This window comes from Vibrio profundi (assembly GCF_005281835.1).
GTDB lineage: Bacteria > Pseudomonadota > Gammaproteobacteria > Enterobacterales > Vibrionaceae > Vibrio > Vibrio profundi.
In genome coordinates, this window is the sequence record NZ_RZIS01000004.1 from 115,344 (window position 1) to 230,686 (window position 115,343).

Sequence of the window (115,343 nt, forward strand, 5' to 3'; positions counted from 1 at the left end):
TGAAAGCCTAATGGTGCGCGCAAGACTAGATAGTGACGGTAACGTTGCTACTCGTGATGGTGACTGGTATGGCGAAAGTGAAGTCGTTAAATTGGGTGAACCAGTGACGATCAATATCGAGAAACAATACTAGGGCATTCCGATTCTTACCATTTCGGTATAAACTTGTTACAACGATTGAGGCCAGCGATTGCTGGCCTTTCTTTTTATAAACACTTCTTATGGAAAAGGCCACATGTCGACACGTGTATTTAGACTGACCTATGTGTTATTGCTAGCAAGTTTTGTTGTAGGTTGTTCTAGTGTTCCAGAAAATGAATCTTCCGATGGCGATCTACAAACGTCATCTTCTGAAGTCGATGAATCTCACCCGAATGACCCGTTCGAGAGTTTTAACCGTGCGATGTGGACGATTAACTACGATTATCTCGATCCTTACTTTGTTCGCCCTGTTTCACTTGCTTATGTTGATTACACGCCTGTTCCAGTTCGTACCGGTATTTCCAATTTCTTATCTAACTTAGATGAACCTTCTAGTATGGTGAACAACTTGCTCATGGGCAATGGTGAAAAGGCTCTTGATCACTTTAATCGATTTTGGATGAACTCCACGTTTGGTTTGTTAGGCCTCATCGATATCGCTAGCGCCGCTGGGATCACTAAGTACGATGATAAGTCCTTCTCTGATGCATTAGGTCATTACGGAGTAGGGAACGGCCCTTACTTTATGGTCCCGGGCTATGGGCCTGTGACAACACGTGAAGTCACTGAAACGGTCGATGGTATGTATGTACCTTTATCTTTACTGAATTTCTGGGCAGGTCTTGGCAAGTGGGCATTAGAAGGAATGGAATCACGCGCGATGTTGGCTTCGCAAGAGGCGATACTGCATGATTCACCAGATCCATATGCTCTAACACGTGAAATCTACATACAAAGACGTGACTTCAAAGCTGAAATCGATACAAATGAAGTTGATGAAGCGGAAGAAGATTATTTAGACGAATACCTAGACGAAGACTTCTAGGTAATATTTATCGATGAAAGAGAAAAAGCTTGGTGCATAGCACCAAGCTTTTTTGTATATCTAAGATAAAGGTTAGAAGCGGTAGTTCGCTTGAATACCTACAAGCCAAATACTGCCTGTTACTTCGCCTTCAAAGTCGCCACCGAACGGTGCTGAACTTGTGTCGTCTTCTAGCATTTTTGCATCTTTAGCAATGATGTACGTAAAGCCCGCGTCTAACGTTAGCTGTTCTGACCATTGGTAACCAGCACCAATACTTAGCCAAGTACGATCAGTTTCTGGAATAGTCGCTGTACGGTGCTCTTCGCTTACAGCCGAAGTGTCGTATGCAATACCAGAGCGTAATGCTAGCTTAGGAGTCATCTGGTAAGTTGTACCAATGGCAAAGCGGTAGTTATCTTCCCAGTTTTCTTCTTTGATTAATACCGATGGGTCGCTAGGGAAGTCTGCTACTAGCTTTTCGAAACTACTCCAATCAGTCCAGTTAATACTTGCGTGAATTGCTAGTGTTTCTGTTAATTGGTGAAATGACGCAATTTCAGCGGTAGCTGGAAGAGCTAGCTCCATGGAGCCGTCTTTCCTTACGCCTTGAGGCAAAGTGAATCCTGCACCTTCTGCGTAACCTTCTAAAGTTAGATCAATTTCAGATTTGTAAGTGAAACCTAAACGATGCTCTTCACTAATTTGCCACGCTGTACCTACTTGCCAACCCCAAGCGGTATCATCGCCTTCCATATATTTCAGGGTGTCGCCTTTACTAATAGCAAGCGGAGCGAAATCTGCTGCAGCTTTAGCCCCGAAGCTACCTTCAGCGATAACGTAGCGGATACCGCCACCTATAGATAGGTTATCTTGTACTTGATATGCAGCGTTTAGATTGACTTCTTTACTGATAACGCTGGCTTCATTTCCGTGGTTCGCGCCACCGAAATCATCTCCTAAATCCGTTTCCATTCCATAGTTTGTGCCGACAGCTAGGCCTAGAGCAAATTTGTCAGAATATTTATGAGAAATGTAAAGGTTTGGAATCACAGCATCGTGCGCAAAATCTTCAGATTTAGTCGCACCTGTACCGGATGTGCCTTCGATATCAATATTCGGATCAACATAGATTGCACCGATAGAAACCTGAGTGCCTTCAAGGTAAGTCAGCATTGCAGGGTTACGCCATTGAGCGCCAGCATTGTCGGCCATTGCCGCTTCACCTGCGTACGCGCGGCCAAGGCCTGTTGCTGAATATTCTGCAAGTTGGAAACCAGCGGCATTGGTAGCCGTTGAAGTTGAAAGTAAACCGAAAGCCACTGCGGCTGATAGGAGAGTCTTATTTGTTTTCATTATATTGTTCGCTGAACTATTTAAATTTAGTAGCGAGATTCTACGTTTAGAGTTATTACTTTAAAAATCGAATTCGAATAAAACAGTGTTTTAACAATTAAATTGTTAAATACGATGCTTTTATAGGTAAATTAACTGATTGTTTCATACTTATTGCAAAGTTTCAGCGAACACTTGTGTTCGAAATTATGCGTTGCGGGCAACATGTGTGCGCCGGAATAGAGAGGTAAAGGGAATGTTTCTTGGATTTTACGTATAGAAAAGGGTCGCGAAAGCGACCCTTTAAACTGATTTTCAAAGCTTTTGTTAGAAGCTTTGGCTATATTGTAAACCAACCAAAATAGCGTCTGCTTGAGTGGTAGCATTCACACCAGTAGAAATCGACGGACTGATCTGCGTGCTTTCAGATACCTTCACTTCCTCACCCATTAAATAAGTAAAGCCGAAATCGATATTAGAATCAGAATCAATGTGGTACGTAAAGCCTGCAGATAGCCACTGACGATCTGAATCCGGTACAGATATTGATGTTAGGTCATCTTGTGCACTTGTGTCATACATGTAACCGGTACGAAGTGTCCACGTATCATTTAGGTAGTATGTACCACCAATAGCGTAGTGCCAACCATCTTGCCATTGATACTGTTTGTCGTAAACACCTGAAGCTCCACCTACTGGGGATGTAGCCGCATCAAGGTTTCTGAATTCAATTTGGTCAAAATCACCCCAACCTATCCATTGTACAGAGTAATGTACGGCGAACTTGGTATCTTCAATTTTATGATACCCTGAAAACTCTGCCATATCAGGTAGCGGTAATGTAATTTCTTGCCCTTTATCGTCTTCAGCGACCATTTCTGGGCTATAACGATAAGCTAGACCAAAACGGTTATTTTCATCAAGCTCGTAGACTGTCCCTAGGTTAAACCCGACAGCCCAACCATCAGCTTTATCAACATTTAGTAAGTCGTTGCCACCTAGATTTGCATTCGCTGTACGTTTCATTGTGCCTTGACCATAGATAAGGTCTAAGCCAGCACCAACGCTCCATTGTTCATTAAGGCGGTATGAGCCAGAAAGGCCAAAATTAATACTCATTACGTCGGTTAAGCCGCCATATTCGGTTGCAACGTAATCATCTGAAAATTCCGTTTTAGTCCCGAAGTTTGAGTAAGCGTTTATACCCCACGCAAACTTGTCATTAACAGGTACAATCAGGTGAATATTAGGAGCTATAGATGTATCACCAACATCGTCAGTGTCTTCAACGGGGAATGTTGCAGTGTTAATGTTGTATTCGGCATCTTTCACTTCAATCATTGAAGTGATGCTTTCAAAACCAAGAGAAAGCTCAGTTTTGTCAAATAGTGCCATCGCTGCAGGGTTACGAGCCATAACCGATGCGTTATCTGCGATTACTGCATCACCAGCAAAAGCACGGCCGATACCGGTTGCTGATTGTGCGTTAAGTTGGAAGCCTGCTGCCATTGCTTGCGAAGAGGCTAGTGTCATCGTTGTAATAGTTACTGCTAAAAGAGACTTTTTAAACAGACGCGTTTGGTTAGTCATTTATTTATTCCTTTTTATTCCGCCTCTAAGGGCGATTTATTTGAGCAAATACTCAATGGTGGCTGATCCTATTCGCTAGTATACGATATAGAAATCCGACCACATCCTATTTTGAGTGGAAAATTATGAAAATGACGCGTATCTGTCAGGAAAATGATAGGAAATGCTGTTTTTTAGAGTTTTAACTCTAGCGATATTGGCGTGGTGAATGTGAACTTAATGAGCTATAGCGTGTCCGAGGCTCAATCTGAATATTGAGCCTCGGTACGATTAACTTGCAGGTTTGATGATAGAACTTAACTTTTCAGCGATTTTAGCGACATCTTCGCCATCTTCGCCCACTAAGATCATACTGCTATTGTCGATTGGCGTGACCATTCCAGACATGCCTTGTTTGTCAAAGTCGACTGCCTTATCGCTTGGAATCCCCGTCAGGAATAGGGTTACCTTGCCTTTTTCACCTTGGAAAACCATGTGCATTGCGTTTGATTTTCCGAATCCGCAGTGATTTAAGTAGTAAACATGGTAAGGGAATGCTTCATCAAACTGGTAAGCGAAAGGGTGCATTTTTGCGTTAATTTGCTGAGAAGTTACTTCCTCATCCAAAACGCTCACAAAACCGCTTTCATCTATTACGTGTTTAATTGCGGTATCGGCTAAGCTCGCTTGTGCGGGAGTAACGATAACATTCCCCCAATTCACTTGACCAACAAGCAGGCCACAGGCAAATGCGACTGACGCTGCCATCGCCATTGCGCGTTTAGCGAAATTAGGGCGAACGACATTCGTTTCTTCAGTGGAAGTTTGATTGAACAAGATTCTATCGGCGAGATCATCAGGCACGTCAACATGCATTGCATTGGCAATTTGTTTATCTAGTGACAGCACGTCATCTAGAAATTTGCTGTTGGCTTCACTTTCTGCTGCCGCGGCGATCATATCTTCGCTACGTAGCTTAGGATCCGACAAAACGCGACGACGAAATTCTAAATCATCCATTATGTTGCCCCTTTAGTGTGTCATCAGAATCCAGCATTTCTTTTAGCTGGTTTCTCGCTCGGAATAATCGTGTCATAACCGTATTTTTGTTGAGCTCAAGGATCTCACCAATTTCTTCACCACTGAATCCCCCAATGACTTGGAGAAAAAGCGGTTCGCGGTATTCCACTTCTAATTTCATTATCTGGGCTTGCAACCATACTTGCTGATGATGCGGGTCATCGCTGACTTTAGCATCATTACCATGGTCATCTATATCAACCAGATCAAACTGCTTGCGTTCGAAGCGGCGTGCGTTTTCTCGTCTCAATATAGTGATGAGCCAAGACTTTGCGGCTTTTTCATCTTGTAAGCTATCTAGCGATTTCCATGCCCTTAGGCAGGTTTCTTGTACTAGATCTTCGGCAATGCTTTTGTCTTTACATAACCAATAGGCATAGCGAAATAAATCACGATGGTAAGCACGAACAAGCGCTTCGTATTTTCTTTGTTTGTCCATATCAGAGTTGACCGGACGTTTTGCAGTTTTCTTTCCAAACATGTTAATTATCGACACATGAGCCTCCATTATTGCTCTGCGGATAGTTTATTTTTATACGTTGTGACGCGCTGGAAATCGTAGAATCGTATTAAAAATTGATCTACTTCAAAATCTAAGACCTCGATCCAGTTATAGTACACCTTGTCGTCTAGTTAGTCATTTTTGATTAACATGTTGAGCAAGATGACACTTCCTTTTGAAGGCTGACTTTACTTTCTCCTAATCAGGAAACTGATTATTTCAATTGGCGCAAGTTAATTGCTTTATATACATTCCAACCACACAGTTCTGTGTGGTTTTTTTTTGCCTAATTTTGACCGTTTTGGTGTCGAACCTGTTTAGCCTGTAATTGTTATTGTCGTGTATCAGCATCACGTTTACTTAAACGCGCGTTTGATTTAATTAACAACTTCTTTACAATGCTTCAGGTCTGACCTCTTAACCTCAAGGAGAAACCATGGGCAAACAGGAACTCAAAACTCGTTCGGGAGAGCGTGTTGCCGTTGTCGCAGGATTACGAACCCCATTCGCTCGCCAGAGTACTGAATTTAGCCAAGTGCCCGCGGTGGACCTGGGTAAAATGGTTGTAAGCGATATGCTTGCACGAACGGATATTGACCCAGCTTTAATTGAACAAGTGGTATTTGGCCAAGTGGTACAAATGCCAGAAGCGCCAAATATTGCGCGTGAAATCGTATTAGGCACAGGAATGAACATCCACACTGATGCTTACAGTGTGACTCGTGCTTGTGCGACGAGTTTTCAAGCGGCAGTTAATGTAACCGAAAGTATTATGGCGGGCGCGATTGATATTGGTATCGCGGGTGGTGCTGATTCATCCTCAGTATTGCCTATCGGAGTATCGAAAAAGCTCGCTGCGAACTTATTGGCATTAAGCAAAACGAAAACGGTTGGTCAGAAACTTAAGATTCTAAAATCTTTATCTTTTAAAGATTTGATGCCTGTACCTCCTGCGGTTGCAGAATACTCAACTGGCCTTTCAATGGGTCAAACTGCTGAGCAAATGGCTAAAACACACGGCATTACACGTGCAGAACAAGATGCCCTTGCTCACCGCTCTCATACTCTAGCCTCGCAAGCTTGGAAAGATGGCAAGATTCAAGATGAAGTAATGACGGCGTTTCCACAACCTTATAAAAAGTGGATCAGCGAAGACAATAATATTCGCCACGACTCAACACTAGAAAGCTACGCCAAACTGCGTCCCGCTTTTGATCGCCAGTACGGTAGTGTAACGGCTGCCAACAGTACACCTCTAACCGATGGCGGTGCGGCTGTCATGTTAATGCGAGAAGGCAAAGCCAAAGAGTTAGGTTTAGATATCCTTGGCTATATTCGCGGTTATGCGTTCTCGGCTATCGGTGTTGAAACTGACATGTTGATGGGCCCGTCTTACGCAACGGCGAAGGTGCTTGCGAATACTGGTCTTGAATTATCGGATCTGGATTTAGTGGATATGCACGAAGCTTTTGCAGCGCAAGCACTATCGAATGTGAAGATGTTCGCAAGCGATAAGTTCGCTCAAGAAAATTTAGGCCGCTCTAAAGCCATTGGCGAAATCGATATGGATAAATTTAACGTGCTCGGCGGTTCTCTTGCTTACGGTCACCCATTTGCGGCAACTGGTGCGCGTATGATGACTCAAACGCTACGTGAACTGAAACGTAGAGGCGGTGGATTAGCATTGAATACAGCGTGTGCGGCTGGCGGACTAGGTGCGGCAATGATTTTGGAGGCGGAATAATGTCAACGACGAGCGATCAAACAAACAAGATTGAAAATACGAATTCAACAGCATTTTCGTTAACGATTGACGAGCAGAACTTGGCTTGGCTGGCAATCGATGTACCTAACGAAAAAATGAACACGCTACAAGCGGCATTTGCTGAAGAAATGAAAGTCATTTTTGAGCAATTGAAAGAGAAGCAAAGCACCATCAAAGGGCTGATTGTTCATTCCCTTAAGCCGGACAACTTTATTGCTGGTGCAGATGTAAGAATGCTTGATGCATGTAAAACATCGGATGAAGCGGAGTCGCTTGCGCGTCAAGGCCAGGAAATGTTCCAGGCACTTTCAGAGCTACCATACCCAGTTGTGGCTGCTATTCACGGGCCTTGTCTTGGCGGCGGTTTGGAACTCGCGCTTGCTTGTGACTTCCGAGTATGTAGCGACTCGGATAGCACTCGTTTAGGACTTCCAGAAGTACAACTTGGTTTGTTACCAGGCTCGGGCGGCACTCAGCGTTTGCCTCGCTTAATTGGTTTGCTGCCGTCACTGGATCTTATTCTGACTGGTAAGCAACTACGCGCGAAGAAAGCCAAAAAAATGGGCGTTGTGGACGCGTGTGTACCAAATACGGTGTTGTTGGATGTAGCGAAAAGCTTCGTAGAAAAAAATGCGGGTCAAAAACCAGCGAAGCGTCCAGCAGCAAAAAATAAAGCGACAACTAAAGAAAAGCTGATTTCACGTAACAGCCTTGGCCGTAAAGTGATTTTCGAACAAGCTTCTAAGAAAACGAATCAGAAAACACGCGGCAACTATCCGGCGGCTGATGCTATTTTGGAAGTCATTCGCTACGGCCTAGAAAACGGTTTTGAAAAAGGCCTACAGTTCGAAGCGAAGAAGTTCTCTCAATTGGTGATGACTTCTGAATCGAAAGCGTTGCGTTCTATTTTCTTCGCGACAACAGAAATGAAGAAAGAAAATGGCAGCGATGCGGACCCGAAAGCAATTCAAAGAGTCGGAGTGTTAGGTGGCGGTTTGATGGGTGCAGGTATTAGCCATGTGAGCGTCGCTAAAGCTAAAGTGCCTGTTCGTATCAAAGATGTATCTAATGATGGTGTGCTAAATGCACTGAACTACAACTACAAGCTATTTGAAAAGCAGCGTAAGCGTAAGATTATTTCTAAAGCGGGCTTACAAAGCAAAATGCTTCAGCTTTCTGGTGGTATCGACTTTACGAGCTTCAAGCAAATCGATGTAGTTGTTGAAGCGGTATTTGAAGATCTTGATTTGAAGCAGTCAATGGTTGCTGATATTGAGAAAAACGCTAAACCTGAAACGATTTTCGCAACTAATACCTCTTCACTACCAATCCATAAGATTGCAGAAAAGGCAGAGCGCCCAGAAAACGTGGTTGGCTTGCATTACTTTAGTCCAGTAGAGAAAATGCCGCTGGTAGAAGTTATCCCACATGAAACCACGTCTGATGAAACGATTTCTACGGTAGTTGCGCTTGCGAAGAAACAAGGTAAGACGCCGATCGTTGTGAAAGACTGTGCTGGCTTTTATGTGAACCGTATTCTTGCACCTTACATGAATGAAGCTGCGCACCTGTTACTTGCGGGTGAGCCGATTGAAAAGCTAGACAACACAGTTCTAGATTTTGGCTTCCCAGTTGGACCAATCACTCTATTGGATGAAGTGGGTGTCGATATTGGCGCGAAAATCATTCCAATCTTGGTCAATGAGCTAGGTGAACGCTTCCAAGGACCTGATGTATTTGACGTGCTGCTGAATGACGGCCGAAAAGGGCGTAAGAGTGGTAAAGGCTTCTATACCTACAAAGGTAAGAAGAAAGAAGTCGATAAATCAGTGTATAAGCTTTTGAAATTATCGCCTGAATCTAAACTGTCAGATAATGACATCGCAATGCGCTGCGTATTACCAATGTTGAATGAAGCTGTTCGTTGTCTTGACGAGGGCATCATTCGAAGTGCTCGCGATGGTGATATTGGTGCGATCTTCGGTATTGGTTTCCCTCCATTCCTTGGTGGTCCATTCCGTTACATGGATCAAATTGGCATCAAAGTACTTGTCGATATGATGAATGACTTCGCTGAAAAATACGGCGATCGATTCGCACCTTGTGATGGTTTACTGACGAGAGCTGGCTTGGACGAAAGCTTTTACTAAGCGATCGGTAAAAGATTGATCAGTTAAAAACAAAAAGCGCTTACCATTGGTAAGCGCTTTTTTATGTATGTCGATGGTAATTAACCTAGACCACAATCTTTGGGTCTGAGCTGAAATTCGTCGATTGAGCCAATTTCTACGCCAATATCTAATGGATCTTCCTCGTGGTGGGCGTTACCTTGAGTGTGCATGATTAATCGGTTAGCGGTACGAGGTTTTAACTCGTTCACGACAAATCGAATCATATCGGAGCGCGATAGCGTCTTTAACTCTTCAAGTACAATTTCTCGCTGGTTAAAGTCTAGATCTTTGTTACCTATGGCAACCCAAAGTCGTTGGGCTCTTCCTCTTAGTGTGGTGTCTGGCGTAGAAATTTGGTTCCATAATCCGCGCTTACTGCTGTGCCATTGGTACTCGTTTAATTCGAGCAACACCATGTAAAAAGCGTTTAGAAATTCGTCAATCGAACTAATTAGATCGATAGGTGCAGCGTTGGGTGATTGGACGTAGCACACGATACCCGGGTGGCGGTTTAGTGGCATATTTCCGGTACCGACCATGTAACCCAGCTGCTGCTTGGTTCGAATCTCGTGGAAAAAGGCTGATGACATTAGGTGGTTAGCCAGAGAATACAACGCGATGCTTCTTGGTGTTGTGTCTGGGCACTGGTAATACACAACAATGGCGGAGTCTTCTTGGTCGCAGTTCACTTCACGCTGGAAGCTGCCATTTTCTCCAAGCATGATGAGTGGACGAAGCGATTCTTCATATTCTTGCCCATGTACGCGCAGCGCGTCTTTTAGGGTTGTCGCCATATTATGAGCGTCGGCTTGTTGCCAATCTCCAAATACAAACATTTCTACATGCAATTCGGCCAAAATTGCTTCTACAAATGGGGCTAATTCATCGACTTCGATGGTTTCTAACGCTTCAGCTAGCACCGAATAAGGTGGGTTGTTTGGCTGGAGAATACCAGTCATAGCATTGAAAAGTTGAGAAATAGGGCGATCTTGCGTTGAATTTCGCCAGTTTCTTAGTAACTGTTGTTTGATAGTCGCAAAGCGAACAGGGCTGAAGTCACGAGTAGAGAAGCGTTTAAGAATCATCTCAAGTAACTGGGGTTGTTTTTGACTGAAACCAGATAAGGTTAATGTCACCCCGCCTTGGTGGGAATACATGTTGTAGCCCATGCCTGCAATTTCAGCTTGATAAGTCTCTTTAGCGAGCGAGTCTAAAAACATTTCAACGCATAAACGAGTTTTGACGATATTTCGAGGGCTAGAGACAGAGTGTGGACTGTCGATCGCGATGTAAAGCACGCCTTTTGGAACTTGAAATTGACTATCTTGTAAATGCCATAGCTTGAAACCGTCTAAGTCTTCAATTAGTTCTGGGTACTGTTTTTCTTTCTCGAGTGGCGTTGGATCTAACTCATAGCAAATGAATGGGTTTTTATTGGGTAATACGAACTGCCAACCGGGGTCGACGATGAGAAAGGCTTGTTTTTGGTGCTCTGAAAACGCTTCAACAGAATAGGGCGTAAAGTACCACTTTGCACTTCGGTCATGTTCAAACCCATGTGCGATTAGCGTAGAGCGTAAGTTGTCTACTTTGAAATACGCAAAGATCGATTGCAGTAAGTCTTCGTCGTAATGAGACATTTTGTAATCGCCATACACCACATCTTCTTCTGGGTAATGCTGCATGTTGATCACTAAATGGCTGACGATATCGAGTGGTCTCGCTGGTTCTTGAAAGCGGAATGCGGATTCCAATACGGCTTGCTTTTCCAAATAGCGCCATTCTTCCATCCCTTGCTGCTCAATGAGTTTGAGGTATTGGAATAACGCTTGAGTGATTTCATCCGTTTTTGATAAGCCCTCTGGCGTTAGATTACAACTGACGGAAAAATCGCGGTAGTTACTGCCGTTCGCCCCACCACCTGCAGATAAAGAAGTGATCCAACCTTTTTCTTTCAGTTGCATCATCAAGCTTCCTTCGCCTTCATAGCCGAGCAGGTGAGCAAAGAAGGATAATGGCTTGGTGCCGTAATGTTCATCCATTCCCGGCATCGGGAAGGTTAAGATGAGTTTTCGGATTTCTTTAACTGGGTCAACCTTGACTTGAATGCCCGTACTATTGCCCGAATTGATTGGCTCCGTAATGGACTTGTTGGCCAGCTGGTGGTTTTCGATGCTTGAAAATTTATCTTCAACCCATTGCTGCATTTCATCTAACGCTTGATTGCCGCTTAGGGTCAATGTCATTAAATCGGCGGAATATTGCTTCTGGTGGAATTCGAGAATTTCTTGGCGAATTGATTGGCCGTTTCTGTCACCAAGAGTTTCTAAATTGCCGACAGAAAACTTGGCAAAGGGGTGATTCGGGTTAACGACTTCTTTGTGAACTTGATAGAGACGCCTGGAGTCGTCATTGAGCTTCATTTTGTATTCTGACTCGACCGCTTGTCGCTCTTTATCGAGTGCCTCTTCGTTAAATAAAGGTGCGCTGAAAAATTGGCTGAATCTATCTAATGCGGGTTCAAATGCATTTGGATCAATATCAAAAAAGAAGCAAGTGTGCTCTGTACCTGTCCAAGCGTTATTGCTGCCACCATGTTGGCTAATATAGCTTTGAAATTCGCCCACTTTAGGGTATTTTTCTGTGCCCAAAAAGAGCATGTGCTCAAGATAATGGGCTAAACCTTCTCTGTCTTGTGGGTCATCAAAGTGCCCCACGTTGACCGCCAGTGCCGCTGCTGCCTTTTGCGCATCTTCGTCACGAATTAAAAGAACTCGTAAACCGTTACTTAGGGTTAGGTAGCGGTATTGATGTTCGTCATTTGGGCTTAAATGCACAGGGCGTCTCCAGAGGTGGTGATTTTTAAATTATGTACCGTATATAAATTGGTGCAAATCTTGCTCTTATATTTTGGGATATAAATGCATTTTATTGCTGATGCTAAGAGTATTTAATTCTTTTATCAGATTGTTAAGAAAGTCGAACTCTTTATCAAGCTACTTGATATAATTATTTATATTGAAACGAGATTTACCTCGTTTAAGAATCAAATACCTAGGTAGCCATTGCTTTTATAAAACCGCTACTACGCCGATAGGATTAAATATGAAGATATTCATTATGCGTCATGGTGAAGCTGAACACTTTGCCGCTTCAGATGCAGAAAGAGCATTAACAGAACGTGGTAGAAAACTGTCGGTAGCCGTTGCTCAAGCAGCAAAGGAACAAGGCTTTCATCAGTTTGATAAGGTACTAGTGAGCCCTTATTTGCGCGCTCAGCAGACTTGGCAAGAAATCTCGACGGTATTTTCCGGCACTAAAGTTGAAACGTGCGACGATATCACGCCATATGGAGAGTCGGATCAGGTGTTCGATTTTACGTTAGCGCTGGCGGAGGTGGAAAAGCTTGATAGTGTGCTATTTGTTTCGCATTTGCCTCTCGTGGGGTATCTTACTGCTGAGTTTGTCAAAGATATGATGCCGCCAATGTTTCCGACATCAGGTTTAGTATGTGTCGATTATGACCTAGAGCGTCAAACTGGCGAACTATTGTGGAACATTAACCCTTAATTAGGGGACAAGTGGCAACACGGCACATTATTGTTAATGCGCCGAGTGAACACTGAATGAGTCATTGAAAATTGTCAGCCTCGCCTAATTTGGGTGGGGCTTATTTTTCTGGGATAGACAGTAAAACGAGCAAAGCGCCGTTTCCGCCGAACTCTAAAGGGGCTTGGTGAAATGCCATGACATCCGGGTGTTGGGCGAGCCACAACGGCACTTTTTGTTTAAGGATGTGTTTGCCAATACCATGCTGTACACAGGCACACGCTACACTTTCTTTTACGCAGTGAGCAATCATTGCGCCTAGTTCTCGTTTGGCTTCTTGCTGAGTCATACCGTGCATATCTAAGTAAACATCGGGTACGTATACGCCGCGTCTCAGCCGTTTGACTTCGTATTTAGACACGTCGTCGCGAGCGTAGCGGGTTGGGCCGTCTTCATTTAAGTGTGGAATGAATTCGTCGGAGAAATAAAACTCACTGTCACTCGCTTGTCGTGCTGTGCGAGTAATTTCTTTTTGTTTGGTATTTCTTTTTGGTTGCTGGATTATGGTATCCTGTTGCAACTTTTTAACGCCCTTTACTGCATCGTTGAATAAGGCGAAATCGTCATCGAAGTCGGTGTCTTTTTTGCTCATCAGCTTATGAATTCTAATTTGAAACGTAATTAGCAGTATTGTAGCGCTTTTCGGAGACAATTTTGGATAAGATTTTTGTAGAAGAAGCGGTATCAGAACTACACACGCTTCAAGATGTGATTCGTTGGACTGTTAGTCGCTTTAACGCTGCTGGCCTATTTTATGGCCACGGAACGGATAATGCGTGGGATGAGGCGGTACAACTTATTTTACCTACTCTTTATCTGCCGATTGATGTTCCTTCGCATGTTTTAAATTCTCGCCTAACGAGCAGCGAGCGCCTGCGTATTGTTGAGCGTGTGATTAAGCGTATCAACGATCGTACGCCAACGGCTTACTTAACCAACAAAGCGTGGTTCTGCGGCCTTGAGTTCTTTGTCGATGAGCGCGTACTTGTGCCACGTTCACCTATCGGTGAATTGATTGAAGCACAATTCCAACCTTGGTTAACAGAAGAACCAGTTCGTATCATGGATCTATGTACGGGCAGTGGTTGTATTGCGATTGCGTGTGCGCATGCCTTCCCTGAGGCAGAAGTAGACGCGATTGATATTTCTACAGAAGCGCTGCAAGTTTCAGAGCAAAATGTTCAAGACCACGGTATGGAGCAGCAAGTATTCCCAATCCGTTCTGATTTGTTCCGTGATTTACCAAAAGAAAAGTACAATCTGATCGTATCGAACCCACCGTATGTGGACGAAGAAGATATGAACAGCTTGCCAGACGAGTTCACTCATGAGCCAGAGCTTGGCCTAGCAGCAGGTTCTGACGGCTTAAAGCTTGTACGTCGTATTCTTGCTAACGCGCCAGATTACCTAACAGACGATGGCATCCTAATTTGTGAAGTGGGTAACTCAATGGTTCACATGATGGATCAGTACCCAGAAATTCCGTTTACTTGGATCGAGTTCTCTAACGGTGGTCACGGCGTATTCATGATGACTCGTGAACAGTTAGTTGCTTGTGCAGATGAGTTCTCTATCTACAAAGACTAACGTAGTAAACAGAGTTATCGAGCAATAAAAATAAACGTCAGCGATATGCTGGCGTTTTTTATGCGTGTTAATTTTTTCTATACGGGTTAAATCGGCAAATTGCTCGTCTTTAGGGGTTTACATCAAACCGTAATAAAGACACTATGAAATAATGAAAAATTAAAGTGTAAAGCCCATTTTACAGGGCTGAATAGGTTGAGGAAGCAATGGCAGGAAACAGTATCGGACAACATTTCCGAGTAACGACATTCGGAGAAAGTCACGGTATCGCACTAGGATGTATCGTAGATGGATGCCCACCAGGACTAGAAATTTCAGAAGCAGATTTACAGAAAGATTTGGATCGCCGTCGTCCGGGTACGTCTCGCTATACGACTGCTCGTCGTGAAGCCGATGAAGTGAAGATTCTGTCTGGTGTATTTGAAGGCCAAACAACAGGTACATCTATCGGTCTGTTAATTGAAAATACCGATCAACGCTCTAAAGATTACTCTGAAATCAAAGACAAATTCCGTCCTGGTCACGCCGATTACACTTACCATCAAAAATATGGTGTACGTGATTACCGTGGCGGTGGTCGTTCTTCTGCTCGTGAAACGGCAATGCGTGTTGCGGCGGGTGCGATTGCTAAAAAGTACCTAAAACAAGAGTTTGGTGTAGAGATTCAAGCTTACCTTTCTCAAATGGGTGACGTTTCAATTGATAAAGTTGATTGGAACGAAATCGAAAACAACGCATTTTTCTGCCCAGACGCAGATAAAGTACCAGAGTTCGATCAAATGATTCGTGACCTTTTGAAAGAAGGCAACTCTATTGGTGCGAAGATTCAAGTGGTTGCAACCAAAGTACCGGTTGGCCTCGGTGAACCAATTTTTGATCGCTTAGATGCTGATATCGCACACGCTCTGATGAGCATTAACGCTGTAAAAGGCGTTGAGATTGGTGATGGCTTTGACGTTGTGAGCCAGAAGGGTAGTGAACATCGTGATCCACTGACACCTGAAGGCTTCACGAGCAATCACGCTGGTGGCATTCTTGGTGGTATCTCGACGGGTCAAGATATTGTGGCAAGCATTGCGCTGAAACCAACATCAAGTATTACCGTACCAGGCGATACGATTACTAAAGATGGCGAACCGACACAGCTAATCACTAAAGGTCGTCATGATCCATGTGTAGGGATTCGTGCGGTTCCAATCGCTGAAGCGATGCTAGCGATTGTACTGCTAGACCACCTATTGCGTCATCGTGGACAAAACTTTGGTGTGACAACAGAAACACCTAAGATTTAAGCTTCATTTCGATTTAAATAGCGCCTAACGGGCGCTATTTTTTTGCATGAAATGTGGCGGAAGTAATTTTGCTAACTCTTCCCAAATAACCTTACTGGCTTTCGTCCTAGTACTTTTCCCCAAGCACACCAATTGAATTGGTACAGTATCTTCAATGCAATAGTCGGGCAGTATTTTAACGAGTTCGCCAGATTTGATTTCGTGCTCGATAAAATTTGGGTCAATCATGGCAATGCCTAGACCATCTTTTAACATTTCGACCAGGGCTCTAGCATCATCGCTCGTTAGGGTTCTTTCAACTTGAACAGATTCAACTGTGTTAATTTCAGACTTAAATGGCCAACAGTCGTGTACGTGAGTCTTGTTTTTAAAGACTAAACATTGATGGTGAATGAATTCGCGAGGGTGTATAGGCATTGGAGCCGTATGTAGGTACTCAGGACTGGTCACAAAGCACCATGACTTATAGCCAATCGTCCTTGCCACCATTGGAGAGTCGGGTAGGTGGCCGATACGAATCGCGATATCGATTTTATCGTCTAACAAGTCGACATTGTTGTCATCGAAACTTAAATCCAACTGAACGTCAGGGAAGCGCTGAATAAGGGTTTTGATGTGTTGAAGTAGGTATCGATGGCCGATCAGGGTAGAACAGCTAATTTTTACAACGCCACTGGGTTCAATCTGCTGCTGAGAGATAAATTCGTCAACACTATTCATTAAACTAGGCAGTGTGTCAGTCACCCTTAAAAGGTTCTCGCCGCTTTCGGTCAAAGCTAACTTACGAGTCGTTCGCTGAATCAACCTCTGTCCCATCATATTTTCAAGTTGGGCTATTTTTTTACTTACAGAAGGACGAGGCAGTTGCAGTTGATTGGCTGCGGCTTGGAAACTCCCGAGCTTCGCGACTAATCGAAATACGACTAAATAGGGCAGAACTTTATGAGTTTCTAGGTTATTGGTATCCATTTGGAACTAAACTATTACCTAATTGGTGTCTTATTGAGCGTTTTACTTTCCATTATTCTTGTACAGAATTCAATCAAGGAGATGGACTAATGGGACTCAACACATATTTGATTACAGGTGGTACGGCAGGAATAGGTCTCGCTGCGGCGACGCGGTTCGTTGAGCAAGGGCATCATGTGGTGATTACTGGAAGGAGTGCTGAGAAGTTAGAAAGAGTGTCAGCGCTATTAAACGGTGATGTCACCGCAATCCTATGTGACAGTGAACAGCATGACGATACCGTCGCCTTAGGAAAGCAGCTACAGGAACAAGGGGTTCAGTTAGACGGTGTAGTGTTGAATGCAGGTGTGTACTTCCCCAACTCGTTCGGTGTAACCACTTTAGAGCAATTCGAGCATACGATGAACATCAACTTTAGAGCACCATTTTTCATATTACAATCGCTGCTCCCGGTCATCAATCATTCAAGCAGTGTTGTGATGGTTTCTAGTATTGTGGTGGATAAAGCCTTTGCCGACTCATCTATTTATACCGCAAGTAAAGCAGCGCTCGAAGGACTTGTTGCCACGTTAAATTTAGATTTAGCCGACAGAGGTATTCGAATCAATAGTGTGAGGCCTGGGGTAACGGCGACAGAAATTCAGAAGAAGGCGGGCATATCAGCAGAGGGCTTTGGTGAGCTACAAGAAGCGATGACTTCAACGCCACTTGGACGAATACTTGAAGCGTCAGATATCGTCCCTTCTATAGAGTTCCTTCTTTCAAAAGGATCCATTGGAATGCGTAATGCCGTACTTGAGATCGACGCTGGGTTAGGTTTGTAAGCGTGTAAGGTATTCTGGTGCAAGTTCATTGCACCAGAATATGAAGTTTAGTTAAAAGCTAGTGAATTGAGCCTTCACCTTCGAGATGGAAAGAAGGCAAGCGCCACTTGAAACGAACGGCTGCCATTCTTAATGTGTATCCGACCACCAGCGTGACGATGGTGCTGGTGACATCATTAATTCCAAACTCCAACAGCGTGAGGTAAAGACCAGACGCCAACAACGCAACGGATGCGTATAGCTCTTCATGCAGAACCAGTGGTGTTTGGCGACAGATCAAATCACGCAACAAGCCGCCAAAGACGCCTGTTACCAAAGCTGACACCATACAAATTCCTGGGTGCAATCCCATATTGATCGCGACTTTGGTACCAATGATGCTAAAGACGATCAAACCTAGCGCATCCAATCGAATGAATAGCCCTTTTAGTTTGATTACCCATTTTGCAAGCCCTGTGGTGATGACTCCCGCGACACAGGTGATGGCTAAAAACTCAGGGTTTTCCACCCAACCTAGTGGGTAGTGACCCAGTAATATATCTCTTACTGTTCCGCCACCAATGGCTGTCGCGCTTGCGACCAACATAACTCCAAACCAGTCCATTTTTTGTTTTCCAGCGCTGAGTGCGCCAGTCATCGCTTCTGCCGTGATGCCGATGATATACAAAACACTTAGTAGCATTGCATTATCTCTTGATAATAGGTCTATAAAACCGAACGGTATTAATTGCAGGATATAAAAAGAAGCGAGAGTGTAGTGGCAAAGCAGCTGGATGGCGAATGAAAATTAGTACTTCGAAGCTGCCTTTCAGATTAGCTTTAGTAATACTGAGGTGATAAGTAGGGCTTTACCTCGACAGCAAAAAAAAGCAGAATGCCTCGGTTATCCGTCACATCCTTTTTATAGTGCTATGACTCATCAATACCAAGACATTATCGAAATCTTTAACCGCACATTTTTTGATTCATTCAACACCAAGTTAGAGCTAGGTGGAGATGAGCCAATCTACTTGCCTGCCGATGAAAAAGTGCCTCACCACAGAATCATTTTTGCTCGTGGTTATTACGCGTCAGCGTTACACGAAATTGCTCATTGGTGTGTGGCAGGGCCAAAGCGTCGTTTGCTAGAAGATTTCGGCTATTGGTATGAGCCAGATGGTCGTACAGAACAAGTGCAAGCGGAGTTCGAAAAAGTTGAAGTTCGCCCTCAAGCCTATGAATGGATTATCGCGAAAAGCGCAGGCTTTCCTTTTAATGTTAGCTGTGACAATCTACACGGCGATTTTGAACCTGATCGCTTGGCCTTTATGAATAAGGTCCATAAAGAGGTAATAGGGATATTTGAACAAGGTATTCCTGTGAGAGTGAAGATGCTGTCTGATGCGCTTCGTCATCATTACCAAGTCGAGCCTTTATGTGTTAGCCAATTTATCGTGAAATAAGAGAATACAATGATTATAGAATTCGAAGAAAAGCTTCTAGAACTTATCGACGCACGTATTGAGTCGGCTTCTGATGATGAGTTATTTGCTGGTGGTTACTTACGTGGTCACATTTCTCTTTCAGTTGCATCATGTGAAGAAGAAGGCATTGAAGATTTAGCGGAAGTGAAAACTCGTATTGAACAAAGCTTAGAAGATGCGCGTTCTGAATTAACGCCAGCAGACCGTACTATCGTTAACGACCTATGGGTTGAATTGCAAAACCTTGCATAACGATGGTTCTAAATGTGATTCTAAACTCATTCAAAATATCTGAATGAGTCTGTAGGAATTTTCTGGTTGTTCGAATTTGGGGGTAAGTTATTCTGAACCTACTTAAAGAGAACGACCAAGAAGGGTACATCATGAAAGTTATCGCATTTGGAGCTAGCACAAGCTCAACATCAATTAATAAAGCACTAGCAACTTATACAGCAAACTTGATTGAAGGTGCTGAAGTTACAGTTCTAGACATTGCAAATTACAACGTGCCAATGTTCAGTGAAGATACTGAGAAAGAAATCGGCCAAGCTGAAGGTGCGCAAGCTTTCCTTCGTGACTTAGGCGAAGCTGACGCTTACGTTATTTCTTTTGCTGAGCACAATGGTCACTATCCTGCAGCTTACAAAAACTTATTTGATTGGGCTACACGTATTGAGCGTTCAGTATTCGCGGATAAACCAGCGGTATACCTAGCGACATCACCAGGCCCTGGCGGTGCTCAAACGGTACTAGGCGCGGCAGTAGGTTCTGCACCTTTCTTTGGCGGCAACGTTAAAGCATCGGTTTCTGTCCCTAGCTTCTACGATAACTTCAGTTTTGAGACTGGGTCTATCACAAATGATGAGATTGCCACTCAATTGAAAGAAGCTGTAGCGGCTTTGCGTTAATCTATTAGCCCGCTAATTCAAAAATAAACAATCTTGTAAAAAAGCCCGAAAGGTATTGTTACCTTTCGGGCTTTTTACGTTTTGAACAAGTAAAGCGTTTAATGTTACGACTGTCGTGATTGCTTGTCTGCAACCCAACCTGCCGTTAGCGCTTTACCTTTACGAAGCCGTCTTACCCACATTCGACTTGGATGGATCGCTTCTAGTACATCCGCAGGCAGTGGAAGTGGATCGCCACATATTTGCGACGCTAACACTTCTGCTAAAAGAGGCGCAGAGCTTAGGCCGCGAGAACCTAATCCAATAAAACTGTACAAGTTAGGGTAGCTGGCAACTGGAGTCACATCTGATTCATTGGTGGTATGCAGTTGCTCATACTCAGCGATAATACGTTCAAATTCTCCGACATTACCGACAAAAGGTAAATGGTCGCGACTAACACTACGAATACCTTGGCGTGAATGATTTCCGCTAGTGTCGACATCTTTTGCCCACGCTTGTTCCGGTAAGCAGGCCGCTAACCTTTCACCGTTATGCTGTTGCACCTCGGGATCAAATTCTTGATTGATATTACTTTTATCGTAGTTGGCGCCAATGCAGTGGTGGCCGTTATTCGGGTTATGAGGTGTTAGGTAGCCGTCAAAACACAGTACCGTTTTTAACTTGCTTAATTGTGATGTGGTTGGAATATGACTAACTTGGCCTTTAACAGGGGTCAGTGGAATGCGCGCTGTTGGCGCTAAATCGGCAAACTTATGGCCATTGGCCACGACCACTTGTGAGTGGTGAGCCGTAACAATGCCATCCGGTGTAGAAATGGTCAGCTGCCATTGCTGTCTTTCTTCTAACCATTCTAGAGAGTCGACATGGTGTTGGTAACGCACGTCTAATCGACCATGCTGTTGCAACGAATCGAGGATCCCTTGAGTTAACTGCAGTGGGCTGACCCAACCACCTAATGGGAAATGAACGCTCTCCATATTTGTGTCGAGTCCAACGGTTTGATTGGTTTGCTCTGCGTTTTGACGACAAATAAGAGATGGGTTGAAGTTACTTTCGAGCATGCGCTCTAACTTTTTACGTGAACTGTCATTCCACATCAAAATATTCACGCCACACCATTCGTGATCGAACGGGATAGATTGGGCTGCTTGGTCGATGAATTGTCTAGCGAATAGTAAACCTGGGCCAAAAACTCGTGATACGTTCGATTTGGCTTCACTTAATAGCGGATAGATAGCGCCTTGGTTATTACCTGATGCATTGCCCGCTGCGGAAGAGTGCTCGCTGTATAATGTCAGCGATTTACCCCGTCGAGAGAGAGTCTTGGCAAGAGCTGCACTGGCAATGCCTCCGCCTATGATGGCGATGTCTTCAGTGTCACTAGGCTCAGATAAACTAAACCAAGGTTTGATGTTAGTATGAGGAAGTTTGTGAGTTAACTGACCTGCAATCATCTCTCTTTTGGTGCCAAAGCCTTTAACCTTCTTCATTTCAAAGCCGGCTTCAATTAACCCTCGGCGCACAAAACCTGCCGCGGTGAAAGTCGCGCAGCTACAATCTTGCTTGGCGAGTTTAGCCATGCCATTAAATAGATTTTGGTTCCACATCTCTGGGTTTTTGCTGGGCGCGAAGCCGTCCAAGAACCAAGCGTCGACTAAGCCTTGTTTCGGCGTAGGAACGCTCGGCATGCAATCTTTGATATCACCAAACCACAAATCTAAAGTGATCGCTCCATCGCCAAGCACAATACGGTGGCATTCAGGCAATGCGATAGGGTAATGCTGTTGAAGCTGTTTGGCATAGTCAGCCAGTTCAGGCCAAGCTTGATGAGCTTTGATTAAGTCTTCTTTGTTTAAAGGGTATTTTTCAAAACTAATGAAGTGTAGTTCTTTTAAATCAGAACCTGGATTTTCTTTTCGAAAGGTTTCAAACCACTGCCATACAGCTAGAAAATTGAGCCCGGTTCCGAAGCCTGTTTCTGCAATTACAAAGCGACGCTGAGAGAACTCAGACCAACGTTCAGGAAGGTGATTTTGCTTTAGGAATACGTAGCGGGTTTCTTCTAAACCATTTACATTAGAGAAGTAAACATCGTCGAATTGGTCAGAAACCGGAGTGCCAGCATCATTCCAGCCGAGCTCCGCATTAGTAATTGAAGTCATAAAATCTATCATTTTGTGATTTGAGGCGATATGTTAGGGGGGATTGTACGAATTTCTAGGAAAGCTGACCACTTTTGTTATGCTTCTTAGTTATCATCTAGCTGAATTTTGAATTATAGGAATGTCACATGAAACGAGTCGTAATCACCGGTATGGGTATTGTTTCAAGTATCGGTAACAACGTCGAAGAAGTTTTAGCGTCTTTAAAAGCAGGTAAATCAGGTATCACAGCTTCAGAGCAGTTCAAGGAAAACGGCCTTCGCTCTCAAGTTTGGGGTAACCTAAAGATGAACCCTGCAGACCATATTGACCGCAAAAAAATGCGCTTTATGGGTGACGCGGCGGCGTTTGCATACCTTTCTATGGAGCAAGCGATTGCAGACTCAGGTCTAACTGAAGACCAAGTTTCAAATGACCGTACTGGTATTGTTGCTGGTTCTGGTGGCGCATCTTCACTAAACCAAGTGAATGCGGTTGATATTCTTCGTGAGAAAGGCGTTAAGCGTGTTGGTCCTTACATGGTTCCACGTACAATGGCGTCAACGGTTTCTGCTTGTCTAGCGACTCCTTTCAAAATCCGCGGTGTGAACTACTCAATGAGCTCTGCATGTGCGACTTCTGCACACTGTATTGGTCACGCTATGGAACTTATCCAACTGGGTAAGCAAGACGTAGTATTCGCTGGTGGTGGTGAAGAACTAGATTGGTCTCTGACTATGATGTTCGACGCAATGGGCGCACTTTCAACCAAGTACAATGACACTCCAGATCAAGCTTCTCGTACTTACGATGCTGATCGTGACGGTTTCGTAATCTCTGGTGGCGGCGGCATGCTAGTTATTGAAGAACTAGAGCACGCTAAAGCTCGTGGCGCGAAAATTTACGGCGAGATCGTAGGTTACGGTGCGACTTCTGATGGCTACGACATGGTGGCTCCATCTGGCGAAGGTGCGGTTCGTTGTATGAAGATGGCTATGCAAGACGTAGACGGCGTGGATTACGTGAATACTCACGGTACTTCTACTCCTGTAGGTGATGTGAAAGAGCTTGGTGCTATCCAAGAAGTGTTCGGTGGAAACAGCCCTGCAATCTCAGCAACTAAAGCGATGACAGGTCACGCACTTGGTGCTGCTGGTGTTCACGAAGCAATCTACTCAACGCTAATGCTAGACAATGGTTTCATTGCGCCAAGCATTAACGTTTCTAACCTTGACGAAGCTGCTGCTGGTCTTGATATCGTGACTGAAGCACGCGAGCAAGAGTTAACGACTGTAATGTCTAACAGCTTTGGTTTCGGTGGTACTAACGCGACTCTAGTGATCAAAAAGTACCAAGACTAAACCTCGATTAAATTTGAAGGTTTCCAGAGCTTGATCAGTACTGGTTTTTATTAACCGCTGATCGAACAGACGCAGACTCTGTCTCCTGGAGAGCGAGATAGGATCCTTTTGTTCTGGATATTTGCCCGGTTGTTTTTCAGCCGGGCATTTTTCTATCTGTTATTTGCTAAATTGCTCAGTTTAGCGCTCGACACTTAGATCCCTTTTCTGCACAATCATTTCAATCGCTAATATTAGCCTTTCTATTTAAAAGCATTATGAAAATTCTAATTGATGAAAACATGCCTTACGCTGAGCAGTTATTTAGCCAGTTGGGTGAGGTGGTATTAAAGTCTGGCCGTACATTGACAGCAGATGATTTGGTAGATGTGGATGCTCTGATGATTCGCTCTGTGACCAAAGTAAACGAAGCCCTGCTTACTAAAGCTAACAAGCTGAAGTTCGTTGGGACTGCGACAGCTGGTATGGATCACGTTGACCAAGCGTTACTGAAGCAGCGCGGGATATTCTTTACTGCAGCACCTGGTTGTAACAAGGTAGGCGTTGCTGAGTATGCGTTTAGCGCAATGATGATTTTGGCTCAGCAACACGGTTTCTCAGTATTTGATAAGACCGTTGGTATTATAGGCGCCGGTCAAGTAGGCAGTTACCTAGCAAAATGTTTAGAAGGCATTGGTATTAAGGTATTGCTGAATGACCCTCTAAAACAGGCTGAAGGGGATACTCGTGAATTCACTGAACTACCAGTACTGTTGAAAGAAGCTGACATCATCACGCTTCATACCCCGATCACCAAAGATGGTCAGTATCCTACTCATCATTTGATTAATGCAGATGTTTTAGCAAACTTGCGCTCTGACCAAATCCTGATTAATGCCGCTCGTGGTCCTATCGTTGATAATGAAGCCCTGAAGCAGCGTTTATTGAAAGCTGACGGCTTTATCGCCGCACTTGATGTTTTTGAATTTGAGCCAGAAGTGGACATGGAGCTGCTGCCATTACTTGCCTTTGCGACACCGCACGTTGCTGGCTATGGTCTTGAAGGCAAAGCTCGTGGCACCACCATGATTTTTAACAGCTATTGTGAATTTTTAGGTGACGACAAGCGTGCGCAAGCAAGTGAATTATTGCCTATCGCGCCTGTGCCTCAAGTGAAATTAGATAGAGCTTGGGATGAAGCAACACTGCACAATTTGACTCAGTTGATCTATGATGTGCGCAAAGACGATGCGTTGTTCCGCCGTAATATTGCGACTCCAGGTTCATTTGACAAAATGCGCAAAGAATATTGGGATCGCAGAGAGTACAGCGCTATTGAGTTATCAGGCGATGAAAGCTGCAATTTAGCCCCATTAGCTAAACTCGGTTTTATGGTAAAGCCAACTTTATAAAAGAGAGAAACAATGAGCCAAGAATTTAATATTGCTATTTTAGGTGCGACTGGAGCGGTTGGTGAAACCATCATAGAAGTACTTGAAGAGCGTAAATTCCCTGTCGGTGAACTGCACTTACTAGCAAGTGAACGTAGTGAAGGTAAAACATACCGCTTCAATGGTAAGACGGTAAAAGTGCAGAATGTTGAAGACTTCGATTGGTCTCAAGTACATATCGCTCTTTTCTCTGCTGGTGGCGACCTTTCAGAGCGTTGGGCACCAATCGCAGCTGATGAAGGTGTTGTTGTTATCGATAACACATCTAAATTCCGCTACGAGTACGATATTCCTTTGGTCGTGCCGGAAGTTAACCCTGAAGCGATTGCTGAATTCCGTAACCGTAACATCATTGCGAACCCGAATTGCTCAACGATTCAAATGCTTGTGGCACTTAAGCCTATTCATGATGAAGTTGGCCTTGAGCGTATTAACGTTTCAACGTACCAATCGGTTTCTGGTGCTGGTAAGTCAGGCATCGATGAGCTTGCTGGACAGACGGCTAAACTTTTGAATGGTACGCCTGCAGAACCTTCAGCGTTTTCTAAGCAAATCGCGTTTAACTGTATTCCTCAAATCGATGAGTTCGCAGAAAATGGTTACACACGTGAAGAAATGAAGATGGTTTGGGAAACTCAGAAAATTTTCAATGACTCTTCAATCACTGTGAACCCAACTTGCGTGCGCGTGCCTGTATTTTATGGCCATGCAGAATCTTTGCATGTTGAAACTCGTTCACCAATTGGTGCTGAGCAAGTTGCTCAATTACTAGAAAATACCGATGGTATTGAAGTTTTCCATGGACAAGACTTCCCGACTCAAGTGGGTGATGCTGGTGGTAAAGACCATGTGATGGTCGGTCGTATTCGTAACGATATTAGCCATCATAGCGGCATTAATATGTGGGTTGTTGCAGACAACGTACGTAAAGGTGCAGCGACAAACGCAGTCCAGATTGCAGAAGTGTTAATTCGCGATTACTTTTAATCGAAATTATATTTAAATTCAAAGCCTCACTTATCAGTGGGGCTTTTTTAATCATCCCGAAAAATTCTTGAGCAATATGGTGTGAGTTCTTTGTATTTATTGTTGCTGTGACACATTTTTTGTCTTCATTCCTATAGTTTTGCGTCATTTATCCGATATATTTAATAGATCGTAACTTTTATTCGTACCAAGCACTTAACTGAGCCTTATATGCGTCAAATTTTTAAGCGATTATTAATGCCTTTAGCATTAGTAGCTGCGACTCAGATTTCTATTGTTCGTGCAGATACCATTCGCGTTGTTGGACCGAATGGTCAGATTCAGACGTCTCCTACTTTTTCTGAACCTGTTCAAAGAACCAATCCATCTGCTACCAACACTCTTTCTCAACAAAACGAGCCTTCTCGCTTCTATGGCCCAACGGGTAGTAATGAGACACTTTGGTCAATTGCAAGCCGTTTGCGCCCATCTAATACTGTTTCGGTACAACAAACCTTGTTTGCGATTTATCGCTTAAACCCGCAGGCGTTTGAAAACCAAAATATTCACAGCTTACTGCCATCCAGCAATTTGCGTGTACCGTCGTTAGAACAAGTGCAAAGCACATCGACGCAGCAAGCTGTGGCGATTATGAACTCTCATCTTGCCAAGCTAAATGGTACAACGTCAGTCCAGCCCGCTCCGGTTGTACAGCCACGACCTGTTAGGCCACAGCCAGCTGTTGTTGAAACGGCTACCCCAGAAATGCCTAAGGTCGAGACGCCAACAATGGCGCCAAAACCGATGCCAAAGCCTAAAGCGGGCGAGGGTGTCAATGCGTTAGAGAAACAGTTAGAAGTATCAGAAACAGAGTTATTGGCGCTTGAAGAAAAGAATCATCAATTGCGCTTAATGCTGTCCAACGTTCAGTCGGAAGTAGACGTGCTTAAGGGTGAGCTCAGCGACGAAGACAGAATCCGTAGTGAAGTCGAAAAGTTACTAGCAGAAGAACGCCGTAAAGCAGCCGAAGCGCAGAAAATGGCGCCGAGTGCAATGGATGAATTTTTGTCTAATGGCTGGATGGTTGCAGCGTTAGCCATTATTCCAGGCTTGTTGATTGGCCTCATCATCGTGATGTTACTAGGCAGAAAATCGAACAAGGAAGAAGAAGCACCAGAGCAAACTCAGCAGCAACCACAGCCAGAAGCCTCTGATGATATGCCACCAATCGCGCTCGGCGACGATATGGACGATATTGATGATGATCTGTCGTTGGATGACGAGTTATTTGGTGACGATACTGGTTCTGAAGAACTATTTGGTGATGACACAGTTGAAGAAGAAGACGATGTCTTCGCTGGGCTCGATGATACCGACCTAGATTTCAACCTTGATGGCGACGATGGTGATGACCCATTCGCTGGTATTGGCGATGACGGCGATCTTGATGCTGGCTTTGAAGATTTAGATAGTGCGAATGGCATCAGTGTTAATGGCGATGACAAGGCACTTGGCCTTGAAGAAATGGAACGCGCACTTGATGAAACCGTTGGAGAGGTTCCTGAATCCGGGGAAAGTGATTTTGATTTGTCAGATGACAGCGGTATGTCAGCGGATGACATTGAAGCATTGCTTTCGGAAGACGCGCCAGCTGAAGATTTAGGTGCAGATGCACTCGATCAATCCTTCTTAGATGACTTACTTTCAGAAGCCGAAGACGATGATGGTAGCGATGAATTCGATATCGACTCGCTAATTTCTGATGAACAGAAACCATCAGATGAGCCAGCTGCGACTGATTCAGATGATATCGATGATATTTTCGCGCAAGTGGCGGAAAGCGCTGAAACTGGAGAAGAGGCGACGGACGCCTTAGATACTGATTTTGATTTAAGTAACGAGAGCTTTGATTCTGGCTTAGCATCGGATGACGACATTGATAGCATCTTGTCACAATTTGATGAACCTGCCGATGAAGAAGAAACGGATTATGTAGATGAAGCGCCAGCCCCAAGTGTCGCTCCTGAAAGTACGGATCTATTAGATGAGTTACTTGAAGATGAAAGCGTTGATTTAGCCGAGTCTACCGATCTTCTTGAAGACGTTTTAGATGAAACGAGTTCGGTTAGTGAAGAAGAGCAAGAAGAATTCGACCCATTTGCAGAGCTTGAAGAGTTATCTGGTCTCTCAACGGACGATGACGCGCCGGAGATTAAAGATGACAGTACGGCAACATTGGATGAATTGTTAGATTCTGATGGCGATGAAACGTTTGATTTAGATGATGGCAGCACTGAATTATTAGATGAGCTATTAGATGGTAGTTCTGATGTAGAAGATGATTTAGCCATTGCACCAGACAGTGATGCGACACTGGATGAATTACTGGATTCGGATTTAGCTGAGGATGAGCTCACGAGTTCTGAGAGCTTAGACCCGTTTGATGAGCTACTTACTGAAGGCATCGAAGAACCTGCTTTTGAAGAGCAGCTTGAGTCCGCAATGTTAGATGAAAGCGCTGCGCCAGTATCTGAAGCTGAACCATTGAACATTGATGATTCAGAGCAAACCTCCTCAGGTGATGAGCTAGAGGGAAGTGAAGCGGAAGAGAGCTTATTAAATCCAGAAGAAACACTTCAAGCTGAAGAAGAAACAGAATTCAACAGTGAAGAGTTTATTGACGATTTATTTGAAGCTGCGCCAGAAGCGGATGCTCTACTTGATGATGTACTTGAGTCTACAGATACTGCTACCGAAGATATTCCTGACGAGACGTCTACTGAGTTAGATGTGGAGCCAACATCAGAAGCTGGCTCTACAAGTCAAGATGTTGAATCACAAAGCTTAGAACGTGATTTTGCACCAGCTGAGACTACAGAGGAAGAAACCAGTTTTGTAGATGCTGAGGTCGGCGAACTTGATGCGGCAGAGATAAAAGAACCAGAAGAAGAGTCAGTCGAAGATTGGCTTTCAGAAGCAATCGATGATGTGGAATCTTCACCTGACTTTTCTGCAGACTTCGACTTCACACCCGAGATTCAGGGAAGTGAAGATCTAGAACTTGATAGTAGTGCCGACGACGAGAGCACTGAAACTCCTCTTGAAGAAACGTCGGTAGCTTCTGAGCCGGAGCAGCCTCAAGAAGCTCCAATAGAGCAAATTATTGAGGAACCGAAGCCTGAAGCCGTTGCAAATGAATTTGGTGTTCCTCAAGACGATGATTGGTTAGTAGACGAAGAACCGATTGCTGCAGAAGAAGCTCCTGTCGCTGACGAAGCACAAGAGTCAGAGCCAGCAGTAGAACGAGATGAAATTCCAACCGCAGAAGATACGTTGTCTGAGCTTGATGAAGCGTCAGCTATTGACGAAGTTCAAGAGTCAGAGTCTACAGCACAAGAAGAAACTCCAACTGCTGAAGAACTTCCTTCAGAAGACGGCTTGGCAATTGATGATCTAGAGTTGCCGGAATTCAACGAGGAAGATGCGTTAGCTGAGTTCGATGTGCAGCCTGAAGTTGAAGAACCAATTGCTGCTGAAGAAGAGCCAGTCGCTGACGAAGCTCAAGAGTCAGGGCTAGCGCCTACAGAACAAGAAGTCGAGCTATCAGCGGAGCAAGAAGAAACTCCAACAGCTGAAGAACTTCCTTCAGAAGAAGATATTTCAATTGATGAGCTTGAGCTGCCGGAATTCAACGAGGAAGATGGGTTAGCTGAGTTCGATGAACAGCCTGAAGTTGAAGAGCCATTAGCCGCTGATGAAGCTCCAGTCGCTGACGAGATTCAAGAGTCAGAGCTAGAGCCTACAACACAAGAAGCCGAGCTAACAGCGGAGCAAGAAGAATTTCCTTCAGAAGAAGACTTTTCAGTTGATGAGCTAGGGCTGCCGGAATTCAACGAGGAAGATGCGTTAGCGGAATTTGATGTAGAGCCTGAAGTTGAAGAACCAGTAGCCGCTGATGAAGAACCAGTCGCTGACGAGATTCAAGAGTCAGAGCTAGAGCCTACAACACAAGAAGCCGAGCCATCAGCGGAGCAAGAAGAAACTCCAACAACAGAAGAACTTCCTTCAGAAGAAGACTTTGCAATTGATGATCTAGAACTACCAGAGTTCAATGAAGAAGATGCGTTAGCAGAATTTGATGAGCAGCCTGAAGTTGAAGAGTCTGTAGCTGTTGATGAAGCGCCAGTTACTGACGAGATTCAAGAGTCAGAGCTAGAATCTACGACGCAAGAAGCAGAGCTATCAGTGGAGCAAGAAGAAGCTCCAACATTTGACGGACTTTCTTCAGAAGAAGACTTTTCAATTGATGATCCTGAGCTGCCGGAATTCAACGAGGAAGATGCGTTAGCTGAGTTTGATACGCAGCCTGAAGCTGAAGAGCCATTAGCTGTTGATGAAGCTCCAGTTGCTGACGAGATTCAAGAGTCAGAGCTAGAATCTACGACGCAAGAAGCCGAGCTATCAGCGGAGCAAGAAGAAGCTCCAACATCTGAAGGGCTTTCTTCAGAAGAAGACTTTGCAATTGATGATCTAGAACTACCAGAGTTCAATGAAGAAGATGCGTTAGCAGAGTTCGATACGCAGCTTGAAATTGAAGAGCCAGTAGCTGCAGATGAAACGCCAGTTACTGACGAAATTCAAGAGTCAGAGCTAGAATCTACGACGCAAGAAGCCGAGCTATCAGAGGAGCAAGAAGAAGCTCCAACATCTGAAGGGCTTACTTCAGAAGAAGACTTTGCAATTGATGAGCTTGAGCTACCGGAGTTCAACGAGGAAGATGCGTTAGCTGAGTTTGATACGCAGCCTGAAGTTGAAGAGCAAGTAGCCGATGATGAAACGTCAGTTACTGACGAGATTCAAGAGTCAGAGTCTACGACGCAAGAAGCCGAGCTATCAGCGGGGCAAGAAGAAACTACAACAGCAGAAGAGCTTCCTTCAGAAGAAGATTTTTCAATTGATGATCTAAAACTGCCAGAGTTCAATGAAGAAGATGCGTTAGCAGAGTTCGATACGCAGCCTGAAGTTGAAGATCCAGTAGCTGTTGATGAAGCGCCAGCTACTGACGAGATTCAAGAGTTAGGGCTAGAGCCTACGACACAAGAAGCCGAGCCATCAGCGGAGCAAGATGACACTCCAACGTCAGAAGAACCTTCAGCAGAAGAAGATTTTTCAATTGATGATCTAGAACTACCAGAGTTCAACGAAGAAGATGCGTTAGCTGAGTTTGATGTTCAGCCTGAAGTTGAAGAGCCAGCAGCTGTTGATGAAGCGCCAGTTACTGACGAGATTCAAGAGTCAGAGCTAGAGCCTACGACGCAAGAAGCCGAGCTATCAGCGGAGCAAGAAGAAACTCCAGCAGCAGAAGAAGGTTTTTCAATTGATGATCTAGAGCTACCAGAGTTCAACGAAGATGACGCGTTAATTGAAGTAGCATCAGAACCTGAACTTGATTCACTAGAACAAGATTTGCCTTCTGAATCTCTAAACAATGTTGTTGATGAATCTGAGCTACCGGAATATAACGAAGAAGATGCACTAGCGGATGCCGCTCAATTTGATATCGAACCGCAAGATACACCAGTTTCTCAAGAGCTGGGAGTGGAGCTAGATGAAGATGAATTACCTGAATATGGAGAAGATGAAGCGCTAACGGATGCATTCTCGGAAGCGCAAAGTTCGGGTGACTCTGAAGCGGTATCAGAAAATGATGAACTATCTGATCAAGATGCCCTTCATGATCTTTTTGCTAGCAGTGGTGACGAGCTTTTAGAATCAGTCGATACAGAGGAAATAGATACCTTCGATGAAGCTGCAATTGCCGACTTGTTATCTGAAGACGTGCAAGACAGTGTAGATTCGATGTTTGAGCAGCCATTAGATGCGACGTCTATTGATAGCGCTGGTTTAGATATTGAAGCCATGCTGGAAGTGGGTGGAGAAGATTGGAATGGTTTCAGTTTATCTCCAGATCAACAATCTAGTCTTTCTCATGACGTACCTGCTGAAGAAAAAGAAGTGTGGGAGTCTGCTAAGCAGCAAGTTGAGCCTGAAATCCAAGAAGAGAACTGGGGGCAGCAAGATAATTTGGCTGAACCTAGCTCTGCTGACAATAAGTTTATGACAATTGATGAACTGATGGCTCAAGTTGATGATGACGGTGACTTGCCTAATCTTGATGAAGAAGAGTTAAAACTCGATGTTGGCTTAAATGAATTCCCTGATGTTATTGGAGATATTGGTGACGTTGATGTGGATAGCAATGCTGAAGCTGCTGGGAAACTTGACTTAGCTAAGATTTACATCGAAATGAGTGATCCTCAAGGAGCAATAAAACTTCTTGAAGAAGCGATTGTTGATGGGGGCGATGAGATTCGACGAGAAGCGAAAAACTTAATCGACGCTCTTAATGGACGATAATGGGTAAAGCATTAAACAAAGGGTAGCATTGGCTACCCTTTATTTTTGACTCTGACTGGCTCAATAACGGCGTTTGAGTATATACTTCGAGCCCCATTTTCAAAGAGAACAGAAACATGAAAATTGCTTTAGGTATTGAATACAACGGTACCCACTATTTTGGTTGGCAGCGCCAACGTGACGTAAAAAGTGTCCAAGAAGAATTGGAAAAGGCTCTTTCGATTGTGGCTAATCACCCAGTAGAAGTTCAATGTGCTGGGCGTACGGATGCTGGTGTGCATGGTACGGGACAAGTTGTTCACTTTGAAACCAACGTGACGCGTAAAATGGTTGCGTGGACAATGGGGGCAAATGCGAATATGCCTAAGGACATTGCTGTTCGATGGGCTAAAGAAGTCCCTGAAGACTTTCATGCGAGATTCAGTGCTACCGCAAGGCGTTACCGCTATATCATTTTTAACCATGCGCTACGACCTGGCATTTTAAACTCTGGTGTCAGTCACTATCATGGTGATCTCGATGAAAACAAGATGCACGAAGCGGGTCAGTACTTACTTGGTGAAAAAGATTTTACATCTTTTAGAGCTGTGCACTGTCAATCTCGCAGCCCTTGGCGCAATATCATGCACTTGAATGTAACTCGTCATGGCCACTACATTGTGATTGATATAAAAGCGAATGCATTTGTACACCACATGGTGAGAAACATTACTGGAAGCTTGATTGCTGTAGGTAAAGGCGATCAGGAACCAAGTTGGATAGAGTGGCTACTAGAAGCGAAAGACAGAAAACTGGCTGGAGCCACTGCAAAAGCAGAAGGTTTGTACTTGGTTGATGTCGATTATCCAGAACATTTTGAGTTACCGCGTGAGCCAATTGGTCCTCTGTTTCTTCCAGATAATTTGAACTAAATGTGGGACTTAGGTTCAAAAAAATTACCAGTTAGGCAAGTAATATAGGTAAAGAAAATAGGTACAACCAGTTTTTTATCTACACTCGCTGTTTTATGTGGTTTAATCCCCACGCATAATTCCAAATTTTATCTTTCGCAATCAAGCGGAAGAGTATAGAGAAAAGGTCTTCCATGAGTTGGCTTGAAAAGATTTTAGAAAAAAGCAACATCGTAACTTCACGCAAAGCTTCTATCCCAGAAGGTGTTTGGACTAAATGTACTTCATGTGAGCAAGTGCTTTACCACGCTGAATTAGAGCGTAACCTAGAAGTATGTCCGAAATGTGACCATCACATGCGCATGAAAGCGCGTCGTCGTCTAGAAACTTTCTTAGATGAAGGTGAGCGCGTTGAATTAGGTTCGGATCTTGAACCAAAAGATAAACTGAAGTTTAAAGATTCTAAGCGTTACAAAGAGCGTATCTCTGCTGCTCAAAAGAACAGCGGTGAGACAGATGCATTAGTAGCAATGAAAGGTGAGCTTTTAGGCCTTCCTATCGTAGCGTGTGCATTTGAATTCTCATTCATGGGCGGTTCAATGGGCTCTGTTGTAGGTGCTCGTTTTGTACGTGCTGTAGACGCTGCAATTGAAAACAACTGCGGTTTGGTTTGTTTCTCTGCAAGTGGTGGTGCTCGTATGCAAGAGGCGCTTATGTCTCTTATGCAAATGGCGAAAACCAGTGCTGCACTAGAGCGTCTGTCAGCTAAAGGCTTACCATTTATTTCAGTAATGACTGACCCAACAATGGGTGGTGTTTCTGCAAGTTTGGCTATGCTAGGTGATATCAATATCGGTGAACCTAAAGCGCTTATCGGCTTTGCTGGTCGTCGTGTTATTGAACAAACTGTACGTGAAGATCTGCCAGAAGGCTTCCAGCGTAGTGAGTTCTTGCTTGACCACGGTGCAATCGACATGATCGTTGATCGTCGTGAAATGCGTCAGCGCGTTGCAAGTCTTGTAGCTAAAATGACGAATCAAAAATCTCCATTAGTAGTTTCTGTGAACGATTCACCGAATGAAGCTGCTTATGAAGTACCAGAAGCGCCAGAAAAAGGGTAAAGTACTCTCTAACAAACCAACTTAAACATGGTTATTAGTTAGATGAGTCAACAACCTATTCCACAAGCCACATCATCACTAGAGATGTGGCTTGATTATTTAACAAACATCCACACCAGTGCGATAGATCTCGGTTTAGACCGTGTTCAAGCTGTCGCCACTAAAGCAAACCTCACCAAACCTGCAAAACATATCATTACTGTCGCTGGTACGAATGGCAAAGGTTCAACATGTGCCCTAATGGAGGCCATTTTACTGGATGCTGGCTACTCGGTTGGCGTTTACAGTTCTCCCCATTTAATTCGCTATAACGAAAGAGTTCGCATCAACGGGCAAGATCTGCCTGATGAAAAACACGTTGAGTCGTTCGATTTTATTGAGAAGCAACGTGGTGAGGTTAGTCTTAGCTTTTTTGAGTATGCGACTCTAGGAGCACTGCGTTTATTCCAAACCGAGAAAGTTGATGTTGTACTACTTGAAGTCGGGCTAGGTGGTCGTTTGGATGCGACAAATGTCGTTGAACACGATGTTTCTGTCATTACTAGCCTCGCTGTTGATCACGTTGACTGGCTAGGCGATGACATCAACGTTATCGGTTTCGAGAAAGCGGGTATTTATCGTAGCGGTAAGCCTGCAATTTGTGGTCAGCCTAAACCTCCTGCAACTGTAGCTGCGCACGCAGATGATATCAAAGCGGAATTCTATCAAGTCGGTATTCAATATACTTACCAAGTGACGGATAGTTCGTGGGATTGGCAGAGCGGTGCATTCCAATTGACTGATTTACCTCTACCTAACTTGCCGTTACCAAATGCCGCGACAGCACTAATGGCGTTAGGTACATCGGAACTCGATATCAGTGACGTGAACGTAGTGAATGGCCTAAAGAATGCTTTCTTGCCAGGTCGTATGCAAAAGGTCAGTGATGAGCCAACGATCATATTGGATGTAGCGCATAATCCACATTCTGCCGAGTATTTTGTCGATCAAGTTAAGGCTCGATTCCCTAACAAAGTAATCCATATGGTCGTTGCGATGCTGCATGACAAGGATATCCCAGCTACATTGGATGTACTTGCACCGATTGCAACACATTGCTACCCAGCTTCGTTACAGGGGCCGAGAGCCGCTACGGCTGATGAATTAGTGAAAAGCCTTTCGCCTGATACACAAACATTCAGTAGCCCTGTGAAAGCCTTTGAAACTGCGCTAACAAACGCCAACTCTGAAGATGTCATCCTAGTTGTGGGCTCTTTCCACACAGTGGGAGAGGTGCTAGAGCATTGGGAACAAAAAGGAAAATAGATGGCGAGTAAATTTCAAAGTAGATTAGTTGGAACCATTATTCTTGTCGCGGTCGGTGTTATAGTTCTTCCTGATGTACTGGATGGAAAAAAACTTCACTACAAAGAAGAGTTCGCAAGTATTCCGATTAAACCTGAGTTGGATAGCGAAGTAGAAATCTTCGAAGTGCTGGAACCTGTTGAAGATGATATTGCGTTACCGGATGCGCCGGTAGAACAGATTATCGATAACGAGGTATCAACGGCGAGCGAAAGTTCGAACGATGATTCAGTCAAAGTAGCGATAAAAGAAGTGGAAGAGAAAAATCAGTATCAAGATAGTGCTTGGATCATTCAGTTGATGGCACTAAAAAATGCTGAGAATGCGAAGAACGTAGTAAAGGATTTACAGCAACGTGGATTCCAAGCTCATACGAAGCAAGAAAAGTCTTTCACTAGAGTAATTATTGGACCAGATGTATCTAAATCTAAACTTGAGCGACAGATTAAGGAATTAGAAAAAATTACAGGTTCAAAAGGTCAATTGCTCAAATTTAAACCACTAAACCCATAAGAAAACGTTTGCGTCAGCATTTTTTCTGTTAAAATGCGCGCCAACTTAAGATGTAGAATTCATGAATTGGTTAGATTTTGTCATTTTAGGTGTGATCGGCTTTTCAGCTGTGATCAGTTTAGTTCGCGGTTTTGCTAAGGAAGCATTGTCGTTAGTTATTTGGTTTGGGGCATTTTTTATTGCCAGTCAGTACTACGCTAAATTAGCGGTGTACTTTACCAATATCGAAGACGACATGTTCCGCAACGGAGCCGCCATTGCAGCATTATTTGTTGCAACTTTGGTTGTCGGTGCTTTAGTTAATTATGTCATCGGTCAACTCGTACAAAAAACAGGGTTGTCTGGTACAGACAGAATCCTTGGGGTCGTTTTCGGTGGCCTTCGAGGTGTGTTAATCGTATCAGCAGTGTTGTTTTTTATGGATGCGTTTACTGCATTCCCAAGTTCAGAGTGGTGGAAGAGCTCGCAGTTGGTTCCTGAATTCAGTCGAATCATTGCGCCGTTCTTCGAGCATTTACAAGCAACATCTAGTTTCTTATCTGGCGCACTTTAGCGCCAGTTATTGTCGCAAATCGAGGATTAGGACATGTGTGGTATTGTTGGAATCGTGGGTTCAACGCCTGTAAACCAGTCAATTTATGACGCCTTAACGGTATTACAGCATCGTGGCCAAGATGCCGCTGGTATTTGTACCATTGAAAGCAATCGTTTTCGTCTGCGTAAGGCGAATGGTTTAGTTAAAGATGTCTTTGAAGCAAAGCACATGCAACGCCTGCAAGGTAACGTTGGTATCGGACATGTTCGTTACCCAACAGCCGGCAGCTCTAGCGCTTCAGAAGCACAACCTTTTTACGTGAACTCACCTTTTGGTATCACACTCGCTCATAACGGTAACCTAACGAATGCGAACGAAGTTCGTCAGAAGTTATTTGAAAAAGATCGCCGTCATGTAAATACAACATCTGACTCAGAAGTATTGCTAAACGTATTGGCTCACGAAATTGATACGGTTAAAGGTAATGTGACCTCTGAAGATGTTTTCCGTGCAGTGGCTAATGTTCACCGTACCATTCGTGGCGCTTATGCTGTTGCTGCTATGATTATCGGCCATGGTATGATCGCGTTCCGTGACCCTTACGGTATTCGCCCACTTTGTCTTGGTAAGCGTGAAGAGAATGGCCGTACTGAGTATATGGTTGCCTCTGAGTCGGTTGCATTAGATGCTGTTGGCTTTGACTTTGTCCGCGACGTAGCACCGGGTGAAGCAATTTACGCGACATTTGATGGTGAGTTATTCACACAGCAATGTGCGGATAACCCTCAGCTTAATCCATGTATTTTTGAATTTGTTTACTTTGCTCGCCCTGATTCATTTATCGATAAAATCTCGGTATACAGTGCTCGTGTCGAAATGGGTAAAAAGCTAGGCGATAGAATCAAAGAAGAATATTCAGATCTCGATATCGATGTGGTTATTCCTATTCCTGAAACATCTTGTGATATTGCGCTGCAAATTGCTCAAGCGATTGATAAGCCATACCGTCAAGGTTTTGTGAAGAACCGTTATGTTGGCCGTACGTTTATCATGCCTGGTCAACAGCAGCGTAAGAAATCGGTTCGTCGTAAACTCAACGCTATTCGTTCTGAATTCAAAGATAAGAACGTATTGCTTGTAGATGACTCAATTGTTCGTGGTACTACATCAGAGCAGATCATTGAAATGGCACGCGATTCAGGGGCGAAAAAGGTATTCATGGTGTCAGCAGCACCTGAAGTACGTTTCCCGAATGTTTATGGTATCGATATGCCAAGTGCGACTGAGTTAATCGCTCATGGTCGTGATAACGATACAATTTGCAAGCAGATTGGCGCGGATGCTCTAATTTTCCAAACCTTGCCAGATTTGATTTCTGCAGTAGGTATGGGCAACCAAGATATCGCACGCTTTGATACTTCGGTATTTAACGGCGAATATGTCACGGGTGACATCGATCAGAAGTACTTAGATTTCCTTGATTCTCTGCGTAATGACGATTCGAAAGTGCAAAGAGAAATTGCGCAAGATCTAGCGAACCTAGAGCTTCATAACGAAGGCGCGTAATTCGCCTTTAATAAAAAAGCCAGGGCATTTGCTCTGGCTTTTTTGTTTTTGCTGGACTGATTCCAGCCAAATAAGAATTAGTGAATATGGTAAGCGATCACAAAATCGATAAATAGTCGTACTTTTTCTGGAAGGTGATCTTTGTGGTTGTAGAGCATGTAAATATCTCGCGGGTTCGCGCTCCAATCTTCTAATACTTGTACCAGGCTGCCGTCTTCAATGTATTCGCGCAGCATAACATCAGGCATCAACGTGATGCCCAATCCCTCCGAACATGCCTGCCTTACAACGTTCAAAGTGTTAGCGTTGAAGCGTCCTTTTTCGGTATTGATTACTGACTCATCATTCGAATTAGTAAGCTGCCACTTAATTAATGGAGCGCCTTTAAGCAAATGATGGTTGGCCAATTCCTCAGCATGACAAGGAGCAGGGTGCTTCGCTAAGTATTCAGGACTAGCTACGAGAATATCTTTCACACCACTAATTTTGCGTGCTATTAAGCTAGAATCTCGCTGAGGCCCAACTCGGAAAATGACATCCCATTCAGTGGGGTCGAGTTGATCCGCTAGGTTATTCATGGTTAGTTCAATGTTGATTTCAGGATATAACTTCATGAATTCGCTGAACATTGGCATCATCATGCGCTTGGTGAGGTTAGATGGCGCAGAGATTTTAATTTTCCCAGAAGCCCCTTTGCACTCGTCAGTCAGTTCTTCTGCTGTTGATGCTAACCTTTGGAGCAGCGGTGAGCATTCTTGGAAAAAGCGCTCACCTGCTTCGGTCAAAGAAAGTTTGCGGGCATGGCGGTTAAGCAGCCTTAGGTTCAATGAGTCCTCTAGAGCTTGGATGCGTCGGGTTATCGTTGCAACTGGAATCATCGTCTTACGTGAAGTTGCCGTGTAGCTCCCATTTTCAACAACCAATCGAAACAGGTTTAAATCATCTAATTTCATAATCTCGGACACATTCTCTTACTAATTTGGCTAATTTAAACGTAACTCTGCGATCAAAGCTTGCGTCACATCAACTTGTTGCATTATTTACAGCAATCCTACATGTAGTACGAAATGCCATTAACAACCGCATCATTTGTATAAATAGCATTTTATTACTAAGTTTTATATTAATGTCTTTAAATTGATAATAATAAAAATCCACCAAATGCTTTGTGAGGCGCAAGAAGCTTATGTATAAAACTCACAGTCAGCCAGTCACGACCTCGGCGCAAGAAATGTTGAATCAGAAGCTAATTATGCTTGTTGATGATGACCCTATCTTTCGACGAATCACTGGCGCTTACTTAGATGCTCAGGGCTACGATGTTATAGAAGCTGAAGATGGTTTGGATGCGCTACGTAAATTACGTACGTCAGAGCCAGATTTGGTGATATGTGATCTTTCAATGCCTGTACTCGATGGTATCGAACTCGTAGAAGAAGTGAGTTTAGAGTATCCATCACTGCCACTTATCGTTGTCTCAGGCACGGATGAGATGTCTGACGTCGCCAAAGCATTGCGTTTTGGGATCAAAGATTTTCTGCCTAAACCGATAGAAAATCACGGGCATTTATCGAGTGCTATCGAAAACACCCTTAAAGATTCTTTTGATCACTTAACCGACCAGCGGGATTTCTCTAGCCAGTGGTTCTGCGTAGATGGAGGAGGAGAGATCCCTGAAGACCAAGAGCTTCATTGGCATTTAGATTACTTACAAGAGAACCCGAGTGCGGCGAAAGACTTACTTCATGCTCTACTTCCCGACAAAGATACCGATCAAGGTAGCTGGAAATGTTCTTATCGGTTATTGCAATCAACAGACGTGATGCCACTGGTATTTGACTATGCGTGGCTAATGAACGGCCAGTTCGCATTCTATCTTGTGGATTCATCTTCAACAGACAATGGTGGCGTCGCGACCACTTTATTGGTTCGCGCCTTGTTCCATGATTACTTAAGGAATCTGAAAAACTACAGCGCTGACTTAAAAGACATGGCTGAAATTTTGGAAAAAGGTATTAAATGCTCGAAATGTGCAGCACCTGTCAACGCTTTGTTTGGTGTGGCAGACTTATCTGAAGGTACATTATCGATTTTACCAGCAGGTCTAGATGGCCAGTGGTCAAACGGCTATATCAATAAGCATATTGCGGCTGGCGAACAGCTTGGGGACAACTGCATTCGTAACTTTATTACTCAAGATTTAGAGGTGCGTTCTGGATGCCAACTGTCACTAAGTTGTTTAGGGGCTTCTAGTTTTAGCCTTGATATACATCAAGGTTCAAGCAATTAACCTTATTTTTCATCGGTTTTTGTTAATCTTTCTGTAAGGTATAGTTGCCGGAAAGCGGTGGCTATACCAATATTTTTACGCTTTGGTAACAAAGTGGGTTGGTAGCCAGCTAAATCGACTATCCAATAATGAGAAAGAGCACATGTCAGACAGTAAAGATTTCAAAGACCCATTCAATATCTTTTACCTATTAGGTTTTATTGGCGTATTATTAGCAGTGCCTTTGTTACCGGCAACCCTTACTGTGATTCGCGTATTGAATGGGTACGCTACTTTTTAAGATTTGGAGGCTACCATCAGTATTCGTCAACTTTGCCTGAATTTTGTTGGTGGCCTTAGTCTCGTTCTCGCCTTTTTAGGCATTGTTTTACCGCTTCTACCTACAACCCCTTTTCTTCTTCTCGCCAGTGCCTGCTTTATGCGCAGTAGCCCCCGTTTCCATCGTTGGATGCATGAACACCGAACTCTTGGTCCTTTACTTACGAATTGGCATGAATATGGTGCAGTCACAAAACAAGTAAAAAACCGTGGTTTGTTTTTTATCCTGTTGAGCTTTTCTTTCTCAATCTATTTTGCTCCGATCCTATGGGTAAAAGGCTTCTTAATCATAGTGCTAGTGATTTTGCTATCTTGGTTTCTTCGCTTGCCAACGCATGAGTTGGTTGCTGATGGCGAAGAAAATCACTAAAATTGGTACTTGTGTGCCTGCTTTTTAAGTGGGCGTTTATTTTTTCAGCAATGATGATGCTCAACCATTATCACTCTGAGCCAACAGCCCCTTTCCCTACTCACAACTAAAACCAATAGGGTAAGCTGCCAATTTAAGTAAATTGATATTATGACTACTGCAACTATTTCTCAGATCAAAGCAAGCATCAAAAGTATTCCTGATTACCCAAAGCCAGGTATTCTATTTCGTGACGTAACGAGTCTTATGGAAGATGCGGCAGCATACCAAGCAACTATTCGTGTATTAGTCGAAACCTATAAAGACATGGGCTTTACCAAAATCGTTGGTACTGAAGCTCGTGGCTTTTTATTTGGTGCGCCTTTAGCACTAGAGTTAGGGGTTGGTTTCGTTCCTGTTCGTAAGCCTGGTAAATTACCACGCAATACTATCGCTCAAAGCTATGACTTAGAGTACGGTACCGACACGCTAGAAATTCACACTGATGCGATTGTCGAAGGCGACAAAGTGCTGATGGTCGATGATTTATTAGCGACGGGGGGGACGATTGAGGCGACAACTAAGCTTATCCGCAAACTTGGCGGTACAGTTGAACACGCGGCGTTCGTTATCAACCTGCCAGAAATAGGTGGTGATAAGCGCTTAGAAGGTTTAGGCCTAGAAGTGTTCAGCATCTGCGAGTTCGACGGTCATTAATCCTTTACGGAATTTTTCATGAGTTATCTTGCGCTAGCGCGAAAATGGCGACCAACCAAATTTAAAGAAGTGGTGGGTCAGGCCCATGTCTTAACGGCCCTTGAAAATGCCTTAAGCCAAAACCGCCTGCATCACGCTTACCTATTTAGCGGCACCCGTGGTGTGGGTAAAACCACGATCGGGCGCTTATTCGCTAAAGGCTTAAACTGTGAAACGGGCATTACTTCTACACCCTGTGGGGAATGTTCAACATGTAAAGAAATCGATGAAGGTCGATTTGTTGATTTGTTGGAGATCGATGCTGCATCACGCACAAAGGTAGAAGACACCCGAGAACTATTGGATAACGTTCAATACAAACCCGCTCGTGGCCGTTTCAAAGTTTACCTAATCGATGAAGTTCACATGCTTTCTAGGCACAGCTTCAATGCGTTGCTGAAAACGCTTGAAGAGCCACCGGAATATGTGAAGTTTTTGCTTGCGACAACGGATCCACAAAAACTGCCTGTGACTATTTTGTCACGCTGTTTACAGTTCCACCTTAAGCCAATTAGTGTCGATAACATTCATGAGCAGCTGGATACCATTCTAGCGCAAGAGCAGGTTACCTCTGAGCCAAGAGCTTTGGGTATGATCTCTCATGCGGCAGATGGCAGTATGCGTGATGCCTTGAGCTTGACTGATCAGGCAATAGCACTAGGCAATGGCAGTATCGCGACTGACATGGTTGCGCATATGCTTGGTACGTTAGATACCGATCAAGCGATTCATCTATTGGAAGCGATCAGCCAAAAGCAGCCACAGGTTGCGATGGATGCTATCCAGAAGTTGGCTGAAAACGGTATCGAATGGGACGGTTTGCTTAATCAGCTTGCGACTCAACTGCACCGAATCGCGATGTACCAAGCGCTACCGGCTAGCTTAGATAAAGCCCAGCCAGATGCTGAAAAGATTGAATTGCTGAGCCAAGCGTTATCACCACAAGATATCCAACTTTACTACCAAATCGTTTTGAAAGGTCGTGAAGATTTACCACTATCCCCAGCAGCAAAAGTTGGTATCGAGATGGTGGTTTTACGTATGTTGGCGTTTAGACCAGCCTCTGAAGTGCAGCCAAGCGCGATAAGCACTCAAGCTGAACCAAAAGTGGTGTCTCACCCTGTTACTCCTGCTCAACCTGTTCAGAGTGCGACTCAACCAGCCATGCAACAAAATACAATGCAGTCATCGGCACCGCAGCAGCAGATGGCTCCTCCATCGTACAATGAGCAAAACTACGCGCCACCTCAATATGATGCTGCGCCGATGTACGATGAAAGACCAAGCTATGCGCCAGAACCTCAAGTAAACCAACCGGTTCAACAAGCGCAGGTTCAGCCTAATAATACTCAACCAGCAGCTCCACAAGCGCCTGCATCCCCAGTGAGTGGGCTACGTCATCAGTTACGTTCGCAGCGTCGTGGGAATCAGCCTGCTGAAAAAGGCGCTTCACCAAAAAAGACTAAAGCGGCACCGACTAAATCATCAGTTCTAGAACGTGTTGCCCAGCAACACGGTAGTGCTGAGTGGGTGTCGCCAGCTTCTCAAGCCCCAACTGAAAAAGAACCTGACAACGAACCTTATCGTTGGAAGCCTTCTAAACCAGTTGTTAAAGAGAAGACAACGGAATTAAGCCCAACTCAGATAAAGAAAGCTTTAGAGCACATCAAAACGCCAGAAATGGTAGAGAAGCTTTTGAATGAATCTATCGCTCAAGATGAATGGACAGCGACGATCCACAAACTTGAAACGGCAAAATTAGTGGAACAATTAGCGCTAAATTCTGTCTTTAAGCAGGATGGGTCGTCAATTTCGCTGACGTTACGAGCTAGTCAAGCGCATCTAAATACCGATCGCGCTCAGAGCGAGTTGTTACAGGCATTAAATACTGTTCTTGGTGAAGAGTGCCACTTGAACGTAGAAGTCGGCGAGGGTGGAGAAACTCCACTAGAGTTAAGAGAAAGGCTGTATCAGGCCAAATTAACGCAGGCATTTTCGAGTTTAGAAAATGACCCTCATGTGCAATTTATTGAAAGACGATTTGCTGCGGAACTCGACCGCGATAGTGTTCGTCCAATATAACAAGATTCATCCAATAAACGACGGATAGGGTTGAATAGTTGACTATTGACCCCATCTAAAACAGATAACCAATTAAACCAGAGAGACGAACATGTTTGGTAAAGGTGGTATGGGTAACCTAATGAAGCAAGCCCAGCAAATGCAAGATCGCATGCAAAAGCTTCAAGAAGAAATCGCAAATATGGAAATTACAGGTGAGTCTGGTGCTGGCCTTGTTAAAGTTACGATTACTGGTAGTCACAGTGTTCGTCGTGTTGAAATCGATGAAAGCCTAATGGAAGACGATAAAGAGATGCTTGAAGATCTTATCGCAGCAGCTTTCAACGATGCGGCACGTCGCGTTGAAGAAACACAAAAAGAAAAAATGGCGGGCGTAACTGGCGGTATGCAATTACCACCAGGTATGAAAATGCCATTCTAAATCGCAAGTGATTTAACAGTTAGAGCGATTTATTAATGCGTACCAGTCATATGCTGGAGCATTTGATGGAGGCCTTACGTTGTCTACCTGGGGTTGGCCCCAAGTCGGCGCAGCGTATGGCCTTTCATTTGTTACAGCGCGATAGAAAAGGTGGTCTGCAACTCGCAGAAGCACTGAGTCAGGCCATGACAGAAATAGGCCATTGTAACGAGTGTCGTACTTTTACCGAGGAAGACACCTGCCATATTTGTACTAACCCTAAGCGACAAGAAAACGGTCAGATTTGTGTGGTTGAAAGCCCTGCGGATATTGCTGCTGTTGAAGCTACCGGCCAGTACTCGGGTCGTTACTTTGTTCTAATGGGACATTTGTCACCACTAGATGGTATTGGCCCAAGCGATATTGGTTTGGATGTTCTTGATTATCGACTTCGACGTGGTGATATCACGGAAGTCATCCTTGCTACTAACCCAACAGTAGAAGGTGAAGCAACCGCGCATTATATTGCCGAGCTTTGCCATGCTCATGAAGTCAGTGCGAGTCGTATTGCTCATGGTGTACCAGTTGGCGGGGAGCTAGAGTTAGTCGATGGTACGACGTTGTCCCACTCTTTGTTAGGGCGACAGAAACTAAGCTAAAAGTAGCGAAGAATAAAAAGCGATGCCCTTATAATGCATCGCTTTTTTATTGAGTGCAGGTTTCTAAATCGGTAATGATAGTGATGGCTTCTGCAGAGCTAGTCCCACATACCCATTCTGCGGCTTTGAAGTCGTGACATACGGCAGGGCGCTCCGGTTTGCCAAATAATTTGCATAGATTTGCTGCGTTGAGTTGTTTACAGCGTTCGCCTGCTTGCTTGCCGTTTGGGTGCAAAGGGAAACTACTACTGATACTTGGCGCTATACAACAAGCACCGCAACCTAGACGACAATCCATCAAATTGACTCAATTATTAACAAAGGGGCGCGATAGTAGCAAAAAAAATTGAGGCTGACATTAGTAGCGAACAATTTTTATCCTTGAACTTTCTATGGGCTAGCGGTATAACACGCTCCCCGTTAAAAGATGAAGAAGTAATCCTATGAGCACACCATTTTGGCAATCCAAAACATTAGAGCAAATGACAGAGAGTGAGTGGGAATCTCTGTGTGATGGCTGCGGTAAATGTTGCCTACACAAACTCATGGATGAAGATTCAGATGAAGTGTATTACACCAATGTGGCGTGTAGTTGGTTGAACAGCAAAACGTGCTCTTGCAAAGATTACCCAAATCGTTTCACTTCTGGTGAAGAGTGCCTAAAGCTGACTCGCGATAAAATCGATGAATTTCACTGGTTACCAGATACTTGCGCTTACCGATTGTTATCTGAAGATAAGAATATCCCAGAGTGGCACCCATTGATCACGGGAAGTAAATCGGCAATGCACGCCGCAGGTGAGAGCGTTCGTAATAAAGTGGTGTATGAGATTGACGTGGTGGATTGGGAAGATCACATCATCAACCATCCAAACCGGTAAGAAAGACGTTAGGTTGTTCGAACAATTGTAAAGAATAAAATAAGGGCTCACAGTTGTGGGCCCTTAGTCGTAGTTGTGGAGTCGTTTAATTAAGTAAACGTGAGCGAATTATGATTAATTGGATACCAGCAGCGTTTGACTCACCGCTTGGTTGAATTCACTACGAGCTTGCTGCGCTTGTTCTGACAGAGCTTGTTTGCGTTCTTTCGCTTGCGAGATGGCTTCGAGAGAAAGGTTGAGCTCTTGTTGCAATGCGTCTGGAATGTGATGTTCGGTCAGATCCGAATCGACGCTATGTTCTAACGCATAAGCTCGAATTCTCTTTTTTACATCCAATAGCTGTGAAAATGCGGCGCGTTCTAACTCAGCTGCTTCTTGTGCGGCGTCTTTTATTTTTTCAAATTTGGCCAGCGCCATTCCTTCGGTAGACCATGGGTCCATTTCTGGTAACTCGTCAATATTGATTGTTGGTTCAACGTAATCTTCTTGATGGCGTAAATCTAGGCTGGTGGCTCGTACCGCAGAAATCATGAGCATGATGGAAATGCCTAGAAGTGGAAGCCCTCCCACAATGGCAGCGGTTTGGAGTGTGGAAAGCCCCCCTAAGAACATCAGTACCGTTGGCAGTAAAGACAAAGTGAATGCCCAAAACATTCTATTCCAACGCATCGGTTCTTCCGTCACATTGTTTTGCACAACAGAGGCAAGAATGTAAGAAATGGAATCGAAAGTTGTCGCGGTGAAAATCACGCATAGTAAAGTGAATACCGCTATGGCGAGGCTACTCATAGGCAGTTGACCTAGCATCGAGAAAATTGCTTTGGTTGCGCCTTGGGTGTTGAGGATATTTACCACGTCAAGTTGCCCTGAAAGCTGTAGAGACAAACCGTAGTTACCTAAGATCATAAAAAACAAAAAGCAGCCGAGTGAGCCAAAGAATATCGACCCTGAAACCATTTGTTTAATGGTTCTTCCACGAGAGATACGCGCGACAAATAGCCCCATACTGGGCGCAAAAACCAGCCACCATGCCCAATAAAAAATTGTCCAATCTTGTGGGAAATGCGTATTGTCAAAGGTTCCATAGCCACCAAAGGGCTCTGCCCATGTAGCCATTACGAAGAAGTTTGAGAGTAAGCGGCCAATGGAGTCTAAGCCTGTCTCCAACATGAATATCGTTGGGCCTGCCGCAAGTACGAATGCCAGTAGTCCCATCGCACCCCAGAAGTTAATGTTGCTGAGAATTTTGATCCCTTTTTCTAACCCGGCGTATGAGGAATACGCAAAAATCGCGGTGCAGATCAGCAAAACCGCAGTTTGAGTTGTTGTGTTTTTAGGTAAGCCAAACAGGTGGTTAAGACCTTCATTGATGAGTGGTGCTGCAAGTCCCAGCGTAGTCGCGGCGCCGCCGAGTAAACCAAATATGAAAAGCACATCTACGATTTTGCCTGCAGCGCCTTTGCTTCGCGCTTCTCCTAGCACAGGCATTAGTGCGCTGGATACTTTTAACACGGGTTGTTTACGTACGTAAAAGAAATAGGCAATAGGCAACGCCGGGATTAAATAAATAGACCATGCAATGGGACCCCAGTGAAACAGGCCATAAGTTGCCGCCCAGCGAACGGCTTCTTCGCTACCAGGTTCAAGTTGAAAGGGTGGTGATTGATAATAATACGCCCACTCAATACAGCCCCAGTAAAGAATGCTAGCGCCGATACCGCCACAAAATAGCATTGCCGCCCAAGATGCCGTTTTGAACTCTGGTTTTTCATCAGCATCACCAAGCTTGATCTGTCCCATATCGCTAAAAATCACGTAAATCATGAATGCGAATGCCGCAAGCCCTAACGCTAGATATAGGAAGCCGAGTTGATCGGTCATAAAAACTTTTGCTATCGAAATCCATTCTGCCCCTTGGAGCGGGAAAAGGATCAATGGGATGGTTATCGTGATGAGAAGCGCAATAGCGCCAAAAAAGGTTGGTTTATCAATAAGTGAAAAAGAGTTGTTCACGAGCGTGCTTCCATAATAATTGAATAACTATTATCGAATGTGCGGTGAACTTTGAACAAACAGAGTATTTTGTCTTAAAGACAAATATTTTTAGCGCAGGCTCTGTTGTAAGTAAATGAGCACAGCAAGAAGGTAGCGGTTAGATCAGAGCTAACAGGATGCCGCCTACTGTTGCCGCAGCGGAAAGATATTGCCCCGCCGAATAAGACCCATCTTCTTCATCTTTTATTTTATCTGGGTGATCGATCCCCAGTGCACCATGAGCAAAGGATTCAACTTTGTCTCCTACCGTTGCATTTTCGGCTGCTGCTTTTTTATTGTCTTTTTCAATTTCTTGTAATGCCGCTAGCAATGCTTTTCCTTCGTCAGACAGAGTGACTTTATTTTGTTCCATCTTCAGTGGTGCCGCGTTGTCCGCAGTGGTTGCAGGCTTGGCTTGAGGTTTCACCTGCTGAGCAGAATAGAGCTGAGCTCCGCTCGTTCCGACTGGTGTCATAATGCTCTCCTTAACATACCCTCAATTAAGAGTATCGGCAGTCATGTAAAAAACTTGTGTAAATAATCAACCTATTGTCTGATTTTTATACATAGCAATTCTTGTGCCTATGATTAAGGAGAGCGATAGCAAATGGTTAATCACATACCAAATCACGATTTCGGTTACTTAGAGAGTGGTAGGCCTGCATTCGATTTTCTTTTTTAATGTACCTAGCCGGAGGATCAAGCACCTCTAATTGGAAGTCAGAGCTATCCTGAGTGATTTCACTCGTAGGGGTAATAACCACAACATTAAGGTCAGGTGAGCGTCTTAGAATGGATTGTGCAGTGCCTAATGCGCCTTCAGTGTGGAACTTACCTGCAATATGTAAGATTTGGGCGTCAGGCTGCTTAGTTAGGTATTGGGTGATGGATTCAGCCATGGTTTCATCCCAAGTAACTTGCGCGGCAAACTGTTTTTTAGTTTGCTCAGGAGAACCGTGGTGCATGGAGGCCATAAACTTTTCTTTGTAAGGGCTATCACTGGTATCGATGTTTGATGCTACCCATTGGCGCTGCTCTTCATTTAAGCCCTCAAGGTAGTCCAAGCCTTTACGGCCGATACATCGAACAAGCTGTTTCGGCGCATTGGCCGCAATGACATCGATCTGATTGCTCTTTGCTACTTCGATCAGTGGGCGGTAATCACTTTCATAGTTGGGCCACGCTGTTGCTTGCTTCATTAAGAATTGCTCGCCAATTTCACCGGCAAGATATTGATTGAGGAGCTCTTGGTTATCACGCGTAAACTGCTCCATGGACAGCACGATAGGCTGGCCTGCTTGATAGAGCGATTGGAGTAGGTCGGTTTGAAAACGATGGATACCTGAATGGGTATGCCACTCTCCGACTAAAATCACGTCGGCATCCAACAGTGCCTGAGGCAGAGGGTTAAGAGTTAGCGCCTGGCCTTTTGGAGAATGTAATTGGTAATCGTAGAACGTGGAGACAGGTTGAGCCTCACTGATGCTCGCATGGTTTGAGCAAGCCGATAAAAGAGATACAAGGCTGATAAGTAATAATTTTTTCATAAGAATGCCTCCGAAAATGAACGCTGAATAATATAGGAGGCATGATTAACTTTCAATGCAAATGAGAATTAATAACAACTGGGGCGATTAGTTGTTCTTTCGGTATACTCTCAACATAAAGTCAGCTTCACACTGAAAAAGTTCAGCGGCTTGAAGTTCTTGTTTGAACTCTGCCGTAGCTTTCCATGCGAAAGGCGTCATTTGCAATAAGTCGTAGGCATCGCCACCTGTTAACTCCATTGTATAGTTTAGCTTTTCTTGATGCTCCAGCGAAAAGCCTTCAATCTCTTCCGGAGTTTCATCGTGCAGGCGGACACCATCATAAATACGGTCACGAAGTTGATATAAATGTCGTCCGGCAGGTGTCACAGTAATCACTACGCCGTCGTTTTTTACGGCTCTTTGCAGCTCTTCTGCTTTACAAGGGGCGTAAATACGAAGGACGGCGTCTAGGCTGCTATCGGCAAATGGTAAGCGATGGCTAGAGGCGACAGAGAAGTCACAGTTCGAGTAACGCTTTGCTGCATACTTAATGGCGATTTTAGAAATATCTAAACCAAATACTGTGGTACTCGCCGTTGCTTGAGACGCCACTTCATGAGTGTAATAACCCTCACCGCAACCTATATCCAATAACGTCGCAGACTGTTCTGGTAAATGAGATGTACACAGGCTCGCCACTGCTTGGCGCATAGGGTTGTAATGATTCTGTTCGAGAAAGCGTCTGCGCGCTTGCATCATTTCTTTGTTATCACCAGGATCTTTCGAGCGTTTATGATGCGCTGGCATCAAGTTGACATAACCTTCTTTCGCAAGGTCAAACTGATGGTTTTTGTCGCATTTAAACGTACGCTCAGTTAGCGATAAAGGTTGGTGACACAAAGGGCATTGATAAGTCATTACGAACTCAGGGTAAAAATTTGAGAACGAAAATTTTAACAGGAAGCGATGGGGCATGCTAGCGCTAAGCAAGCGGGCAGAATGAGTACAGGCTAGTCGTTTGATTAGCCTGTACTGGGTAGTGCGTCGAGGTTAGCTGAAGAAATCCACTTGTTTTTTCAAAGACTCAGCTTGTCTTTGAAGTTCGTCGGCACTTTGTGAAGTTTGTGCGCTGGTGGCTCGACTTTGCTGGTTCAAATCACTGATCGCATGTGCGTTAGCGGCAATTTCCTGAGACACTTGTGCTTGTTCCTCTGAAGTCGCAGCGATAGTTTCAGCTTGGGCTGCAATGGACTGAACTTGAGAAGCAATAGATTCAAGAGCGGTGCCCGCTTCTTGCGCCTTATCTAGAACTTGGTTAGCGTTTGTCTGGCTTTGAGCCATTAGACCTACAGCGTTACCTGTCGAAGATTTAAGCTTTTCAATGATATTCACGACATCTTGTACCGAAGTTTGAGTGCGGTGCGCTAGAGTTCTCACTTCATCAGCGACTACCGCAAAACCACGGCCTTGTTCGCCCGCGCGCGCTGCTTCAATAGCGGCATTAAGCGCTAGTAAATTCGTTTGCTCAGCGATGTCATCGATCATTTTAGTGACCGTTTGAATGCTTTCACTATCAGTGTTGACCTGTTCTATCGCGGCTGCGGATTTATCGAGTTGATCGTTTAGCTGGGCAACATCAATGCAAACTCCTTCAACCACTTCTAAACCTTGTTGGCTGTCATCATTGGCGAAGCGTACATTTTCCGCAATACTGCCGACTTGCTGGGCAACCGATTCAGCTGAAGTAGCCATTTCTTCGATTGCCGTAACGACTTGTTCGACTTGATCTTGTTGGCGATCAGACTGAGCAAGATTGTGGCTGGCATCTTGAGAAACACTGTTAGAGCGATTTTGCACTTCATCGCTGGTTAGGCGAATTTCGCCAACTAGGCTGTTGAGCTGGCTTGCCATTGCAGCAACGCCGTTATTTAGGTTGCTGATTTCATTCTTAGTTTGTTTACCTGAATGTGGAATATCTAAACTTACTTCGCCTTTCCCTAAACGAGCCATGTATTGGTTGAGCGTTGTTAGTGGCACTAGAGTGCGATTTAGAAAAACGGTAAGGACCAGAATCGTAGCACCAGCGACCAAGGTGGCGATGATGGCAATTAACTTAAGTAATTCATCACTGCCTTTGGTCACCTCTTTGATGAAGGTGCCACCTAACAGTTTCCAGTTCCACCCTGGAACCTCGGTATACACGAGATATTTTTCGCCAACGGTTTGTTGGTAAGAATAAGGGTAGCGAATTAGACCCGAAGCCTGTTCAAAGATCTTATAGAAAGGTTTATTACCTTCGTAATCCGCGACGTCGATGATTGAAGCGTCACCATCTGCCAGAGTTGGGTGTAATAAGTATTGGCCTTTACTTTCCTCTTCGTTGTTAACCACTATGGTGTAACCAGTATCACCCCAAGAAACCGAACGCAGTGAGTCAAACAGATTTTGCGTCGCATCTTCTACGGGTAATCCGATAAATGAGATGCCATTAACTTTACCGTCTGCGCCCATCAGTGGCGAATAGTAAGTGATGTAACGTTGGCCGAAGAGTTTCACCTGCGCGTAATAGGCTTGCCCAGATTTGAGCTTCTGGTATCCCAAGTGTGAACTATCCAGCATAGTGCCTACAACACGGTCACCTTTCGGATCTTTTAGCGATGTAGAGACTCGGATGAAGTTATCACCATAAGGAGCAAACAGCGTAGCCACCGCTCCGGTATCGCGCGTGAAGCTGTCGACGAGTTTAGTATCGTTAATCAGGCTCTCACCATACTGAGTCATATTGAGTACGCTTTTATTTTCGAATTCGACTTCGTAATCTTCGATATAGACGCCTGCTAGGTAGCCATTGCGAAAAGTTGACTCCAGCACTTTTGCAGTATGAAGATAGGCATCGAATTGCCCTGCGATGGTTTTGGCCATTGCCTCTACTTTTGATTGGTGCTCTCGTAGTGTGCTATCGAGCAAAACTTGTGAAGCATTGCGATAAACTAAAGTCCCGACCGAGCCAAACGAAATGAGTAAGCAAAGTAAAATAACCAACTTGAGTTGAAAGCCTACACTTTGATTTTTGTATTTTTCAAACATGAATTAACGATCCCTTTTTCAGAGCAAGTCACTGAAAGTAATTTATAAAGTGTATTTATTATTTTAAGTATCATACAGAATTATAAAATCACTTAAATTGATAATAATTAATGAATTACTTAATAAATGATATGAGTAAATAGATAAGAAAGCGGAAAGGGCTGAGAAATTTCAGTAACTCACGGATATTTTTTGCGTTCAATCGTGGGAAGAGGGCTTAAACGCGAGCGGAAATTCGATCCTAAAAAACACAATGCAGCCGAGTGGCTGCATTGTGTTGTATGGTGAAATTGGTTTAATTCCAGTCGATCTTGGATTATTTTACCGAAATGGTCGTTATTAGCTGGTGGCTCTCACCTGGTGTTAGTGTTTTACCTGCTTCTATGGTTGGTGCGTGCAAAGTAGACTCAACACACAGCATGGTTTGGTAACCGTCGTTTTGCATGTCGCCCATACCGGTTGCGCCTTCCGCCCAAGGGTTCCATAGTACCGCTGAGTTGTGGCCAGCGTTGACTACAGATAATGTGCGTTTGAGTTTGTCGTCAGCAACACAGATCTCTTGTTCAGGTTTAGTGTAAACGCGATCGATGGTATCGGTCAGTTTTAGCTCTTTACCACCCTTACAACACTTATTTTCAAGTAAGCTATCGACATACTCTGGCCCCATGCCTGTAGTGATTGTGCGCTCGATATCGCCTACGTTTAAATAGGTATGGAGCGCACCAGAGAAAGTCCAAGCTTGTTGGTCAGTGTTGGTTACGTCCAGTGTAACTTTGAGCGACTCACTGATTTCAAAATTGAGTACGGCAGAGAATTGGAAAGGCCAGATCGCCAATGTGGCATCCGATGGCTTAAGGCCCAAGCTGATAATGACACCTTGCTCATTTTCACGGTGTTCTAACAGAGTCCACTCACTTGAACGAGCAAAGCCATGAGCTGGAGCGGCAATGCGGCCAAACCAAGGCCAACATACGGGGATACCACCACGAAGTGCCGTCTTACCGTCAAAGATTGCTTGCTCACTCATCCAAATAAGATCTTCCTGACCATCGGGTTGGAAAGACACTAGGTGGCCACCGTTAAGTGCAATACCTGCTGTCGCCTTGTCATGAATGACACGTACGATTTTATTCTCGCCTTGTTGGACGATCGTGACATTGTCAGATAAAACGGTCAGTGCGGGTAGGGTAGATAAGTCCATAGCAGAATCCTTAGTGGATAAAATTAAATTCGAATAGTGCCTAGAAAGGATAAGGTAGTATTCGAATGGAATTTAGTTAGCTAGCGTGGTTGGCAAACCTCGAATTTTAGATATTAAAAAGGCGACTCAAGAGCCGCCTTTTTGTTTGTCTTTCAAAACAAACTTCGCTAATTGCTTAGTCTAAAAGTAATGATTACTTAGAGATGTGAGCGATTAGGTCTAGAACTTTGTTTGAGTAACCGATTTCGTTGTCGTACCAAGATACAACTTTAACGAATTTGTCAGTTAGAGCAACACCAGCTTTAGCATCGAATACTGAAGTTTGAACTTCGCCGATGAAGTCTTGAGAAACAACTTGGTCTTCAGTGTAACCTAGAACACCTTTTAGCTCGCCTTCAGAAGCTTCTTTCATTGCAGCACAGATTGCTTCGTAAGATGCAGCTTCTTTTAGGTTAACAGTTAGGTCAACTACAGAAACGTTAGCAGTTGGTACACGGAAAGCCATACCAGTTAGAAGGCCGTTTAGTTCTGGAAGAACAACGCCTACAGCTTTAGCAGCACCAGTTGAAGATGGGATGATGTTTTGAGAAGCACCACGGCCACCGCGCCAGTCTTTAGCAGAAGGACCATCAACAGTTTTTTGAGTTGCTGTAGTAGCGTGAACTGTAGTCATAAGACCAGATTCGATACCGAACTTGTCGTTAAGAACTTTAGCTACAGGCGCTAGACAGTTAGTAGTACAAGAAGCGTTAGAAACGATGTCTTGACCAGCGTAAGTTGAATCGTTTACGCCCATAACGAACATTGGAGTTGCGTCTTTAGAAGGACCTGTAAGAACAACTTTCTTAGCACCAGCAGTGATGTGCTTACGTGCAGTTTCGTCAGTTAGGAAAAGACCAGTTGCTTCAGCAACAACGTCTACGTCGATTGCATCCCATTTTAGGTCTTCTGGGTTACGCTCAGCAGTTACACGTACAGTTTTGCCGTTAACGATTAGGTTACCGCCTTCAACTTCAACAGTACCGTTGAAACGGCCGTGAGTTGAGTCGTACTTAAGCATGTAAGCCATGTATTCAACATCGATAAGGTCGTTGATACCAACAACTTCGATGTCATTGCGCTCTTGCGCTGCACGGAATACGAAACGGCCGATACGGCCAAAACCATTAATACCTACTTTGATAGTCATTGTAGTTGCTCCACAACTTAATTTCTGATTAAAGATAACTGGTAGTAAAATTACAGAATCCAGTAAATTTCTGCAATAGATAATCCGACTTAACTTGTTTAATGTCAAAAAAAAGCGACGCTTTTCTTAACAATTACACGTAAATGGTCGTTTTTTATACATTGCGAGTGATTCCGATCCCTTCCAGTTGGGGTAAAATAACTCGAAATGGCAAGTTACTTATGAATGTATATGTACAAAGTTTCTTGGTGAGAAAGTATGTGCTACAAAAGTGCGCAGATGCAAGTTTTTGTAGAAAAAAGTAAATATAATAAATGAGAATAAAGGAAAATATTAACGTGAAATCTAAGGGGGAAATGATGAAGAAACCTGATGAATACTGGCGTGAGCACTTGTCTGATGCTGAATATAAGGTGTGCCGTGAGCGTGGTACGGAAGCCCCTTTTACAGGGAAACTTCTTCATAATCGTGAAACCGGAATTTATCGCTGTACTTGCTGTGAAACGCCACTGTTTATTTCGGAAAATAAATATGATTCTGGGTGTGGTTGGCCGAGTTTTGATGCGCCGATCAACGACACCGCAATTCGCTATATAGAAGATCTAAGTCACGGAATGAAGCGAGTAGAGATACGTTGTTCAGCATGTGATAGCCACCTAGGTCACGTTTTTCCTGATGGACCTAAGACGACAGGCGAAAGATTCTGTGTAAATTCAGTGTCGTTAATTTTCAACAAAAATGAAAAAAGCGGTGATTAATTCACCGCTCTTGTTAAAACTTTTCATAAACGCAATTAAGAAGCTGGGCTGTACTGCGTCGGAATTAATGTCCGTTTGTACATGCCATCTTCGATTGCGTCTTCAATTTTAGCGGCAATGTCTTCTAATTGGTCGTACTTTTCGGCGCTGAACCCGTAGAGCAAGCTGAGTTCACTTTCGGAAGCGATAGGCACTTCAAACCGTTGTGCGACCATTGCCCAAATATACGCTTTCTCCTTTGAGCCTAATTGGTGGTTAATGCTCGCGAGAGATTTGAATATCTCTCGGTTTACGTTGGATGCATTGGATAGTTCAAGCGCATTGTTGAGTAACACGAGCGTTTTTTCTTGATCTCTAGTGGTGTAGAAAGTCGCTAGCGCGTACTGCATTTCTGCTGTTTGTAATGCTCTTGTTCCTTCCAGCTGTAAGAAGCTTCGTCTTGCGTCGTCGTTGCCAGTTTGAGACCAAAGGAAGTAGAGCGTTTCCGGCCTTTGTGAGGTGGAAAGTTCTTCAACGATACGATCGGTCTCTTCAATACTATGCATCAGTGCATTGAAACGTTGCTGTTTAAGTGCAGATTGGTCAATTGGCGCGATTTGGGAAGCCAGCTCTAAGCACTTTTTGTAAGCTGCAACTAGGGTATATTCGGTAATTTTGTTGGCGTCAGTCGGCTTTTTTAGCACTTCAAAACGGTGCCAAATTAAATCAGTGCGAGGCAGGCGGCATTGACCGTCATTCATGTTGAGTTCTTCGCAACGTAAGCCTTTATTGTCTGCACAAAGTTCGTCTGTATTTTTGTTGCCTTCTAAGCACCCAGTCAATAATAGTGGGAGAGAGGCGGCGATCAGCCATTTATTAATACTCATATTCCTTCACTTGTGATCAATTACACTTATTTCTTTTTCTATCCTTGACTCAAATCGTCAACGGGTTATTTTCTGGTAAAAATTGTTACGTAAAAGGTTCACCATGAATGCAGAACAACTTCTTAGTGCGATGACTCCAGATGTTTATGAGCGTCTTAGTTATGCCGTTGAAACAGGTAAATGGCCTGAGGGCACTCCGCTATCTAAGGAGCAACGAGATTCTTGTATGCAAGCCGTGATGCTTTACCAGTCTAAGCATAATGTAGATGCGCAACATATGACAGTGGCGGCAGGTGGAGAAATCAGCTTTAAATCAAAGTCTGAGCTGAAAAAACAATTCCAAGCAGGTCAAGAAGATATTGTTCGAGTGAATCCTAACAAGTAGAACTTATTTTTGTCGTAAATGTAGAACCCAATTAAAAAGGGTGGCCAACGTGGTCACCCCTTTTTGTTGTCGTCGCTGTAGTGAAAATTAGAGGCTCATTTCGCCGCGCAGTACTTTTTGCATTTCCTGCTTCACTTCTTCATAGCTCAGTTCTTGGCTTAGTAAATAGTGAAGTTTTGCCAAAGCCGCTTCAGGTGTCATGTCGAATCCACTGATCACACCCGCGTCAGCCAACGCACAACCTGTCGCGTAGCCGCCCATGTTTACTTTACCGGCTAAACATTGGGTTAAGTTAACTACGATCACACCACGTTCAGATGCTTCTTTTAGATGGCTGAGCAGTTCTGGGTTCTGTGGAGCATTACCTACACCAAAAGTCAGCAAGATCATTGCATTTACCGGCTGAAGCAGAGTATTTCGTATCACTTCGTGAGAAATCCCCGGATACATGGTAATCACACCGATCGGCTGAGGCGTAATGTTATGAACTTTAAATTCGCCTTCCGGTTTTTGGTCGACAACGATGTTGTTACCAACTTGAATGTTGATTCCCGCTTCTAATAGAGGCTGTAAGTTCGGCGAAGTGAATGCATTAAAGCCATCAGCATGAGATTTGGTACTACGGTTACCACGCATCAGTTTGTTATTGAAAAATAGCGTAACTTCATTAATTGGGTAGTTAGCGGCAATGTGCAACGCATTCAGCAGGTTTGCTTGACCGTCTGAACGAAGCTCAGCAAGTGGGATTTGAGAGCCCGTTACGATTACTGGCTTGCCTACATTTTCTAACATAAAAGAAAGCGCAGAAGCGGTATACGCCATGGTGTCGGTTCCGTGCAGAATTACAAAGCCATCGTATTTATCGTAGTTTGCGCGAATGTCATCAGCGATAATTTGCCAATCCATAGGCGTCATGTCTGAAGAATCCATTAACGGTGAGTATTCATGGATAGTGTATTCAGGCATTTCTGGACGATGGAATTCCGGCATGCTTGCCAGTTGTTTATCCATAAAGCCAGCGACAGGTACATAACCGTGATCATCTGACTTTTGCATACCAATGGTTCCGCCTGTGTAGGCGATATAGATATGTTTTCTTGGCATAGGAATAATTTCTTTGTGTCGTGTAGGGAACAGGTGGGCGATTATAACCAATTGCTAGCCAATAAAAAGAGGTGCGACTCACCTCTTTTCAGTGGTATTGACACTATGATCGGCTAAATACTGTTTTGAGGGTAAGTCGTATCCTATCGTCAAAACGTGTTTACCGTTCAGGCGAAGCCATTTCGCCTCTGTTCACTACATAATCTGGCTCGATTAGAGTACTTAAAGTTAAGTTCTGATTATCTGCTGTAATGGTAAAAAGCGCGATGAGTAGGTGAAAGTAGATCTGAATCATCATCGATAAAGTCATTCGTGATCATATTGCCAAACTTTTGTGATGAGCCTTGCTTCAGCGACGGCGACGTTACTCGAAGTTAGGTGTAGCTGGGAGAAGTAGCTTTCAGCTAGGCCAGCCATTGGATGGCCACTATTAAGGTGGGTGATATGTCACTGGCGAAGAGCCGTCTTCACACTCCCGTACCTACAATGCTGCTTGGAGAATATAACAACGCTGTCTTGGGGCGACACAAAGCTCGCCTTTAAGTCAGTTGATAAAGCGGCAGACAGGTTGGTTGTTCTAATTGTGTTTATCGAAGAGTGTTGGAAGTAATCGACTGAAGTGGAAATGTTTGTGAAGGAAGGCGGCGATATAGAGGTAATTAACCAAAATAAGTTAGCGGCCTTTATAACAAAGTAGAGCAGGTAAACATAATTTTACCTGCTCTGGTTCGAACTAATTATTGAACTTGGCAGTTTAAGCAGAAAGCATAACGGCCATGTGGGTCATTGAAGCTCGTCAGTAGCTCAGCGTCTTGGGTTAATTGCTGAGAAACTGGCTGTAATGCGCTCGGGATTAGTGATTGCACATCTAAGCCTAGCGACATCTGTACTTGATTCATAAAATCTTGGATGAACTGTTCAGTCGTCGACAATGGTTCTTCTACCCAGTAAACATTGTAATCTTCCAGCTCGGCGAGTGAAGCTGCAATTGAAATGGCATCATCAAAATCACCAATCTTATCTACTAAGCCATGTGCCATCGCATCTTGTCCGGTCCAAATGCGGCCTTGAGCAATTTTATCTACGTTAGCAACTGGAATTGCACGATTGTCACTGACTAAGCCAATGAAACGCTGGTAACCATGTTCAATTCCCATTTGGAAGGCATCTTTAGCGCCTTGCGAAAGCCCTGTGGTGACACCGATGCCAGAGAAAGGTGATGTGCCGACGCCATCGCTGTAGACACCAAACTTGTTGAGGCCTTTCTCGAAGGTGGTGATCACGCTAAAGATACCAATCGATCCGGTAAGGGACGTAGGCTGAGCCAGAATTTGGTCTGCACCCATCGAAATCCAGTAACCACCGGAAGCTGCAAGGCTAGACATGGAAACCACAACGGGTTTGCCTGCGGCTTTAATGGCATCGATTTCATTACGAATGACTTCAGAGGCGAAGGCGCTTCCTCCTGGGCTGTCGACGCGTAGTACCACAGCTTTAACCTTGTCGTCGTTACGCGCTTGGCGCAATAGCCCTGCAGTGGTGTCACCACCAACAGTACCTCGTGGCTGTTGGCCGTCCATGATCGCGCCACTCGCGACAATCACGGCTACGTCACTTTCCGCAAGTTGAGGTTTTGGTGTGATTTTAGAATGATATTCGTAGTAACCCACGGCGTTGTAACTGTCTTCGCCGTCGCTGCCAAACACTTCCGCAAGTTCAAGTCTTACTTGTTGGCGAGTGGCAAGCTCATCGATTAAGCCAAGTTTTTTAGATAGCGCAGCGATATCACCATTCACTGATTTAAGGTCCGCTAGGAAAGTGTCCATTTTCGGGTTCAGGACAGACGGATCGATTTGACGGTTGTTCGCTACGTCATCTACGTATGCACCCCATAATTGGCCTAGCCAACGAGCAGCAGACTCTTTGGCTTCACCTGACATATCGTCACGAACAAAAGGTTCGATCGCTGATTTGTACGTACCAACGCGGAATACATGAGTGTTGACGTCAAGCTTCTCTAATAGCGTTTTGTAGTATAGCGAATAAGCGCTGTAGCCTTTAATCATTACCCCGCCATCAGGTGCCATAAAGATTTTATTGGCGTAACTGGCTAGGTAATACTGACTTTGATTATAGAAGTCACCAATGGCATAGATTGGTTTCCCTGTTGCCTTAAACTCGTTAAGGGCCTTTGCAATATAACGTAGCTTGGTGAGATTCGTTTCTGGCATATCACGTAGCGCTAGAACGATACCGCTAACGTTCTCATCAGTTTTTGCGTGTCGGATCGTTTCAACAATATCAAACAGTACGTTTTCTTTTGGTAGATCCTTTCCAAACAATGAACCTGTAAACGAATCCATCGGATTGATATAGCGGCTTTGCTCAACGATAGGGCCGGACAAATTCAGCACAAGAGCTGATTGCTTTTGAACCGTTGGCTGAGGAGCTGTGGAATAGAAGTAAATAAAGTAGATAACCGCGATAGTGAGTAGAAATAGCAGGTTGGCGAGTGCTAAGCGTACGAAAGTGATGAGCTTCCAGATCCCTTTGAAGATCATGCCGATAAATTTGAATAGTTTCTTCATTCTGTCTCCACAGCGAAATACATGTAAGAGTGCGTGACTGTTACAGAGTAATCTCAATAATATTAACTGCTTAGTATCCTACGTTAATTAATCATCTCAGACCACAGTCGGAATTGTTAACTGATATAAATTCTCAATTACTCATCTATATCAGTGTAGACAGACTTCACTGATATCGGCGTGATTTTTCTCTCAGGTTGATCGGTGTTACAGAAATGTAAACGGTTGTTTGATTTTTTGCTTTTAGAGTAATAGTGTGGTCTGACCACAAGGATTAAATAATATAAGTGATGTCAGCCATGTACCCACATTTGCTCAAACCCTTAGATCTTGGATTTACTCAGCTTCGTAACCGCGTATTAATGGGCTCTATGCATACCGGTCTTGAAGAAAATAAAGAAGGTTTACATAAACTTGCCGCTTTCTATGAAGAAAGAGCGAAAGGCGGGGTTGGCCTGATTGTTACTGGTGGCTTTTCACCGAATTTACGTGGACGTTTGCATCCATTTAGCGCCGAATTCAGCAAAGTAAAACATGCGAAAGCGCATAAAGTTGTGACCGAAGCGGTGCATAAACACGGTGGTAAAATAGCGTTACAAATTCTGCATGCTGGCCGTTATGCCATGCACCCATTCGCGCAAAGTGCGTCTGGTATCAAAGCGCCAATCGCTAAGTTTGCGCCAAGCGAAATGAGCCCTCGTCAGATCAAAAAAACCATTAACTCATTTGCGAATAGTGCCGAACTTGCTCAACTGGCGGGTTACGACGGCGTCGAAATTATGGGATCCGAGGGCTACCTAATTAACCAATTCATTTGTAAACGTACCAATATGCGATACGACGAATGGGGTGGTAGCTACGAAAAACGCATGCGTTTCCCATTAGAAATTGTTCGCTCGATACGTGAAGCTGTGGGTAAAGATTTCATCATCATCTTTAGATTATCCATGCTGGATTTAGTCGAGCAGGGTAGTACCTTTGAAGATGTGGTGCTATTGGCTCAAAAGCTAGAAGAAGCAGGTGTCACTATCATTAATACAGGTATTGGCTGGCACGAAGCACGAGTTCCTACGATTGCGACTCAAGTACCACGCGGTGCGTTCACTTGGGTAACCGAAAAAGTGAAGCCGTACGTTAGTATCCCTGTTGTAACCTGTAACCGCATTAATACCCCAGAAGAAGCGGAAAAGATTCTGAGTTCAGGGCAGGCTGATATGGTTTCTATGGCAAGACCATTCCTTGCAGATCCTGAATTTGTCGTTAAAGCGGAAAAAGAACAATCTCAACTGATCAACACATGTATCGGTTGTAACCAAGCGTGTTTGGATAATGTATTTAAAGGCAAGCGTGCGAGTTGTTTGGTTAACCCAAGAGCGTGTCACGAAACCGAAATCGTTGTTCAGCCAGCAACGAAGAAAAAGAAAATTGCGGTGGTTGGAGCGGGGCCTGCGGGTTTAGCTTGTGCTACCACGCTTGCTCAGCGCGGTCACGATGTCGATTTACTTGAGAAAAATGACCGGATCGGTGGTCAATTCAGACTCGCGATGCAAATACCTGGTAAAGAAGAATTTAGAGAAACCATTCGTTATTTCGCGAATCAGATAGATGAAACGGGTGTGAATCTAAGATTAGATACCGAAGCATCTTTTGAAATGCTGCTTGATTACGATGAAGTAGTAATGGCTGCAGGCGTGGAACCAAGAAAGCTAAAAATCGATGGTATTGATAACGAAGAAAAAGTAGTGGATTACCAAACGCTTATTCGCGATAAAACCCCGGTTGGCGACAAAATTGCGATTGTGGGTGCTGGTGGTATTGGGGTTGATGTCGCAACTATGTTGACTGAACCCGCATCTCACAATCTTGATGATTGGCTACACGAATGGGGTATTGATAAGAACATCGAGCACCCGGGTGGTTTGTTCCCGTACCCAGACTCGTTGAGTGACAAGACCGTGTGGGTGATGCAGCGTAAGAATGGCCGTGTGGGTAAAGGGCCTGGAAAAACTACTGGCTGGATTCATAAACGTACGTTAGAAAAACGTGGTGTAAATCTAATGGGTGGCGTGAGCTACGACAAAATAGATGATCAAGGCTTACACATTCATGTTGGTGAGAAGGAGCAACTTCTTGATGCCGATAAAGTTATTATTTGCGCAGGCCAAGTTTCGGTGCGTCCGTTCGAAGATATGTGGCAAGAGTTTGGTGGTAAGCTGCATGTGATTGGTGGAGCGGATTACGCAGGCGAACTGGATGCAGTAAGAGCAATTCGCCAAGGGGTAAAACTGGCCGTTAAATTGTAGTGAAGTAACGGGTTGAGCTAGCTCTGAAAGGTCGTTGTTGCAACTTATTATCGTTTGTCTTCTGTGCTAAAGTTCAGAAATACAAATATAAAAAGAAAGATGTAATAAGGACTTTAAAATGGATGCGTTAGATTTATTGCTTAACCGTCGCTCAATTGCCAAATTATCAGCGCCTGCTCCTGAAGGGGTGGCGCTGGAAAATATTATTAAAGCAGGTCTTCGAGCACCTGATCACGCCGCGCTTACTCCGTGGCGTTTTGTTATTGCTCAAGGTGAAGGTTTGCAAAAGCTGTCTGACATTCTTGTAAAAGCAGCTGTGTCTGAAGACAGTGAAGAAGCGGTTGTTGAGAAAGTTAAAAAAGCTCCGTTTCGCGCACCAATGGTGATTACCGTTATTGCTAAAGTGACGGAACACGACAAAGTTCCTGCATTAGAGCAGCACATGTCGGCAGGCTGTGCGGTTCAAGCCATGCAAATGGCTGCGGTTGCGCAGGGTTTTCAAGGTTTTTGGCGTTCAGGTAAATGGATGTTTCATCCTGAAGTACACCAAGCGTTTGGCCTTGAAGGTGAAGACGAGATTGTAGGTTTCCTTTACTTAGGTACACCAGGGTGTACACCAATGAAAGTGCCAGAGCGTGATTTATCTAAGTTTGTTGAGTACTTGTAAGTCCTACATAGTCTTAACTGTACAAATAACCAGTTTTTCTTGATTTATTAGAGCCACATTAGAAAACGTTGCACCTGTTGCGACTTCTCTTGTGGCTTGAATAAATCGGATAACTTAACAAGTTTTACGGGTATGTTTTTTATTAGCCTGTATGCGTTCGTGTAGCCTATCCCTTTGTTTTTTAATACTTCTATCAACCCTGCGCTTTCAAAGGCTTTAAGGGTAGTCTGAACGCTTCTACGGCTACATTTGCAGTAATCAGCGATACGGTTGATGTGCTGCCAAAAATAGGGGTGTTCTACGGAACAAAAATGATTATCAAGCCACTGTAATTGCTTGTAGATCTTGTCTTGCGTGGGAGTGAGGTTAAATGTGTTCAAATTTACGCCTTAGTTGCACAACGACCTATACATAGATACAATCGCAGTACAGCATATTGGTTACTGCTGTCGCATCTTCAAGGGTTGCCGCCCTGTGAAGATACCATTAAAAGCCCTGCATTCGTGTAGGGCTTTGTCGTTTCTAATGTATACGATACCTCATACCGCCAAATGTGAGCAACTCATATTTCTACCGTTAAAAGTTATTAACTCCTAAGAACTTAAAGGTATATACATGATCTTTTGTGTTTAGATCTTTAAGGGGTGAAAAGTGGGTGAAATCGGGGTGATAAATGATGAACTTATAAATGGATAGGAACAGGATATTCACAGGTTGTTATCATTGTTGTTTGGTGGATTTTTAGTCACAGCGGGACTAAAACCATACTTTTCTAATACTGGTTATTTGGTAGTTTGTGTTGATGAAGATAAGACACGAACTGCAAGCAATTATTGCTTTTATTGAACACGAACAGCCTATCCTTTGTGGGTTCTTTAGTTTGATTACTAACGAATTAGAAAACGTAGAAGATGAACTGTTAGAGAATTACGTTGAAAATGATGTGGGTTCATGGGGAATTTTGACACTGTTAGCAATGAATTCTGTCGAACTCAATATGGAATACAGCACTGCGTATATTGATAACGTCTTACGATTCGCGAAGGAAGGGTTTGCAACTGGTGATAGAGAAACAGCCCACTAAGGGCTGTTTTACAAATCTATTCGTTCGTTAGGCTTGAAGATAGTTCTACGGCATTGAAATAGTCCTTTCTGGTATAAAACCCTTTGGAGCCGTTGACTTGAGAAGTTTGCATCAATTGGGTGAAGTATCTATAGAAACGTTCAAGAATTATGTCTTGAGCATCTTGCCTATAACTTGGACTCTGCATCCTCTGGTTTTGTCTCCTTCCCAAAGCCTTATGAGCATCTCTAAGAGTTATTTGGGTGCCTGTAGATTCATTAGAACAATCGTTCACGAATATCCAACTAAACTGATACTGGTTAATAAGGTGTGTAACTAGTTCTTTGTTTTGTGGATCTATACTTTGAATGTCATTTAGATGTTTACGTTGTATAGCGACCAGTGGGTCGTCAGAGTTAGAGCCTATTCTAGTTTTAAACTCTTGAGGAAGTCCTAAACTAATACCCAGTGCATTTTTCCTAGCATCGTAACACGCTCTAAACTCGACACTGTCGTATTCGGCGATTAGTTGCATTAGTAGCCTGTAGTCTAGATAACGATCTTCTGAGTCGAGTTCAAATAGTACACAGGACTCAAACTTTCTGAATACCTGCTCCATCCGTCTCAAAGATAGGTTATACATTACGCTGACTTCATGCAGCAATCGGCTAATAAAGTCAGGGGAATAACCTTCCTGACCAATGATCGTGATGTCCTTCTGTCTATCTTCTAGCAATGTATCTTTGACAAGCAACTTCGCGAACAACTCTTTATCGGGTTCCGGTAAGGCCGCACTTCTATTAAAGAATCTAGATAGGTACTCCGAACCATCGAATTCTGAACCATATACAGCCTTGATTGAATGACTTAGTTGGTTGGTATCGGTTGCGACAACAAAAATATAATTATCTAATGAGAAGAAGTGCTTAATAGTTTCTAGCATTTCAATTGCGTAAGTAGGGCGGCACCTATCTAATTCGTCAACTAATACAAACACTTTTCTTTTGTCTTCAGAAAAACCATCTACGTATTGTTTTAGGGCTGTTTTAGTGTCGTGAAGTGCGCTTAGTTGATTTTTGTAGTTATCAGTTAGGTTTCTGCCTATGATCACTTCTTCGTCGTCTTTGAATGTTGCTGTTTTGGCTAACTCAACTAGGGTGCCATTATCGAACTCTTTTGACGCATAACTTCCAACACCTATTGCTGCAACATTCCAAAGTTTCTTAGAATATTTTCCAAGCACTTTAAATAATTCTTTCTCTTTACCTTCAGCGTCAATTTTGGGGTCTAATTGTTTGAATTGGTCGATCATCTCACTAATCACAACGAGTAATGGGTCATTACTAAAATCTGATCTCCAAGCGTCGATGTAAATGACAGGGTACTCATGGTCATATCTTAGGTTTGAATACATCTGTTTTAAGAAAACAGTTTTACCTGTTCCCCATGCGCCATTTAGGTTTAGAACCAAAGGTTTTTTCTGACTTCTTAGGTATGAAGATAGGTAGTGACCATACTCTTTATTATCTAGTTCACATTCATCAAAAGAATACTTTTCTTTCCAACGTTCATATCTACTAGGTTCTTTAGCCATGAAATAGCCCTACACAATTCAAGTTGATCCATATTGTACAACGTTTCTCTGTGTTACACGTTGATAAATGACTGATTTATATAAACTCTGAGGTGAAACTTTCGTATACGACCAATAAAATGTATACTGTGTTTATATACAGTTATGGTTGCCGTAATAATGCCACAAGTTCGTATTAAACATAATTACAAGTACATCATTGTTGATCATAATGGGCGTGATGACAGGTCACAATCATGTGTTGTACAAGCGTTGTTAAAGAACGGGGATACACGCTCGTTAACTTTTGGTGGGTTCATCGAGAGTGATAGGTGTGATTTCATGCAGCGTGTGAAACTTGTAGGGGTGAGTTCCTTCACGCAGGAAGATCATGCTCTAACTGGTTGGATTGAATACCCTTCTTCACATTACGTGATAGGGGTCATGATGTGGGACTGCTATTACATGGTTCTGTTCGACGGTTTGCCACGTAGTATTGCTATGGATTTACCACCTCCTAGGAAGAAAGAAAATAATGTTTTTTACATAGAAAAAGCCCCGACACACAGGACGGGGCAAGCGTAATCACAATGATTTATTTCTTATTAAGGAAGTACCATTGTCTTTTCTGTTTTAAGTGTTTGCGCTTCATTTGAATAGCCTAAGCAGATCATCAAGTGCTTTGTTTTCAGTATCTAAAGCGGTCTTGTGTTCTTGATAGCCATTCATAAGAATGTAATCAGTAGCACGTTTGCTAAATCCCGCATTTCGTAGCCCTTTACGTGCATCATTCACGGTTAATTCTTCTAATGTCTTAACACTTACAATGTCTGCTTTTGGGTCTGCTGGAACTGCTACAAGTGATATTTCGTGCAATGCTACTTCAACCAAAACATTTACCTTTCGGTTGTTGTCGTAGTACTGTTCTTTAACCATGTAGCCGATACTTGTGGAAGTTATTGCACCTGATTCGATCATTTTCTTTGATAAATCACCGTCTGGTGTTCCAAGTGCTAATCTTGCACGCATCATCAAGTTAGATCCTTCGATCCAGAATTCTTCGATTGCCCCTACTGGACGTTCTAAATCATGGCTATAAAGGAATGCAATTTTGTTTGTGCCGTTTTCAAAATCTTCAATAGTATTTTTGAAAGCGTCTTTGTCGTATACATCACCAACACGGTCAGGTGTTACCCCGTCCAGTTCAGCAACTTTTACTACAAGTTCACCTTCAACTATTTCAGGTTTTGAAAGGGCAAATTTGGTTTTAATATCCATAAATGCCCCTTGTTTTATACTTCTTGAACCATTGCGACGATTGCGCTTGAATCCTTGGCTACTACTGCATACTTGTTCGTTTGCGTGATCTTCAATAGGTCAGGTGATGTTTGATTGTCTACAGTTTGATTACCCTGTAGTGCGACAACATCAAAAGCACTTTCCATATCACCGAAATACATTGTGCCGTCTGGTAATTGGTCACAAACTACGATTTCATAACGCCCTAGAATCATTCCGTTTTGCACTAACCAAACTTGATTTCCACCAAGTGCGCTTGTTTGTGTCAGGCTTGAGAAATCAATTAAATTGTTCTTACTACAAAACAGTTTGCTATTGCTGTCGTAAACGTCTGAAATGTTTTTTATTGCGTCTGAAATAAACGTATAAATGCTTAATGCATCTAAGCCCCAACTATCAGAAATACCGGATTTAAGTTTTAGAATGTCTTCACCGTATCCAACCTGTAACGGATCATTAATCGGTGTCAGGGTTTCACGTGTTTTAAGGTCTTCAACTGCAATCGTTGCGATTTCGTTTGCAGTAACATTGCCGACAAGCATTGCGGTGTTTGCTTCAATATCAAACTTACTGAAATCTAATACTTCGTTTGTAAACTCGATCTTTGATGCAATCTTAGTGAAATCACTATCGGTTGTGTGATACGTCTGTGCTGTGCTTGAAGGTATGGTGTCGCCTTCATTAACACGGCTAACACTTGGATGTCTTACAAATACATTTCTATAACTTGGGTTTTCAGCGATTTGCTGTCCCATGTTTGAAAGTAGGGTAGAAGTATTAAAAGCCTGTTCTGTTATCTGATCGCTTAGTTCTGGTGCAGACAATACAGGGTTGTAGTTGTACGATTTTGCGTATTGTTGGAAGTTCATAATTTAACCCCCCTTTACGCAGTGCAAACTAGAACGGCTAGTGCTTCATGGTCTGCGACTGTCGAACCAAAATACATATCTTGGTAAAATCCAACCGTGTCAGGGATAGTTACCTGATCAGTAACAAAGTGAGATCCGTTACCTGTAGTTAGAAGTTCATAACCTGCTTTAAAGTCACCAAAGATAATAGGGGCGTTACCTGCACCAATATCATCAATCGTTTCGTTCAGGATAATGTTTGCACCAAACAGATTAATGCGACGAACCCACACACCTTTTTCTTGAAGCAATTCCATTTGGATAAGTGAACGCCCTTGCGTGTCCTTTAAAGTCTGCATCAAGTAAGACAATGTATTTTGGTTCATCGCGAACATAGACGTTGCTTGGCTGCGTTCTGGAACGGTTAGCATTAGTGTGTAAAGGAATGCTTCTAGTTCTGATGAAGAAGTACCAATGTCTGCTGCATTTGCTTTAACTGCTGCGAACGTTTCACGATCACGTGTTGCGGCTGGCTTTAGTGCTTCAACGTATGCGTTTGCACGGTCAATTGCTGCGTTAGTAATACCTTTCAGGTGTTGGTTTTGATCAACGTCTCTTAGCCCGTCACCGTGTAGGATTTGTTCCTGCATTGTGATGCTGAATTGTTCAGATAACAGTTTTAAAAGGTTTCCTTCTACGTCTACATCACCTTGTTTCATTACTTCGTTTGTTAGGCGTGGAAATGCGAAAGCCTTTGTGTAAAGACCTGCAATACTTGCGTAATCTGCTGCGGTTGTTTCTGAAACTGCCGAAAATGTAATATTTTCTTTTGTAAGTTGTACTTCTGGGCGTTGTGTTAAAACCGTTCTGCGGTAATCAAGATTTTCGGTTGAACGTCGTCCAATAGCGTCAAGAATTGCATTGTTTACGATTGATTGCTCTAAAACCAGTATATTAAGGTCTGCTTCGTAAAGTGCTTCGTTACCATTTAGCGAAAGACCTTTTGTAAATGTTGAATAATCTTTTACACCGCTATCAACCCATTCTTTAATTTTAAAAGTCTTATTTTGTTTTTGTTGTTTACCATTAGTTAGGTTGATCGGTGAATTAGTATTATGACCTTTACGATGCATTTTAAATTCGACATCTGAAATATGATTTTTTAAATCATCGATCTGTTCTTCTAACTTATTAATTGATTTGGCGTTGTTATCAATGAAGTCTTTTTGTGCTTCTGCGATTTGGTTTAATTTATCCATTTTTAAACATCCTTGTTTGAATACATTTGTTTTTGTTTTGGTTGTATTCATTAACAAAGGTGTTTACGGAAACCGCTTAACAATCACCATCGGGATAATGTAGAAACTACTTTTACATCCAACAATGAATACTTTGTATTTATCAAATTCAAAGTTGGTGTTTTTATGGTTTCTAATTAAATCCCTGTTATAAGTTTTCTTGATTTACTAAGTAGGTAATTACATCTGTTTTCTTTAACTATTTGTTGGGCTGGTGATAGTTCATCATTGTTTAGTTCGTCTATGATTATGTTTGATTTATTCTGTAGGCGTTTTATCTCACGGTGTGTAAGTTCTATTTCTGTCTCAATACATATTGATTCATGAAATGATTTTGATTTTTCCAATTGACTTATTAGTAATGGTAACGGTCTATATATATTCATTTTCATCCTTTTTTTAGAAATACGTAAAGGTCGTTTTCTTCTTCATTGTTTTCTGCTTCAATCTTCAATGTTCTAGCAATAACGTTCAGTTGCTTTATCGATTTGTCACGTGTATTAACGGCTGGATTTTCTTTAGTAATAGTTTGCTTACGTGATCCTGTTTCAACCAATAACACACCATTTTCATTGATGTGTTTATTGCAGTCTTCAATAGTGGTGATAAGTGTCGCCATACTTGAAGCAAGTGCATCATTTACTGTGTTAGTGTCGTTCAATTCGTCTTTGATTTTATTGGCAATAGAACGTTGCCTTTGTGATAGGTTTTTCATGGTACTTCCTTGTTTTTCTTGTATTTACCACCTTGTAAAATAGTGCTGAAAGTTTTCTAAAAACGTGCAAACAGCCAAGCGTTGCAGTCTATGGCGATCGGACTTATCCTCCGGCCACATCCCCCCTTGGATCTTGTTTATGATTTTATTGTTGCTTCATTGCTTCTGTAGCAGCCTGTATTGGTTGGTAATTAATAATATTTAACTTTGTGCTGTATACAGGTAGGGGCGCACACTGGCTTATACAGTGGGCTTTAATGGGGTTTATACTTTGTGCATGTTGGGTAATGGGGTTGGTATCTCATATAGGGCAAAAAGTAAAAACCAAATTAGTTGTAAAAGACTAATCGTTGCAGTCTATATGGGCTATACAGTTGTCCGGCACAGCCCCAGTTAGGCATACATAACGTATTATTCACTAACTAATGATTTACATCGTATGTGGTGGTTAGGTTATGATATACATCGTATATCATGCTGTTATTAGTGGCGCACTCTGTATATGGATGAGGTGGCTCTAACATACAGTGTATGTTTTTAACGAGGGTTAGATTACGTTGTATACTTTATTAAGTACCAACCTTTATGCTAAGTCCTGTTCTATTATGTATTGCTGTTTCTAAATCTACAGGGTCTATTAATTCTTTGGTATATATAGCGTCATGTAGCAACAAACAGTTATTTTTGTCCGTTAGAACGTCACGCATTGCAAGCAACGCTTTAACTTCATAATGATTGTATAACCACACCATGTACTTACTTTTAAAACCTGCACCTTTTTTACCTTTATGTTGCTCGAAAAACTGAAACTTCAAAGGAAATAGAATATTTGTTTCTGTATGTTCCTTCTTCATTCCATCGTAATCCGAAACAAAGGACTTGTATAAAGGTGCATTCTTAATATCGTCTAGGCTATTGATACAACGGCCTGCACCAAATTTAGAGTTCAAAGGTGAACCGAAACTAAGCATCTGAAAGGTTAACTTCACTTCTTTAATTGTACAGTGTGCCTGCTTTGCAACGTTGTCCCTATATGTCTTCGTATCCTGCGTGTATTGCTGCATGTGGGGATAAAGAGATTGGTTTTTGGTTAGACCTAAAATGATACTGTGTGCGGCCGCATTCATGTCGAACTCGTTGTAGTCCTTCAATATCGCCTGACGTACTTCTTTCTTAGCGTTCTGTAATCCGTACTGTGTGAAAGTATAAAGTCGGTCTGTTTTATCTGAATCAGACCTATAGTACTGAGGAACTGAACCGCCTAATTGATTGCTTAGTTCGATAAAGATAAACAACCAGATAGCATGTATAGGCTCCAATATTCCAGATAGAAGTAAATCATTCATCGCTTGATGATTGGGTTCAATATGCGTGACTTCTACGTATTCCGTAGGTTTAGGCGGTGTAAACTTATACCTTCCTGTAAAGTTATAATCACTAGACAGGCTTAATGCCTTTTTTAGTTTTCCCTCGAACCAACCGGATAACCTCCAAGCATTTGCAGTACCAGTACTACCTTGATGAACTTGATCGAAGAAATTCAGTCTGTCATTCCAGAAAGTGAAACCCTTCTTACCTAGTACTTTAGGGATCAATTTATCCAGTTCATCGGTCTTGCCAAGATAGAAGCAACCGTCCATAGATGTATGGTTTCGCTGGAAGCAAATACATTCACTGATCAATCGTGCAAAGGTCTGTCTGTGCTTATTGTTGTACTTATTGACAGTCTTAGTGCTTAGTTCTTTGGTCTTTGATTCATGAAGGTCTGTTAGGTTTAACTTTGTTACTACTTCATCAAGTAAGTAGTTGGTCATAAGGTTAGTCATTGAAAGGTCAAGGCTATTCATTAAATGTACCTCCAAGCAGTCAGCGCACGCCAAAGGCTTGGCTTCCCTGCGTGTAAGCCATGGTAAGCACTGGTTGCTACGGGGAACACCCGTCCGCTTCGCTGTCGCAACAATAGTAAAGAACTATCTACCATATAGAAGGGTAAAAAGTCCTGTAGCCCTTGTCCTGTATGGGATTTAAGATTTTTTGTTTTTAGGTTTCGTATCATAATATGCCCCTTGGCTTTCTTCGTTGGCTTCTGCCGTTTTCATTGCTTCGCGTACTAGATCACGTATATAACGCTTATCTGAATAGTTACCTCTATTTTTATGGATAAAATCCATCTCTTTTCTACTGAATTCAATATTCATTGGTATGTCCCTGCCTTAAACTCTGTCTTCCATAGGTAAAACGGTAATAATCGGGGGAATATGTTTATTAGAAAATACCACCTATTGTTTAATAGCAATTGCTGTTCCACCAAGTGAATTTATTTAAGTTGAAAGTCAATTGGTTCTCTTTCATTTCTTATTAGTTCTTTATTATTGTATTTACTAATGTTATGACACGTTTATTTTGATTGACTGAAAAATAAATTAACGTATTGGTTTAGGGGTGGTTAGATATACACTGTATGTTATTAAATGGCACAAAAAAACCACCATATGGTGGTTTCTAAAATTGTATTATACCAATAACTTCATTGTGCTAATCTAATACGGGCTCTATACGCTCATTACTTTTAGATATGCTTTGTTGAAGACTGTCTTCAACTGTAGTTCTAGGTTCTTCCTTTCTTGTATTCTTTGCTGTTTCGATAGCGCAATATGCCATCCCTAGGAATAGTACTTTCATTAAATAAAACACAACGCCCAGTAGTATCGAACCTGCTGCAATATACAGGTTTAAGGTCGTTTGTTTATCATATGCATTCAAACAAAATATTCCGATGAATAAAAGAATTGCTATATTTGATAAGAGGTTGATGATGTCAACAGCATCATGGAACTTCTCAACTTTTCCTTTTATATCTTTCATTTTTTACCTTCGTTTAACTATCGTATGATTAACGGATTGAGTTAATTGTACGAAGTTCCATAAAATGAATCAAACCTCATTTTATAACTGTTGGGGCGTTTGGTAGCATGATATGAGGTTAGTTTCTTTTGAGCATTGTTTTAACCAATCATGTGGCTATCAATAGCAATACTATGATTAAGGTAAACTAGCCTAAACTCTTGACGATCATGCTTGTATTTGTTGAATGATAGTTTTGCGTAAGGGAGGAACGGGTTTTCAGAACCGTTACCATCGAGACCTTTTACAAACACTTCTATCTTGTCTATTAAAAACATTAGAGTTTTGTTCGCTTTCAATCGAGTCTCATTATCCGCAGACAATAACGTTTCTACGGCGAAAGAGTAACGTTCATGAACAGTTTGAAGCCCAAGCAAGTCGCGTTCTAACTGCTCTATTTGAACTACGATATTCTGTCGTCTTTCAAATGTTCGATGGTCAAATCGCTTATCTAGGGCATTGTCCATTATTGAAACGGCTTCGCGTAGTTCCGTTATTCTCGCTTCTAGCAAGGGCTTATTTTCCTGAGTTTCCTCATGCATGAATGACCAATCAAGGTCTTTTAGGAACGTTAGAACAACAGGGTCAAATGTCTTAGCCGCTAATGACTTTTTGGTGTTACACCGTTCAGCACTCGTACAGTAGTAACTGTACGAACCCGATTGGCTTTTGCTTCGCGTAAGGCTTCCACTGCAATAGCCACATTTTAGCAAGCCGTTAAAAAGGTTCGGGTAATCATCAGATTGCTTGCCTTTGCGTTTCCGCTTCATTGATTGAATGATCTCAAACTGGTCTTTAGTAATAAGAGCAGGAAATGCATTTTCGATCTGTACATTGTTGCGTTTGCTGTCGAATCTGCCGTATATCGCATGATTGTTGAACAATTTCTTTAGGTGGTCACTTGTCCAAACTTGAGGCTTTGTAGGTTTTTTCAGTTTGGTATAAAAGGGTGTTTTGGCTTCGTTAAGACGTTTGACTATAAGAGATCTACCTACACCATTTAGATAGTCGTTAAGTATTCCTTTGGCTATAGGGGCAAAGTCATTGAAATCGTAGCGCATGTGATTTTCATTAAACGTTATCCAGAAAGGATAAGACGTCATTTTTACGGCTTGACCTCTGGCTAGGAAATCATACTTTTCCAACCAAGTGTCTTTGAGTCGGCTTGATTTTTTTTCACTCTCTTCGTTGGATGTTCCAAATCCAATACTAGCGGTAATTATAGGAAATATTGATTTCTGGGTTTCGAATTTCTCGACTCCTTTGATACAAGTCCAAATGGAAACACCTTTGGCCAAGATACCCGTGAAGTAGTGCATGGCTTGAAAGGGTTCTTGTCTACTAAAGCGATCAAGACTGTACATCAAAAGCACTGTACCTGGCTTGTATGTGTCGTTCTGAATGTCTTCGTAGATTTCACGCAATGCACCTCCGTCAGCCATGTGCTCGCCCTTGTAAGCGGATTTACCAGCATCAAAGTATTCGTTCAACACATTCCCACTATGAGCCTTTATGGTATTGTTAATGGCTGATTGCTGGATGTTTCTACCCAACTTGCCATCGTTTAACTGTGTTTTGCTTGAAACACGTCCATAAACTATAAAGTCGGTCATATAGGTATCATTCCATCTAGATAATCAATAAAATCAGTGTCTAAGTAACCTAATTCATCTGCATTATTTTTACCGTGATCCGTGTTGTGTAACAGGGGTGACGTTTGATAATGTGGCTCTAATTGTTTGTAGTATCTGGAAAAACATGACTCGTCTGATTATTGCTGAAAAACCGAGCCTAGGGCGCGCGATAGCGGCTGCTTTACCAAATCCGCAAAAAAAGGACCAAGGGTTCATACGATGTGGAAATGGTGACGTCGTTACTTGGTGTATTGGTCATTTGTTAGAGCAAGTTGAACCAGATGCTTACGACGACCGTTATAAAAAATGGAACTTAATGGATTTACCCATTGTTCCAGAACAGTGGCAGCTAAAGCCTCGAAAAACTTCCAGTAAACAGCTCACCGTAATTCGAAAGCTACTTAAAGAAGCCACACAGATAGTGCATGCCGGAGACCCTGACAGGGAAGGGCAACTGCTTGTGGATGAAGTGATCGATTACTGCAAGGTTTCGAAAACAAAGAAAGAGTCGATGGAGCGACTGCTAATTAGTGACTTGAACTTACCTGCGGTAAAACGGGCATTTAAGCAAATGCGTAGTAACCGTGATTTCATTCCTTTGTCTATTTCGGCTTTAGCACGTTCCCGTGCTGACTGGCTGTACGGAATGAATATGACACGTGCGTATACTTTACTAGGGCAAAAAGCAGGTTATCAAGGTGTGTTGTCCGTTGGACGAGTACAAACTCCGGTTCTAGGATTGGTTGTCCGAAGAGATGAAGAAATAGAAAACTTCGTTCCTAAAGACTACTTTACTTTGCATGCTCTAATTCCTTACCAAAACGGAGCTCAGAGCTTTGATATTCGGGCAAGGTGGAAGCCAAGTGAAGCATGCAAACCTTGGCAAGATGAAGAAGGGCGGGTGCTTAACCGGAAGCTGGTAGAAAACGTTGCATGTCGTATTGCAAACCAACCAGCAAAGGTGACTGAATCAGAGCAAAAACAAACGAAGCAATCGGCGCCGCTACCTTATTCACTTTCAGCACTTCAGATTGATGCGGCTAAGCGATTTGGAATGAGTGCGCAACAAGTACTGGATACCTGCCAGTCGCTGTATGAAAAACACAAGTTGATCACTTACCCTCGTTCAGATAGCCGTTATTTGCCAAAAGATCATTACAATCAGCGTGAATCTGTCGTTGACGCAATTTCGAATAACGCCAACGAATTACAAAGTGGAGCTCAAGGCGCGGACTTATCTCTCAAATCTAAAGCGTGGAACGACAGCAAAGTCGATGCGCACCATGCGATCATCCCAACGCCCAAAAAAGCGTCGGTCAATGCACTGTCTGCCAATGAAATGAAAATATACCAGCAAATAGCACGACAATATTTGATGCAGTTTTACCCACCTGCAGTTTATGCTGATGCGAAGCTGGTGTTTGATATCGCTGGTGGCGAATTTATTGCTAAAGGGCGTCAGCTGCTTAGCCCTGGCTGGAAAGCGCTAATGGGGAAAGTCGAGGAAGAGGACAAAGGTGTGGACAGCGTTCCTCCACTAGAAAAAGGCACAGTGCTGACCTGCCGCGAAGGGGAAATCAAAGATAAAAAGACCGAGCCGCCAAAACATTTTACTGAGGCGACACTTTTACAAGCCATGACGGGTATCGCTCGCTTTGTAGCGGATAAAGAGTTGAAAAAGATTCTTAAAGAAACGGATGGACTAGGTACTGAAGCGACTCGTGCTGGGATACTTGATACGTTATTCAAGCGCCAGTTATTAACTCGGCAAGGGAAAAGTATTCTAAGTAGCCCTGCGGGACGAGGGTTGATTCATGCTTTGCCTAGCGATTCGACTTACCCAGATATGACAGCACATTGGGAGCATCAGCTACAAGGAATGGCTGAAAGAAATCAGGCTTATCAACCTTTTATGCACGCCTTAGAAACGAAAGTGGACGGGCTAATGGCTCAAATAAAATCGAGTGATGTACCTGAGTCATTAAGGCATTTACCCAAAGTAGAACGACCAAGTTTCAAACGTAGAAAAGGTGGGCCTCGTAAGAAAGCTGCAGCGAAAAAGAGTGCGAAAAGCTAACCTAACTTTCGACCACAGCGCTGGAATAGTTGTTTCCAGTAATCGACATGTTGAAAGGTTGCGAGCCTAAACGCTTTGTGGCTTTCCTCTAAAGGGAATACATACGGATGCAGCGTTGGTTGTGGTTTGAAGATAGATAGTCTTGATGAAACTTGCTGATAATAACCATCGAGCTGTGCCATGTAAGGTTGAACTCTTGCAATGAATTGTTGTTCAAATACATTATTCAGGTGGCGAAATCGAGTGAGGTCACGCTGTTTCCCGCACAATATTTTATGGTCATAACGTTCTAGCTGTTCGGTTATTTGGGTTAACTGAAAAGCGGCATTCGCGAGGGAGTAACGTAGGTCCCCAAGGACAGGTTGCTTCTCTAATACTTCTTGAATCTTTACTACAGGTATTGTGGATAAAGGTGCTTCCAATGAATGTTCAAGGTAGCGGAGCGCGTCGGCAACGTCGTTCACTTGTGCACTTGCACCTTTGGGTAGCCATTGTCTTGAACGCAACTGCGTTTGCATGGCTTGGCTAGCAAAAATCAAATTCCATTGGTGCTTAGGAAATTGTGCAATCTTTTGCTGTTCGATGGACTCAAGCAATTTATACACATCAACATTTAGATCAGAGCTAGCGAGGCATTTGCCAATACCTTCAAGCAAGGCTACTTGATAATCATAGTTACGAAACTCGTCGGCGACTTTACCGAGCACCGAATTCTTCTCGGCAATTAAGTTAAATAACCCACACTGACGAAGTTGGTAGCTGTCGAGAAGCCCAAGAGAAACGGAAGGAATAGTTAAAAACAGTTCGCGCTTACGAGGTAGGTTATCGAACTCAAACTCGCCGTTAAGAGGTTTTTCGTTTTGGACGCGAGCTACTCGGGTGAGGTAATCATCAAAAATGTCTGCTGGTGTTTCATCAGACCAACATCCTAGGGTGGAAATACTGAAGCAAACGACGAGCAGGCGCTTAAATACTGAGTTGAATATACGCATAAGCTAATTGTAGTTTAAAGCTCTTACCAGTGTTCAATGCACTGTGTTGGTACAGGGTAGTTACCAAGCTATTTCAGTACCATCGTAGTTGATAAATTTACCGCTTTCTTTTTGTGTCGCAGAGCTGATTACTTGCGATAACCCCGCTGCGGAGGTTTGTGTATCAATCAATGCATTCGGCCCGCCCATTTCCGTTTGAACCCAACCAGGGTGCAGAGCTAATACCGTGAAGCCTTTCTCGGTTAAATCGTTACTTAAGCTTTTTACCACAGAGTTGAGGGCGGCTTTAGAAGAACGATATATGTAACCACCTCCAGACGTGTTTTCTGTCATGCTCCCAACTTTTGACGATAAGCAGGCGACCTTTTTGATCGTACTCTCAGTGAATAAAGGAAGCATGGCTTCGACAAGTTTGAGGGGAGCGATGGTATTGATTTCGAAAACTTTGCGCCATTCCTCTACGTTAGTGTTTCCGAGCCCATAGCCTTTTGTCCCGTAATATCCCGCATTATTAATTAGGATATCAATGTTCTCGATTGTAGAAGCGAGTTCGTTAACGGCCGAATAATCGGTAACGTCGAGTAAGACACAGGTAAGATTTGGGTAATGATCAATAAGTGAGAGCAGATCTTGAGCATTACTTTTGCGGCGATAGGTCGCAATAACAGTATCGCCGGTTTCTAGGTAGTGTTTGGTTAAGCTAAGCCCTATTCCGCGGTTAGCGCCGGTAATAAAAATAATGCTCATAATTTCACTCTTCGGATTCAGATGGCTTTAGTGTGATTGTTTAAGACGACAATATCAATCAGCCACCAAGTAAAAAGAGTCAGGGAGATAAACATAGAGATTGCTGCTACAGATCCAACTGCAACTCCAAATAGTAAACATAGGTTCTTTTTCATTAATAATACCGATCTATAAATGTAATTGATAATTATTATCATTTATTACAGTTGTAGCCAACCCTTAAACTGATATCATTTCACATTGATACGTACGACCTTGATAAAGCCACCACTATGATCCCTTTAATTTACCATTCAATATATTCTGAGCTGCCGCTACCGGAAGGTCATCGATACCCAATTAGTAAGTATCGTCTTCTTAAGCAAGCGGTGTCTGATCTAATTATCCAGAGCGAAGAGTGGAAAAGTTGTTTTAATCTAGTTGCGCCTAGTGCAATAGAAATATCAGATGTGAAAGCGGTTCACTGCCCAAATTATGTTGATGCATTAACGAGTGGCTCATTAGCTGCAGCCAAAATGCGTCGGATAGGCTTTCCTTGGAGTGAAGAACTCATTGAACGTACGTTGCATTCAAGTGGAGGTACTTGTCTTACAGCAGAATTAGCGCTAGAAGCAGGCGTCGCGATCCATTTGAGTGGGGGTTACCACCATGCTCACTTTGATTTTGGTAGCGGATTCTGTTTGTTCAATGATTTGGTGTTGGCTGCCAATCATGCGCTTAAATTTGAGAATGTTGAAACGGTATTAATCGTCGATAGTGATGTTCATCATGGAGACGGCACAGCCACGCTATGCAGCCAAAACCCAGACATTATTACGGTGTCTTTCCATTGCGACAAAAACTTTCCTGCTCGTAAGCCGAGTTCAGATTATGACGTGCCACTTGCGCGAGAAACTGAAGACGAAGAGTTTTTACTATGTTTTGAACAAGTCGTTTCAATGGCTATTGCTCATCATCAGCCTGATCTGATTATTTATGATGCTGGCGTCGATATCCATATTGATGACGAACTAGGTTATTTGAATGTCACGACTGAAGGTATTTTTCGTAGGGATCTGAAAATGTTTGAAATCGCGACTGCCCAAGGTGTCCCTTTGGCTTGCGTAGTTGGCGGTGGGTATCGTAGCCAGCATTCAGATTTAGTGCCAGTACATATGCAGTTATTGCAAGCAGCATTAGAGAGCCAGCAAAGTAGTAAATAACGAATGTAATGATCGTGAGGAAGAGGCAAGCCGTTTATTTCTTCTAATAACGACAAAGGCCTCGCATTTCTGCGAGGCCTTCTAATGTGGCGGAGGGATAGGGATTTGAACCCTAGAAGAGCTATTAACCCTTGCCGGTTTTCAAGACCGGTGCTTTCGACCACTCAGCCATCCCTCCTGTTGGTGTGCATAATATGCGTAACCGTAGATGTTGTAAAGCCCTCTTTTCAATATTATTTTTCGTTTGATTTAAAAATAGTCATCTTGATGATGTTTAAGCCAAAGATACTGATTGGATGGAGCTAGAACAACACTGGGCGAGCATTTACGTCTTGTGTTGGGCGGTTATTTCCGGAATATAAAGTTCGGAATTTTTCGAGTTGAGCCTTGGAGATTGTGATTGGATTTTTCATTACCAGCCAAGTAACCCCTTCGCTACATGGTGGGGTGGTTAGTGAACCGTTAAAACGAAAATAGTCCGATTGTTTTGGCAGTAAACCTGTTAGGTTGATGGAATGTTGTAGATCTTGCTGGCCTTTATTTGCAGGCATTACGTCCCATACCTTTTCAAGTTCAGGGTTGGTAGCACCTTCTTCAAACATAACGCCGACAACGGCTAAATTTTTATTTTCATCGGCATGCACCAGATGCACCTCTAATGGATAAGAGTGGCCTTTAATTAGGTTCTCGCTTGGCGCGTGGAAGTGAAATTGCAGCAAAGAATACGATTTACCTTCAACTTCGATCGATTGGTCACCGTTAAAGTTAACTTGAATCGTGTGTCCATTATTTACGACGTTTTCGCCGGAAACATCGTAGTTGAACTTGATTGGCTCTAGTTCACTTTCAATCCCTTTACTGATATCGATAGGAGATTGGTTCTTACCTGTCTGGCATATGCCGTGCCAGTGCTCCGGACCTTGCTTACCGGAATAGCCCCATTCTGATGCATTGATTGTCATTGAAGTGGAAATAGCTGCCAACGCAGTCAGTGTTGTAATATAGGTTTTCATTGATGTTCTAGCCATGTTGTTGTTTGTTGGCTTACTAGGCTAATACATATGCGCCGATGGTCTTAAAGTATTGGTCAGAACTCTCTAGTTAATTCCAATTTTATGAAATTGACTGAGTACTTATTTTTCAGTTTTTCGCTTTTGATCTAAATACGATAGCCATTAAAAAAGGAAGCACATGTGCTTCCTTTTTGTTTTCAATTATTAGTCGCTCTTCGTATAGAACCGCTGAAGTTCGGTTAAACCTTGCATCAGCACAGGTAAGCGAGGGCTCGTATCCTTTAAGCGCTTATAATTTTCGTCATAGAGCTTATAGTTACCAAACTTATCGATTACTGTTGTTCGTTTTGCTGTAATAAGAGCTAATTCGCGAGAGTCTCCCGCTAATACCCACTTCCTCTTACGCTCATCGAACAAGTTTCTCCCGCTACTAAAGTCGCTAGGGTTAGAAGAGACGCCAAGCAGATCTTGTAATAGAGTTACAGATAAATCTAAATGACTAGAGCGATGAGTGTATTCCGCTGCGAGCTTACCCGGCCAATGGATAATCATTGGCACTTGCAGTTGATACTGGCTGTAGTTGGAGTTTGCTCCCCAGCTATTAGTTCGCGTTTCGTTAAACTCAGTTCCATGATTAGAGGTGATGACAACGACGGTATTTTGCGTCAGTTCTAGTTCTTCTAGTTGGCTAAATACTCTAGCTAACTTGTCATCAGCCACTTTCGCAGATTTGTTGTAACCCAATCTAAAGCGCTCACTCGGCGTCAGATCTTTGGTTTCGCCTTCGTAGTTTGTGAAATCATCTAGGGTAGTTAGTTCTAAATAGGTGAACCATGGTCCACTGGATGCGCTTTGTGATAGCCAGTTAGACCATGCAGATAGGGCATTGTCATCACCTGGCTTCGCGGATTCTGATTCATCACCTTGGAACTTCTGGCCTCGGAATATGATCTCTGAGTAAAGGTTGTCTTCGAAGCCATCGCCACTAAATGCGCTGAATTGGTATTTTTGACTTTCAAGAACATCTAAAAGAACGGCATTCGAACCTTGAGCTTTAATGCTGCTTGAGTAGCTACTTGGTAACCCATAAAACAGGCCAAAAATACCAAACATATCGTTACTAGAACTGTAATGATTGGTGAAGTTGATGTTGTCTTGAGAGTATTGGTAAGCGTTAGGCATTACCGTTTCGTTTAATGCATCGGAACGTAAGTTGTTAACGCTAACAATCAGAATATTTAGGTCATCGCCACGGCGGTTATACTGAATTTCTTCCAATGGATAGCGTACTAAATCGACTTCGCCTTGGTTCTCCTTTAGGCGCTGTAGATACTCTTCGCGGTCCAATAATCCATGTTTTTCCATAAAGCTTTTCGCTGTCATTGGGTAAGACAGAGGGAAGTTGGCTTTTTGGTTGGTTATTGGGCTGTAGAAATACGCATCCGCCCAAATATAAATTAGGTGGCTAGTAATAAAGCTTAAGAAGAAAACAGCGGCAAGTGGGCGGCCTATATGTTTATGCGATAGCTTTCTTTGTTTGCGCCATACCCATTCTGATAAACCTAGTTGTAAAAGGAAGATCAGCGGCAATACAATAAACAAATGTTGGAGGTCGGAACCAATTGCAGATTCTTCGTCACTGAAGAGTACTTCCCAAACCACAGGGGTTAGGTGAAGGTTAATGCTTTGATAGGCTTGAGTGTCGACCAACAGCACGGTTAAACCGACAGTAGCAAAACAAACTGCCGCTAAACGAAGCAGCTTTCTAGACGGTAAAATAAAAGTGAGTGGAAACAGCACTAATAGGTAGAGAGCGAAAACTAAGAAACCAAAATGACCCACCCAAGAAACAGCTAAATAAAACTGTCCAAGTAAGGTGTCAGGCCAAGCTGATTGAGTGATATAACGTGTACCGATCAACATCGCAGCAATGATGTTGAAAAATGCAAACCAGTGACCCCAGCCGACTAGGCGAGAAACTCGATCGCTATATGTGTTTGCGCTGTCTACCATTTATTATTCTTTTATATCCGTCAGTAAATCTTAGTGAGACTTTTTATCTTCGATTGAAGAGACTAATGCCTCGGCAAATTTTTCAGCAATTCCTTTGCGTTGTGAAGCAGCAACATTCTGATTTAAGACATTGGTTGCGATATTTCCAGCGATCATCAGTGAAAGTTCTGGAGAAGCATTGTGCTTGGATAGAACAGCGCCTACTTCTGCTAGGATGTTTTCAACTTGTTCATCTGTGTATTTAGATATAATCGGCATAAGGACTCTAATAATGATAGTAAAAGCGGCTTATGATAACCTACTATTCACGACAACTGAAACCTGAACGATAATATTTTCACTATGAGCCTTCACCTTTCCAACGTAATTTTACATCAGCTACGTAAGAACGATCAGGAAGAACTGATTGTTAACTATCGTGCTGAATCTTTAGCAAACGATTCCTCATCAGAAAGCCTAGTTGCAGAGCTTCACCGAGTATTTAACTCGAAAGCCGGCAAAGGCTTTGGTGCTTTTACATCAGACAGTGAATTTCAGCAATGGTTGCAAGAGCTGCGCCAAGGCGAGAGAAATTTTTACGACTTCTCACAACAGAGCGCTTTACGTCTGAAAGATGAACTTTCTAAGTACCCATTTGCAGATGAAGGCACGCTAGTTTTAGCAGAATATCAATCACTTGCTACTGATTACTTATTTATTGGTTTACTACCGTCTAATGAAAGCCTGAAAGTGACTGAAGGGCTGGATATTAGCGCAACTGACTACCTAGATATCTCGAAGATGGATATTGCGGCAAGAGTTGACCTTTCTACTTACGAAACAGACAAAGAATCCAACCGCTACCTGACTTACATAAAGGGGCGTGTTGGGCGTAAAGTGGCTGACTTCTTCTTGGATTTCCTACAAGCAGAGGTGGGTTTAGACGCTAAACTGCAGAACCAAGTGCTGATGCAAGCAGTAGAAGACTTTGTCTCAGATTCAAAGTTAGAGAAAGAAGAAGCGATTAGCTATAAGAAGCAAGTGGCTGACTATTGTAATGAGCAGTTAAAAGCGGGCGACGAAGTTCAAGTCCGTGAATTATCTGGAGAATTGCCAGCGAGCACAGATGGCACTAGCTTTTTGGACTATACTAGCGAGCAAGGCTATGAGTTAGAAGAAAGTTTTCCGGCAGACAGAGCGACAATGCGCAAGCTGACCAAGTTTGTTGGTGCTGGTGGCGGTCTGAATGTTAGCTTTGACAGTCTGCTATTGGGTGAGCGTGTGTTTTATGATCCAGAAACCGATACCTTAACCATCAAAGGTACGCCGCCGAACTTAAGAGACCAGCTAACTCGCAATAAATCATAACAATTAAGGTGGTAGTGACGGAGATGTCATTGCCACCTCATTTAGCCGGAACAACTCAGTGACTAGGAAAAAGGATAAATAAATGGAATTATCATTATCTAGGCTAGAGCCAGGCTCTAAAATTTCCAAGCCGATACTCTTTGTATTGCTGTTTTGGTTAGTGTGTTCGCTGGCTCTGTTAAACGCTAGTCGTTCATTAAATCAGGCACAGGAAAGTGTTGAAGAACTCGGCATTAGAATCAGTGAACTTAAAGAATCGCTGCATTTCTCAGAGCCTCTTCGAGTTATGAAGGTCGATGACTTAGCCCTAGATGCTCAGCTTATCTATTCCATTCGCTTACAAATCGAGTCGGAGTTTGATGGTGCACTTTTCCTTCCTGATGTCAGCCAGTTACTCTACGTTACCGACCAGTTCATCGAAAAATTTAACGAATTCACACCAATTGAAAGCAAGATTCAATTTTTAGTGACCAATATTCGCGACTATAAAGCATTACCTGAGAACTCCCCGCAGGTGAACCACTTATATAATGAGTTGAGCGCAGCGGTATTCGAGGCGATGTATACTGATACTCACTCTTCTCCTGTTACTTATCGTACTTTTGACCGCATTTTGAGTGAATCGCACGCTTTAATACCGAATGAGCGTAAATCGATTCAAAAGATGCTGGCGGACGCTTCAATATTGTTAGGCGACTATGCTCGTTTGAACTACTTGCTAGAAAAAATGAAGAAGAATTCGACCAATGAGCAGATTGTATTGGTTGAAGGGGATTTCCACAGTTACCAGTTTTATATTTTACTGATTTCGTTATTCATGAGCTTGTCTTCCATTGGTGCTGTGTTGCTCACGCTTTATCTAGGTCGCAAGCCAGCACTAGACGAAGAACATGAAAACATTGAAGGTGAAGCGGAAAATGTGGATGAAGTGGTTAGCTCTGTAATTAAACCCGCTACCACGTTCGCTAAGGTTGAAGCTAGTGAACCATTACCTATCGAGTCCGTTGAGCCTGTCACCTCTCAAGTAGAGTCTACCCCTCCTCAACAAGTTGTCGAACAGTCGGATCTGACCTCACCGCCGGAGCTTATTCCGGAAGTTGTGGAAGAGCCAGCACAAGACGCCGAAACCCAAAATGTTGCAGCTGATGCAGATGCCCGCCCGGCGATCGATCTTCAAGAAATGCTTGAGACGTTAGATGGCGATGAAGAGTCGGTTAAGCTTTTATTAGGTGTTTTCATTCAAGATCATGCGAATGATGATGAAAACTTCAGAGAACTACTGCAGTCCGATTTAGTGAAGGCAGCCCGGATCGTTCATAGCTTGAAAGGTGTCGCTGGAAGTATCAAAGCCGCGCCACTGGGAGAGATCTCGGCAAAACTGGAGTTAACTCTTAAAAATGAACAGCCAGTTGAAGATCACGATATTGAACATTTTTCCAAGCAACTAGCTGCTGCGATGGCTTTTGCAAATGCTTATGTTAATGATGAGAATCACTAATAATTTCTTAGACTTTTGACAATCCTCTGACTAATCGTCCATACAATCCGCGGCATTAAGATTAGTCAGAGGTTATTATGTTTCGTTTTTCCCCCCAACGCCTGTTGTTAGGGCTACTGGCTTTAATGCTAAGTGGCTGTTCGTTATTAGAAGTTAAGCTCGATAGCCAGACAACCCCACTAACGAAGCAAGAGTTGAATGCTCGTATTTTAACTCGTGAATACGCAAATACCTTCTTCACTCAAGTTGAAAGTGCTGCAGACCAAATTTCAGCTCAATATCCGCAATCCGATACGTTTCATCAATCTTATGTACTGCTATGGAAAATTCATGCAGAGCAAGGACTACAGCAAGCTGCCTATCAAACTTCACCTCTTGCTGCATTAGTGGATACTTGGGTATTTACAGCGCAGATGGAGCAATTTTACGCATCTGGTGCTGGGAAAGCGTTATTTGACTCTGATTATGCTTTGCAAGCTTCTGAAGCTCTAAATCAAGAAGTAGAGTCGCTCGTTAAAACTGTTATCGGTGTGAGCGAATTTAAGCGTAGCCAAGAGTTTGTCGCTCATTTTATAGAGACGAACTCGTTTTCCGATATTGCGTTTAAACGCACGCCCGCTTATCGATCATGGCTAAATTATTTAGGTAAAGATGAAGTTGAAGCGGTTCAAACATTAGGCACCATGCCGGAAGCCATGGGAGATGCATCGGATCGCTTGAGCCTAATGGCCGATCAGACTCCGAAGTTAATGTCTTGGAAAGCTGAATTGGTCGCGATGAACAGTTCGCTGACCGGGGAAGACTTGTCTAAGACGTTAGAAAGCCTGCGTCAAACCTCTGCAAGCATGCAAGATTTTATTGAAAACAACCCAGAGTACATGCAAACACTGGCTTCGATTATGTCGACAGAGATGCAGCCATTGCTTAATGATCTTAGTGACAAAACAGACTTAAAATTGGCTATGTTGAGCGATGAGCGTGTGGCGTTAGAAAAGATGGTGACACGCGAAAGGGAAGCCCTAATCAAAATGATAGAGAAGGAGCGTATTGAGATTGCTGGTATTGTGACATCAGAAAGAGAGTTGTTCGTCCAAGATTTAGACCGAGTTTCTCAAGAAGTAGTTGTGCTGGCGATTGATAAGTTGATGGATCTAATTAGAGGCGTGCTCATCTACTTTATTCTGTTTATCTTAGTGGTGTTCTTTGCGCCGTTGGGAATGGGTTATTGGCTGGGTAAACGAACCGCAAACAAATAAATAAAAAGAGCGCTCTAGGGCGCTCTTTTTGTATTTATACCATTAACGCTTTTGTGTTTACGTACTTACACTCGGGTGTATAAAGCTTATGCTTGTTGCTTAGTAAGCTCTGCCGCTTCTTCGGCTTCAACAGCAGGTGCGGTTGGCTCACATTTATCAACGAACCAGCCCATGTACGAGGTAATGATCGTCACTATGATACAAACGAAACTTAACCACATGAACGGCGCGTAAGAAAGCGTAGCGACACCAAGAATACTTGCCATATAAATACCGTTGTCACTCCATGGAACCATACCTGACGTTAATGTGCCGCCAAACTCAGCATTACGAGATAAGTTCTTACGTTTATAACCTAGACGGTCGTAGTTCTTCGCACAAATCTTAGGGGTCAAAATGAGTGAAACGTACATAGCGGAGCCGAATACGTTGCCCATGAAGGCAGTACCGATAGTGCTGGTTGCCAATGAGCTTGCGCTATTTACTCGACGCTCGAACAGTTTGGCAATGGTTTCTAGCACACCGACCTTATCCAGTAGACCACCAAAGCCCAAACCAAATACGATGACAGCGACAGAGCCCAGCATCGAAGACATACCACCACGATTCAGAATTGAATCAATAAAATCGACACCCGAGCTAATTGAGAACGGCGCCCATGCAGTGTTGAATGCAACTAAGAAGTCCACTTCTTGAATCATGACCGCCCAGATAATACCCAGCAGAGAACCAAAACTAATCACAGGGAAAGAAGGCATACGTAACGCCAGTAGACCAAGCACAATCAGTACAGGAACAAACGAGTAAGGCGTGATGTAAAACTGGTTTTCCATCGCTTTAATCACAGAATCAACTTGGCTCATGTCGACATTACCAGCGTAGTGGAAACCAAACGCTGTAAACATTACACCAGTAATGATGTAGCTAATAAGCGCTACAGGTAGCATGCCCTTAATGTGCTCAACCACTTCTACATTTGACATTGAAGAAGCCAGGATCACTGAGTCAGACAGTGGAGACATTTTGTCACCGAAGTAACAACCTGACAGAACCGCACCAGCTGTAATTGGAGCTGGAACACCAAGGCCTTGTCCTATACCCATCATTGCGATACCAGCGGTACCTGCTGCTCCCCAAGATGTACCGGTTGCAAGTGCGGTTAAGGAACAAATAATCATGGTTGCTAAAAGGAAGATAGAAGGGTGGATTGCTTGCAAACCGTAATAGATGATTGTTGGAACAATGCCACCAGAAATCCATGTACCCACTAGGGCGCCAACAGCCAAAAGTATTAAAACAGCCCCTAAGCCATTTGATATGCCTTTAAGTGCTGATTTTTCAAGATCTTTGTAACTGTGGCCTAAACGTATACCTAAAGTGATGATAATGAACCAGCCAATATAAAGGGCCAGTTGGATAGGTAAATCGAGTTGAGCAGTAAAAGAGAAAGCTAACGACAGGAATAGTCCCAGAGAGACGATGACCTGCAGCAGGCTAGGGAGACGAGTATTTCTTTGCTTCATAAAAAGCCTCTAGTCATTCGAGCATTTATAGTGCTTCGTTATAGTGTGGGGTACGAAAAAGACACTACATGATGAGGCTGATTATATCGAAAAATAAGCATAAAGTTGTGATATTTATCTGTTAAAACTATTAATAATAGCGTTATATTCTAATTGTTGTTAATTTTATGAATTCATTATGTTGTGTTATACGTTTTTATTGTGCTTCAAATGTAAAGTTTTCGTTTGAAAAATAACAATTAAATTTAATTAACTTAAAGTGATAACACCTTGTTAAAACGTAATGTTTATTCTTAAGGCATTGCGGCTACTGATTGTTCGAAAGAATACAAACTGTTCGATTTAATAACTGTCTAAATTAGGCGTTTCAAATAAGAAGAACGAAAAAGTTACAGTTTTTGGCAAAAATGACTTGAGTTCTAAAGCTGAAAAACTTATAGATGGAGAAAGCACTTTTTTAATTTATACACGGAGAGTAACAGATGAGAGTAGGTCTAGTTGGTTGGCGCGGTATGGTTGGTTCTGTACTGATGCAACGTATGGTTGAAGAAAAAGATTTTGACCTGATTGAACCTGTTTATTACAGCACATCTCAAATTGGTATTCCTGCACCAGTTCTAGGTGGTAAAGATGCAGGCCTACTGCAAGATGCATTTGATATCGATAGCCTAAAACAACTTGATGCGGTTATTACTTGTCAGGGTGGTGATTACACATCAAAAGTTTACCCAGCATTACGTCAAGCTGGCTGGAAAGGCTACTGGATTGATGCGGCGTCTACTTTACGTATGGATGCAGACTCAATTATTACTCTTGATCCAGTGAACTTAGCTCAAATCCAGCAAGGTATCCATGGTGGTACCAACACGTTTGTTGGCGGCAACTGTACGGTGAGCTTGATGCTGATGGCACTGGGTGGCCTTTATGAAAAAGGCATGGTTGAATGGATGAGTGCAATGACGTACCAAGCCGCTTCTGGTGCTGGTGCGAAGAACATGCGTGAGCTTATTTCACAAATGGGCGTGATCAACGACAGTGTAAGCTCTGAGTTAGCTAACCCAGCAAGCTCTATTCTTGATATCGACAAAAAAGTGGCGGATACCATCCGTTCAGAATCTTTCCCAACAGATCAATTTGGCGCGCCACTTGCGGGTTCACTTATCCCATGGATTGATGTGAAACGTGAAAACGGTCAGAGCAAAGAAGAATGGAAAGCTGGCGTTGAAGCGAACAAGATTCTTGGTTTAGATGGTCAGCCAATCCCAATCGATGGAACTTGTGTACGTATCGGTGCAATGCGTTGTCACGCACAAGCATTGACTATCAAGCTTAAGCAAGATGTTCCAATGGATGAGATCGAAGAGATCATCGCGACTCACAACGACTGGGTTAAAGTGATTCCAAATGAGCGTGATATTACAGCTCAAGAGTTAACGCCAGCGAAAGTCACGGGCACTATGTCAGTACCAGTAGGTCGTCTCCGTAAGATGTCTATGGGTAACGACTTCCTGAACGCGTTCACCGTTGGTGACCAACTGCTTTGGGGTGCTGCGGAACCACTACGTCGTACACTTCGTATTATTTTGGCTGAGAAGCAATAAGTTCTAGCAAATGCCGAAAATTAAAAAAGCGCCTCGATGGCGCTTTTTTTTGTGCACTGAATTCAGTGAGAGTTAGTCTTCAACGGGGATGACTCGTTTGTCTGGATCTGCTAATTCGCCACCGCAGTGTTTACAAAAATGTGCGTCTGAATCGTGTCCTGACTTCGAGCAATTTGGACAGCGAACTAAACTGCGGTGAGCGTTCATCTCCTGGTTTAATTCAGCTGTAATGATACCAGTCGGCACTGCAAGTATTGAATAACCAAGTAGCATGGTAAGTGACGCAATGGCCTGGCCAAATGGTGTCTTTGGAACTAAATCACCGTAGCCAACCGTTGTGATCGTGACAATCGCCCAGTAGATGCTTTGGGGTATTGAGGTGAATCCATGTTGAGGCCCCTCAATCACATAGATCACTGAACCTAGAATTATGACCAAAATACCCACAGTACTAAAGAAGATGAATATCTTCCTCTTAGCCATCAAAAGTGAGCGCAGTAAGATATTTGAATCTTGCAGGTACCTAACTAATTTAAGTATTCGGAAGATGCGCATAACACGTAGCATTCGAATTACACTGATATAAGACGCCGCTGGGAAGAAAATCGCAATATAAGTAGGAAGAATGGCAAGTAAATCAATGACGCCATAGAAACTGCGGGCATAGGCGGTAGGCTTTGGTGAGCAATACAGGCGCAGTAAATATTCGATTGTAAATAATGCAGTGAACCCGTATTCAAGGTACATGAATATCGTGGCCCATTTAGTATGTAGGGCTGGAATTGAATCTAAAACCAATACAATGAGTGACGCAATGATGGCGACGATCAAGCTGATATCAAAGGCACGCCCAGCTGGAGTATGGGTTCCAAAAATAATGACGTAAAGGTGATGTTTTAAAGCGTGGCGTGGCATGAATGGTCGCGTGAAATCTAATCAATGCACTTATAATACAATTTTCACTAAAGAGAGGCGAGCATGATGCATCGCCTCTTTTGGGTTACGCCAAACCTGGAAAGAGGTTTCTTAGTCCGTTAGCAATAAATTCAATGCCTAGAGCACCCAGAATAAGACCCATAATACGAGTGATCACATTAATTCCCGTTTGACCAAGGAAACGAACAATCACTGGCGCTGATCGAAATAGCAGCCAAGAGCATAAAGCGAATAGCGCGATGCTAATACCAATACCGAATGTGTCCATTGCATCTGGATAGCGAGAGCCATAAACAATAGTGGAACTGATCGCACCTGGGCCCGCCATTAGCGGCATCGCTAAAGGAACTACTCCTATCTGTTCTTTACTGACATATTCAGATTTCTCTTGTTTGTTCTGCTTATCTTCACCCAGCTTACCGCTCATCATCGAAAAAGCGATGCTTAACAGTAGCAACCCACCCGCTACACGGAATGAATCTAGTGAAATGCTAAACATGTCCAACAGCATTTGCCCGGCAACGAGAGAAACCATCAAGATCACTGCAACTGCTACATTGGCTTGAAGTGCCGTCTTGTTTCTCTCTTCGGGTTCCATATGGGCCGTTAGAGACACAAATATCGGCATAATTCCTATGGGGTTTACTGCAGCGACAAGCCCAAGGAAAAACTGAAGAAAAATGGCCAATTCTAAGCTATGCATAGTTCAAGTCTCCGAATGACTAGATGGGAAATGCGGCTAATGTAAATCACAAAGGTGGAAAGGGCGAATGAAAAAAACTAAGGATAACTAGGCGAATATTTTTAGAAAAACTAATTGAGCCTCATAAAGGTTACGTAGTGTTGTAACTAGGTGTTAAAAGTATCAATTTTGAGTTGAAATAAAGCTAAATGTTAATGCATGCACAGTTTTAATAAAAAATATGACAGTATCTAGCCAGGTGCAATTGGGTGGATATACTCTCAGTAGCACGAAAACAGATGTATACATGTAATTATGCTGACCAAAAATGAAACTTTTTTACAATATATGAACGTCTATTAAATTAATTGTTCTGTTTGCTTGTTTTTTATACGGCTAGAGATTGTGATTAATATCCTGATAAATCATTGCCTTAGGTTTGAAGTTGCGACGGGTGTACCACTTATTGGGTAATTAGTTTTTCATAACTGATCTGGGTCAATTTTTTTCATACCTTGAAATAATATACTCAGTCCTGAAAGCAATTTACTAAGAACACTGTTGAATGAGAGACCACTCAATAGGACGTTTACTAAAAAGTTTTTAATATTTATTATTTTAGGAGATCCACTATGCCTGTAACTAACTTAGCTGAGCTAGATGCCCTAGTAGCACGCGTTAAAGCAGCACAAGAAGAGTTCGCCACTTTCTCTCAAGAGAAAGTTGATGCAATCTTTCGCGCCGCTTCTCTAGCCGCTAACCACGCTCGTATTCCGCTAGCACAACAAGCGGTTGCCGAGTCTGGCATGGGTATTGTTGAAGATAAGGTTATCAAAAACCACTTTGCATCTGAATTTATCTACAACAAATACAAAGACGAAAAAACGTGTGGCATCCTTGAAGAAGATGACAACCTAGGCACAATGACTATTGCTGAGCCTGTAGGTATCATTTGTGGTATCGTTCCAACGACTAACCCAACTTCAACAGCAATCTTCAAATCTCTAATCTCACTTAAGACTCGTAACGGTATCATTTTCTCTCCACACCCACGTGCGAAGAACTCTACAAACGATGCAGCGAAACTGGTACTAGACGCAGCAGTAGCAGCGGGTGCGCCAAAAGACATCATCGGTTGGATCGACCAACCATCTGTAGAGCTATCGAATGGCTTGATGAAACATGATGGTATCGCGCTTATCCTAGCAACTGGTGGCCCTGGCATGGTTAAAGCTGCGTACTCTTCTGGTAAGCCAGCAATCGGTGTGGGCGCAGGTAACGTGCCTGTTGTTATCGATGAAACCGCTGACATCAAGCGTGCTGTCGCATCTATCCTAATGTCTAAGACTTTCGATAACGGTGTGGTATGTGCTTCTGAACAAGCAGCTATCGTAGTTAGTGAAGTTTACGACGAAGTAAAAGAGCGTTTCGCTTCTCACAAAGCTCACGTTCTATCTAAAGCTGACGCTGACAAAGTGCGTAAAGTGCTACTTATCGACGGTAACCTAAACGCGAAGATCGTAGGCCAACCGGCTCCAGCTATCGCTGAACTTGCTGGTGTTAAAGTCCCTGCTGACACGAAAGTTCTTGTTGGTGAAGGTCTAGGTAAAGTATCGATCGACGACGAATTCGCTCACGAGAAACTGTCTCCAACTCTAGGCCTATTCCGCGCAGACGATTTCGAAGACGCCGTTGCGCAAGCAGTAACTATGGTTGAGATCGGCGGTATCGGTCACACATCTGGCCTTTACACTAACCAAGACGTTAACGCAGACCGCATCCGTTACTTCGGTGACAAGATGAAGACTGCACGTATTCTTGTGAACATCCCAACTACTCACGGTGGTATCGGTGACCTTTACAACTTTAACGTAGCACCTTCTCTAACTCTAGGTTGTGGTTCTTGGGGTGGTAACTCTATCTCTGAGAACGTAGGTCCTAAGCACCTTATCAACAAGAAAACTGTAGCGAAGCGAGCTGAAAACATGTTGTGGCACAAACTACCTAAGTCTATCTACTTCCGTCGTGGTAGCCTTCCAATCGCAATGAGCGACCTAGAAGGTAAGAAACGCGCATTCCTAGTAACTGACCGTTTCCTATTCAACAACGGTTACGCTGACGAAGTAGTGAAACTGCTTAAAGAGCAAGGCATCGAAGTTCAAACATTCTTCGACGTAGAAGCGGATCCAACACTATCTGTTGTTGAGAAAGGCGCAGAAGCAATGAAGAGCTTCCAGCCAGACGTAATCCTAGCTCTAGGTGGTGGTTCACCAATGGATGCTGCGAAGATCATGTGGGTAATGTACGAGCACCCAGAAACTCACTTTGAAGAACTCGCAATGCGCTTTATGGACATCCGTAAACGTATCTACAAGTTCCCTAAAATGGGTAAGAAAGCTGAGCTTGTATGTATCACTACAACTTCAGGCACGGGTTCAGAAGTTACGCCATTCGCGGTTGTTACTGACGACAAGACTGGTGCTAAGTACCCACTAGCTGACTACGAAATCACGCCAAACATGGCTATCGTTGATGCTAACCTAGTAATGAACATGCCTAAGTCTCTAACAGCATTCGGTGGTTACGATGCAGTAACTCACGCTCTAGAAGCTTACGTATCTGTTCTTGCTAACGAATACTCTGATGGTCAAGCTCTACAAGCGCTTAAGATGCTTAAAGAGTACCTACCATCAAGCTACGCGAACGGTGCAAACGACCCAATCGCTCGTGAGAAAGTACATAACGCTGCGACTATCGCTGGTATCGCGTTTGCTAACGCATTCCTAGGTGTATGTCACTCTATGGCGCACAAGATTGGTGCTGAGTTCCACCTACCACACGGTCTGGCGAACGCATTACTTATCTCAAACGTGGTACGTTACAACGCGAACGACAACCCAACTAAGCAGACTGCATTCTCTCAGTACGACCGTCCACAAGCACGTCGTCGTTATGCTGAAGTTGCCGACCACTTAGGCCTGAGCCAAGCTGGTGACCGTACTGCTCAGAAGATTGAGCGTCTACTAGCATGGTTGGAAGAGCTGAAAGGCAACCTAGACATTCCACTGTCTATCCAAGCGGCTGGCGTGTCTGAAGCGGACTTCATCGCTAAACTAGAAGAACTTGCTGTTGAAGCATTCGATGACCAGTGTACAGGTGCTAACCCACGTTACCCTCTAATCACTGAGCTGAAAGAAGTTCTACTAGCGTCTTACTACGGTAAAGCGTTCGTTGAAGGTGAAACTTTCGAAGGTACGACCGTAATCAAGAAAAAAGCGGATCAAAAACCAGCTGATGAGAAAGCTGCACCAAAAGCTAAGAAAGAAAAAGCTGAAGCATAAGTAAGACTTTAGTTATGAGATAAGTTTTCGCTAGCACGATACTTATCTATCGGGAAAAGAACAAAGCCCCAGTCGAGAGACTGGGGCTTTTTTATACTCGCAATCTTGAGCGAACGTTCTTTTTTGCTAATAAAATATTTAAACTTCTGCAGCGACGACACGACCACTAAAGTAGTCATTGGCGACAATGTACTCGGTGTTTCGGGTAAGTTCGTCTTGTATTTGCGCCCAGTGGTATTCGTCTAGCTTAGCTTCTGAGTTATGGATTGCGGGAATTACGCCCCCTACACGAATCTTAAAAGGAGTCAGCTCTTTCGCCCAACTGTGGGTAAACCCTTCCACCATTGAATTGGCATTTTCTAACCCAGAGAAATCATGGAAATCGTCATGGGAGATAACGTTAACGATAACCCCTTCTTTATTTTCGCGGCGCATTCTATCGGCACTTGCTTGCCCAAATGAAAAAAGGGTAGAAGCCATGGAAGAAAATTGGTCAATAAACAACTTGGAAGGCTGGGTGCTCATCAAACTTGGCATTGGCGAGCTCGTCCAGTTATTGACCAACACATCAGGGGTAGTTTGAAATTTATCTTGAATGAAGTCGAACAGGTCATGAATGGTATTGCTTGAATAGTCGGCAATAGGGTAGCTGTATACCGACTTTGAGCGGGCGTAACATTGTGCGTAGGTACTTTGTAAGCTCTCGGGGTCATCATCACACAGTACGATTGTCGCACCCAGACTAATAAAGTGGTTGGCAATCGCGTTACCTAGCAACGAGCCTGCAGAGGTAACCAGTATGATAGAGCTTTTAATATCCATTCAATAACCTGATTTATCAAGTAAAGGTGGATTAAGAATGGGTGATAAATTAACCAGTCGATGTGAATTGCTTCAAACTAAGCTAAACATCTGCAATAGATTTTTTGAACTTTGTAGTAACTCACATTTATCGCGCAACTAATTAATCATTCTCATGATTTTTTAAGCTTGGATTTGAATTTGGTGTAAGCGATTCGCTGTTGAAAGTTCATTATAAAGAGTCGCTTGAGGCAACTCAGCGATTTTTGGTTGAGCGAGCTTGCGTCGGTCGTGGCCGGATAGGTTTTGATATACTTCTTCAGGTAAGTCGAAGGTATCTTCTGGCATATACGCAAGTGGTTCAGGTTTTAGGTAGTGACTGAGCTTTGCGCTGGCAAGACTTGCTTGGTGAAATTGCTCTGATTGATGAGCCGATATTTCATATGAAGATTGATCCGAGCGTAGCGGCTGAGGTTCAGAAACTCCGAATTGCTTACGCAGTTGCTGTTCGCTGGTATCAATTTCGTCAAGCGCATCAAGTGGTGTGCAATCGCGAACATCATTAGAAAACATAGACAGCAATAACGCGAAGTCAGCACGTCGGCCTTGCTCTACAGCATGGCTAATACCGGTGCCGAACTTAAGTTCGTTAATGATTCCAGCTTTGTCTAAAGTATGTATTTGCATGTTGCCTCTCGTTTGATACCTATATAACGGCACAAAGAGGGCTAACTTTAGGAATTAATTGATAAAAATATGGAACAAAAAAGCCCTTGCGTTAATGCAAGGGCTTAATAGAAATTCGTTCACATTAATATGAGACGGATTACTTGGCTAGGTTCTCTTCTACGAAAGACCAGTTTACTAGGTTCCAGAACGCAGCCATGTAGTCTGGACGAACGTTACGGAAATCGATGTAGTAAGCGTGTTCCCATAGGTCAACAGTTAGAAGCGGAGTAACGCCTTCTTCTGTTAGTGGAGTAGCAGCGTTAGAAGTGTTAACGATGTCTAGAGAACCGTCAGCTTTTTTCACTAACCAAGTCCAAGAAGAACCGAAGTTGTTGATTGCTGAATCAGTGAATTTTGCTTTGAACTCTTCGAAAGAACCGAAAGCAGCGTTGATAGCGTCAGCTACAGCGCCAGTTGGTTCGCCACCTGCTTTAGGCGCTAGACAGTGCCAGTAGAAAGTGTGGTTCCAGATTTGTGCAGCATTGTTGAATACGCCGCCAGTAGAAGTTTTGATGATCTCTTCTAGTGTTTTGCCTTCAAACTCAGTACCTGGGATAAGACCGTTTAGCTTAACAACGTAAGTGTTGTGGTGCTTACCGTGGTGGAAATCTAGAGTTTCTGCTGAGATGTGTGGTTCTAGCGCGTCTTTTGCGTAAGGAAGAGCTGGTAGTTCAAATGCCATTGCTCAATTCTCCATATAGATGAAAGTGTTAACTTTCGGTTGCTTCCAATGATTATTATTTTTAGTCAACTACAGACTGACTTGGGATTTATTTTAGCAAGTTTTTACTTTATTAAAAGCCAATTCATTCATTTTTGTGTGAATTGTTGGTTACTGTGATTAGCCCTAGTTTTTATATGCTTTATATTCTCGTTCATTGGGGTAGAATGAAGGTAATGAAAGCAGTAAATCCATTAAGAGGAAGCAATGGAAACTATCGATAAAATTAAGCAACAAATTGAAGAAAATGCCATTCTACTTTACATGAAAGGCTCTCCTAAGCTACCTAGTTGTGGTTTCTCTTCTCAGGCATCTCAAGCTCTAATGGCTTGCGGTGAGAAGTTTGCTTACGTAGATATTCTACAAAACCCAGACATCCGCGCTGAACTTCCAGCTTACGCGCAATGGCCAACTTTCCCACAACTGTGGGTTGAAGGTGAGCTAATTGGTGGTTGTGACATCATTCTTGAGATGTTCCAAAAAGGCGAACTTCAGCCAATCATCAAAGAAGCAGCGGCTAAAGTTGCTGATGATGCAGAGTAATTAGCGTTGAACGCAGTTTCTAAGGAGCCTATCTTGGCTCCTTTTTTATTGGTCAAATAGTAGAATTATTATGAATGTAAAACTTCATTATGTGCACGACCCAATGTGCAGCTGGTGCTGGGGATATAAGCCAACGTTGGAACAGCTTAAGCAACAACTACCCGCCAGCATCGAATTTAATTATGTGGTGGGTGGCTTAGCACCAGACTCGGAAGAACCAATGTCTGCAGACATGCAGCAAAAGCTACAAGCGATTTGGAAACGAATTGAGCAGCAACTCGGGACTGAGTTTAATCATGACTTCTGGACAGAGTGCAAGCCAGTTCGTAGTACTTATCCTGCTTGTCGTGCAGTGATCGCGGCTGGCTTTCAAGATCACTATGAAGCGATGTTGGAAGCGATTCAACATGCTTACTATTTAAGAGCGATGCTTCCGCATTCTACTGAAACGCACCAGCAACTTGCTGAAGAGTTAGGGCTGAATGTGCAGCAGTTCATGAATGATCTGTCAGGTAAGCTACTTGAAGGTGAACTAGAAGACCAATTAAGCTTTAAGCATGCGATGGGTGTGGCGTCATACCCAACCTTGATGCTTGAAGTGAATGGAATCTTCACTGAAGTAGAATTGAACTATCAATCGACAGAGCCAACGCTTCGTTCAATACGTTCCATTTTAGAAGCAAACGCTTAAAGTAAAATCAGTGGAATTAAAAAAGCCGTTAACTTGAGTTAACGGCTTTTTGTTTTGGAGCATACTTCTACGAGACCTATAGCTCTTGACTACAGAACCATGGCTGCAATCCAGCCAAAGATGATCAGTGGGATGTTGTAGTGAATGAATGTTGGTACTACTGTTTCCCAAATGTGTTCATGTTGTCCATCCGCATTTAGGCCAGATGTTGGGCCTAATGTAGAGTCTGAGGCAGGAGAGCCTGCATCACCGAGAGCAGCTGCGGTACCGACAAGTGCAATCGTTGCCATAGGAGAGAAGCCAAATGCTAGCGCTAGTGGAACGTAAATAGTCGCAAGAATAGGGATGGTAGAGAAAGAAGAACCAATACCCATCGTTACAAGCAAACCGACGATCAGCATAAGTAGTGCAGCCAGTGGTTTGTTGTCGCCAATGCTGGTGGATAGAGCTTCAACTAAAGACTCAACGCCACCAGTTTGCTTCATTACCGCAGCAAAGCCCGCCGCTGCAATCATGATGAAACCTATCATAGCCATCATGTGCACGCCTTTAGTGAATACATCGTGGGTTTCTTTCCACTTAATTACACCACCAAATGTAAACACCATAAAGCCCGCTAGCGCACCAATGATCATCGAACCTGTTGATAGCTGAACCGTTAGAGCGGCAACAATACCGGTAGCGGCAATAAGAATGTGTTTCTTGTTAATTACCGTTGCTTCGGTATGAACGGTTGTTAGTTCCGTTTCTTTGTACTGACGTGGCTTACGGTAAGTAAAGAATACCGCCGTTAACAAACCAAAAATCATACCAGCGGCAGGAAGTAACATAGCAGTGGGTACTTGGCTAGCAACCACACCTTCTAAGCCATTGTCATGCAGGTTCTTCAGTAGGATGTTGTTCAGGAAAATACCGCCAAATCCAATTGGAAGCACCATGTACGGTGTGATCAGACCAAAAGTAAGAACACAAGCTACTAGGCGGCGATCTAAATTTAGTTTCGCGAATACGCCGAGCAGAGGTGGGATCAAGATAGGTATGAAGGCGATATGTACAGGAATAATATTCTGTGAAGACATAGTCACAAGAATGAGTGTGAATAGTACAGCGTATTTTAGGCCAGTCGTCGCAGCAGCGCTGTCTTTACCGTGGATACGTTTAATCACATTTTGTGCAAGTAAGTCCGTGATACCAGATTTAGAGATGGCAACAGCGAAAGTACCTAGCATAGCGTAGCTTAGGGCGATGGTCGCACCACCACCTAAACCACTTTCAAAAGCGGATACAGCATCATTTAGGCTCATGCCAGATACTAAACCACCGATAATGGCGCTGAACGTCAGAGCGACGACAACGTTAACTCGCAGCAATGCTAAGGCAAGCATAATGCATACTGAAATAACAACAGGGTTCATAGTTTTCTCGGTTTGTTGTGTTTACTTATAGTTATTTTGGTTATCAAGCCTCAGGCTTAGGAGTCTTGATTTTCGTCGGCAAGTGGCCAGCCACCTAGGGCTTTCCATTTGTTTACGATGCCGCAGAAAAGATCAGCGGTCTTTTGGGTGTCATATAAAGCGGAGTGCGCTTCTTTGTTGTCAAAATCCATCCCCGCAGTTTTGCAGGCTTTGGCTAACACCGTTTGACCGTAAGCTAAACCACTTAAGGCGGCGGTATCAAAAGTTGCGAAAGGATGGAAAGGGACGCGTTTAAGCTTGCAACGTTCGCTCGCGGCATTGACAAAATTTAGGTCAAAAGTGGCGTTATGCGCGACCATGATAGCGCGGCTACAGTTGGCAGCTTTTTGCTCTTTTCTCACAAGCTTATAGATTTCTTTGAGGGCTTCGTCTTCAGAAACGGCACCACGAAGAGGGCTGAAAGGGTCTTTAATGCCATTGAAATCAAGTGCTTCTTGTTCTAGGTTTGCGCCTTCGAATGGCTGTACATGAAAGTGAAGTGTAGACGCTGGGTGCAGATCTCCGTTTTCATCCATTTTAAGCGTGATGGCACAAATTTCTAATAATGCATCTGTTTTAGCATTGAACCCTGCGGTTTCAACGTCGATAACTACTGGGAAATAGCCACGAAAGCGTTTTTTTAGGGTCAGAGCTTCGTTTTCTACAGTCATGTTGGCCCGAATAAGTGTGATTGGGGCTGCATTATTGCAGATAATAGCAGTGATAAAAACTAGAGAAATGGATAAATTAATAAATTCAATGCTAGGAGCTGGCGGGATTTTTGCATAAACTTTCAGGAAGAAATAATGCGGCAATTGGTCGCAATGTTAAACGATTTGCTTAAGAGATACTCAATCTTATGAATAAACGACTGATGATAGGCCCGATTTTGTTATCGCTCCTGTCAGCGCCAGCTTCGGCGTTGACGGATAAGCGTTATGCGGCAACACCTCAACAGTCTCAGTGGGAGATGGTTGCAAATTCTCCACTAGAGTGTCGCTTGGTACATCCTATCCCAAACTTTGGGGATGCTGAATTCTCATCACGAGCCAGCAAAAAGAACATCTTGGATTTCGAATTGAAGATGCGTAGACCTATGGGTGCCACCCGTAATGTCAGTTTGATTTCAATGCCACCGCCGTGGAGACCGGGTGAAAGTGCCGATCGGATGACCACGATTAAGTTTTTCCAACAATTTGATGGTTATGTTGGCGGGCAGACAGCATGGGGCATGTTAAGCGAACTTGAAAAAGGACGCTATCCAACGTTCAGTTACCAAGAATGGCAAAGTCGTGACCAACGCATAGAAGTCGCGTTGTCTTCGGTGTTGTTCCAAGCTAAGTACAATGTGTTTAGTGACTGTATTGCCAACTTATTACCGTATAGTTTTGAAGACATTTCATTCACGATTCTTCACTACGATAGAAACAGTGATCAACTAAATAAAGCATCGAGAAAGCGTTTGAGCCAAATCGCCGAGTATATTCGATACAACCAAGATATCGATCTTGTGCTGGTGGCGACTTATACAGACTCTGTAGATACGAAAAGTATTAGCCAAAACCTATCGGAAAGACGTGCTGACTCTTTACGAGAGTACTTTAAGTCGCTTGGTTTGGCCGAAGACCGAATTCAAGTCCAAGGTTACGGTAAGCGAAGGCCAATTGCCGATAATTCGTCCCCAATAGGAAAAGATAAAAACCGTCGCGTAGTTATTTCGCTAGGGCGAACACAAATTTAGATTTGATGATTAAAAAAGCCAGTCACTAGACTGGCTTTTTTAGCATTGAATAGGCTGAAGCAACCAGTGACTTATTAGTTGAGTCGAAATTTGGCAATGATCTCGCAGTTGGTTGCTGTGTCTATTTTCTCAACCATAGAAGCAATTTTAGGGTTTGGGTGACGCTTCATGAAATCAATAAGGGCTTTCTTACAGCAACCGATAGAATCAATAAAGCTCGCACATTGGGTATTTGGGCACTGAGGAATGAGGGTTAGTACCTTCTCAGATGCGAGCTGAAGGTATTTGAGTTCGTAATCGGTATCACCTGCCCAGCGCCAAAATTGCGCGAGGTTGTGACAGGAAATAACTGAGATTAACAGTCGCTCATCCGCTTCGATGTCTGTTTGTTGAGTGATCTCTTCGCTTAATGTTAGCGCTTGTTGATAGTGAAGGATACTTCTTACAGGATCGTCTAATTGTAGTGCTGTATCGGCAAGCAATGTGTGTTTTTCCCACTCACTAATCATGGTTACGCTCCGTTTTTCAAAACTGCGAACAATCTAAACGATAATCATTATCATGTAAAGTTTTGTGTTTATAAATAGGGAAGAGTTGTCGATTTGTAGGAATATTGAGACGAGTGGACTTAGAAAACAAAAAATGCGAGCACTTGGCTCGCATTTTATTCGTTACAACAGCTGATAATGTTTAGCCTTCTAGGCCCGCAGAAGCTGATTTGTTTTGGATTAACTCAATCATGTAGCCATCCGGGTCTTTTACGAAAGCAATTTCAGTTGAACCGCCTTTTACTGGGCCTGGCTCGCGTGTTACGTTACCGCCAACTGCTTTAATTGCATCGCACGTGCTGTAGATATCATCAACACCAATTGCGATGTGGCCGAAAGCACTACCTAGATCGTATTCGGTTGTGCCCCAGTTGTAAGTGAGTTCAATAACAGCACCTTGAGACTCATCGCCGTAACCCAAAAACGCCAGTGTGTACTCGTATTCGGTGTTTTCATTTTTGCGTAGTAATTCCATACCCATGACTTTGGTATAAAATTCGATAGACTTATCTAGATCGCCAACACGTAGCATAGTGTGAAGAATTCGACCGTTTGACATATTTTGCTCCTAGCTTTCTGCGTGATTGATTTATGTGTCGGTTTTTTCTTTGTATTCACATAAATCTTCAATGATACAACTTCCACATCTTGGCTTACGTGCTACACAGGTATAACGACCATGTAATATGAGCCAGTGGTGAACATCTAGTTTAAATTCTTTAGGGACAACTTTAAGCAGTTTTTGCTCAACGTCATCTACCGTTTTACCCATTGCGAATTTACTGCGGTTAGACACACGATAGATATGGGTATCGACGGCAATGGTTGGCCATCCGAAAGCTGTGTTAAGCACAACATTTGCGGTTTTACGACCAACACCAGGTAGCGCTTCCAGTGCGGCTCTGTCTTCGGGGACTTCACCACCGTGTAAGTCTAATAGCATACGACACGTTTTAATGGTGTTTTCTGCTTTAGAGTTAAATAAGCCGATGGTTTTGATGTACTCTTTTAAGCCATCAACGCCCAAATCGAAAATCGATTGCGGCGTATTCGCGACAGGATAAAGTTTATCGGTAGCCTTATTTACGCTCACATCGGTAGCTTGAGCTGAAAGTAATACAGCAATCAGCAATTCAAAGGGTGAACTCCAGTTCAGCTCAGTTTGCGGGTTTGGGTTGTTATCCCGCAAACGTTCTAAAATTTCGACACGTTTGGTGTTGTTCATAGCGACATTACTTCAAGTTTAATTATTTATTGTTAGTCTGATTTTCTGCGCAACGCTTTAGGCATTGGTTACGCGAGCTCGCTCTATGGCAGGCTTATCTTGTTTTGGTTGTTTCTGTTCAATTTGGTTGTCAATTAGGTTCTTCGCTGCGATCAGAAAGCCGACGCCAATGAAAGCACCTGGCGGTAGCAACGCTAATAAAAAGCTGTTATCGAACTGGAATACTTCGATACGCAACGCGATTGCCCATTCACCAAGCAGCAAATCAGCCCCATCAAATAGCGTTCCATTGCCGATCACTTCACGCATGGCTCCAAGTACCACTAGGACGGATGTCATGCCTAAGCCCATCCAAAAGCCATCTAACGCAGCCGGCACCACTTCATTTTTTGAGGCAAATGCTTCTGCACGGCCGATAATGATGCAATTCGTTACGATCAAAGGAATGAAAATGCCGAGTGATAGGTAAAGGCCATAAGCATAAGCGTTCATTAGTAACTCTACACAAGTCACTAAAGAGGCGATGATCATGACGAAAACAGGAATTCGAACTTCTTTTGGTACATGGTTACGGACCAGTGATACAACGACATTAGAGCCTACGAGTACCAATAGCGTGGCAATCCCTAGACCTAGGGCGTTAGTCACTGTCGATGAAACGGCTAACAATGGACATAGACCGAGCAGCTGAACTAGCGCTGGGTTATTGGCCCACATCCCATTTTTAATTAAAGTCTTATGTTCACTCATTATTGCCACCACAATTTAACGGCTGGTTGAAAAGTGTCTCTTTATTCTCATTAACAAATTGAACGGCATTTCTTACGGCTTTAACCACCGCTCTAGGGGTAATGGTTGCACCAGTGAATTGATCAAAATCGCCGCCATCTTTGCGAACCGCCCAGTTAGTGTAATTCGCTTCAGTGACCTGCATGCCAGTAAACTTGGTGATCCAGTCTGTTACGCGAAGATCAATTTTGTCGCCCAACCCTGGAGTTTCTTGGTGAGAAAGCACTCGTGTTCCAGAGACGGTTCCATCTTCTTTGATGCCAATGATCACTTTGATTGCACCGTTGTAGCCGTCTGGTGCTATTGCTTCTACAGCGATTGCACTTGGCTGATCGTTGAGCGTTGCGATATATGCTGGCATCGCTTTGTCGGTACCCAATTCAGGGCTAGCGATCAAGGTGCAAGAAGAGAATAGCTCATTATCATGCAACTCATGAGGTATGACTTGATTTAAAACCGACAGCAATTGGGCTTGTTCTTGGCGCTGGATCTGATCTTTAGTCAGATATTGAGTCACAGCGACCAAGCCTGTGGAAGCACAGGCAAAGAGTGCTAAGGTCAAACCATTTTTTTTGATTGCGTTTAACATACAGCTTCCTTAATACCCGTAAGTTCGTGGCTTCGTGTAGTAGTCTATGAGAGGTACGCACATATTGGCTAATAGCACGGCAAAGGCAACACCGTCAGGGAAACCACCCCAACTACGAATAATAAAGATCAATGCACCAATAAGCGCTCCAAACACTAATCTACCTTTGACGGTCGTAGAAGCGGATACTGGATCAGTCGCAATAAAAAATGCTCCGAGCATCGTCGCGCCAGAAAGCAAGTGTAGGATTGGGGAAGCGGTTTCACCTGGAGTGAACAGGTAAAATACTGAGCTAAATATAACTAAGCTCGATAGAACTGCTACGGGTATATGCCACTGGATAACGCGTTGCTTGATCAGGACAAGCCCGCCAATTAAATATGCTAGGTTTACCCATTCCCAACCAATGCCAGCTAAACCACCAAATTGAGGCTGTTGCATCGCTTCTGATGGTGTATTACCTGCATGAAGTGAAGTCTTAAAGGCATCTAACGGAGTCGCCATTGTTGTGCCGTCAATACCGATCCTTGCTTGTTGAAGCGAAAGGCCTTCCGCGTTGTAGCCCGTGAAAATCATTTGAAATGAGTCAGCAAAACTTGCAGCTTCAGCTGACAACGAAACCGGGGCATTCCAGCTGGTCATTTGCACTGGGAACGAGATAAGCAGCACAACATAAGCAACCATGGCTGGGTTAAATGGGTTTTGCCCAATTCCTCCATATAGATGCTTAGCGATAACGATGGCAAAGAATAAGCCAATGACTAATAGCCACCAAGGAGAATGAGGAGGTATCGCGATGGCAAGTAACCAACCAGTTACGACAGCGCTGTAATCGCGTAGCGCACGAATCGGCCTACGTTTCCTAAGTAGCATTACACCAGCTTCGAAGGACACAGCTAGTACTAGAGCGAGTACTAATTGAATGAGTGTTCCCCAACCGAAAAAGTACGTCTGAGCCATTAAACCTGGTAGTGCGCATATCGCAACCCACTTCATTAGATCTGGAGTGCTACGTTTGCTATGTGCATGCGGGGAGCTGGCAATAAAAAAGGCCACTACTCTTTCTCCTCAGTATTTTTCTTATCTTGTTCTAATTTGGCTTTGCGCGCTTTAGCGCGAGCAATCGCAGCAGCAACCGCAGCTTTCTTTGGATCGATTTCAGTCTCTGCTGGTTGAGCTATTTCTGAAGCTTGAGTGTCAGCTTCTTCACTTATCGATTCTTCAGCTTGCTCAGTCTGTTTTGCCTTTCGTGCTCTAGCGCGGGCGATTGCGGCAGCTACAGCAGCTTTCTTCGGATCGATTCCGGACTCTGCAAGTTGGGTTGTTTCTGAAGCTTGAATGTCAGCTTCTTCACTTACCGACTCTTGGGCTTGCTCGGTCTGCTTTGCCTTTCGTGCTTTAGCGCGGGCGATGGCAGCAGCCACAGCGGCTTTTTTAGGATCGATTTCGGCATCTGTAAGTGGAGTTGCTTCTGAAGCTTGAATATCAGCTTCTTCACTTATCGACTCTTGGGCTTGCTCGGTCTGCTTTGCCTTTCGTGCTTTAGCGCGGGCGATGGCAGCAGCCACAGCAGCTTTCTTCGGATCGATGTCAGCCTCAACAGGCTCAGCTACTTCTGAAGCTTTTTCGCTTATCGACTCTTGGGCTTGCTCGGTCTGCTTTGCCTTTCGTGCTTTAGCGCGGGCGATGGCAGCAGCTACAGCAGCTTTTTTTGGATCGATTTGAGTCTCTGGAGGTTGAGCTGTTTCTGAAGCTTGAGTGTCAGCTTCTTCACTTATCGATTCTTGTGTTTGCTCAGTCTGTTTTGCCTTTCGCGCTTTAGCGCGGGCGATGGCAGCAGCCACAGCGGCTTTCTTAGGATCGGCTTCAGTATCCGCAGTCTGCGAAGCTTCAGTAACTTGCTTGTTATCGTCTTCGCTTGTTTGCTGTGATGCTTTTTTAGCTTTAGCACGGGCAATAGCGGCTGCAACCGCAGCTTTCTTATCTTCAGGTTTCGAAGATTCTCCTGGCTCGCTAGACACATTTTGCTCGGCTTTTTTCGCTTTAGCTCGTGCGATAGCAGCGGCTACTGCGGATTTCTTATCAGATGTATCGTTTGGTACTTCTGAGTCTTGTTTTTGCGCTTTTCTTTCTCGTGCTAACTGTTTTCTTTCTTCACGAAGTTTCGCCATTTCTGAATTATCAGGTGCATCAGCGCTTTGCTGTTGGGCGGCTGCCTGTTTAGCCTTAGCTTTGGCAATCGCTGCTGCTACAGCTGGCTTAACCGTTGGTTCTTCAGCTTTGCTAGTATCTGTTTTCTGGGCTTTAACACGCGCGATGGCTGCTGCGATAGCATCATCACCGCCCGAAGATTTCATTTCTTTACGTCGGTTATCGGCAGCTTTCTTAAAGCGATTTTCGCGTTCCGCTTTGTCACGCTCCATACGAGCGTTCTTTTCTTCAAAGCGAACTTTAGCTCTTTCCGCGGCTTCAGCTTCATCTTTACGAGTTCGGATTTCCGCTTTAGCTTGGCGATAATACTGAACTAGCGGTATTTCACTTGGGCAAACAAAAGCGCAAGCACCGCACTCGATACAATCTTTGAGGTTAAGCTCTTCACATTTATCCAGTTCATTTGCTTTGGCGTGCCATTGAAGCTGCTGTGGGAGTAAAGAAGCAGGGCAAGCTTCAGCACATTGCCCACATCGAATACATTCCATCTCGTATTCACTTGGAGCGATCTCTTTGCGAGTTGGCGCAAGAATACAGTTTGATGTTTTCGTAATTGGTACGTTGGCATGTGGCAAGGTGAAACCCATCATCGGGCCACCTAAGATCAAACGTGGCAACTTTTTATCGGCTTTATAGCCAAATTCATCGAGCAGTGCTTGTACAGGGGTACCCAGTAACGCCCAAACATTACGCGGTTGTTTGAATGTTTTACCGGTAAGCGTAACCACGCGATTTATAACGGGTTCACCATCTAAAATCGCACGCTTGATAGAGTAAAGAGAGCCAACGTTCTGCACTAGTACACCGATATCGGCAGGAATACCTCCAGCTGGCACTTCTTTGTTGGTTAAAACTTTGATTAATTGTTTTTCACCGCCAGATGGGTACTTAGTAGGGATCACTCGGATCACAATGTCTTTATCGACAGAAGCTTTCTCTAACGCTTTGATTGCATCTGGTTTGTTATCTTCAATACCAATGACGGTGAGTTTCGGTTTTAAGATATGTTCGACAATCTCTATACCTTGGATTACTTGATCTGCGTGATCTTGCAGTAGCTTGTCGTCTGAGGTGATATACGGTTCACACTCGGCTGCATTGACGATCAGGATGTCGGTACGCCCAAGGCCTGACTGAATTTTCTTTGCAGTAGGGAAACCCGCCCCTCCCATGCCAGAGATTCCAGCTTGGCGAATGACATCGAGCAGTTCATCAGCGGTTTTGCTGGTGTAATTCTCGACGGGTGTTTTATCCGCCCATAGATCTAAGCCATCAGGTTTGATGACAAAACTGACTTCAGTTAAACCTGAAGGGTGAGCGGTAGTGCGAGGCTCGATAGCGGTTAACGTACCTGAAGTTGGTGCGTGAACAGGAAGCATGAAGCCGGTATTCGATCCGGTAAGTGGCTGGCCTTTTTTAACGTAATCCCCAACGGCAACTAATAAATTACCTGCTTTACCAATATGTTGCCTAATTGGCAGGACGATTTCGTCCGGGATTCGAGCATCGACCAGCTCATTTTGATTCGACTGCGTTTTGTTATCTGCAGGGTGTACGCCACCAGGAAAGCTCCAGATTGACCCACTGCGAATTTGTTCTATTAGAGAAATCATACCAACCCTTAGTGCTTAGATTCAGATGCAGTGGCATCGGAAACTTGGTTGGTAATATCAGTCACTGGAATCGTGTTAAGTTGCCATTTCCAGTTATCCGTAGTCGTTGCAAGTGGGATCATTTCAATACAGTCAGTCGGACACGGAGCGACACATAAGTCACAACCGGTACATTCATCTTTAATTACAGTGTGCAGCGCTTTCGTACCGCCAACGATGGCATCTACAGGACACGCTTGAATACATTTGGTACAACCAATACACATATCCTCATGGATATAGGCGACGGTTTTTACTTTGTCATTAAGATCATGAGCGGACTCTTCAACTTCTACGCCCATTAAATCTGCAAGCTTTTCTATGGTTGCTTGTCCGCCCGGAGGACACTTATTGATACTGTCACCGTTAGCGATCGCTTCCGCGTATGGTTTACAACCAGGGTAGCCACACTGGCCACATTGAGTCTGAGGAAGGATGGAGTCGATTTGATCAACGATAGGATCCGCTTCCACTTTAAAACGGATCGAGGCAAAACCAAGAATTGCGCCAAATACAGCCGCTAGTGCTACAAGAGCAAGGATAGCGATAAGGATCGTACTCATGATTATTTCACCAACCCAGTAAAGCCCATAAATGCCAAAGACATTAAGCCGGCTGTCACCATGGCGATAGATGCGCCTTTAAATGGGAGTGGGACATCTGCGGCGGCAATACGTTCGCGCATTGAAGCAAACAGAATAAGCACTAGTGAGAATCCAATAGCGGCACCAAACCCATAAACGATCGATTCAATGAAATTGTGGCTTTCATTTATATTAAGCAGTGCAACACCCAATACCGCACAGTTTGTCGTGATCAATGGCAAGAAGATACCAAGTAGACGGTATAGCGTGGGGCTCGTTTTGTGGACGACCATTTCTGTAAATTGTACGACGACGGCAATCACCAGAATGAAACTCATGGTTCTTAGGTACTCGATTCCAAGGGGAGTCAGCACATAAGTTTCAACAAGGTAAGAACATACTGAAGCAAGAGTCAGCACGAACGTTGTCGCAAGACCCATACCGATAGCTGTTTCTAATTTTTTAGAAACACCCATGAAAGGACAGAGGCCCAAAAACTTCACTAGCACAAAGTTATTGACTAGCACTGTGCCAATCAACAACAAAAGATATTCGGTCATAATTGATTATTTTTTAAAATTCCGATCCTATTATTATCCTGCTTTGTCCGCTTAATAACAACCAAGGATCAGTAAGGTTTTAAAGAGTTGGTGGAAAAATCGCCGTATATTTTACGAGTTTTAACGAGTTGTTATTGAAATGAAGCTGAAGCGCACTAATTTGAATGCTTGAAGCGGAGAATGGTCAGTCGAACAAATATCGACAAGAAACCCAAGTACAAGCTTTGCACGGGGTTGACTGTGGGTTCGCGTATAGTGGTTTAAGGAAATTATCCGGTCTAGAGAACTTGCCTAATTAACTGGTTTTGCTTGTTACCAGTTTGACGATGGAAAGTGCAAGTGGCTGTCTGCGCGGTTAGGGGCTCTGAATTAATGTTGCCTGCCTTAGAGGAGCATAGTGAACTTTATCTTAGGGGATGCTTTCAAGGTTGGCCGCTTACAAGCAATGTCACGTGCGATGTCGCTTCTCAAAAATATTGGCTCCCACGCGGGGCCCGAATGTGGCTGACTAGACATGAGATATTAGTTTGGTACCAATTAGCCGCTTAAACGCTAAAAGCCGCATCGAGTGATGCGGCTTCTTTATATTTGGTTTCCCCTGTCGGAACTAGAACGTGGCCGACCAGGCCTGAGACATTGGTTTATTAAACCAGTCGCTTTAAAACGCAAAAAGCCGCATCGAGTGATGCGGCTTCTCTGAATTTGGCTCCCCCTGCGGGACTCGAACCTGCGACATACGGATTAACAGTCCGCCGTTCTACCAACTGAACTAAGGGGGAATTGCTCGAAAGCGGGGCGAATATTAATGACTCGTTAGTTAGCTGTCAATAGTATAAATGCGAATTTTATGCTTAAAAAAAACTTTACTTTTTCGAAAGCCTTTTCGCTATTGCTTTAGTTTTAGTTATCCACCAAATTTGTGGATAAGTGTGTGTGTGAAACTTTAACAAATTCATTTTAATGTTTAATAGATTTTCAATGAACTATTGGTCTTTCTTCAAAGTTATGATTTTACAGGGTTTTTATGGATCATTTACTTTGTGAATAAATGCGTTCCAAGGATGGGTATGTTACGAAATCAAAGAATTCAAGGACATTTTGGGGAAAAGTCGTGGATTAAAAAAGAGAGGTTTTTAAAAAGTAAATCTTGCAGGGCGACGAATAATATCAACACTTGAAGTTAAATACTAGCGTTCATTAAATCAAATTATCATTTAATTATTGGTATTTGGGCTTGCATCATAATGCAGCATAGAGTGACAATAACCTGATTATAAATACAGTATGGGAATGACAACGATGAGCAAGTTATTTGATTTAGTTTCAGATTATAGTGCGGCAGGCGATCAGCCTACCGCCATCGCCAAATTGTTAGATGGTTTGGATTCAGGGCTTGCTCATCAAACGTTGTTAGGGGTAACCGGATCGGGCAAAACCTTTACTTTGGCGAACGTTATTGCTCAGGCTCAGCGTCCGGCAATTTTGTTAGCGCCTAATAAGACCCTTGCAGCTCAGCTGTATGGAGAGATGAAGTCTTTCTTCCCTAACAATGCGGTTGAGTATTTCGTGTCTTACTATGACTATTACCAACCGGAAGCTTATGTCCCGACTACGGACACTTTTATTGAGAAAGACGCTTCAGTTAACGCTCACATCGAGCAAATGCGTTTATCGGCAACAAAAGCATTATTAGAAAGAAAAGATGCGATTATTGTTGCTTCTGTTTCAGCTATCTATGGTCTTGGTGATCCTGAGTCTTATTTAAAGATGATGCTTCATGTACGACGCGGTGACGTTTTAGATCAACGAGACATTTTGCGACGACTTGCCGAATTACAATATAAGCGTAACGATGTGGCATTTGAGCGTGGCCAATTTAGGGTTCGTGGTGAAGTCATTGACGTGTTTCCGGCAGAATCGGACCAAGATGCCGTTAGAATTGAAATGTTCGATGACGAAATTGACAGCATCAGCATCTTTGACCCTTTAACTGGTGCAGTGAAGCAGCGTGATATCCCGAGATTTACGATTTATCCGAAAACGCACTATGTGACACCTCGAGAAAAAATCCTTGAAGCGATTGAACAAATTAAGGAAGAACTGCAAGAGCGTCAAACGTATCTGAAAGACAACAATAAACTGCTGGAAGAGCAGCGCATTTCGCAGCGAACTCAGTTTGATATTGAGATGATGAACGAATTGGGTTTCTGCTCAGGCATAGAAAACTATTCACGTTACTTAAGTGGACGAAATGAGGGAGAAGCGCCACCGACGTTATTTGATTACTTGCCTAACGATGGCTTGCTGATCATCGATGAGTCTCACGTAACGGTTCCACAAATTGGAGCGATGTACAAAGGTGACCGATCGCGTAAAGAAACGCTGGTGGAATTCGGCTTTCGCCTTCCTTCCGCTTTGGATAACCGTCCAATGCGATTTGAAGAATTTGAATCTATCGCCCCTCAAACTATTTTCGTGTCTGCCACTCCGGGTAATTACGAATTAGAAAAGTCTGAAGACGATATTGCAGATCAAGTCGTTAGACCGACGGGCTTACTTGACCCTGTCTTAGAAGTTCGCCCTGTAGCGACGCAAGTCGATGACTTGCTTTCCGAAATACGTATCCGCTCAGAGAAAGATGAGCGAGTGTTAGTGACCACGCTAACTAAGCGTATGGCTGAAGACTTAACTGAATACCTGAATGAACACGGTGTGAAAGTGCGTTACTTACACTCAGATATTGATACGGTGGAAAGGGTAGAGATTATTCGCGATTTACGCTTAGGTGAGTTTGATGTGTTAGTGGGCATTAACTTACTTCGAGAAGGTTTAGACATGCCTGAGGTGTCTTTGGTGGCGATCTTAGATGCTGATAAAGAAGGTTTCTTACGTTCTGAGCGCTCACTTATTCAAACGATAGGGCGTGCAGCTCGTAATATTAATGGTAAGGCGATTCTTTATGGTGACAAGATCACTAAGTCGATGAAAAAAGCCATCGATGAGACAGAGCGACGTCGTACCAAACAGCAACAATATAACGAAGAGCAGGGTATTACACCTCAATCGCTTAAACGTAATATCAAAGATATCATGGAGCTGGGCGACATCACCAAATCCAAACAGCAACGTGTATCTAAGCAGGTGCCTCTATCTAAGGTCGCGGAACCTTCTACTAGTTACGAAGTCTTAACTCCGCTGCAGCTGGATAAAGAGATTAGTAAACTAGAAGGGCAAATGTACCAACATGCCCAGAACTTGGAATTTGAGCTAGCCGCACAAAAACGCGATGAAATAGAAAAGCTACGGGCGCAATTTATTGCCAATAGTTAGTTGCAGATAGCAGGCAAAAAAATAGCCAGTAGAAATGAGTTCTACTGGCACATATTTGCGGATATACACATCCACTAACAACGTCAGTTGGCTAGGTGACCCGAAGGTCAATGTATATAAAGCATTTCATATGCCACTTGTAACTTACTGATTATTAGAGAGGTTAATAAGTCCACATCAAATTAATGGATGTTGGATTTGCATAATGCAAAGCGGAATGCGATTATTATAAAAAATGCAAATAATCATTGGCTAGGCTATGCAATCAAAAACATTAGACAATAAATCCAAGTATTTATTGATGGTAGAGGACACCGCATCCGTTGCGGCCTTATACCGTTCTTATCTAACGCCGCTCGAAATCGACATTAATATTGTGGGTACGGGGCGCGAGGCTATTGAAAGCCTGTCTCATCGAATTCCAGATCTTATCTTGCTCGATTTACGTCTACCTGATATGACAGGTATGGACGTATTGTTTGCTGTGAAACAAAAGTATCCAGAAGTACCTGTAATTTTCATGACAGCTCACGGCTCTATTGATACTGCGGTAGAAGCGATGCGTCATGGTTCACAGGATTTTTTGATCAAACCTTGTGAAGCGGACCGGCTACGTATTACGGTAAATAATGCGATTCGTAAAGCGACTAAGCTTAAGAATAGCTCTGAACATCCAGGAAACCAAAATTATCAAGGGTTTATTGGTAGTAGCCAGACCATGCAGCAAGTATATCGGACGATAGATTCCGCAGCCTCGAGTAAAGCGAGTATTTTCATTACCGGTGAAAGTGGAACTGGTAAAGAAGTGTGTGCTGAAGCGATTCATGCGGCGAGCAAACGTGGCGATAAACCATTCATTGCAATTAACTGTGCAGCCATTCCTAAAGATCTGATTGAAAGTGAGTTGTTTGGCCATGTGAAAGGGGCGTTTACCGGTGCTGCGACAGACAGGCAAGGCGCTGCTGAGTTGGCTGATGGCGGTACGTTGTTCCTTGATGAACTCTGTGAAATGGACTTAGATCTGCAAACTAAGCTGCTACGTTTTATTCAAACCGGTACATTCCAAAAAGTAGGCTCTTCCAAAATGAAGAGCGTGGATGTGCGTTTTGTGTGCGCGACTAACCGTGATCCGTGGAAGGAAGTACAAGAAGGTCGATTTAGAGAAGATTTGTACTATCGTTTATATGTAATCCCTTTGCATCTTCCACCATTGCGCGAGCGTGGCGAAGACGTGATTGAAATTGCTTATTCTTTATTAGGTTATATGTCTAATGAAGAAGGCAAAGCGTTTGTTAGGTTTTCACAGGAAGTGATTGACCGTTTTAACCAATACGAATGGCCGGGCAATGTGAGGCAATTGCAAAACGTGCTGCGTAATGTGGTGGTTTTGAACAACGGAAAAGAGATCGGCTTAAACATGTTGCCACCTCCGCTAAACCAGCCAATGGAAAATAGCATCCGACTTCAGGCCAAACTTGATGAAAAAGTGACCGTGAAAGACATTTTCCCACTATGGATTACAGAGAAAACTGCAATAGAACAAGCAATTAAGGCGTGTGATGGTAATATTCCTAGAGCTGCTGGCTTCTTGGACGTAAGCCCATCAACGATTTACCGAAAATTGCAGGCATGGAACGCAAAAGAACAATAGGGCAGATAATGAATATCTTGAACCAACAGAAAATCAATGAACTTGCAGGTGAGATCGGGGAAGAGAACGTTCCCGTCCTGTTAGAGATTTTTCTTGGTGAACTGAATACATATATTGAGAGTTTAACTTCTGGCGGATTAGGTGATGTG

99 protein-coding genes and 2 tRNA genes (2 of these 101 cut by a window edge) are annotated in these 115,343 nt (G+C 43.4%); 47 read left to right on the forward strand and 54 right to left on the reverse strand.

Features of this window, described 5'->3' with window-relative positions; all coding sequences use genetic code 11:
- Positions 1-133: the final stretch of a c-type cytochrome biogenesis protein CcmI gene (gene ccmI, locus ELZ11_RS11920; RefSeq protein WP_137357639.1), read on the forward strand. Its footprint begins 1,082 nt before the window's first position; 133 of the gene's 1,215 nt are visible here — the last part of the coding sequence; the start codon falls outside the window, past its left edge; its stop codon occupies positions 131-133.
- 102 nt (positions 134-235) lie between these two features.
- Positions 236-1,027, forward strand: a complete 792-nt coding sequence (locus ELZ11_RS11925) for an MlaA family lipoprotein (RefSeq protein ID WP_137357640.1) — start codon at positions 236-238, stop codon at positions 1,025-1,027.
- Between the two features lie 72 nt (positions 1,028-1,099).
- Here ELZ11_RS11925 and ELZ11_RS11930 read toward each other — a convergent pair whose 3' ends face one another.
- The 4 genes from ELZ11_RS11930 to ELZ11_RS11945 form a co-directional block, all read right to left on the reverse strand.
- Positions 1,100-2,362 (reverse strand): outer membrane protein transport protein, encoded by a 1,263-nt coding sequence (locus tag ELZ11_RS11930; protein ID WP_137357641.1) that lies wholly within the window; start codon positions 2,360-2,362, stop codon positions 1,100-1,102.
- A gap of 306 nt (positions 2,363-2,668) precedes the next feature.
- Positions 2,669-3,931, reverse strand: a complete 1,263-nt coding sequence (locus ELZ11_RS11935) for an outer membrane protein transport protein (protein ID WP_137357642.1) — start codon at positions 3,929-3,931, stop codon at positions 2,669-2,671.
- 270 nt (positions 3,932-4,201) lie between these two features.
- Entirely contained in the window at positions 4,202-4,930 is a 729-nt protein-coding gene (locus ELZ11_RS11940) for a DUF3379 domain-containing protein (RefSeq protein ID WP_137357643.1), read from the reverse strand.
- Positions 4,923-5,471: a sigma-70 family RNA polymerase sigma factor gene (locus ELZ11_RS11945; RefSeq protein WP_208746711.1), complete on the reverse strand. Its 549-nt coding sequence runs from the start codon at positions 5,469-5,471 to the stop codon at positions 4,923-4,925. The genes ELZ11_RS11940 and ELZ11_RS11945 overlap by 8 nt, the downstream gene beginning before the upstream one ends.
- Before the next feature lie 457 nt (positions 5,472-5,928).
- Between ELZ11_RS11945 and fadI the strand changes: the two genes are divergently transcribed.
- Positions 5,929-7,236 (forward strand): acetyl-CoA C-acyltransferase FadI, encoded by a 1,308-nt coding sequence (fadI, locus tag ELZ11_RS11950; protein ID WP_137357645.1) that lies wholly within the window; start codon positions 5,929-5,931, stop codon positions 7,234-7,236.
- On the forward strand, positions 7,236-9,407 hold the full coding sequence (fadJ, locus tag ELZ11_RS11955) for a fatty acid oxidation complex subunit alpha FadJ (protein ID WP_137357646.1): 2,172 nt from the start codon (positions 7,236-7,238) through the stop codon (positions 9,405-9,407). The genes fadI and fadJ overlap by 1 nt, the downstream gene beginning before the upstream one ends.
- Before the next feature lie 80 nt (positions 9,408-9,487).
- Here the strand turns inward: fadJ and ELZ11_RS11960 are convergent, their stop codons facing one another.
- Positions 9,488-12,265 carry an insulinase family protein gene (locus ELZ11_RS11960; RefSeq protein WP_137357647.1) on the reverse strand — a complete coding sequence of 926 codons (2,778 nt, stop codon included), beginning with the start codon at positions 12,263-12,265 and terminating at the stop codon, positions 9,488-9,490.
- 268 nt (positions 12,266-12,533) lie between these two features.
- Here ELZ11_RS11960 and sixA point away from each other — a divergent pair, with 268 nt between their 5' ends.
- Entirely contained in the window at positions 12,534-12,998 is a 465-nt protein-coding gene (gene sixA, locus ELZ11_RS11965) for a phosphohistidine phosphatase SixA (RefSeq protein WP_137357648.1), read from the forward strand.
- Positions 12,999-13,098: 100 nt separating this feature from the next.
- Here the strand turns inward: sixA and smrB are convergent, their stop codons facing one another.
- Positions 13,099-13,629, reverse strand: a complete 531-nt coding sequence (gene smrB / locus ELZ11_RS11970) for an endonuclease SmrB (RefSeq protein WP_137357649.1) — start codon at positions 13,627-13,629, stop codon at positions 13,099-13,101.
- 62 nt (positions 13,630-13,691) lie between these two features.
- Between smrB and prmB the strand changes: the two genes are divergently transcribed.
- Together prmB and aroC are read left to right on the forward strand one after the other, a co-directional pair.
- Entirely contained in the window at positions 13,692-14,624 is a 933-nt protein-coding gene (gene prmB, locus ELZ11_RS11975; protein ID WP_137357650.1) for a 50S ribosomal protein L3 N(5)-glutamine methyltransferase, read from the forward strand.
- Between the two features lie 206 nt (positions 14,625-14,830).
- Positions 14,831-15,916, forward strand: coding sequence for a chorismate synthase (aroC, locus tag ELZ11_RS11980; protein WP_137357651.1), 1,086 nt, complete (start codon positions 14,831-14,833; stop codon positions 15,914-15,916).
- 24 nt (positions 15,917-15,940) lie between these two features.
- Here the strand turns inward: aroC and ELZ11_RS11985 are convergent, their stop codons facing one another.
- Positions 15,941-16,885: a LysR family transcriptional regulator gene (locus ELZ11_RS11985; RefSeq protein WP_137357652.1), complete on the reverse strand. Its 945-nt coding sequence runs from the start codon at positions 16,883-16,885 to the stop codon at positions 15,941-15,943.
- Positions 16,886-16,974: 89 nt separating this feature from the next.
- Between ELZ11_RS11985 and ELZ11_RS11990 the strand changes: the two genes are divergently transcribed.
- The gene (locus ELZ11_RS11990; protein ID WP_137357653.1) at positions 16,975-17,709 is read left to right on the forward strand and encodes an SDR family NAD(P)-dependent oxidoreductase; all 735 of its coding nucleotides are present in this window, start codon (positions 16,975-16,977) and stop codon (positions 17,707-17,709) included.
- Positions 17,710-17,767: 58 nt separating this feature from the next.
- Here the strand turns inward: ELZ11_RS11990 and ELZ11_RS11995 are convergent, their stop codons facing one another.
- Positions 17,768-18,391, reverse strand: coding sequence for a trimeric intracellular cation channel family protein (locus ELZ11_RS11995; protein WP_137357654.1), 624 nt, complete (start codon positions 18,389-18,391; stop codon positions 17,768-17,770).
- 229 nt (positions 18,392-18,620) lie between these two features.
- Here ELZ11_RS11995 and ELZ11_RS12000 point away from each other — a divergent pair, with 229 nt between their 5' ends.
- The 3 genes from ELZ11_RS12000 to ELZ11_RS12010 all read left to right on the forward strand — a co-directional run bounded on the left by ELZ11_RS12000 (position 18,621) and on the right by ELZ11_RS12010 (position 20,080).
- The gene (locus ELZ11_RS12000) at positions 18,621-19,151 is read left to right on the forward strand and encodes an elongation factor P hydroxylase (protein WP_137357655.1); all 531 of its coding nucleotides are present in this window, start codon (positions 18,621-18,623) and stop codon (positions 19,149-19,151) included.
- Between the two features lie 9 nt (positions 19,152-19,160).
- Complete coding sequence (locus ELZ11_RS12005; RefSeq protein WP_137357656.1) at positions 19,161-19,424, forward strand: YfcL family protein; 264 nt, start codon at positions 19,161-19,163, stop codon at positions 19,422-19,424.
- A gap of 131 nt (positions 19,425-19,555) precedes the next feature.
- Positions 19,556-20,080, forward strand: a complete 525-nt coding sequence (locus ELZ11_RS12010; protein WP_137357657.1) for an NADPH-dependent FMN reductase — start codon at positions 19,556-19,558, stop codon at positions 20,078-20,080.
- A gap of 104 nt (positions 20,081-20,184) precedes the next feature.
- Here the strand turns inward: ELZ11_RS12010 and mnmC are convergent, their stop codons facing one another.
- A complete protein-coding gene (gene mnmC / locus ELZ11_RS12015) occupies positions 20,185-22,245 on the reverse strand; it encodes a bifunctional tRNA (5-methylaminomethyl-2-thiouridine)(34)-methyltransferase MnmC2/FAD-dependent 5-carboxymethylaminomethyl-2-thiouridine(34) oxidoreductase MnmC1 (RefSeq protein ID WP_137357658.1) in 2,061 nt (686 codons plus the stop codon).
- Positions 22,246-22,373: 128 nt separating this feature from the next.
- Here mnmC and fabB point away from each other — a divergent pair, with 128 nt between their 5' ends.
- The 10 genes from fabB to purF all read left to right on the forward strand — a co-directional run bounded on the left by fabB (position 22,374) and on the right by purF (position 38,367).
- Complete coding sequence (gene fabB / locus ELZ11_RS12020; RefSeq protein ID WP_137357659.1) at positions 22,374-23,585, forward strand: beta-ketoacyl-ACP synthase I; 1,212 nt, start codon at positions 22,374-22,376, stop codon at positions 23,583-23,585.
- 257 nt (positions 23,586-23,842) lie between these two features.
- Complete coding sequence (locus ELZ11_RS12030) at positions 23,843-24,976, forward strand: 4-phosphoerythronate dehydrogenase (RefSeq protein WP_137357660.1); 1,134 nt, start codon at positions 23,843-23,845, stop codon at positions 24,974-24,976.
- A 12-nt stretch (positions 24,977-24,988) separates the two neighbouring features.
- Positions 24,989-26,002 (forward strand): aspartate-semialdehyde dehydrogenase, encoded by a 1,014-nt coding sequence (locus ELZ11_RS12035; RefSeq protein WP_137357661.1) that lies wholly within the window; start codon positions 24,989-24,991, stop codon positions 26,000-26,002.
- 210 nt (positions 26,003-26,212) lie between these two features.
- The gene (locus ELZ11_RS12040) at positions 26,213-32,398 is read left to right on the forward strand and encodes a FimV/HubP family polar landmark protein (protein ID WP_137357662.1); all 6,186 of its coding nucleotides are present in this window, start codon (positions 26,213-26,215) and stop codon (positions 32,396-32,398) included.
- A 116-nt stretch (positions 32,399-32,514) separates the two neighbouring features.
- Positions 32,515-33,309, forward strand: a complete 795-nt coding sequence (gene truA, locus ELZ11_RS12045) for a tRNA pseudouridine(38-40) synthase TruA (protein WP_137357663.1) — start codon at positions 32,515-32,517, stop codon at positions 33,307-33,309.
- Between the two features lie 173 nt (positions 33,310-33,482).
- Positions 33,483-34,409, forward strand: coding sequence for an acetyl-CoA carboxylase, carboxyltransferase subunit beta (gene accD / locus ELZ11_RS12050; protein WP_137357664.1), 927 nt, complete (start codon positions 33,483-33,485; stop codon positions 34,407-34,409).
- 42 nt (positions 34,410-34,451) lie between these two features.
- Entirely contained in the window at positions 34,452-35,714 is a 1,263-nt protein-coding gene (gene folC, locus ELZ11_RS12055; RefSeq protein WP_137357665.1) for a bifunctional tetrahydrofolate synthase/dihydrofolate synthase, read from the forward strand.
- Positions 35,715-36,266 carry an SPOR domain-containing protein gene (locus ELZ11_RS12060; RefSeq protein ID WP_137357666.1) on the forward strand — a complete coding sequence of 184 codons (552 nt, stop codon included), beginning with the start codon at positions 35,715-35,717 and terminating at the stop codon, positions 36,264-36,266.
- Between the two features lie 61 nt (positions 36,267-36,327).
- Positions 36,328-36,819: a CvpA family protein gene (locus tag ELZ11_RS12065; protein WP_137357667.1), complete on the forward strand. Its 492-nt coding sequence runs from the start codon at positions 36,328-36,330 to the stop codon at positions 36,817-36,819.
- 33 nt (positions 36,820-36,852) lie between these two features.
- A complete protein-coding gene (purF, locus tag ELZ11_RS12070) occupies positions 36,853-38,367 on the forward strand; it encodes an amidophosphoribosyltransferase (RefSeq protein ID WP_137357668.1) in 1,515 nt (504 codons plus the stop codon).
- Between the two features lie 77 nt (positions 38,368-38,444).
- Here the strand turns inward: purF and ELZ11_RS12075 are convergent, their stop codons facing one another.
- Complete coding sequence (locus tag ELZ11_RS12075; protein WP_137357669.1) at positions 38,445-39,320, reverse strand: LysR family transcriptional regulator; 876 nt, start codon at positions 39,318-39,320, stop codon at positions 38,445-38,447.
- Between the two features lie 233 nt (positions 39,321-39,553).
- On the opposite strand from ELZ11_RS12075, the gene ELZ11_RS12080 reads away from it, so the two are divergent.
- The 7 genes from ELZ11_RS12080 to recR all read left to right on the forward strand — a co-directional run bounded on the left by ELZ11_RS12080 (position 39,554) and on the right by recR (position 45,221).
- The gene (locus tag ELZ11_RS12080) at positions 39,554-40,657 is read left to right on the forward strand and encodes a response regulator (RefSeq protein WP_137357670.1); all 1,104 of its coding nucleotides are present in this window, start codon (positions 39,554-39,556) and stop codon (positions 40,655-40,657) included.
- A 142-nt stretch (positions 40,658-40,799) separates the two neighbouring features.
- Positions 40,800-40,937: a hypothetical protein gene (locus ELZ11_RS23805; protein WP_167494673.1), complete on the forward strand. Its 138-nt coding sequence runs from the start codon at positions 40,800-40,802 to the stop codon at positions 40,935-40,937.
- Between the two features lie 3 nt (positions 40,938-40,940).
- Positions 40,941-41,345 (forward strand): YbaN family protein, encoded by a 405-nt coding sequence (locus tag ELZ11_RS12085; protein WP_137357671.1) that lies wholly within the window; start codon positions 40,941-40,943, stop codon positions 41,343-41,345.
- A 150-nt stretch (positions 41,346-41,495) separates the two neighbouring features.
- The gene (gene apt, locus ELZ11_RS12090) at positions 41,496-42,041 is read left to right on the forward strand and encodes an adenine phosphoribosyltransferase (RefSeq protein ID WP_137357672.1); all 546 of its coding nucleotides are present in this window, start codon (positions 41,496-41,498) and stop codon (positions 42,039-42,041) included.
- 18 nt (positions 42,042-42,059) lie between these two features.
- Positions 42,060-44,162, forward strand: coding sequence for a DNA polymerase III subunit gamma/tau (gene dnaX, locus ELZ11_RS12095; RefSeq protein WP_137357673.1), 2,103 nt, complete (start codon positions 42,060-42,062; stop codon positions 44,160-44,162).
- Between the two features lie 91 nt (positions 44,163-44,253).
- On the forward strand, positions 44,254-44,583 hold the full coding sequence (locus ELZ11_RS12100) for a YbaB/EbfC family nucleoid-associated protein (RefSeq protein WP_137357674.1): 330 nt from the start codon (positions 44,254-44,256) through the stop codon (positions 44,581-44,583).
- A gap of 35 nt (positions 44,584-44,618) precedes the next feature.
- Positions 44,619-45,221: a recombination mediator RecR gene (recR, locus tag ELZ11_RS12105; protein ID WP_137357675.1), complete on the forward strand. Its 603-nt coding sequence runs from the start codon at positions 44,619-44,621 to the stop codon at positions 45,219-45,221.
- 46 nt (positions 45,222-45,267) lie between these two features.
- On the opposite strand, the gene ELZ11_RS12110 is transcribed toward recR, so the two are convergent.
- On the reverse strand, positions 45,268-45,519 hold the full coding sequence (locus ELZ11_RS12110) for a YkgJ family cysteine cluster protein (RefSeq protein ID WP_137357676.1): 252 nt from the start codon (positions 45,517-45,519) through the stop codon (positions 45,268-45,270).
- Positions 45,520-45,664: 145 nt separating this feature from the next.
- On the opposite strand from ELZ11_RS12110, the gene ELZ11_RS12115 reads away from it, so the two are divergent.
- Positions 45,665-46,102, forward strand: a complete 438-nt coding sequence (locus ELZ11_RS12115; RefSeq protein WP_137357677.1) for a YcgN family cysteine cluster protein — start codon at positions 45,665-45,667, stop codon at positions 46,100-46,102.
- Between the two features lie 114 nt (positions 46,103-46,216).
- Here the strand turns inward: ELZ11_RS12115 and ELZ11_RS12120 are convergent, their stop codons facing one another.
- From ELZ11_RS12120 to gap, 7 genes are all read right to left on the reverse strand, one after another.
- Positions 46,217-48,115, reverse strand: a complete 1,899-nt coding sequence (locus tag ELZ11_RS12120; RefSeq protein WP_137357678.1) for a BCCT family transporter — start codon at positions 48,113-48,115, stop codon at positions 46,217-46,219.
- A gap of 139 nt (positions 48,116-48,254) precedes the next feature.
- Complete coding sequence (locus ELZ11_RS12125) at positions 48,255-48,611, reverse strand: hypothetical protein (RefSeq protein WP_137357679.1); 357 nt, start codon at positions 48,609-48,611, stop codon at positions 48,255-48,257.
- A gap of 136 nt (positions 48,612-48,747) precedes the next feature.
- Complete coding sequence (locus ELZ11_RS12130) at positions 48,748-49,683, reverse strand: ChaN family lipoprotein (RefSeq protein WP_137357680.1); 936 nt, start codon at positions 49,681-49,683, stop codon at positions 48,748-48,750.
- Between the two features lie 87 nt (positions 49,684-49,770).
- Entirely contained in the window at positions 49,771-50,583 is an 813-nt protein-coding gene (gene rlmA, locus ELZ11_RS12135) for a 23S rRNA (guanine(745)-N(1))-methyltransferase (protein ID WP_137357681.1), read from the reverse strand.
- Between the two features lie 132 nt (positions 50,584-50,715).
- Positions 50,716-52,752 (reverse strand): methyl-accepting chemotaxis protein, encoded by a 2,037-nt coding sequence (locus ELZ11_RS12140; protein WP_137357682.1) that lies wholly within the window; start codon positions 52,750-52,752, stop codon positions 50,716-50,718.
- A 316-nt stretch (positions 52,753-53,068) separates the two neighbouring features.
- Positions 53,069-53,953, reverse strand: a complete 885-nt coding sequence (locus tag ELZ11_RS12145) for a D-hexose-6-phosphate mutarotase (RefSeq protein WP_137357683.1) — start codon at positions 53,951-53,953, stop codon at positions 53,069-53,071.
- A 193-nt stretch (positions 53,954-54,146) separates the two neighbouring features.
- On the reverse strand, positions 54,147-55,142 hold the full coding sequence (gene gap / locus ELZ11_RS12150) for a type I glyceraldehyde-3-phosphate dehydrogenase (protein WP_049846785.1): 996 nt from the start codon (positions 55,140-55,142) through the stop codon (positions 54,147-54,149).
- A gap of 359 nt (positions 55,143-55,501) precedes the next feature.
- Here gap and msrB point away from each other — a divergent pair, with 359 nt between their 5' ends.
- Positions 55,502-55,900: a peptide-methionine (R)-S-oxide reductase MsrB gene (gene msrB / locus ELZ11_RS12155; protein WP_137357953.1), complete on the forward strand. Its 399-nt coding sequence runs from the start codon at positions 55,502-55,504 to the stop codon at positions 55,898-55,900.
- A 35-nt stretch (positions 55,901-55,935) separates the two neighbouring features.
- On the opposite strand, the gene ELZ11_RS12160 is transcribed toward msrB, so the two are convergent.
- Positions 55,936-56,766, reverse strand: a complete 831-nt coding sequence (locus ELZ11_RS12160) for a DUF2989 domain-containing protein (RefSeq protein ID WP_137357684.1) — start codon at positions 56,764-56,766, stop codon at positions 55,936-55,938.
- A gap of 103 nt (positions 56,767-56,869) precedes the next feature.
- Here ELZ11_RS12160 and ELZ11_RS12165 point away from each other — a divergent pair, with 103 nt between their 5' ends.
- On the forward strand, positions 56,870-57,151 hold the full coding sequence (locus ELZ11_RS12165; RefSeq protein ID WP_137357685.1) for a YeaC family protein: 282 nt from the start codon (positions 56,870-56,872) through the stop codon (positions 57,149-57,151).
- 87 nt (positions 57,152-57,238) lie between these two features.
- Here the strand turns inward: ELZ11_RS12165 and ansA are convergent, their stop codons facing one another.
- Both ansA and sppA read right to left on the reverse strand, forming a co-directional pair.
- Positions 57,239-58,255 carry an asparaginase gene (ansA, locus tag ELZ11_RS12170; RefSeq protein ID WP_137357686.1) on the reverse strand — a complete coding sequence of 339 codons (1,017 nt, stop codon included), beginning with the start codon at positions 58,253-58,255 and terminating at the stop codon, positions 57,239-57,241.
- 737 nt (positions 58,256-58,992) lie between these two features.
- Positions 58,993-60,843: a signal peptide peptidase SppA gene (gene sppA, locus ELZ11_RS12175; RefSeq protein WP_137357687.1), complete on the reverse strand. Its 1,851-nt coding sequence runs from the start codon at positions 60,841-60,843 to the stop codon at positions 58,993-58,995.
- Positions 60,844-61,133: 290 nt separating this feature from the next.
- On the opposite strand from sppA, the gene ELZ11_RS12180 reads away from it, so the two are divergent.
- The 3 genes from ELZ11_RS12180 to ELZ11_RS12190 all read left to right on the forward strand — a co-directional run bounded on the left by ELZ11_RS12180 (position 61,134) and on the right by ELZ11_RS12190 (position 64,897).
- The gene (locus ELZ11_RS12180; RefSeq protein WP_167494684.1) at positions 61,134-63,146 is read left to right on the forward strand and encodes an NADPH-dependent 2,4-dienoyl-CoA reductase; all 2,013 of its coding nucleotides are present in this window, start codon (positions 61,134-61,136) and stop codon (positions 63,144-63,146) included.
- A gap of 118 nt (positions 63,147-63,264) precedes the next feature.
- Positions 63,265-63,813, forward strand: a complete 549-nt coding sequence (locus ELZ11_RS12185) for an NAD(P)H nitroreductase (RefSeq protein ID WP_137357688.1) — start codon at positions 63,265-63,267, stop codon at positions 63,811-63,813.
- Between the two features lie 802 nt (positions 63,814-64,615).
- Positions 64,616-64,897 (forward strand): hypothetical protein, encoded by a 282-nt coding sequence (locus ELZ11_RS12190; protein WP_137357689.1) that lies wholly within the window; start codon positions 64,616-64,618, stop codon positions 64,895-64,897.
- Positions 64,898-64,913: 16 nt separating this feature from the next.
- Here ELZ11_RS12190 and ELZ11_RS12195 read toward each other — a convergent pair whose 3' ends face one another.
- The 9 genes from ELZ11_RS12195 to ELZ11_RS12230 all read right to left on the reverse strand — a co-directional run bounded on the left by ELZ11_RS12195 (position 64,914) and on the right by ELZ11_RS12230 (position 75,126).
- Positions 64,914-66,470: a KAP family P-loop NTPase fold protein gene (locus ELZ11_RS12195; RefSeq protein WP_137357690.1), complete on the reverse strand. Its 1,557-nt coding sequence runs from the start codon at positions 66,468-66,470 to the stop codon at positions 64,914-64,916.
- A gap of 627 nt (positions 66,471-67,097) precedes the next feature.
- Positions 67,098-67,727: an HK97 family phage prohead protease gene (locus ELZ11_RS12200; protein WP_137357691.1), complete on the reverse strand. Its 630-nt coding sequence runs from the start codon at positions 67,725-67,727 to the stop codon at positions 67,098-67,100.
- A 14-nt stretch (positions 67,728-67,741) separates the two neighbouring features.
- A complete protein-coding gene (locus ELZ11_RS12205) occupies positions 67,742-68,617 on the reverse strand; it encodes a phage major capsid protein (RefSeq protein ID WP_137357692.1) in 876 nt (291 codons plus the stop codon).
- A gap of 14 nt (positions 68,618-68,631) precedes the next feature.
- Positions 68,632-69,855, reverse strand: coding sequence for a phage major capsid protein (locus ELZ11_RS12210; RefSeq protein ID WP_137357693.1), 1,224 nt, complete (start codon positions 69,853-69,855; stop codon positions 68,632-68,634).
- A gap of 427 nt (positions 69,856-70,282) precedes the next feature.
- A complete protein-coding gene (locus ELZ11_RS12215; RefSeq protein ID WP_137357694.1) occupies positions 70,283-70,609 on the reverse strand; it encodes a hypothetical protein in 327 nt (108 codons plus the stop codon).
- A gap of 569 nt (positions 70,610-71,178) precedes the next feature.
- Entirely contained in the window at positions 71,179-72,456 is a 1,278-nt protein-coding gene (locus tag ELZ11_RS12220) for a hypothetical protein (RefSeq protein ID WP_167494674.1), read from the reverse strand.
- Between the two features lie 177 nt (positions 72,457-72,633).
- Positions 72,634-72,807, reverse strand: coding sequence for a hypothetical protein (locus tag ELZ11_RS23810; RefSeq protein WP_167494675.1), 174 nt, complete (start codon positions 72,805-72,807; stop codon positions 72,634-72,636).
- A gap of 337 nt (positions 72,808-73,144) precedes the next feature.
- Complete coding sequence (locus tag ELZ11_RS12225) at positions 73,145-73,474, reverse strand: hypothetical protein (RefSeq protein ID WP_137357696.1); 330 nt, start codon at positions 73,472-73,474, stop codon at positions 73,145-73,147.
- A gap of 140 nt (positions 73,475-73,614) precedes the next feature.
- Positions 73,615-75,126 (reverse strand): recombinase family protein, encoded by a 1,512-nt coding sequence (locus ELZ11_RS12230; protein ID WP_137357697.1) that lies wholly within the window; start codon positions 75,124-75,126, stop codon positions 73,615-73,617.
- Between the two features lie 145 nt (positions 75,127-75,271).
- Here ELZ11_RS12230 and ELZ11_RS12235 point away from each other — a divergent pair, with 145 nt between their 5' ends.
- Positions 75,272-77,224 carry a DNA topoisomerase III gene (locus tag ELZ11_RS12235; RefSeq protein WP_137357698.1) on the forward strand — a complete coding sequence of 651 codons (1,953 nt, stop codon included), beginning with the start codon at positions 75,272-75,274 and terminating at the stop codon, positions 77,222-77,224.
- On the opposite strand, the gene ELZ11_RS12240 is transcribed toward ELZ11_RS12235, so the two are convergent.
- Complete coding sequence (locus ELZ11_RS12240) at positions 77,221-78,216, reverse strand: DUF3080 domain-containing protein (RefSeq protein WP_137357699.1); 996 nt, start codon at positions 78,214-78,216, stop codon at positions 77,221-77,223. The two genes, ELZ11_RS12235 and ELZ11_RS12240, sit on opposite strands and share 4 nt — an antisense overlap.
- A gap of 60 nt (positions 78,217-78,276) precedes the next feature.
- Positions 78,277-78,963 carry an SDR family oxidoreductase gene (locus ELZ11_RS12245; RefSeq protein ID WP_137357700.1) on the reverse strand — a complete coding sequence of 229 codons (687 nt, stop codon included), beginning with the start codon at positions 78,961-78,963 and terminating at the stop codon, positions 78,277-78,279.
- Between the two features lie 272 nt (positions 78,964-79,235).
- Between ELZ11_RS12245 and ELZ11_RS12250 the strand changes: the two genes are divergently transcribed.
- Positions 79,236-80,165 carry a histone deacetylase family protein gene (locus tag ELZ11_RS12250; protein ID WP_137357701.1) on the forward strand — a complete coding sequence of 310 codons (930 nt, stop codon included), beginning with the start codon at positions 79,236-79,238 and terminating at the stop codon, positions 80,163-80,165.
- Between the two features lie 87 nt (positions 80,166-80,252).
- Here ELZ11_RS12250 and ELZ11_RS12255 read toward each other — a convergent pair.
- From ELZ11_RS12255 to ELZ11_RS12270, 4 genes are all read right to left on the reverse strand, one after another.
- Positions 80,253-80,343, reverse strand: a tRNA-Ser gene (locus ELZ11_RS12255).
- A 124-nt stretch (positions 80,344-80,467) separates the two neighbouring features.
- The gene (locus ELZ11_RS12260) at positions 80,468-81,178 is read right to left on the reverse strand and encodes a carbonic anhydrase (protein WP_137357702.1); all 711 of its coding nucleotides are present in this window, start codon (positions 81,176-81,178) and stop codon (positions 80,468-80,470) included.
- Between the two features lie 204 nt (positions 81,179-81,382).
- Complete coding sequence (locus tag ELZ11_RS12265; protein ID WP_137357703.1) at positions 81,383-83,191, reverse strand: DUF3413 domain-containing protein; 1,809 nt, start codon at positions 83,189-83,191, stop codon at positions 81,383-81,385.
- Between the two features lie 30 nt (positions 83,192-83,221).
- Entirely contained in the window at positions 83,222-83,449 is a 228-nt protein-coding gene (locus ELZ11_RS12270; RefSeq protein ID WP_137357704.1) for a YejL family protein, read from the reverse strand.
- An 84-nt stretch (positions 83,450-83,533) separates the two neighbouring features.
- Here ELZ11_RS12270 and yejK point away from each other — a divergent pair, with 84 nt between their 5' ends.
- The 3 genes from yejK to ELZ11_RS12285 all read left to right on the forward strand — a co-directional run bounded on the left by yejK (position 83,534) and on the right by ELZ11_RS12285 (position 87,292).
- The gene (yejK, locus tag ELZ11_RS12275) at positions 83,534-84,538 is read left to right on the forward strand and encodes a nucleoid-associated protein YejK (RefSeq protein WP_137357705.1); all 1,005 of its coding nucleotides are present in this window, start codon (positions 83,534-83,536) and stop codon (positions 84,536-84,538) included.
- A gap of 82 nt (positions 84,539-84,620) precedes the next feature.
- Positions 84,621-86,036 (forward strand): Hpt domain-containing protein, encoded by a 1,416-nt coding sequence (locus ELZ11_RS12280; RefSeq protein WP_137357706.1) that lies wholly within the window; start codon positions 84,621-84,623, stop codon positions 86,034-86,036.
- Positions 86,037-86,113: 77 nt separating this feature from the next.
- Entirely contained in the window at positions 86,114-87,292 is a 1,179-nt protein-coding gene (locus ELZ11_RS12285) for a chemotaxis protein (protein ID WP_137357707.1), read from the forward strand.
- A gap of 86 nt (positions 87,293-87,378) precedes the next feature.
- Here the strand turns inward: ELZ11_RS12285 and nhaC are convergent, their stop codons facing one another.
- Positions 87,379-88,815 carry a Na+/H+ antiporter NhaC gene (nhaC, locus tag ELZ11_RS12290; RefSeq protein ID WP_137357708.1) on the reverse strand — a complete coding sequence of 479 codons (1,437 nt, stop codon included), beginning with the start codon at positions 88,813-88,815 and terminating at the stop codon, positions 87,379-87,381.
- 482 nt (positions 88,816-89,297) lie between these two features.
- On the opposite strand from nhaC, the gene asd reads away from it, so the two are divergent.
- Positions 89,298-90,416, forward strand: a complete 1,119-nt coding sequence (gene asd, locus ELZ11_RS12295; RefSeq protein ID WP_137357709.1) for an aspartate-semialdehyde dehydrogenase — start codon at positions 89,298-89,300, stop codon at positions 90,414-90,416.
- A gap of 72 nt (positions 90,417-90,488) precedes the next feature.
- On the opposite strand, the gene ELZ11_RS12300 is transcribed toward asd, so the two are convergent.
- Together ELZ11_RS12300 and ELZ11_RS12305 are read right to left on the reverse strand one after the other, a co-directional pair.
- Positions 90,489-91,331, reverse strand: a complete 843-nt coding sequence (locus ELZ11_RS12300; protein ID WP_137357710.1) for an ion transporter — start codon at positions 91,329-91,331, stop codon at positions 90,489-90,491.
- An 85-nt stretch (positions 91,332-91,416) separates the two neighbouring features.
- Positions 91,417-92,055 (reverse strand): YchE family NAAT transporter, encoded by a 639-nt coding sequence (locus ELZ11_RS12305; protein ID WP_137357711.1) that lies wholly within the window; start codon positions 92,053-92,055, stop codon positions 91,417-91,419.
- A 611-nt stretch (positions 92,056-92,666) separates the two neighbouring features.
- Here ELZ11_RS12305 and adhE point away from each other — a divergent pair.
- Entirely contained in the window at positions 92,667-95,375 is a 2,709-nt protein-coding gene (adhE, locus tag ELZ11_RS12310) for a bifunctional acetaldehyde-CoA/alcohol dehydrogenase (RefSeq protein WP_137357712.1), read from the forward strand.
- A 138-nt stretch (positions 95,376-95,513) separates the two neighbouring features.
- On the opposite strand, the gene ELZ11_RS12315 is transcribed toward adhE, so the two are convergent.
- From ELZ11_RS12315 to sodB, 3 genes are all read right to left on the reverse strand, one after another.
- Positions 95,514-96,197 carry an SDR family oxidoreductase gene (locus tag ELZ11_RS12315; RefSeq protein ID WP_137357713.1) on the reverse strand — a complete coding sequence of 228 codons (684 nt, stop codon included), beginning with the start codon at positions 96,195-96,197 and terminating at the stop codon, positions 95,514-95,516.
- 162 nt (positions 96,198-96,359) lie between these two features.
- Entirely contained in the window at positions 96,360-96,863 is a 504-nt protein-coding gene (locus ELZ11_RS12320; RefSeq protein WP_137357714.1) for a VC2046/SO_2500 family protein, read from the reverse strand.
- 139 nt (positions 96,864-97,002) lie between these two features.
- Positions 97,003-97,587, reverse strand: coding sequence for a superoxide dismutase [Fe] (gene sodB, locus ELZ11_RS12325; RefSeq protein WP_137357715.1), 585 nt, complete (start codon positions 97,585-97,587; stop codon positions 97,003-97,005).
- A 246-nt stretch (positions 97,588-97,833) separates the two neighbouring features.
- On the opposite strand from sodB, the gene ELZ11_RS12330 reads away from it, so the two are divergent.
- Together ELZ11_RS12330 and ELZ11_RS12335 are read left to right on the forward strand one after the other, a co-directional pair.
- Positions 97,834-98,169: a Grx4 family monothiol glutaredoxin gene (locus ELZ11_RS12330; RefSeq protein WP_137357716.1), complete on the forward strand. Its 336-nt coding sequence runs from the start codon at positions 97,834-97,836 to the stop codon at positions 98,167-98,169.
- Positions 98,170-98,239: 70 nt separating this feature from the next.
- Positions 98,240-98,860, forward strand: coding sequence for a DsbA family protein (locus ELZ11_RS12335; protein ID WP_137357717.1), 621 nt, complete (start codon positions 98,240-98,242; stop codon positions 98,858-98,860).
- 89 nt (positions 98,861-98,949) lie between these two features.
- On the opposite strand, the gene ELZ11_RS12340 is transcribed toward ELZ11_RS12335, so the two are convergent.
- Positions 98,950-100,275, reverse strand: coding sequence for a Na+/H+ antiporter family protein (locus ELZ11_RS12340; protein ID WP_137357718.1), 1,326 nt, complete (start codon positions 100,273-100,275; stop codon positions 98,950-98,952).
- Positions 100,276-100,331: 56 nt separating this feature from the next.
- A complete protein-coding gene (rnt, locus tag ELZ11_RS12345; RefSeq protein WP_137357719.1) occupies positions 100,332-100,985 on the reverse strand; it encodes a ribonuclease T in 654 nt (217 codons plus the stop codon).
- 188 nt (positions 100,986-101,173) lie between these two features.
- Between rnt and motY the strand changes: the two genes are divergently transcribed.
- Positions 101,174-102,055 (forward strand): flagellar protein MotY, encoded by an 882-nt coding sequence (motY, locus tag ELZ11_RS12350; RefSeq protein WP_137357720.1) that lies wholly within the window; start codon positions 101,174-101,176, stop codon positions 102,053-102,055.
- A 74-nt stretch (positions 102,056-102,129) separates the two neighbouring features.
- On the opposite strand, the gene ELZ11_RS12355 is transcribed toward motY, so the two are convergent.
- From ELZ11_RS12355 to ELZ11_RS12400, 10 genes are all read right to left on the reverse strand, one after another.
- The gene (locus tag ELZ11_RS12355; protein WP_137357721.1) at positions 102,130-102,564 is read right to left on the reverse strand and encodes a DUF2753 domain-containing protein; all 435 of its coding nucleotides are present in this window, start codon (positions 102,562-102,564) and stop codon (positions 102,130-102,132) included.
- Positions 102,565-102,745: 181 nt separating this feature from the next.
- Positions 102,746-103,162, reverse strand: a complete 417-nt coding sequence (gloA, locus tag ELZ11_RS12360; RefSeq protein ID WP_137357722.1) for a lactoylglutathione lyase — start codon at positions 103,160-103,162, stop codon at positions 102,746-102,748.
- A 30-nt stretch (positions 103,163-103,192) separates the two neighbouring features.
- Positions 103,193-103,828 carry an endonuclease III gene (nth, locus tag ELZ11_RS12365; RefSeq protein WP_137357723.1) on the reverse strand — a complete coding sequence of 212 codons (636 nt, stop codon included), beginning with the start codon at positions 103,826-103,828 and terminating at the stop codon, positions 103,193-103,195.
- 57 nt (positions 103,829-103,885) lie between these two features.
- Positions 103,886-104,578 carry an electron transport complex subunit E gene (locus ELZ11_RS12370; protein WP_137357724.1) on the reverse strand — a complete coding sequence of 231 codons (693 nt, stop codon included), beginning with the start codon at positions 104,576-104,578 and terminating at the stop codon, positions 103,886-103,888.
- A complete protein-coding gene (rsxG, locus tag ELZ11_RS12375) occupies positions 104,571-105,206 on the reverse strand; it encodes an electron transport complex subunit RsxG (protein WP_137357725.1) in 636 nt (211 codons plus the stop codon). Before rsxG ends, ELZ11_RS12370 begins: the two co-directional genes overlap by 8 nt.
- A gap of 9 nt (positions 105,207-105,215) precedes the next feature.
- Positions 105,216-106,262, reverse strand: coding sequence for an electron transport complex subunit RsxD (rsxD, locus tag ELZ11_RS12380; RefSeq protein WP_137357726.1), 1,047 nt, complete (start codon positions 106,260-106,262; stop codon positions 105,216-105,218).
- The gene (rsxC, locus tag ELZ11_RS12385; RefSeq protein WP_137357727.1) at positions 106,262-109,030 is read right to left on the reverse strand and encodes an electron transport complex subunit RsxC; all 2,769 of its coding nucleotides are present in this window, start codon (positions 109,028-109,030) and stop codon (positions 106,262-106,264) included. The genes rsxD and rsxC overlap by 1 nt, the downstream gene beginning before the upstream one ends.
- Before the next feature lie 8 nt (positions 109,031-109,038).
- On the reverse strand, positions 109,039-109,632 hold the full coding sequence (gene rsxB, locus ELZ11_RS12390; RefSeq protein WP_137357728.1) for an electron transport complex subunit RsxB: 594 nt from the start codon (positions 109,630-109,632) through the stop codon (positions 109,039-109,041).
- 2 nt (positions 109,633-109,634) lie between these two features.
- Positions 109,635-110,213: an electron transport complex subunit RsxA gene (gene rsxA, locus ELZ11_RS12395; protein WP_137357729.1), complete on the reverse strand. Its 579-nt coding sequence runs from the start codon at positions 110,211-110,213 to the stop codon at positions 109,635-109,637.
- A 703-nt stretch (positions 110,214-110,916) separates the two neighbouring features.
- A tRNA-Asn gene (locus ELZ11_RS12400) sits at positions 110,917-110,992 on the reverse strand.
- 520 nt (positions 110,993-111,512) lie between these two features.
- On the opposite strand from ELZ11_RS12400, the gene uvrB reads away from it, so the two are divergent.
- The 3 genes from uvrB to luxU form a co-directional block, all read left to right on the forward strand.
- On the forward strand, positions 111,513-113,543 hold the full coding sequence (uvrB, locus tag ELZ11_RS12405) for an excinuclease ABC subunit UvrB (protein ID WP_137357730.1): 2,031 nt from the start codon (positions 111,513-111,515) through the stop codon (positions 113,541-113,543).
- 259 nt (positions 113,544-113,802) lie between these two features.
- Positions 113,803-115,194, forward strand: coding sequence for a quorum-sensing sigma-54 dependent transcriptional regulator LuxO (gene luxO, locus ELZ11_RS12410; protein ID WP_137357731.1), 1,392 nt, complete (start codon positions 113,803-113,805; stop codon positions 115,192-115,194).
- 5 nt (positions 115,195-115,199) lie between these two features.
- A protein-coding gene (luxU, locus tag ELZ11_RS12415) for a quorum-sensing phosphorelay protein LuxU (RefSeq protein WP_137357955.1) crosses the window boundary here: on the forward strand, positions 115,200-115,343 show its 5' portion. The gene runs 210 nt beyond the window's last position; only the first 144 of its 354 coding nucleotides appear in the window; the start codon lies at positions 115,200-115,202; its stop codon lies off the right edge, out of view.

Coding starts and splice junctions, on each gene's coding strand:
- ELZ11_RS11925 (WP_137357640.1), top strand. CDS start 236: ATGTCGACACGTGTATTTAGACTGACCTATGTGTTATTGCTAGCAAGT.
- sodB (WP_137357715.1), bottom strand. CDS start 97,587: ATGGCATTTGAACTACCAGCTCTTCCTTACGCAAAAGACGCGCTAGAA.
- ELZ11_RS12200 (WP_137357691.1), bottom strand. CDS start 67,727: ATGGATATTAAAACCAAATTTGCCCTTTCAAAACCTGAAATAGTTGAA.
- ELZ11_RS12305 (WP_137357711.1), bottom strand. CDS start 92,055: ATGCATAGCTTAGAATTGGCCATTTTTCTTCAGTTTTTCCTTGGGCTT.
- ELZ11_RS12220 (WP_167494674.1), bottom strand. CDS start 72,456: ATGAATAGCCTTGACCTTTCAATGACTAACCTTATGACCAACTACTTA.
- ELZ11_RS11985 (WP_137357652.1), bottom strand. CDS start 16,885: ATGGATACCAATAACCTAGAAACTCATAAAGTTCTGCCCTATTTAGTC.
- rlmA (WP_137357681.1), bottom strand. CDS start 50,583: ATGACTTATCAATGCCCTTTGTGTCACCAACCTTTATCGCTAACTGAG.
- ELZ11_RS11995 (WP_137357654.1), bottom strand. CDS start 18,391: ATGCTACTAAGTGTTTTGTATATCATCGGCATCACGGCAGAAGCGATG.
- motY (WP_137357720.1), top strand. CDS start 101,174: ATGAATAAACGACTGATGATAGGCCCGATTTTGTTATCGCTCCTGTCA.
- ELZ11_RS12235 (WP_137357698.1), top strand. CDS start 75,272: ATGACTCGTCTGATTATTGCTGAAAAACCGAGCCTAGGGCGCGCGATA.
- ELZ11_RS12140 (WP_137357682.1), bottom strand. CDS start 52,752: ATGTTTGAAAAATACAAAAATCAAAGTGTAGGCTTTCAACTCAAGTTG.
- msrB (WP_137357953.1), top strand. CDS start 55,502: ATGAAGAAACCTGATGAATACTGGCGTGAGCACTTGTCTGATGCTGAA.
- ELZ11_RS12165 (WP_137357685.1), top strand. CDS start 56,870: ATGAATGCAGAACAACTTCTTAGTGCGATGACTCCAGATGTTTATGAG.
- ELZ11_RS12315 (WP_137357713.1), bottom strand. CDS start 96,197: ATGGATATTAAAAGCTCTATCATACTGGTTACCTCTGCAGGCTCGTTG.
- ELZ11_RS12300 (WP_137357710.1), bottom strand. CDS start 91,331: ATGCCACGCCACGCTTTAAAACATCACCTTTACGTCATTATTTTTGGA.
- fadJ (WP_137357646.1), top strand. CDS start 7,236: ATGTCAACGACGAGCGATCAAACAAACAAGATTGAAAATACGAATTCA.
- rsxB (WP_137357728.1), bottom strand. CDS start 109,632: ATGAGTACGATCCTTATCGCTATCCTTGCTCTTGTAGCACTAGCGGCT.
- ELZ11_RS12355 (WP_137357721.1), bottom strand. CDS start 102,564: ATGATTAGTGAGTGGGAAAAACACACATTGCTTGCCGATACAGCACTA.
- ELZ11_RS12060 (WP_137357666.1), top strand. CDS start 35,715: ATGGCGAGTAAATTTCAAAGTAGATTAGTTGGAACCATTATTCTTGTC.
- gap (WP_049846785.1), bottom strand. CDS start 55,142: ATGACTATCAAAGTAGGTATTAATGGTTTTGGCCGTATCGGCCGTTTC.
- luxO (WP_137357731.1), top strand. CDS start 113,803: ATGCAATCAAAAACATTAGACAATAAATCCAAGTATTTATTGATGGTA.
- ELZ11_RS12330 (WP_137357716.1), top strand. CDS start 97,834: ATGGAAACTATCGATAAAATTAAGCAACAAATTGAAGAAAATGCCATT.
- ELZ11_RS12370 (WP_137357724.1), bottom strand. CDS start 104,578: ATGAGTGAACATAAGACTTTAATTAAAAATGGGATGTGGGCCAATAAC.
- sixA (WP_137357648.1), top strand. CDS start 12,534: ATGAAGATATTCATTATGCGTCATGGTGAAGCTGAACACTTTGCCGCT.
- ELZ11_RS12265 (WP_137357703.1), bottom strand. CDS start 83,191: ATGGTAGACAGCGCAAACACATATAGCGATCGAGTTTCTCGCCTAGTC.
- yejK (WP_137357705.1), top strand. CDS start 83,534: ATGAGCCTTCACCTTTCCAACGTAATTTTACATCAGCTACGTAAGAAC.
- mnmC (WP_137357658.1), bottom strand. CDS start 22,245: ATGACTTCAATTACTAATGCGGAGCTCGGCTGGAATGATGCTGGCACT.
- folC (WP_137357665.1), top strand. CDS start 34,452: ATGAGTCAACAACCTATTCCACAAGCCACATCATCACTAGAGATGTGG.
- ELZ11_RS12030 (WP_137357660.1), top strand. CDS start 23,843: ATGAAAATTCTAATTGATGAAAACATGCCTTACGCTGAGCAGTTATTT.
- fadI (WP_137357645.1), top strand. CDS start 5,929: ATGGGCAAACAGGAACTCAAAACTCGTTCGGGAGAGCGTGTTGCCGTT.
- ELZ11_RS12270 (WP_137357704.1), bottom strand. CDS start 83,449: ATGCCGATTATATCTAAATACACAGATGAACAAGTTGAAAACATCCTA.
- ELZ11_RS12035 (WP_137357661.1), top strand. CDS start 24,989: ATGAGCCAAGAATTTAATATTGCTATTTTAGGTGCGACTGGAGCGGTT.
- ELZ11_RS12190 (WP_137357689.1), top strand. CDS start 64,616: ATGAAGATAAGACACGAACTGCAAGCAATTATTGCTTTTATTGAACAC.
- ELZ11_RS12205 (WP_137357692.1), bottom strand. CDS start 68,617: ATGAACTTCCAACAATACGCAAAATCGTACAACTACAACCCTGTATTG.
- rnt (WP_137357719.1), bottom strand. CDS start 100,985: ATGACTGTAGAAAACGAAGCTCTGACCCTAAAAAAACGCTTTCGTGGC.
- ELZ11_RS12225 (WP_137357696.1), bottom strand. CDS start 73,474: ATGAAAGATATAAAAGGAAAAGTTGAGAAGTTCCATGATGCTGTTGAC.
- rsxA (WP_137357729.1), bottom strand. CDS start 110,213: ATGACCGAATATCTTTTGTTGTTGATTGGCACAGTGCTAGTCAATAAC.
- ELZ11_RS12245 (WP_137357700.1), bottom strand. CDS start 78,963: ATGAGCATTATTTTTATTACCGGCGCTAACCGCGGAATAGGGCTTAGC.
- ELZ11_RS12005 (WP_137357656.1), top strand. CDS start 19,161: ATGATTATAGAATTCGAAGAAAAGCTTCTAGAACTTATCGACGCACGT.
- rsxC (WP_137357727.1), bottom strand. CDS start 109,030: ATGATTTCTCTAATAGAACAAATTCGCAGTGGGTCAATCTGGAGCTTT.
- ELZ11_RS12195 (WP_137357690.1), bottom strand. CDS start 66,470: ATGGCTAAAGAACCTAGTAGATATGAACGTTGGAAAGAAAAGTATTCT.
- ELZ11_RS12065 (WP_137357667.1), top strand. CDS start 36,328: ATGAATTGGTTAGATTTTGTCATTTTAGGTGTGATCGGCTTTTCAGCT.
- ELZ11_RS12280 (WP_137357706.1), top strand. CDS start 84,621: ATGGAATTATCATTATCTAGGCTAGAGCCAGGCTCTAAAATTTCCAAG.
- ELZ11_RS12000 (WP_137357655.1), top strand. CDS start 18,621: ATGACTCATCAATACCAAGACATTATCGAAATCTTTAACCGCACATTT.
- ELZ11_RS11935 (WP_137357642.1), bottom strand. CDS start 3,931: ATGACTAACCAAACGCGTCTGTTTAAAAAGTCTCTTTTAGCAGTAACT.
- ELZ11_RS12125 (WP_137357679.1), bottom strand. CDS start 48,611: ATGACACCAGTCGGAACGAGCGGAGCTCAGCTCTATTCTGCTCAGCAG.
- ELZ11_RS12160 (WP_137357684.1), bottom strand. CDS start 56,766: ATGAGTATTAATAAATGGCTGATCGCCGCCTCTCTCCCACTATTATTG.
- ELZ11_RS12075 (WP_137357669.1), bottom strand. CDS start 39,320: ATGAAATTAGATGATTTAAACCTGTTTCGATTGGTTGTTGAAAATGGG.
- ELZ11_RS12285 (WP_137357707.1), top strand. CDS start 86,114: ATGTTTCGTTTTTCCCCCCAACGCCTGTTGTTAGGGCTACTGGCTTTA.
- uvrB (WP_137357730.1), top strand. CDS start 111,513: ATGAGCAAGTTATTTGATTTAGTTTCAGATTATAGTGCGGCAGGCGAT.
- ELZ11_RS12010 (WP_137357657.1), top strand. CDS start 19,556: ATGAAAGTTATCGCATTTGGAGCTAGCACAAGCTCAACATCAATTAAT.
- aroC (WP_137357651.1), top strand. CDS start 14,831: ATGGCAGGAAACAGTATCGGACAACATTTCCGAGTAACGACATTCGGA.
- ELZ11_RS11940 (WP_137357643.1), bottom strand. CDS start 4,930: ATGGATGATTTAGAATTTCGTCGTCGCGTTTTGTCGGATCCTAAGCTA.
- ELZ11_RS12340 (WP_137357718.1), bottom strand. CDS start 100,275: ATGAACCCTGTTGTTATTTCAGTATGCATTATGCTTGCCTTAGCATTG.
- fabB (WP_137357659.1), top strand. CDS start 22,374: ATGAAACGAGTCGTAATCACCGGTATGGGTATTGTTTCAAGTATCGGT.
- accD (WP_137357664.1), top strand. CDS start 33,483: ATGAGTTGGCTTGAAAAGATTTTAGAAAAAAGCAACATCGTAACTTCA.
- ELZ11_RS12335 (WP_137357717.1), top strand. CDS start 98,240: ATGAATGTAAAACTTCATTATGTGCACGACCCAATGTGCAGCTGGTGC.
- ELZ11_RS12080 (WP_137357670.1), top strand. CDS start 39,554: ATGTATAAAACTCACAGTCAGCCAGTCACGACCTCGGCGCAAGAAATG.
- ELZ11_RS12145 (WP_137357683.1), bottom strand. CDS start 53,953: ATGGACTTATCTACCCTACCCGCACTGACCGTTTTATCTGACAATGTC.
- adhE (WP_137357712.1), top strand. CDS start 92,667: ATGCCTGTAACTAACTTAGCTGAGCTAGATGCCCTAGTAGCACGCGTT.
- gloA (WP_137357722.1), bottom strand. CDS start 103,162: ATGTCAAACGGTCGAATTCTTCACACTATGCTACGTGTTGGCGATCTA.
- recR (WP_137357675.1), top strand. CDS start 44,619: ATGCGTACCAGTCATATGCTGGAGCATTTGATGGAGGCCTTACGTTGT.
- ELZ11_RS11930 (WP_137357641.1), bottom strand. CDS start 2,362: ATGAAAACAAATAAGACTCTCCTATCAGCCGCAGTGGCTTTCGGTTTA.
- ELZ11_RS12240 (WP_137357699.1), bottom strand. CDS start 78,216: ATGCGTATATTCAACTCAGTATTTAAGCGCCTGCTCGTCGTTTGCTTC.
- truA (WP_137357663.1), top strand. CDS start 32,515: ATGAAAATTGCTTTAGGTATTGAATACAACGGTACCCACTATTTTGGT.
- smrB (WP_137357649.1), bottom strand. CDS start 13,629: ATGAGCAAAAAAGACACCGACTTCGATGACGATTTCGCCTTATTCAAC.
- ELZ11_RS12185 (WP_137357688.1), top strand. CDS start 63,265: ATGGATGCGTTAGATTTATTGCTTAACCGTCGCTCAATTGCCAAATTA.
- dnaX (WP_137357673.1), top strand. CDS start 42,060: ATGAGTTATCTTGCGCTAGCGCGAAAATGGCGACCAACCAAATTTAAA.
- nth (WP_137357723.1), bottom strand. CDS start 103,828: ATGAACAACACCAAACGTGTCGAAATTTTAGAACGTTTGCGGGATAAC.
- ELZ11_RS12320 (WP_137357714.1), bottom strand. CDS start 96,863: ATGCAAATACATACTTTAGACAAAGCTGGAATCATTAACGAACTTAAG.
- ELZ11_RS12210 (WP_137357693.1), bottom strand. CDS start 69,855: ATGGATAAATTAAACCAAATCGCAGAAGCACAAAAAGACTTCATTGAT.
- ELZ11_RS23805 (WP_167494673.1), top strand. CDS start 40,800: ATGTCAGACAGTAAAGATTTCAAAGACCCATTCAATATCTTTTACCTA.
- nhaC (WP_137357708.1), bottom strand. CDS start 88,815: ATGAAGCAAAGAAATACTCGTCTCCCTAGCCTGCTGCAGGTCATCGTC.
- ELZ11_RS12040 (WP_137357662.1), top strand. CDS start 26,213: ATGCGTCAAATTTTTAAGCGATTATTAATGCCTTTAGCATTAGTAGCT.
- ELZ11_RS11990 (WP_137357653.1), top strand. CDS start 16,975: ATGGGACTCAACACATATTTGATTACAGGTGGTACGGCAGGAATAGGT.
- ELZ11_RS12180 (WP_167494684.1), top strand. CDS start 61,134: ATGTCAGCCATGTACCCACATTTGCTCAAACCCTTAGATCTTGGATTT.
- ELZ11_RS12250 (WP_137357701.1), top strand. CDS start 79,236: ATGATCCCTTTAATTTACCATTCAATATATTCTGAGCTGCCGCTACCG.
- ELZ11_RS12230 (WP_137357697.1), bottom strand. CDS start 75,126: ATGACCGACTTTATAGTTTATGGACGTGTTTCAAGCAAAACACAGTTA.
- ELZ11_RS12110 (WP_137357676.1), bottom strand. CDS start 45,519: ATGGATTGTCGTCTAGGTTGCGGTGCTTGTTGTATAGCGCCAAGTATC.
- ELZ11_RS12260 (WP_137357702.1), bottom strand. CDS start 81,178: ATGAAAACCTATATTACAACACTGACTGCGTTGGCAGCTATTTCCACT.
- rsxG (WP_137357725.1), bottom strand. CDS start 105,206: ATGTTAAACGCAATCAAAAAAAATGGTTTGACCTTAGCACTCTTTGCC.
- ELZ11_RS12115 (WP_137357677.1), top strand. CDS start 45,665: ATGAGCACACCATTTTGGCAATCCAAAACATTAGAGCAAATGACAGAG.
- ELZ11_RS12100 (WP_137357674.1), top strand. CDS start 44,254: ATGTTTGGTAAAGGTGGTATGGGTAACCTAATGAAGCAAGCCCAGCAA.
- asd (WP_137357709.1), top strand. CDS start 89,298: ATGAGAGTAGGTCTAGTTGGTTGGCGCGGTATGGTTGGTTCTGTACTG.
- sppA (WP_137357687.1), bottom strand. CDS start 60,843: ATGAAGAAACTATTCAAATTTATCGGCATGATCTTCAAAGGGATCTGG.
- ELZ11_RS12130 (WP_137357680.1), bottom strand. CDS start 49,683: ATGAAAAAATTATTACTTATCAGCCTTGTATCTCTTTTATCGGCTTGC.
- ansA (WP_137357686.1), bottom strand. CDS start 58,255: ATGCCAAGAAAACATATCTATATCGCCTACACAGGCGGAACCATTGGT.
- ELZ11_RS12215 (WP_137357694.1), bottom strand. CDS start 70,609: ATGAAAAACCTATCACAAAGGCAACGTTCTATTGCCAATAAAATCAAA.
- apt (WP_137357672.1), top strand. CDS start 41,496: ATGACTACTGCAACTATTTCTCAGATCAAAGCAAGCATCAAAAGTATT.
- ELZ11_RS11945 (WP_208746711.1), bottom strand. CDS start 5,471: ATGTTTGGAAAGAAAACTGCAAAACGTCCGGTCAACTCTGATATGGAC.
- ELZ11_RS23810 (WP_167494675.1), bottom strand. CDS start 72,807: ATGAATATTGAATTCAGTAGAAAAGAGATGGATTTTATCCATAAAAAT.
- purF (WP_137357668.1), top strand. CDS start 36,853: ATGTGTGGTATTGTTGGAATCGTGGGTTCAACGCCTGTAAACCAGTCA.